The organism is Streptomyces sp. DvalAA-43 (assembly GCF_900091725.1).
In the GTDB taxonomy this organism is placed as follows: domain Bacteria; phylum Actinomycetota; class Actinomycetes; order Streptomycetales; family Streptomycetaceae; genus Streptomyces; species Streptomyces pulveraceus.
In genome coordinates this window covers 168729-266092 of record NZ_FMBW01000064.1, presented here as the reverse complement: position 1 = coordinate 266092, position 97364 = coordinate 168729, and the positions used below count along the sequence as shown (strand labels likewise).

Below are 97364 nucleotides of genomic sequence, written 5' to 3'. Positions count from 1 at the left end.
AACCTCGTCAACGGCGTCTCCCGGCTGGCGGAGGTCGTCCAGGTCGCGCCCGGCTCACGGATGCTCTGCGCCACCTCGATCAACTTCGACGTCTCCGTCTTCGAGGTGTTCAGCGCGCTGACCGTCGGCGCGAGCGTCGACGTGGTGGAGGACGTACTGGAACTGGCCAAGCGCGACGGCTGGACCGGTGGCTCGCTCCAGGCCGTGCCCTCGGTGTTCGCCGAGATCCTCGACCAGGTGACCGGTCGGATGAGCGTGGACACCGTCGTCCTCGGCGGTGACGCACTGCCCGCAGCGCTGCTGGAGAAGGTCCGCGCCGCCATCCCTGACGTGCGCCTCATGCAGGCCTACGGCCAGACGGAGGACTTCTACGCCACGACATACCACGTCCCGGACGACTGGAACGGCACCGGCAACGTCCCGATCGGCCGGCCGTTGGGCAATATGCGGACCTATGTGCTGGGTCCTGGTTTGGCTCCGGTTCCGGTGGGTGTGGTGGGTGAGTTGTACGTGGCGGGCGCGGTGGGCCGTGGGTATCACGGCCGTCCGGGGCTGACGGCCGAGCGGTTCGTGGCGGATCCGTTCGGGCCCGCGGGTGAGCGCATGTACCGCACCGGCGACCTGGTCCGATGGACAGCCGACGGCCAGCTCGAATACCTCGGCCGCGGCGACTCGCAGATGAAGATCCGCGGATTCCGCGTCGAGCCCGCTGAGATCGAGGCGGCGCTCCTCGCTCACCCGGGCGTCGACCAGGCCGTGATCGTGGTCCGCGACGGCCGGGGTGTGGGCAGCAAGCAGCTCGTGGGTTACGTCGTGCCGACGTACGGCGTCGATTCCGGTGATCCGGATTTGCGTGCGGGTGTGGACGTGGCCGAGGTGCGGAGGTTCGTGGGCGCGCGGCTGCCCGAGTACATGGTGCCGTCGGCGTTGGTCGTGCTGGACCGGATGCCGCTGGATCTGAACGGCAAGGTGGACCGTTCGGCGTTGCCTGCTCCGGAGTTCTCCGCGGGGGAGTACCGGGCGCCGCGTAAGCCGGAGGAGGAGATCCTCGCCTCGGTGTTCGCGGAGGTGCTGGGCCTGGACCGGGTGGGCGTCGACGACGACTTCTTCGCGGTCGGCGGCGACAGCATCCGTTCGATCCAGGTCGTCGCGCGGGCCCGGGCACGCGGCGTCGAGATCAGCCCCCGGCAGGTCTTCGAGTCCCGCACCGTGGCCGAACTCGCCGTCAAGGCCCGGCTGGACACGGCCGCCGTACTGGAGGAGCTGGCGGGCGGCGGCGTCGGTCGGCTGCCGCTGCCTCCGGCCGCCGCCTACCTCCTGGAGGCGGGCGGTGACATCGACAGGTTCTCGATGTCGACGCTGCTCGACCTGCCGGAGGGGATCGACGCGAACGGGTTGGCCGCGACCCTGCGCACAGTGCTGGACCGGCATGACGTGCTGCGCTCGCGCCTGGTCACTGAGGACGGTGTGTGTGGCCTCCGGGTGGGTCCGTCGGGTGTGGTGCCGGTCGACGGGCTGATACGCAGGGTTGCTTGTGACGGTCGTTGGGATGCGTCGGGGTGGCGTGAGTCGGCCGCCGTCGAACTGAACGCGGCGATGGGAAGGTTGGACCCGGTCGCCGGTGTGATGGCGCAGTTCGTCTGGTTCGACGCAGGTCCCTCGGTGCCCGGGCGGCTGTTGTTGGTTCTGCATCATCTCGTGGTCGACGGGGTTTCCTGGCGGATCCTGCTGCCGGATCTGGCGGCGGCATGGGCGCAGGTGCGTGAGGGTGAGGTCGTGGAGCTGCCGCGGGTGGCGACCTCGGTCCGCCGCTGGACCCACGCCTTGGTGGAGGAGGCCGCGACGGACCGCCGAGCTGCCGAACTGTCACTGTGGCAAAGGGTGCTGGAAGGCCCGGACCCGGAGATCGGCAGTCGGCGGCCGGACCCGGCGGTGGACACGATGTCGACTGTCGACACGGTGCGCGTCGAGCTTCCCGCCGAGGTGACGGAAGGGCTGTTGACCCGGATTCCGGCGGTCTTCCGGGGCGGGGTAAACGACGGCCTGCTCGCCGCGCTCGTGCTCGCCGTGGCGAAGTGGCGTTCGAGCGAGGAGAGTTCGCTGCTGGTGCGGCTGGAAGGGCACGGTCGTGAGGAGGCGGTGGTGCCGGGCGCGGATCTGTCGCGCACGGTGGGCTGGTTCACCAGTATGTTCCCGGTCCGGCTCGACGTCGCCGGGTTCGACCTGGACGACGCCTTCGCGGGTGGCGACGCGGCGGGCGGGCTGGTCAAGGCCGTCAAGGAGCAGCTCCTGGCGATCCCCGACAAGGGCCTGGGATTCGGGCTGCTGCGGTACCTCAACGACCGCACGGCCCCCGTGCTCGCCGCGTATCCCGAGCCGCAGATCGGTTTCAACTACCTGGGCCGCTTCTCCGCCACGGACATGCCGGACGAGCTGCGCGGCCTGGGCTGGACGCAGGCGCTGGAGTCCGTCGACGCGGACGCCGTGCTCGACGCGGACATGCCCGTCCTGTCGGCGCTGGAGGTGAACTCCTACGTCACCGACACCGCGCGCGGCCCCCGCCTGGACGCCACGTTCGCCTTCCCGACCGGGATCCTTGCCAAGGACGACGTAAAGGAGTTGGCGGAGCTGTGGCGGGCCGCGCTCACCGCGCTGGCCGACCACGCGGCCAAGCCCGACGCGGGCGGCCTCACCCCGTCCGACCTTCCGCTGGTCTCCGCCGACCAGGGACAGATCCAGGAATGGGAGCGGGTCTATCCCGGTCTGACCGGGGCCTGGCCTCTGACGCCGCTCCAGTCCGGTCTGCTCTTCCACAGTAAGTTCACCGACGCGCCGGTCGACGCCTACCAGGTGCAGTTGGTGTTCCACCTCTCCGGGCAGGTCGACCCGGAACGGATGCGTACCGCCGGCCAGGCACTGCTGGACCGTCACACCAACCTGCGCTCCGCGTTCCTCCCCGACGCGGGCGGATGGGTCCAGCTGGTGCTGGACGGGGTCGAGCTGCCGTGGCGCGACATGGACCTGCGCACGCTGCCCGAGGGCGAACGCGCCGAAGCCCTCGAACGGCTGCTGGCCGACGACCATCACGCGCGCTTCGACCCGGCGTCCCCGCCGCTGCTGCGCCTCGCGCTCGTCCACCTCGACGACGACACGTCGGAGCTGGTCCTCACCGCTCACCACGTGCTGTTCGACGGCTGGTCCATTCCGCTGCTGCTCCAGGACCTGCTGCGGCTGTACGGCTCCGGTGGCGACCCCGCGGCGCTGCCTACGGTCCGCGGCTACCAGGACTTCCTGGCGTGGCTGGCCGAGCAGGACCAGGACGCCGCCGCCCGCGCCTGGGCCGAAGAACTCGACGGCGTCGACGAACCCACCCTGCTCGCCCCCGGCGCGGCCGAATGGGACGGCGCGGGCGCCGAGCGCGTCGAGGTCGAGCTGAGCGTGGACGAGACCCGCGAACTGAACCGTCGGGCAGCTGAGTTGGGTGTGACGCTCAACACGGTGGTCCAGGGTGCATGGTCGCTCCTGCTCGGTCAGGTGACGGGACGTCAGGACGTGGTGTTCGGTGCGACGGTCTCCGGCCGCCCCGCCGCTCTGCGTGGAGTGGACGCCATGGTCGGCATGTTCATCAACACCCTGCCCGTCCGGGCACGAATCGCCCCCGCCGACACCCTGGCCGACCTGCTGACGAACCTTCAGGGCCACCAGGCGGCGCTGCTGGACCACCACCACTACGGGCTGGCCGAGATCCAGCACTCCACCGGGCTCCAGAGGCTCTTCGACACCCTCGTCGTCTACGAGTCCTATCCAATGGACCAGTCCGGGCTGACGGAGGCGAATGCCTGGGCCGGGATCACCTGCACCGGCATCCGGCCGTACGCGGGCAGCACGCACTATCCGCTGGCCGTGATCGCCGTGGCCACCGCGCGGCTCCAGCTGTCCCTCGAATACCGGCAGGACCTGTTCACGCACGACGCAATGGAAGGCCTGGGCGCCCGGCTGCTGAGGATCCTGCGGGAGCTCTTGGCCGACCCCGGCCGCAGGATCGCGGCGATCGACACACTGGAGCCGGACGACCGTGCGCGGCTGGAGGCGTTCAACGACACCGTGGCCGAGATCCCCGACAAGACGGTCCACCGGCTCGTCGAGCGGCAGGCTGCCGCGACTCCCGAGGCCGTCGCCGTGCGGTGCGGCGAAGTCGCGCTGACATACCGTGAGTTGGGTGAGAGGGCCGATCGGCTGGCGGTCGAGCTGAGGCGCCACGGAGCCGGACCCGAGACCCTCGTCGGGCTCGCGCTGCCACGCTCGGCCGACCTGGTGGTGGCGATGCTCGGCATCCTCAAGGCCGGTGCGGCTTATCTGCCGATCGACCCCAAGTACTCCAGCGACCGGCTGGTGTTCATGCTGGAGGATGCCCGCCCCGTCCTCCTGCTCACCGACCGGGCAACCGGCCCCGTGTTGCCCGCCACCGATGTGCCCCGGCTCCACCTGGAGGACGTCGACCTGGGCACGCAGGCGGACCGCGGCGTGCTGCCGACGGATCTGCGGCCGGACAACCTGGCGTACGTGATGTACACCTCGGGCTCCACCGGCACCCCGAAGGGCGCGGCGCTCACGCACGCCAACATCGTCAACCCTGTGACCCGGTTGGCCGAGATCCTCGGTTCGGGGCCCGCCTCACGGATGCTGGGGGCGGCGTCCATCAACTTCGACATCTCGGTGTTCGAGTACTTCCTCACCCTGATCACCGGCGGCTGTGTCGAGGTGGTCCGCGACGTCCTCGTCCTCGGCGAGGGGGGCGACTGGGAGGGGCGCGTGGTGCACACGGTCCCCTCGGCGCTGGGTGAGGTCCTCGGCCGGTGCACCGGCGAACTGCGTCTCGACACCGTGGTGCTGGCCGGAGAGGCGTTCCCGCCCGAGCTGTTGCACAAGATCCGCACCGTGATGCCCGGCACCCGCGTCATCAACGGCTACGGGCAGACCGAGGACTTCTACGCCATGACATTCGCCGTCCCCGACGACTGGGACGGCGAGGGCGGCATGCCCATCGGGGCGCCGCTGAGCAACATGCGGGTGTACGTCCTGGACGGGGCGCTGAACCCGGTGCCGCCGGGCGCGGTCGGCGAACTGTACGTCGCCGGCCGGGTGGGCCGGGGCTACTACGGGCGGCCCGGCCTGACCGCCGAGCGGTTCGTGGCCGACCCGTTCGGTCCTGCGGGCGAGCGGATGTACCGCACCGGCGACCTCGCCCGGCGCACCGCGGAAGGCCACCTCGAGTTCGCCGGGCGCAACGACTCCCAGGTCAAGGTGCGGGGCTTCCGCGTCGAACCGCACGAGATCGAGGCCGCGATCGCGGCGTATCCGGAGGTGGAGCGGGCGGTGGTCATCGCCCGGGATGGCAGGGGCTCCAGCAAGCAGCTCATCGCGTACGCGGTCCGGGCCGAGGGTGCCGAAGGGCCGGACGTACGGGAAGTGCGCGAGTTCCTGGCGGAGCGGCTGCCGGACTACATGGTCCCGGCCGCGATCGTGGCCATGGACCGGCTGCCGCTGACGCCCAACGGCAAGCTCGACCGGGCCGCGCTGCCCGAACCCGAGTTCATCGGCGAGGCGTACCGGGCCCCGCGCACCGCGCACGAGGCGCGCCTGGCAGAGATCTTCGCCGACGTGCTCGGTCTGGACCGGGTGGGCGTCGACGACAGCTTCTTCGCGCTCGGCGGGCACTCGCTGCTGGCGACGCAGCTGATCGGCCGCATCGAGGCGGCCTTCGGCGTGGGCTTCCCGATCCGGTTGGTGTTCGAGCACCCCACGGTCGCCGCGCTGGCCGACCAGCTGCGCACCGGCGCGGGATCACGCGTCGAGGACCCGTTCGCGCCGCTGCTGACGATCCGTTCCGGGGGCGAGGGGGAGCCGCTCTGGTTCGTTCAGCCCGGGTTCGGACTCGGCTGGTCGTACCTCAACTTCGCCCCGCACGTGAGGGACCGGCCGGTGTACGCCTTCCAGGCGCCGGCCTTCAGCGGGGCTCCGTCGCCCCGGTCCGTGGAGGAGTTCGTGCACGACTGCGTGCGGCGCATCCAGGAGGTCCAGCCCGAAGGCCCGTACCATCTCTTCGGCTGGTCGTTCGGCGGGACCGCCGCGCACGCGATGGCCGCTGAACTGGAGCGGCGCGGTCACGACGTAGGGCTGCTGGGGCTGCTGGACTGCGCGCCGAGCACTTATTTCCACGAGGCCGAGGTGCCCCCGCCGCACGACGTCGAGAGCGTCCTGGGCGAGTACGTCGGCAGTATGGTCGCCCCGGACGACGTTCGTGACGTCGTGCGCAAGGCCGCGGTCGCGTGGATCAACCACATGGAGATTCTCCAGGGCTTCACCTCGCCCGTCTACTCGGGGGACGCCCTGTTCTTCAAGGCGACGCGTAGCCAGGACGGCCGGTACGCAGGGGACGACGGGAACTGGAAGCAGCACGTCACCGGGACCGTCGAGGCGTACGATATCGAGGCCGACCACGAGGGTATGTGCGACGCGGCACCGGCCGCCGAGATCAGCAGGATCATCAACCGGAAGCTCGGCGTCGCATGACGAACGCGCTGCCGGAGGGGAATCCCCTCCGGCAGCGCGTTCGCGTCCGGCCGCCGGCTACCAGGTGACGGGAAGCTCGACGAGGCCGAAGACGCCCTCGTCGTCACTCTTGTACTTCAGTTCGCCGAACGGCACGGCCAGTTCCATGCCGGGGAGGCGGGCACACAGCGAGTCGAAGATCACCTGGAACTCCAGCCTCGCGAGGCTCTGCCCCAGGCACTGGTGCGCACCGAAGCCGAAGGCCAGATGGCTGCGGGCCGGGCGGTCGATGTCGAACACGTCCGGGTCCGGGAACGCCGCCGGATCGTGGTCGGCCGCGTTGGTCAGCGCCACCAGGCCCTCGCCCGCGTGGATCACCTTCCCACCGACCTCGACGTCCTCGGTCGCGACCCGGGTCATCGTCAGCTCGGCGATGGTGAAGCAGCGCAGCATCTCCTCCACCGCCTGCGGGGTCAGCGAGGGTTCGGCGGCGATCCGCGCGCGCTGCTCAGGATGGCGCAGCAGTGCCATCGTGCCGAGCGAGATCATGCCGGTCATGTTCTCCGACCCGCCGATGAACAGCAGCAGTGCCAGTCCCGTCAGCCAGGTGCGGTCGTAGGTGCCGCTCTCCTTGTTCTTGGCGATCTGCCTGCTGAGCAGGTCGTCGCCTGGCTCGGCCTCCTTCTTCTCGATCAGGTCCATCAGGTACCCGCTGAGCGCCCCGAACGCCTCGTCCCGGTCGGACTCCGAGGTGAGACCGCTGATCAGTAGGGAGTTGGTGGACAGGAACCACGCGTGGTCCGCGCGGGGAATACCGAGCTGCTCGAACATGACCAGCGCGGGCACCGGCACGGCGAACTCCGCCACCAGGTCGACGGGGCGCGGACCCCTGAGGATCGCGTCCAGCCGCTCGTCGACGATGCGCTGGATCCGGGGCCGTAGGTCCCGGGTCCGTTTCGCGGTGTACTCGCTGATCACCTTGCGGCGGGCCTCGCCGTGCGTCGGCGGATCCATGTGGATCAGCAGTTGGATGGGCTGCTCGTTGGGCCTCTCGGGGGTGAAGAACGGGTATCCCGGGAGCCGGACGTCCGAGCTGAACCGGGGGTCGGTGAGCACGGCGCGGACGTCCTCGTAGCGGGTGAGGACCCACGCCTCGTCCTTGTTCGGCAGGTGGAGCTTGGAGACCGGCTCCTTCTCCCGCAACTCGGCGTACTCGGGGGGTGGGGAGAAGGGACAGACACGGGGGATGGGCAGCGTCCTGTCGGCCGGTGCAGCCCGGTCGGGCGCGGATTGTTCGGTCACGGTTGGGTGCTCCATTCGTCGGACGTGCGCGGGCGACGCGGCCAGGTTGCCGCGCCGCCCGTGACTCGCCGTGCGTCATCGCGTTCCGTCGTTGTCCGCGACGAGGGTGATGGCGCCCATTGGGCACAGGCCGGCCGCCCGCCGGGTCGCCGCCGTGGCGGCGACCCGGCGGGCGGCGCGGGATCGAGCTGCGTCACCTTTCCGTCGTCGTCCTGGTCGAACACCTCGGGAGAGGTCAGCGCGCACACTCCGGTGCCCATGCAGCGCTCCCGTTCCACCCGCAGCTCCATCGGGTCAGGCCCGGTCCCACGTCACCGGAAGGCGGTCGACGCCGAAGACGTCGGAGTTGAACCGCAGCGGGATGTCGTCGGGGTCGATGTCCAGGCGCAGTGTCGGGAACCGTGCGAACAGCGAGGGCAGCGTGACGCGCATCTCGACGCGCGCCAGGTCCTTGCCCATGCACAGGTGGACGCCGTGGCCGAAGGCGACGTGCCCCTCGGCCTGCCGGTGCAGGTCGAAGGCGTCGGGGTCGGGGAACTTCTTCGGGTCGCGGTTGGCCGCCTGGTTCGACAGGGCGATGCTGTCACCGGCCTTGATCAGCTGTCCGCCGAGTTCGACGTCCTGCAGGGCCGCCCGCGCCCCGGTGTGGGTGATGGTCAGATAGCGCAGCAGTTCCTCGACGGTCCGGTCGGTGAGGGCCGGATCGGAGCGGAAGGCGGCGAGCTGCTCAGGGTTGCGCAGCAGCACCCACGTGCCCAGCGCGATCATGTTGGCGGTGGTCTCGAAGCCCGCGCCCAGCATGAGGGCCGCGATGTTGGCGATCTCCTCGTCCGTCAGGTCGGTCTCGGTGAGCTCGCTCATCAGGTCGTTGCCGGGATTGGTGCGTTTGGCCACGACCAGTCCGGTCAGGTACTCCTGGATGGCAACGAGGCAGGCCCACTGTTCCTCGGTGGGCAGGTCGTTGTCGTTCACGCCGATCGCGTTGCTCTGGAACGCCTCGCGGTCCGAATAGGGAACGCCCAGCAGTTCGCAGATCACCAGTGCCGGGATGGGCAGGGCGTACGCCTCCACCAGGTCGACCGACGGGCCGTGCTCCTCCATGGCGTCCAGGTATCCGTCGGTGATCTCCTGGATGCGGCCCTGCAGTTTGTCCATCTGGCGGCTGCTGAACCGGGGCTTGAGCAGGGTGCGGTAGCGGCCGGACTCCGGCAGGTCCATCCCGCCGAACATCCCCGGAGGGGCGGGCGGCAGCATCCCCTTGGTGCCCGCCCCGTGCAGCGGGGAGTGGATGAGTTCGAACCGCGCGCTGAAGCGGTTGTCCCCCAGCACCGCGCGGACCAGCTCGTGACTGGTCACCAGCCAGCCCCTGTGCCCGTCGGGGAAGACCATCGGGACCACGGGCTGCTCCTCGCGCAGCTGCGCCAGCTCCTCGGGCGGATCGAAGGGGCAGCCCGAGGGACGCTTGACCGGCAATTCCGGCAGTTCAGTGGCAGGGCGGGACATGAGCTTCCTTTCCTCGGATGATCGCGGGGAGACCGGGCGTCCCCGCCGCCGTGGGCCGCTCCACCCGGCCTGCTCCCGGTCGCCGCGGGCCGGGTCGCGATGGAGGCATCCCGCGCCACGCCGACCCTGCGCTTCGGCCAGCCCGCCCCGGGCGCTGCGGGAGTCGTTCGGAGACCGCCGTCGGCGGCGGCCGACGGGTTCTGGTCCGCGAACGTCCGGATCGGCGAAAAACGCGTGCTTACCGCCGAACGCTACAACGCGGTCTGGTGAATTGCTATCGTCTTCCCGGCGCCTCGGTCCTATAGGAAGGTCTGCTGTCCCGTCGACAGGACGAGCGCGGCGCGCGCTGATTTCCACCGTCCAGCCACAAACTGGAGCGCAAAGGAGTCAAGCAATTGCAAGGAAGCACTGAGCGACGCCCGACTCACCCCAGGACGGCGTCGCGGCGGCGTTACCTGATGTGTCGTCCCACGTATTTCGACGTCACTTATTCGATCAACGTGTGGATGGATCCGTCCCGGCCCACCTCGGCGCAGACCGCCCAGGAGCAGTGGAAGCGGCTGCATGACACGTTCAGCACCCTCGGCCACGACGTAGAGCTGATCGAACCGGTGCCGGGCCTGCCCGACATGGTCTTCTCCGCGAACGGCGCCATGGTCGTGGACGGCAGCGTGCTCGTCGCGCGGTTCCGCAACCGGCAGCGGGCCGACGAGGCGGAGGTCTACCTCGACTGGTTCCGTGCCGCGGGCTGGTCCCAGGTGCGGCAGGCCGAGTACATCAACGAGGGGGAGGGTGATTTCCTCTTCACCGGTACGGAAATCCTGGCCGGCAGTGGATTTCGGAGCGACCAGCGGGCACACCACGAAGTGCGTGATTTCTTCGACCGCCCCGTTATGTCCCTCACGCTTATCGACCCGCGATTCTACCATCTCGACACGGCGCTCTCCGTGCTCGGCCACGGTGAAATCATGTACTACCCCGATGCTTTTTCGGAGGAGAGCAGGTCTGTTCTTTCCGAGCGATTCCCAGACGCCATTCTGGCCGACGAGGCGGACGCCCTCGTCTTCGGTCTGAACGCGGTGTCGGACGGAAAGAACGTGATTCTCCCGCGGCGGGCCACCGGGCTCGCCGACCAGTTGCGCGACCGCGGCTACACGCCGGTCGGCGCCGACCTCACGGAGCTCCTCAAGGCCGGTGGCAGCGTCAAGTGCTGCACCCTCGAACTGCGGGAGTGATCAAGCCCCGCACGGACCGGGGGCGGGCCGGAGGCGGGTACGCGCTTTGGCGTCCCGTCGCCGGGACAACCGGTGCGGCCCGGCTCCGCGCGGTTCCGGCAAGGCCGTCGACGCAAGACGCGAGAAGGAGTAGCCACGCATGATCCCGCTGCCGACCGTGCACTCCCGCAGCACCGCGGCGGGTTTCACCCTGGACCCCGGACTGGTGGGCGCGGTGCGGGCACTGGCCGAGGAACGGGACGTGACGGTGGCCACGGTGCTGGGTTCGGCCCTGGAGGTGCTCCGGCTCCACCTGGGCGGTGACGCCCGGGCGGAGCTGCGGGCCACCCCGACCTTCGGGGAACTCCTCGCGGCGGTACGGGACCGGGGCCCCGAAGCTGGAGGCCTGATCGGGCCAGGAGCGGCAGCCCGGGGCGGTCTGTCGCTCACCGTTGCCCCGGACGCGCCCGGCCTGGAACTGGCCGGCGAGATCGCGTGCGCCGCGGGCCTGTTCGCACCGACGGCGGAGGAGGGGCTGGCGGACCGGTTCGTGCGGGTGCTGCGGCAACTGGTGGCGGACCCCGTCCTGCCGGTGGCCGCGGTCGACGTGCTGCATCCGGCCGAGCGCTACCGGTTGCTGGAGGAACTGGTGGGTACCGTGGTGGAGTTGCCCCCGCTGACGCTTCCTGACCTGGTGTGGCGCCAGGTACGCGCGACCCCGGACGCGGTGGCCGTCCTGGACGCGCTCCATAATCTGACGTACCGTCAACTTCATCGCGAGTCCGACCGGTTGGCTGCCCGTCTGAAGGGGTACGGCCTCGGACCCGAGTCGCTCGTGGGGCTGGCGCTGCCGCGCTCGGCGGACCTGGTGGTGGCCCTGCTGGGTATCCTGAAGTCCGGCGCCGGATACCTGCCGATCGATCCCCGTTACCCCAGCTGTCGGCTGGAGTTCCTGCTCTCCGACGCCGCCCCCGACCTGCTGCTCACCGACACCGGGACGGCGAGGAGGCTGCCCGACCACGGAATCCCCTGCCACTACGTGGACGCGTCCGGCCCCGACGGTGGCGATCCGGATCGGGAGCCGGATCGCGAACGGGTGCGGTCGCCGCTGCTCCCCGACCACCTGGCGTATCTGATGTACACCTCGGGCTCGACGGGTACCCCGAAAGGCGTGGCGATCACCCACGCCAACGTGGTCAACGGCGTCTCCCGGCTGGCCGCCGCCGTCGGCCTGGGCCCCGGGGCGCGCGTCCTGGCGGGCACGTCCGTCAACTTCGACGTGTCGGTCTTCGAGGTGTTCGCCGCACTGAGCACCGGCGCCGTGGTCGACGTCGTGCGCGATGTCCTGGCGCTCGGCGAACTGGGCGGCTGGACCGGCAGCGTCGTGCACACCGTGCCCTCGGTGTTCGCCGAGATGCTCGACCGGCTCGCGGGCCGCGTCGACGTGAACGTACTGATGTTCGCGGGCGAGGCGCTGACCGGTGCGCTGGTGCGCCAGGTCCACCGGGCGCTGCCCGGCACGTCGGTGGTCAACGCCTACGGGCAGACGGAGAGCTTCTACGCCACCGCCTACACCGTTCCCCGCGACGACGCGGGCCCAGGGGCCGTCCCGATCGGCCGCCCCCTGGGCAACATGCGCGCCTACGTGCTCGGCCCCGGACTCGCGCCCGTACTGCCTGGCGTGGCCGGGGAGTTGTACGTCGGCGGGGCGATCGGCCGCGGCTACCACGCCCGGCCGGGGCTGACCGCCGAACGGTTCGTCGCCGACCCGTTCGATCTGCCAGGGCGGCGCATGTACCGCACGGGTGACCTGGCCCGCTGGAACGCCGAAGGGCAGCTGGAGCACCTGGGGCGCGCGGACACCCAGATGAAGGTGCGCGGGATCCGCATCGAGCCCGCCGAGATCGAAGCGGTCCTGGTCGGCCACCCGGGCATCGCCCACGCCGCGATAGCCGTGCACCCCGGGCCGGGCTCCGGCGGCGGCCGCATCGTCGCCTACGTCGTTCCGGCCGCAGCGGGCGCCACCGGGGGAGCCCCCTACTCGGCGGCCACATCCCAGCTGGTCTCCGGTGATCCGGACTCCGCCCTCGCACCGAGGAAACTGCGGCGGTTCGTCGCCGACCGGCTCCCTGACTTCATGATTCCCTCCACGTTCGTCGTTCTGGACAGACTTCCGCTGGGGCCCAACGGGAAGCTGGACCGGCGGCAACTGCCCGAGCCCCGGCGCGGCGGTTGAGCACGGCCGCGCGTCGTCGGTGGCCCGGGTACGGACGCGCCCCGGTATCCGGGGCAGTGCCCTCATCAGGCGATCTTCGGTGCGACTCTCATGCCGAAGTACACATAGGGCGTACGGTCGGGAAGCGTCCCGAACACCAGCGGCAGCCAGGGCGCGCTCACCGGGCCGATCCCCGGCATGGCGAGCACCGCGTCGTCCACCGCCACCAGGTCGGACTCGATCGGCGGCGAGTACTGGGCCACCCCGCCGGTCAGTTCGAGACGCACCCGTGGCACCCCGTCGCGCTCGCCGACCGTGATGCGTACGCCCTCACGCTCGTACGTGCCCGTGAGCGCGCCCAGGTCGATCGTCGGCGACTGTGCCGGAGGCGCGAACACGTCCGGCAGGCGCACTTCGGCCAGCTCGCCCAGCAACTCCTGGAACAAGTCGACAAAGAAGCTGGTGGCGCTGCCACCGTTGGTCAGCAGCGCGGCGACGACACCGCTCCCGGGCACGACCCGCAGGTACGAGAACTGCCCGACCACCGCGCCGTCGTGGCCGTATCCGGCGACACCGTCCCAGTCGTACAGCGCCCATCCGTGGCCCCAGCCGTCCGCCATGAACGACCACGGATCCCGGCAGTCCGTCACGCGCCGACGCATCGTCGCCGCTGACCGTTCCGACAGCACCCGCGTACCGTCCGCGGCCAGGCCGCCGTCGAGGTGCATCCGCGCGAAGCGCACCACATCGGCGGCGGTCACCAGGACCCGACCGTACGGTCCTGCCGACCGAGGCAGTATGTCCCACATGGGTGCGGGCTCAGGCTCGTCCTCCAGCTCGCCGACGTGGCTCATCGCCACCCGGAACCGCAGCGCCTCCTCGGGCAGCGTCATCGAGTGCTCCAGGCCCAGCGGTGTCAGCAGCCGGTCGCGCAGCGCGTCGTCCCAGGTCTGACCGGTCACCACCTCCACGATCCGGCCCAGAATCGCGTACCCGGTGCTGCAGTAGGACACGATGGTCCCCGGCGGGCAGTCCTGGCCCACGCCGGAACACGCCTCCACATACAGGGCCAGGCAGTCGTCACCGCGACCGGTGTCGTGGGTGAACTCCCCGCCGATCCCGCTGGTGTGGCTCAGCAGCTGCCCGACCGTCACCGTCCTGGTGACCTCGTCGTCGGCGACCGAGAAGTCCGGCAGCACGTCCACGACCCGGGTGTCGAGTCGCAGTTGTCCGGAGTCGACGAGCTGCATCACCAGCGTCGCCGTATACACCTTGGCGATCGAGCCGGACTGGAACACCGAGTCCGTGGTCACCTGCACCCCGGTGTTCCGGTGCAGTACCCCGCTCACCAACTCGTGGATCTCCCCGTCCACCAGCACCGCCAGCGCCGCGCCCGGCACGTGGTACTGGTCGCGCAGCCGGTCGAGGCGGCGCTGCCAGCGGGCACGGTCGAAGGCACGGCGCACTCCCTCTTCAGTATTGATCTTCGCGGTGGACACGGCGTAGGTCTCCCTTCGTGGACGGAACTCTGGACTCCCGATGGAACGCGAGCCGTGCGAGGCGGCCGGAGACGCCGGCGGGACGGAGGGCGGTGCGCGACCGCGGGGCGCCCCGGGGCGGAGCTCTCCGCCCCGGGGCGGTCCGGGCTGCGGGGGATTCAGCCCGGGCTCGGGTTACCGCGTCTCGCGGTTGAACAGCGACTTCGACCAGTAGTAGCCGAGTACGGCCAGGCCCACGCACCAGACCACGGTGAGCCACCCGTTGTGGCCGATCTCGCTGCCCAGCAGCAGGCCGCGCAGGGTCTCGATGGCGGGCGTGAACGGCTGGTACTCGGCGACCGGCTGGAACCAGCCCGGCATCGCGTCGACCGGTACGAAGGCGCTGGAGATGAAGGGCAGGATGACCAGCGGCACCGCATTGTTCCCGGCAGCCTCACCGTTGGGGCTGGCCATGCCGACGGCGATCGCCATCCAGGTGAACGCCAGCGCGACCAGCGCGAGCAGCAGGAACGCCGCCAGCCACTCCAGGACCGTCGCGTCCACCGAGCGGAAGCCGATGGCCACCGCGACGGCGCCGACCAGGGTCACGCTGATGACCGATCGCAGCACGCTGCCCGCGACGTGCCCGATCAGCACCGAACCACGGTGGATCGCCATCGTGCGGAAGCGGGCCATGATGCCCTCGGTCATGTCGTCGGCCACGGACACCGAGGTCCCGACGAGGGTGGTGCCGATGGTCATCATCAAGATGCCGGGGGCGATGTAGGCGATGTACTCGGAGCGGTCCGCGCCGCCGCCGCCGATGCCCGCGCTCATCACGTCGCCGAAGACGTAGACGAACAGCAGCAGCATGATGAGCGGTGTCAGCACCACGTTCAGGGTCAGCGCCGGATAGCGCCGCGCGTGCAGCAGGTTGCGGCGCACCATCGTGGTCGAGTCGCGCATGGCGAGGGACAGGGAGCTCATCGGACAGCCTCCTTCTTGGGCTGGTTGAGACCACCGGTCAGCGCGAAGAACACATCGTCGAGATCCGGGGTGTGCACGGTCAGCTCGTCCGCCTCGATGCTCGCGGCGTCCAGCCAGTCGAGGATCGAGCGCAGCTCCCGCTGACCGCCGTTGCTGGGGATCCTCAACGTGAGCGCCTCGTCGTCCCTGCTGACCTCGCGCAGCGCGAAGCCGGAGGAGTCCAGCCAGTCGAGGATCGAGCGCAGCTCGCGCCGGGTGCCGTCGCTGGAGGCCTGGCGCGCCAGCGCCTCGTCGTCGGTGGTGGCTTCGTTGAGGGCGGAGACCGCTGACCGGTAGGCGACGGGATCGGCGAACCGCAGCCGCACATGACCGCCTGGAATGAGCCGCTTCAGCTCCTCGGCGGTTCCTTCGGCGGCGATCTTGCCGTCGCTCAGCACGGCGATGCGGTCGGCCAGTTGGTCGGCCTCCTCCAGGTACTGGGTGGTGAGGAACACAGTGACACCGCCGGAGACCAACTCGCGGATGATCTGCCATGTGTTGTGGCGGCTGCGCGGGTCGAGGCCGGTCGTCGGCTCGTCGAGGAAGATGATGCGAGGGCTGCCGACGAGTGTCATCGCGATGTCCAGGCGGCGCTTCATGCCGCCGGAGTAGGTGGAGGCGGGCTTCTTCGCCGCGTCCGTCAGATGAAACTGCTCCAGCAACTCCGCCACGGTGCGCCGTCCCTCGCTGCGTGGGAGGTGGTGCAGGTCCGCCATGAGGAGCATGTTCTCCTCGCCGGTGATCAGGCCGTCGACGGCGGAGAACTGCCCGGTGACGCCGATCGAGGCGCGTACGCCCTGCGGGTCGGTTGCCAGGTCGTGCCCACCGACGTACAACTCGTCGGCCTGGCACGTGATGAGCGTCGAGAGGATCTTGACTATGGTGGTCTTGCCCGCACCGTTCGGCCCGAGCAGCGAGAAGATGGTGCCGGACGGCACCATCAGGTCGATGCCGTCGAGGACCGCCTTCTCCCCGTAGGACTTTCGCAGCCCCTTGGCCGCGATGGCGAGTGATTGCGATGCCGTGGTCGTCATGGAGCAGAGGTTGCGGCACGCCGCACTCAGCGGGGTTTCACAGTGGCTTCAGCGCCTTGAAACCCTCGCTGAAACGGTCACCGAAGCTCCTTTGAGCAGGCTTCCCGCCCCTGCGGGACGTTTCCGCCCCGCTGCCTCAGCCGCTTCCCGAAACCAGTGCGCGCGCGGCCTCGCGCAGTTCGTCGCGCCCCAGCGCGGCGTACTGGGACACCGCGTCCGCGTAGGCCGCCGCGTCCGCGGCCTCGGCCGCCCGCCGCGCCCGTGCCGCCGACATCGTCGGCTGGAACTCGCGCAGCACCCGCAGCCGCTCGGCCAGCGCGACCAGCCGTACCGCCGACGCGTCCCCGGATGCGAGCCCCGCCATCCCCAGCGCGTGTAGTACCGTTCCGAACAACGGCAGCTCCCTGGGCGTGCGCGGCGGCCCGGACAGCAGCGTCAGCAGCCGCTGGTGCAGCCGGTCGACTGCCTCCGCCACCAGGTCGAGCCGGTCGGCGTGCGCGTGCGCCGTCACCGCCGCTGACTGGATCTCCAACGCCCAGGGGTCCAGCCACGGATCGCCGCTGTGCGCCGAGTCCGCGTCGGGCATCCGCTCCACGGCGCTGCGCCACAGGTCGAGCCCCGTCTCCGTGCGTCCTCGGGCGAGCGCGATCTCGGCGCGCCCGCCCAGGTCGGAAATGTGGGAGGCGTCACCGGGTCGCGTGCTGTCGCCCTTCGCCTGCCGCAGCCAGTACTCCGCCTCGTCCGGGTCACCCCGCTGCAGGCAGGCCAGCACCAGGCCCCGGCGGATGCCGATCGAGTCGTGCTCGTCGTCGAGCCGCGGCAACGCCTCGAGCGCTGCCTTCAGATGCCCGTACGCGGCGTCGCCCTGCTCCGTCTGCAAGCACATGTCGCTCACCCGGGCGTGCACCATGACCTGAATCGACGGGTTGGTGACCGTCGCCAGCGCGGCGATCATCCGACGGGCCGACGCGAGCGCGCGGTCGATGTCGTGCTCGTATTCCCAGACGTAGGTGGCGACGCACTCGGCGATCCCGGCGACCAGCGGAAGCCGGCTTTCGCACAACCGCTGGAGCACCTCGTATCCGGGCGGAACCATCTCGGGGATCGCGCTCAGCACGAGCGCGGTGGCCCGCAGCAGTGTGTCGGGCGGCGCGGGCGGCAGCCGCCGCAGCGTCACCAGCTGCCGCACCACGGTCACGTGCGGTCGGTAGCCCATGAACAGGCTCGCCGTGCACAACACGGCGGCGACGCGGGTGACTTCGACGTAACTGGGCTCGGGGTTGTAGTGCGAGAGCGGCGGCCCGGTGTCGGCGGCGAGCACGGCCAGCCTCGGGTAGTTGGAGTCGGTCGACCACAGCGCGGCGAGCACCGCGGTCAGCGCGGCGGTGGAAGGACCGTCCCCGCGGGCCAGCGCGTGCCGCAGCGCCAGGACGAGGTTGTCCTGCTCGGCGCGGATCAACTCCCAGGCCGCCAGAAGGTCCGACCCGAACAGCACGTCGTGGTACGCGACCCCGAAGCCCCGTGCCCAGTCCAGGAACCGGTCGACGGCCGGCTCCTCCTCGCCCGCCTCCGCACGCCGGGCGGCGCTGAACTCCCGTACGGTCTCCAGCATGCGGCACCGGACGCCCACCGGTGCGTCCACCACCGTGACCAGCGACTGGCCGGCCAGTTGCTCCAGCATGAACAGGGCGTCCTCGCCCAGCACATGCTCCGCCGCCTCCCCGGAGAAGCCGCCGGGGAACACCGACAGCGTGCGCAACGCCGCCCGGGCGTCCTCGGTGAGCAGGTTCCAGCTCCACTCCACGACCGCGTGCAGCGTGCGATGGCGCTCCGGCACGTCCCGCGCACCGCCGCGCAGCAGCGCGAACCGGTCGCCGATGCGCCGGGCGATCTCCGGCACCGACATCACCCGCACCCGTGCCGCGGCCAGCTCCACGGCCAGCGGCAGCCCGTCCAGGTGTCCGCACAGCTCCGCCACTGCGTCCGGCGGCAGCTTCACCCCGGGCCGGGCGGCCCGCGCCCGCTGCGTGAACAGCTCGACGGATGTCGCCAGGCCCAGCTCCGGCAGCGCGTACACAGCCTCCGACGTCAGGCCCAGCGGTGCCCGGCTGGTGGCCAGCACCCGCAGGTCCTTCGATGACGACACCAGGGCCTGTACGAGGTTGGCGGAGCCGCGGATGACGTGCTCGCAATTGTCCAGAACCAGCAGCGCCGGTCCCGAGCCCAGCACTCCCAGGATCCCGGACACCGGGTCGGCCGAGACGTGGCTGCTCACCCCGGTGTGCCTGTTCTCGCCCGCCCCGAGCGCGGACGCCACCTCCGCGGCCACGTCCCCGTCGGCAGTGACGCCGACGAGTGGCACGAAGTGCACGACGCGCTGCTCGGTGCGGCGGCTGACGGCGTACGCGAGCCGGGTCTTGCCGAGCCCTCCCGGGCCGACGACGGTCACCGCCCGCGACGCACGCAACAGCCCTTCGACCGCGGCGATGTCCTCGTCGCGCCCGAGCAGCGGGTTCGGTTCGTGCGGCACCCCGTGCCTGACCACGGGCGCCCCGCCGTGCAGCAGCTCCTGCTGTACGGCCCTGAGCGCGGAGCCGGGGTCCGTACCGAGCTCCTCGCGCAGCTCGCGCCGGTAGGCCTCGTACCGTGTCAGTGCGGCGGACGGGCCCGACCCGGCCGCCTCGCCGCGCAGCAGTTCGGCGAGGACCTCCTCGTCACGGGGGTGCTGCGAAGCGGCCACGGCCAGCGGCCCGGCCGCTTCTGCGTGGCGGCCCAGGCGCGCGAGCGCGAGGCCCTGCGCCCGGACGAGTGCGCCGCGCACGGGGGCCCGTTCGGCGCGCAACGCGGCGAGGGGGCCGTCCCCCACATCGGGGGAGCCGTCCCACAGGGCGAGCCCGGCCTCGGCGGAGGCCAGTGACCCCGCGTGGTCCCCGACCCTGGCTCGCTCGGCGCCGGCGGCGGCGTGCAGCAGGAGCGCGGAGGTGTCGACCTGTTTCTCGTCGAGGGCGAGCCGGTAGCCGCTCGGGATGCTGGCCACGACGTCGGCGCCGAGCTGCGTGCGGGCCCGGGACACCAGGACCTGAACCGCCTTGCCGGGCCGCTCGGGAAGTTCGTCGGGCCACAGCCCGGCCACGAGCCGGTCGGTGCTGCACCCCCTGCGCAGGTCCTCGGCGAGCAGAGCGAGGAGGTCGCGGATCCGCGGGGCCGTGACTTCCTGCCCGCGGTAGGCGACACGCGACAGCAAGGTCAGATCGGTGCTCACCTGAGCAGATTATCTAAGAGTTCAACCGCGCCCGCACGCGTGCAATTGATCCAGCCACTCGGCCCACAACCCGCACTGATGGGGCCCCGGAAGGCCTTGAGCGACATCACCCGATGGCTCCTGGGCCTCACCCGCCCGGCCCCAGAGCAACTGTTTCCAGCGGGTTTGCCCCTTGCCGGTGGGGTCGAGGGACATGATCGCCATGTAGACGCATTTCAGGGCGGCCTGCTCGTCGGGGAAGTGGCCGCGGGCCTTGACCGCCCGCCGGATCCGGGCATTCACCGATTCGATCGCGTTGGTCGTGCAGACGATGCGGCGGATCTCGGTGTCGAATCGGAGGAACGGGGTGAACTCCTCCCAGGCGTTCTCCCAGAGTCTGGCGATCGCCGGATACTTCCCGCCCCACGTGTTGGCGTCGGCCACCTGCACCGGCGCTGGAACGAAGGCATCCGAAACGCCGCCCAGCTCTGCCGGGAGATCCAAGAACTCGGCTATCCGGGCGGCGAGTTGGCCGTCCAGTGCCACCTGCGGCGCTACCGGGCCGGGCTCGGACACGCACCCGACCCGGGATCCAAGCCTCCGTCGGTCCGCGAGGTCACCTCCTGGATCATGACCCACCCCGAGCACCTACGGGACGATGAAGCCGGCAAGCTGCACCGGCTGCGTGAGCGCGATCCCGAACTCGACCGGCTCACACTCCACGTCAGGAAGTTCGCCGTGATGACGACCGGCCGCCACGGTGACCGCCTCGAAGGCTGGATCACCGACGTCGAACGGGACAGCCTGGCTCCGCTTGCGGGCTTCGCCCGCAACCTCCGCCGTGACTTCGACGCCGTCCGCAACGGACTGTCCCTGTCCCACAGCTCCGGTGCCGTCGAGGGCAACATCAACCGACTGAGAATGCTGAAACGCCAGATGTTCGGCCGCGCCGGCCTCGATCTCCTTCGCAAACGCGTCCTGCTCACACGATGAGCCCCAACCCACCGGATCACAAGATCGTCGACAGAACCGGATCTTCACGTGGACGGCGTCGATGAACACGACCGGACAGACCGGGTCGAGCGGGCGGTTCTGCCATTCGGCCATGGCCTAGAGGACCTTGCCGGTGATCGTGGAGATCGTCTGGCGGGAGACGTCGGCGCCATGGACCTCCGCGAGGTGGGCCTGGACCTCGCCCGTGGTCAGGCCCTTCGCCGACAGGGAGATGACCATCTCGTCCACCCCGGACAGGCGCTTCTGCCGTTTCTTGACGATCTTCGGCTCGAACGCCCCGTCCCGGTCGCGAGGGACGGATATCTCCACCGGACCGACATCCGTCAGCACGGGCACGGTCTTCGTCCGGGTGCCGTTGCGGGAGTTCCCGCCGTTCTTCCCGGCCGGATCGTGCTTGTCATAGCCGAGATGGTCGGTGATCTCGCCCTCCAGGGCGGACTCCGGCAGCCGCTTCGTCAGCTGCGGGAGCAGTCCGCCCTCGCCGGCTGCGGCTCTACCGCCTCGCTCATCTGGGCCTCGGCCACGTTCTCACTGGTCATCGATGCATCCTCCATGATCGGGAGTTACACCGAACGATTTACAGTCCCGGAGCACTCTCCGGTTGTTCGATCAAGCATCGGACAATCCACCTCGTGAAAGCCCGAGGCTAGGTTGCCGCGCCGTATCGAGCTCCCGTGCGCTCGCAACGCCCTTCCAGGGGGCGGGGAGGCACACAACCGCTGTCGGCTCGTCGGGGTGATGGTGATCACTGATACCCACAGGCGAGAGCTGCGTAGGCTTGCGGAGTCGTCCCGGTGGAGTTCGGGAGGGTGAGTGGGCCCTCCCAATGTCACCTGACGAAGCATCAGGGAAGTCGGCAAGCGGTCAGCATGAGTCCTGAAAAACTTGGGGAACGCTGCCCGAGCATGCGACTCGTTGTAGGGTGACGAAACAGCACTTGACCTGCGAAAACGCAGGCAGGGAGCCTACGTCCGGGAGTACCTCGATGATACGTACGATGTTCAAGTCCAAGATCCACCGCGCCACCGTGACCCAGGCCGACCTGCACTATGTCGGTTCCGTCACCATCGACGCCGCGTTGATGGAGGCGGCGGATCTGCTGCCCGGCGAGCTGGTGCACATCGTCGACATCGACAACGGCGCCCGTCTGGAGACGTACGTCATCGAGGGCGTACGCGGCTCCGGTGTCATCGGCATCAACGGCGCCGCCGCCCACCTGGTCCACCCCGGTGACCTGGTCATCCTCATCAGCTACGCCCAGGTCGAGGACGCCGGGGCCCGCGCTCTGATCCCGCGCATCGTGCACGTCGACGCCGACAACCGTATCGTCGGGCTCGGCGCCGATGCCTCCGAGCCCGCCCCCGGCACCGCCACCGAGCGGAGCCCGTACGCCGTGCCCGCACCGCGCTGACCGGGTCCCGACCACCGAGGGAGCACCCGTCATGGCAGAACGGACCGAGCGGATCGCACCCGACATCCGCGACGACCGCGCGAACGGCAATCTGCTCGCGTACGAGAACGGCCAGGCCGTCGGAGTCATCGCGTACTTCGTGAGGGACGGCGACCCCGCCGCGCTCGTCGCCGTGCACACCGTCGTGGAACCCGGCCACGAGGGCAAGGGCATCGCCGGTGCCCTCGTCCAGGAGTTCTACGCCATGGCGGGACGCGCGGGCGTGCCGGTCGTCCCGCTCTGCCCGTTCGCCGCGCAGTGGGCGGCGCGTCATCCCGACCGTGCGCCCGAGGCCCCGGCCGCACTGGTGGAACGGGCGAGGACGCAGCTGAAGTCGCACCCCGAGCTGTACTGACCCGCGTCGGCCGGGGGCTGTACCGTTCGGCCGATGACACTCGCCCTGCTGCACACCTCCCCGGTCCACGTACCGGTCTTCGACGCGCTCCGGGACGCCGACCACCCCGGGCTCGCCCTGCGCCACCTCGTGCGCGAGGACCTGCTTTCCCGGGCCGGGGAATCGGGCCCCGAAGCGGTGACGTGCGACATCCGGGACCTGCTCGCGGGCGCCGTCGCGGACGGTGCCCGCGCCGTGCTCTGCACCTGTTCGACGATCGGCGCCGTCGCCGAGTCGCAGTCGGCGGCGCTCGGCGTCCCGGTGCTGCGCGTCGACCGGCCGATGGCGGCCGCCGCCGTGGCACAGGACCGCGTGGTCGTGCTAGCGGCGATCACCAGCACGCTGGCGCCGACCCTCGCACTCCTCGCCGAAGAAGCCGGGGACCGCTCCGTGGACGTGCGTACCGTCGTCGTGGACGGTGCGTGGGCGCGCTTCGAGGCCGGTGACCGCGACGGCTTTCTGGACCTCGTCGCAGCCGCGGCCGACGCGGTGACGGACTGCGATGTGATCGTGCTGGCGCAGGCGTCCATGGCCGGAGCGGTCACCCGGACGGCCACCCGTATTCCGGTGCTCTCCAGCCCCCGGCCGGGTCTCGCCGCCGCGGCCGCCGCCACACGCTGACCTTCGCACGGCTCCCGGCCCCGGTGTCTCACCCGCAATCCGTACGCAGGGCCTCACCAGGCGCGGGCAGCCGCTCCGGGAGACGGTGGAAGGAGACCCCCGCCCCCTTCGGAGGCCCCCGATGACGAACCCGTACCCCGACCCGGTGCCCCCGGCGCCCACCCCCGGGCCGCTGCCCGGCCCGCCGCCCCCGCTGCCGGAGCCGCCACCCCCACCACCCGGCCCCGTCCCGCCCGGCCCGTCCCCGGACCCGATCCCCCAGCCGCCGCCCGAGCCCGCACCTGAACCGCAGCCGTCACCCCAGCAGGCCCGATGACCACGGAGGCCCGGGTGACCTGATCCGGGCCTCCGCCGGGAAGGGCGTCGCCGGCTGACGGTCCTGGCCCGCGTCCGAAGCGGGGCAATCCCGACGAGCCGTTGAGCTCTCCACCCGGCCGGGGTCAGGCCGTGGGTGGGCGGGCCGGGGACGGGCCCAGGGTGGTGGTGCCGGGGGAGGCGCGGTGGCCGAGGCCGGTGCGGTATGCGTCCATGGCGGCCTCGGTCCGGCCCGTGCGGCGCAGCAGGTCGCCCAGGAGCCGGCAGATGTCCGCGAGGTCGCCGGCGGCACCCGCCCGTTCCAGCAGGGCCAGCGCGGTGACGTAGTGCTCCTCGGCGGATTCCGGCTCGCCCTGTTCCTCGTGGATCAGGCCGAGCAGCCGATGGGCGCCGCCCGCGTGGACCGAGCCCCGGTCCGGGTGCAGTTCGCCGAGGAGTCTGTGCAGCAGCTCCTTGGCCTGGGAGGCCTTGCCGCGGCGGCGCAGTACATCGGCCAGCTCCACCTCGACCTGCGCCGTGTAGAGGGAGGCCCGCTTCGACGCCAGCATGTCGCGGGCGGCACGCAGTTCGGTCTCGGCGCCGGACAGATCGCCGTCCTGCGCGTGCACATAGCCGCGCATCCAGCGGCAGTGCGCGAGCTCCGTGCGGATCTGGAGCTGCTGGTAGATCTCGGCCGCCCGGGAGAGCGAGGCGTCCGCCTCCGCGGTGCGGCCCGCCGCCAGGAGCGTCCGGGCGACGCTGCGGTGCAGTCCGGCGACCAGCTCCGGATCGGAGACCTGCGGCGCGAGGGCCAGCGCCAGCTCGGCCGCCTGGGCGGCGCGGGCGTGGGCGCCCATGTCCATGTACGGGGCGATCGCGGCCGTGTACAGCAGCAGGAGCGCGCCGGGTTCCTGGAGGCCGGAGGTGTTCAGCGCGTCGATGGCGCTCTCCAGCAGGTAGCACGCGTACCGGAGTTCGCCGGCCAGCAGATGGGCGACCGCCCTGCCCCGGACGGCCGGGGCGCGCCGGGGGAGCGGGGCTTCGGCGAGCAGCCGCTCCGCGGCCTCGAAGTGCTCGCGGGCCGACGGTAGATCGCCCGTCTCCAGGGCGCAGTGGCCGAGGCCGAGCACGGCCGAGGCGCGTTCGTCGTCGAGCCCGTGCCGGCCGGCCTCGTCGAGCAGCCGGGCGTAGGCGGCGGCGGCGTCCTCGGCGGCTCCGGTGGCGAGTGTCCGCTGGGCCTCGACCAGCCCCAGCCGCAGAGCGGTCGCCAGATGGGCGGGGCGGCCGGTCGCCAGTTCCTCGTACGTGACGCCGAGCCGGTCCGCCAGGTGGCGTACGGCCGCCTCCGATGGGCGTACCCGGCCGGCCTCCAGGGTGGAGACATAGGCCGGGGTGTAGGCGGGCTCCGCCAGCTGTCGCTGCGTCAGACCACGTTCGGTGCGCAGCTGCTGGACGCGGCGGCCGACGGCTCCGGGGTCCTCGTCCGGCCCCGCCTCCCGTCCCGCCGTGCGTCTCGCGTTCATCGCGCCGCCCTTCCGCCTCGCACCGCCTCGAAATGCGGTCCCTGCATCGTAAATGCCCGGATACGGGCGTCGGCCACCCGGTGTCCGGGCCTTGTTCGACGGTCCGCACACCTCTAGGTTAAGCATCGCATTAAGTCGAGTTAACTCATGGGTTACGCGCTGGTCGTGCCCTGGAAGTCCCCCCGGACCCGAAGGAGTTGTCCATGCGCATACGCCCGCGCACGCGCCGAACGGCAGGAGTCACGGCGGGGCTCGCCCTCGCCGGTCTCCTGGCGGCGACCGCCACCACCGCACCGGCGTCGGCCGCCCCCGCGGGAACCGATCCGGGCCATCGTGTCGCGGCCGAGTACTTCCCCGATCCGGGCGGCTCGGGCCGGACCGTCGAGGTCCCGGCCGCCGCCCCCGCCCGGAAGGGCGCGGCCGCCGCACTGAGCGCGGCCGAGGCCGCCGTCGACGGCACGGTGGGCGAACAGGCGGTGACCGGCCCGTCCGACGACCGCCTTGACGTCGTGATCATCGGCGACGGCTACACGGCGGACCAGCAGGACGACTTCCACGCGGACGCCACCGCCAAATGGGCCGACATCACCGCTCTGGAGCCCTACAAGAGCTACCAGGGCCTGTTCAACGTGTGGACCGTCGACGCGGTCTCCCACGACTCCGGCATCAGCGGCGACCCCGGTCCGGACACCGTCAAGGACACCGCGCTCGGCAGCTACTTCTGGTGCTCCGACATCGAGCGGCTGATCTGCGCCGACATCGACAAGGTGGCCGCGTACGCCGCCGAGGCACCCGCCGCCGACCTCGTGGTCGTCATCGCCAACTCCACCAAGTACGGCGGCGCGGGCTACTCCGGACTCCAGGCCGAGGGCCACCCCTTCAACGGCGTCTCCACCCTCTCCTCCGACCACCCCTCGTCCAGCCTGATAGCCGCCCACGAGATAGGGCATTCGGTGGGCCTGCTGGACGACGAGTACACCTACGACGAGTACGGGACCTGGACCGGCGGCGAACCGGGCGGGATCAACTCCACCACCTACACGCCAGCGCAGCTCACCGAGAAGCGCGCCAAGTGGTACCGCTGGCTCGGGCAGACCGACCCGGCGGGCGGCTCGGTCGGTGCGTACGAGGGCAGCGCCTACTACCCGCTCGGGCTCTACCGCCCCACCGACTCGTCGATCATGCGGGAGCTGAGCAACACCGAGTTCAACCTGCCGGGCCGGGAGGCGATGATCGCCGGGTTCTACCGCGCGGGCAACGCACTGAGCAGCGCCGTCGACACCGGCACCGCCGTCGGACCGGGCCGGCGCATCGCCGTGAAGCCCGCGGACCTGGGGACCGCCGGGCACCGCCCCCACCGGCCCGGCGCCGCCACCGGTCTCGCCAGGATCGATCTGCGCTGGTACGTGGACGGAGTGGAGAAGGTCTTCGCCCGGGGACGCACCTCCGTCACCCCCGCATCGCTGGGCGTACGCCCGGACGGCCGCGGCCACAAGGTGACCGCCGAGGCCGTGGACCGTACGGACGCCATCCACGACCCCGCCGTGCGCGCCCTGGCCACCGACAGCCTGACCTGGAGCGTCAGGGCGACCGGGCACCGGAGGTAGCGCCTCGGAGCCTGTCGGGTGACCTCGGACCGGATGACGGACGCGGTCACCCGACAGGCTCTCAGGCGATGATCGGGACCACGGCCTCGGGCGTCAGCATCCGGAAGGTGAAGGCCTGATGGAAGTAGAGCCGGATGCCGGTCGCGTCATGGTCCTGGTAGCCGATGGAGAGGTCCTGGCCGAGGCACAGCTCGAAGTCGCCGCCACGGGTGGACAGCAGCACACCGCCCGTGACGGCGGGCGCCCACAGGATCTGGTCGTCGAGCAGCCGGGCCAGATGGGTGGCCACCGGGTACCCGTGGTCGGAGGTCTCGGTGGCCTCGGTGAAGGCGTCGGCGCCGAGGAGCAGCCGGTACGGGCCGTCGACTCCGGCCAGCCGTAGCTGGGTCAGTGCCTGGCTGACGGTGGTCGGGTAGTCGCGGGCATCCGCGGGCAGCGTCAGCGGCCTGTGCGAGGAGCCGTCCCGGAGCCCGGTGATCCCGGCCGAGGCGTACCCGTCGATGATCGCCATGTCCTCCGCGAACGCACAGGTGCGGGCCGCGTCCTTGACGGGCTGCCAGTCGCTGTCGTCCGAGCCGCGCTCGACGTCGTCCACGGCCGACCGGGTCACCGTGAACGGCACCCGCCACTCGATGACCGGCACCGAGGTGCGGGCGCGGGCGATGACGTCCGGAGCGGGCGGGTCGATGTCGCGCAGATGGCCGTCGCCGATGGCCGCCAGCCCGGGGCCGGACGGGTCGGTCACATCGACGACCCGGCGGCCCGCCACATGGCGGCTGAAGGTGCGCCGGGCCTCTTCTTCGATCTGGTTCCAGGCGGCTTCGGTGACTGGGGCGAGTTCGCGGTGGAGGTTGTTCATCACTGGGCGCTTTCTTGCAGGCTGCCGATGTGCAGCGAACCCTCGGCCGGGCGGGCCGGGTCCGGGGCCTTCGCCGTCACCGGCGCGGACGCGGGCTCCGGCAGGGCCTCGGCCCCGGCCGACGAGGGCGAGGGCGGCGGGGCGTCGAGGAAGTCGGCGCTGGGGGCGTAGAAGAGCGTGCCGGTGACCGCGGTCGAGAAGTCGAGAATGCGGTCGTGCGTGGCGGGCGGACTGCCGAGGAACATATTGCGGAGCATCTGCTCGGTCACCTCGGGATCGGCGGCGTAACCGATGAAGTACGTGCCGAACTCGCCCTGCCCGAAGCTGCCGAACGGCATGTTGGCGCGCAGGATGTCGCGCTCCGTGCCGTCCGGGTCGGTGATCGTGTTGAGGGCGATGTGGGAGTCGGCGGGCTTGACGTCGTCGGCGAACTCGATGTCGTCGAGCTTGGTGCGGCCGATGACCCGCTCCTGCTCCTCCGTGCTCAGCGCGTTCCAGGCGGCGAGGTCGTGGAGATACTTCTGCACGACGACGTAACTGCCGCCCGCGAACGCGGGATCCTCGGCGCCGACCAGGGCCGCCGACTCCGCGTCCGCCCCCACCGGGTTCTCCGTGCCGTCGACGAAGCCGAGCAGATCCCGGTGGTCGAAGTAACGGAATCCCTGCGTCTCGTCGACGACCGTCACCGCTCCGCCGAGCCGGTCGAGCAGGCGGCCGGCCCAGGCGAAACAGACGTCCATCCGTTCGGCCCGGATGTGGAACAGCAGATCACCCGGGGTGGCGGGGGCGTGGTGCCGGGCGCCGTGCAACTCCTGGAACGGGTGGAGCCGGTCCGGCCTCGGGCCGGCGAACAGCCGGTCCCAGGCTCCGGATCCGAAGCCGGTCACACAGACCAGGCCTGCCTCGGGGTACCGGAAGCCGATGGAGCGGGCGAACGCCGCGAGATCCGGCAGCACCTCGCGCACGGCGGACTCGCCGCCGGGCTCGATCGTGGCGACCAGGATCAGCGCGGCGCTGGTCAGCGGCGCGACGACGGGCTGGGGCGCGGCCGGCTCCGGGGTGGTGTCCGGGGTGGCGTCGGGCATGCGTGGGCTCCCTGGTACGGCAAGGGCGGGCAAGGGCGACAGGTTCGCGACGGGGGCGACGACAAGGGGCCTGCTGCTACTAACGCACAGGCAGGACTCCGCCGCACCCCGGGTCGCCCGGCCGGGCGACCACGACGACGGTACCTCGCCCCGCCTGCCGAGGACGGGGAGCGCACCGCCCTGCCCGGATCGGCCACGGTGCCCCTCCGGCGTCAGCCCGCCGCGACTTCCGACCGGTCACCGCCCCAGAGCGTGTGGAAGGAGCCCTCGCGGTCCGTACGGCGATAGGTGTGGGCGCCGAAGAAGTCGCGCTGCCCCTGGGTGAGCGCCGCGGGCAGCCGGTCGGCGCGCAGGCCGTCGTAGTACGCCAGCGCGGCGGCGAACCCCGGCGTCGGCACGCCCTGCCGCACCGCTTCGGCGACCACCGCGCGCCAGTCGTCCTGGGCCGCGCCGATCTCCTCGGCGAACTGCCGGTCCGAGAGCAGGCTCAGCAGGTCGGGACGGGCGTCGTAGGCCGCCCGGATCCGGTCCAGGAACGCGGCCCGGATGATGCAGCCGGCCCGCCAGATCGCCGCCACCGCGCCGAGATCGATGTCCCAGTCGTACGCCGCGCTGCCCGCCCGGATCTGGTGGAACCCCTGCGTGTACGAGACGATCTTGGACGCGTACAGCGCCTGCTCCACCCGGTCGGCGAAGGCCGCGGCCGCCTCCTCGCCGAGCGGGGTGGTCGACGGACCCGGCAGGTCCCGCGCGGCCTCGCGCAGATCGGCGTGCCCGGACAGCGAACGGGCGAAGACGGCTTCGGCGATGCCCGAGACCGGCACCCCCAGATCCAGGGCGATCTGCACCGTCCAGCGGCCCGTGCCCTTCTGCTCAGCCCGGTCCTGCACGATGTCGACGAAGGGCTTCCCGGTGGCCGCGTCGGTGTGGGCGAGGACCTCCGCCGTGATCTCGATCAGATACGAGTCGAGACGGCCGGTGTTCCAGCTGCGGAAGGTCTCGGCGATCTTCGCGGGGGAGTAGCCCGCCACGGCGCGCAGCAGGTCGTACGCCTCCGCGATCAGCTGCATGTCCGCGTACTCGATGCCGTTGTGGACCATCTTCACGAAGTGCCCGGCCCCGTCGGGGCCGATGTGCGTGGTGCACGGGGTGCCGTCCTTCGCCTTCGCGGCGATCCGCTCCAGCAGGGGCCCCAGCGACACATAGGACTCGGCCGAACCGCCCGGCATGATGCTCGGCCCGTTCAGCGCGCCCTCCTCGCCGCCCGAGATGCCGACACCGACGAAGTGGATCCCGCGCTCGCGCAGGTCCTTCTCCCGTCTGCGGGTGTCCTCGAAGTGCGCGTTGCCGCCGTCGATGATGACATCGCCCTCTTCGAGGAGCGGGGCGAACTCATGGATCACGGCATCGGTGGGATCGCCCGCCTTCACCATGATGACGAGCCTGCGCGGACGTTCCAGTGCCGCGACGAACTCCTCCGGCGTGCGCGCGGGCACGAAGGAGCCCTCGTCGCCGAACTCCCTCACCAGGGAATCGGTCCTGGCGACGGTCCGGTTGTGCACCGCGACCGTGAATCCGTGCCGGGCGAAGTTGCGCGCGAGGTTGCGGCCCATGACCGCGAGCCCCGTGACGCCGATCTGCGCGGTGCCGCTCATGTGTGTGCTCTGCAATCTGTCTCGGGGATGCCTGGACCTTCAGCAATGCCGGAATCTTCAGTATGGATACGGGGCACGGGAACGGCCTGTTCGGTATCGTCCGGATGGACGTGCCTGTGTATATTAGGGAAAAACCTAGATATCCTAGGTGTATTCCGGTGGAGGTGGCGGATGGCGCGCGCGGGGCTCACGACCGAACGCGTGGTGGGGGCGGCAGCCGATCTGGCCGATTCCATCGGCTTCGACAAGGTCACGATCTCCGCGCTGGCCCGCGGCTTCGGGGTCAAGGACGCCAGCCTCTATTCGCACGTCAGAAATCTGCAGGACCTGCGGACCCGGGTCGCGCTGCTGGCCGCGGGGGAGTTCATCGACCGGATCGGTGTCGCCGTGGCGGGCCGGGCCGGGAAGGACGCCCTGGTCGCGTTCGCCGACGCCTACCGGACCTTCGCGCTGGAGCGGCCCGGACGGTACGAGGCGACGCAGATGCGGGTCGCTCCCGAGATCGTCGCCCGGTCGTCCGCGTACCACCGCACCATCGAGACCACGGGTGCGATGCTGCGCGCCTACGGCCTGGCCGAGCCCGATCTCACGGACGCGGTACGGCTGTTGCGCAGCACCTTCCACGGCTACTGCGCCCTGGAGGCGAGCGGCGGGTTCGGTGCGCCCCGCGATGTGCGGACGTCCTGGGAGCGGTCCGTGGAGGCCCTGCACTTCCTGCTGGAGCACTGGCCGTCCGCGCGGGGAGAAGGGGAGAGGGCCGTGGCTGACCGCACGGTGCCGGAGCGCAGCTGACATCCGAAGGTGCCCGGGGTGACGCCGCACCGCGAGGTGCACGGCCCGCCCTGTCATGCAGCTCGCAAACATATGCATTTGCACCTTTGGATCAGCGCATATCATGGGCAGATCGGAAATTTCTCAGGCGATCCCCTGTCAAAGGTCTGGTGCCAGACCATGCGGCGCGCCACGCTGGCTTCGAGGTCACGTCCACGCATTCGAACCCGGCGAAGGCAGGCAGATGACACCGATCACCCGAAGGGGTTTTGTGGCGCTCGGCGCGGGCGTGGCGGCGGGTGCCGCCCTGCCCGCGGAGCCCGCTGGCGCGGCGGTCCGGACGAGGACGGCGACCGCGACGGCGGCGACCGGCACCGTCAAGGACGTACGGCACGTGGTGGTGCTGATGCAGGAGAACCGCGGCTTCGACCACTACTTCGGCAGACTCAAGGGCGTACGCGGCTTCTCGGACCGGTCCGGGATCACCCTCGCCGGTGGCCGTACCGTCTTCGACCAGCCCAACGGCACGGGACGGCAGCACCCATGGAAGCTCAGCGCCACACCGGCGGCGGGCGGCGCCGACCCCGAGACGCTCGCCCAGTGCAGCGGCGACCTGCCGCACAGCTGGACGTCGCAGCACTCGGCCTGGAACCAGGGCCGGATGGACAACTGGGTGGCGGGCGTGGGGAATGTCCGCACACTCGGCTATCTCGACCGCTCCGACATCCCCTTCCACTACGCGCTCGCCGACAACTACACGGTGTGCGACGCCTACTTCAGCTCGGCGCTCAGCGCGACCGGACCGAACCGCACCTTCCTGTGGAGCGGCAAGGTGGACGCGTCCAGCAAGGACGGCGGTGACGAGTCCGGGCTCACCTGGGAGGCGTACGCCGAGGCGCTCCAACGGGCCGGTGTGTCGTGGCGCGTCTACCAGAACGCCGAGGACAACTACGGCGACAACGGCCTGGCCTATTTCAGGAAGTTCGAGGACGCCCCGGCCGGTGACCCCCTGCACGACCTCGGGATGGCGTCGGTGAAGAAGGTGAGCGGCTCCACCCCCGATGACATCGCCGCGGCCATCAGGGCGGACGTGGTGGCGGGGACCCTGCCGCAGGTGTCCTGGGTCGTCGCCAGTCAGGCGTTCTGCGAGCACCCCTACGCCCCGCCCGGCGACGGGGCGCACTTCGTCGATCTGGTGTACCGGGCGCTCGCCGCCGACCAGGACGTCTTCGACTCCACGGTGCTCTTCCTCAACTACGACGAGAACGACGGCTACTTCGACCATGTGCCGCCGCCCGCGCCGCCCGCCGGAACCGAGGGCGAATTCCTCGGCGGTGTGCCCATCGGCCTCGGCTTCCGGGTTCCGATGATCGTCATGTCGCCCTGGACGCGCGGGGGCTGGGTCTCCTCCGAAGTCTTCGACCACACCTCCGTACTGCGCTTCCTGGAGACCTGGACCGCGGCCATCGGGAAGCCGGCAGTCTGCCCCCACATCAGCGCCTGGCGGCGCAAGGTCAGCGGCGACCTCACGGGCGTCTTCGACTTCGCCCACCCGGTGAACGGCGTGCCGTCCGGCCTGCCGGCCACCTCGGTGATCGGGCTGAGCACCTGCGGCCCCCTGCCCAACCCCGTCCCGCAGGACAACGCACTGCCCGCGCAGGAGCCCGGCACCCGGCCCGCCCGTGCGCTGCCGTACCAGCCCGGCGGCGATGTGGACCGGCTGGAGTTCGGTGCCGCGGGAGCGGTCAAGATCTGGCTGACCATGACCAACAAGGGCGCACCGGCGACCCGTGCCGCGCACTTCTCGGTGCACCCCAACGCCTACCGCGCGACGGTGCCGTGGCAGTACACCGTGGACGCGGGCGGCACCGCCACGGACTTCTTCAGCATTGGTACGGGCAACGGGGACGGCAAGTACGACCTCACCATGGCCGGACCCAACAGATTCCTGCGCAGGTTCACCGGCGACGCCAAGGCCGCGGGCAAGTCCTGCGAGGTCGCGGCCCGCTACGAGAACGCACCGGACACCGGCAGGCCCGCCCTCTGGTTCACCTTCACCAACACCTCGGCGAGCGCCGTCACGTTCACCGTGACCTCCGGTCAGTACCGAGGCGACGGACCCTGGAGGTACACCGTCGTAGCGGGCGGCAGCAAGCAGGACTACTTCAACGCGGTGACGCTGGCCAACGGCTGGTACGACTTCACGGTGACGGTCGGCGGCGACACCTCCTGGTCGCGGCGGTACACCGGGCACATCGAGACCGGCGGGGCAAGCGTCAGCGGCTGAGCGCACGGGCGCGGGTGCCGGGGCGGTCGGCCCCGGCACCCGCGCGCCCGGCGGGTCAGCCCGCGAAGACGGTGTCCCGCTGATCGGGGATCACACTGCCGTCACCACGGCGTACGGGCCGCGATGACCCGTCCGACGCGGTGTATGCGGCGGTGGCGCACGGATAGACGCCGTCCATCCGGCCCTTCGGACCGATGAACATGGGGTTGACCAGCCACTTGCCGTCCGCATCGTCGTAGGAACGGCACATCAGCTCGGCCTTGTTGCGGTTGAGGGCCAGTCGCAGTCCGGTCGCGTCCCGGAGCATCGAGACATCCGTGTCGGAGTCCCCGGCCGCGAACACCGGCCGCTTCGTAGGGGCCTGCACCCGGGAGGCGGCCGCGCCGCGCACACCGAAGATCTCCTTGTTGATCCAGCAGCGCTTGCCGTCGATGTAGGTGATCTGCGCGTCGTCCCCGGGGCGCTCGGTGCCGCAGGAGCCCAGGTGCGAGGTGTAGCGGCCCCGCTCGGTGGTGGAGCGGATGCCGATCACGTTTCCGGGCGCCACGTCGACACCCCTGGCCCAGACGTCCACCACGGGCTGCGGCGACGCGGAGACGATCCACACGTCGAACCCGGCCCGGCGCAGTGTGCGGATCAGGTCGCGCTGCTGGTCGTAGTAGCGGACGTAGCCGGTGGCGTCCGTGGTGCCGCCGACCCGTTGGGTGGCGCCCACCGGGGCGGCCAGGTTCTCGGCGCGGGCCGCGGCGGCGAAGGCACGCACCTGCGCGGCCGTCCAGCCGTGGGTCAGCTGCGCCAGCCAGGCGTACGAGGGTTCCATCGTGCGCCGGTCGTAGCCGGCGAAGGCGTCCTGCCCCGAGGTGGTGGCGGCCTCGCTGTAGACCGAGAGGATCTCGTCGGCGCAGGCCGTGTCGGTCGCGGTCGGCAGGGTGCGGTCGGGGCCGGTGCCGTCCGGGCAGGCGGCGCGCAGCGAGCGGGCCGCCGCGTCGGTGAGGTAGCGGCTGGTGGTGCGCCAGTCGCCGTGCTCGGGCTGCCGGATCCGGGAGTTGCGCAGCAGCCAGAACATGGTGGCGTCACCGACGTCGTTCTTGATGACGGTGTTGTCCCAGTCGAAGACGGCCACCGGCGCGCCCCGGCCGTCGCGGTGGTGCGGTGCGCAGTTCCCGTACCGGTCGATGATCCGCTGGATCCGGGCCTGGTTGGCCCCGTACCAGCCGGTGGACACGGTCAGTCGCGGACAGGAGCGGCCGGGACCGGGGCGGTCGTGGGCCTGGGCGGGTGTGGTGACGGTGGCCAGTGCGGCGGCCAGCGCGAGCGCGGTGACGGCCCGCCGGGCGGACCGGGGTGCGGGACGGAGTACGGGCACGCCGAGATCACTCCTGGGGTGTGGGTGGTGGTCGCGGGCGGGGGACGGGGGACGGCAGGGCGTCCCCCGTCCCCCGCCCGCGTACGGCCTAGAGAGGGGTCACGTAGGCGCCGGTGAGGCCGCCGTCCACCAGGAAGTCGGTGGCGTTGACGAAGGAGGAGTCGTCGCTGGCCAGGAAGGCCACGGCGGCGGCCATCTCGGTGGGCTCGGCGAACCGGCCGACCGGGATGTGGACCAGCCTGCGCGCGGCCCGCTCCGGGTCCTTGGCGAACAGCTCCTGGAGCAGCGGGGTGTTGACCGGCCCTGGGCACAGCGCGTTGACCCGGATGCCCTCACGGGCGAACTGCACCCCCAGTTCGCGCGACATGGCCAGCACGCCGCCCTTGGAGGCGGTGTAGGAGATCTGCGAGGTGGCGGCGCCCATCCGGGCGACGAACGAGGCCGTGTTGATGATGGAGCCCTTGCCCTGGCGGCGCATGTACGGGATGGCGGCCTTGCAGCACAGATAGACGGAGGTGAGATTGACCTCCTGCACCCGGCGCCAGGCGTCGAGCCCGGTCTCCAGGATGGAGTCGTCCTCGGGCGGCGAGATCCCCGCGTTGTTGAAGGCGATGTCGACCGAGCCGTAGGTGTCGAACGCGGCCTTGAACAACGCCTCCACCTGCTCGGCGTCGGTGACGTCGGTCCGTACGAAGAGGCCGTCGACCTCCTCGGCGGCGGCCTTGCCGCTCGCCTCGTCGACATCGGCGCAGACCACGTGCGCGCCCTCGGCGGCCAGACGCCGGACGGTGGCGAGGCCGATGCCGCTTCCGGCTCCGGTGACTACGGCGGTGCGGCCGACCAGGCGGCGGCAGACAGCGGTGGTGTCGGTCATGGTGCTCAGGCCTCCGTGCTGATGAAGACGTTCTTGGTTTCGGTGAACGCGGTGAGTGCGTCGGGACCGAGCTCACGGCCCAGTCCGGACTGTTGGTAGCCGCCGAAGGGGGTGGCGTAGCGGACGCTGGAGTGCGAGTTGACCGAGAGGTTTCCGGCCCGCAGGCCCTGGCCGACCCGCAGGGCGCGGCCCACGTCACGCGTCCAGATCGATCCGGCCAGCCCGTACTCCGTCGCGTTGGCCAGCCGTACGGCGTCCGCCTCGTCGTCGAAGGGCAGTACCACGGCGACCGGGCCGAAGACCTCGTCGACGGCCACCGGGGCCTCGGGCGACACCCCGGCGAGGACGGTCGGCGGGTACCAGAACCCCGGCCCGTCGGGCGCCGAACCGAGGATCGTGCGTACGCCGTCCGGCAGGCCGCCCTCGCCGAGGCCGTCCACGAAGCCCCGTACCCGGTCCCGCTGGACGGCCGAGATCAGCGGGCCCATCCCGGTCTTCTCGTCCGACGGGTCGCCGACCACCACGGCGGCGACGGCCGGCGCCAGCAGTTCGAGGAAGCGGTCGTGGACCGGGCGCTCGACCAGGATGCGGGTCCGGGCGCAGCAGTCCTGGCCGGCGTTGTCCAGGAAGGACATCGGGGCGGCGGCTGCCGCGGCCTCCAGGTCGGCGTCGGCGAAGACCACGTTCGGGCTCTTGCCGCCGAGTTCCAGGGTGAGGCGTTTCACGCGTGCGGCGCAGCGCGTCATGATGTGCTTGCCGGTCCTGGTGGACCCGGTGAAGACGATCTTGGCCACACCGGGATGGTCCACCAGGGCGCCGCCCGCCACCGGCCCCTCGCCCGGCAGCACCTGGAACAGCCCGCCGGGCAGTCCGGCCTCCAGGGCCAGTTCCGCCAGGCGCAGCGCGGTCAGCGGTGTGGTCTCGGCGGGCTTGAGCAGAACCGCGTTGCCTGCGGCGAGCGCCGGGGCCGCGCCCCAGGCGGCGATCGGCATCGGGAAGTTCCAGGGGGCGATCACACCGACGACGCCGAGGGGTTCCAGGATCGTGAAGTCGATGCCACCGGCGACCGGGATCTGCCGGCCCAGCAGGCGTTCGACGCCGCCCGCGCAGTAGTCGAGGAGGTCGCGCACATTGCCCGCCTCCCAGCGGGCGTTGCCGATGGTGTGACCGGCCTCGCGGACCTCCAGCAGGGCCAGTTCCTCGATGTGCTCGTCGACGACGGCGGCGAACCGGCGGAGCAGCCGGGCGCGGTCGGCCGGGGCCGCGGCGGCCCAGGCGCGCTGGGCGACGGTGGCGCGGGCGACGGCCGCGTCGACATCGGCGGCGGTGGCGGCCGGGATGGTGGCGATGACCTCGGCGGTGGCCGGGTTCAGGACGTCCAGGCTGTGCGGTGCGGGCTGTTGGGACACGTACGGGCCTCGATCGGGAGTGGGGGACGGGAGAGAGATCACAGGCGCTCGAAGGAGCGGCGCAGCTCCCAGTCGGTCACGGCGGCGTCGTAGGCGGCGAGTTCGACACGCGCCATGTTCAGATAGTGCGCGACGACCTCCTCGCCGAACGCCTCCTTGGCGATGGGGCTGGCCTCCCACAGGTCGGCGGCCTCGCGCAGGGTGGTCGGCACCTGCTCGTACTCGGCGGTGTAGGCGTTGCCCGTGCAGACCTCCGGCAGCGTCAGCTCGTGCTCCACGCCGTACAGTCCCGCGGCGACCAGCCCGGCGGTGGCGAGGTACGGGTTGACGTCGCCGCCGGGCAGCCGGTTCTCGAAGCGCCGGGAGCGGCCGTGGCCGACCACGCGCAGCGAGCAGGTGCGGTTGTCGTGCCCCCAGGCGACGGCGGTCGGCGCGAAGGAGCCGGGCTGGAACCGCTTGTAGGAGTTGATGTTCGGCGCGTACAGCAGGGAGAAGTCGCGCAGGGCGGCGAGCTGTCCGGCGAGGAAGTGCCGCATCAGCTCCGACATGCCGTCCGGGCCGTCGCCCGCCATCGCGTTCTCACCGTTGCCGTCGGTCAGCGAGAGGTGGATGTGACAGGAGTTGCCCTCGCGCTCGTCGTACTTGGCCATGAAGGTGAGCGAGACGCCCTCCTGCGCGGCGATCTCCTTGGCGCCCGTCTTGTAGATCGCGTGCTGGTCGCAGGTGACCAGCGCCTCGTCGTAGCGGAAGACGATCTCGTGCTGGCCGAGATTGCACTCGCCCTTGGCGGACTCCACGGTCAGCCCGGCCGCCTGCATCTCGTTGCGGACGCGGCGCAGCAGCGGTTCCACGCGGCCGGTGCCGAGGATGGAGTAGTCGATGTTGTACTGATTGGCCGGGGTCAGCCCGCGGTAGCCGCTGTCCCAGGCCTGTTCGTAGCTGTCCTTGAAGACGATGAACTCCAGCTCCGTGCCCACCTGGGCCCGGTAGCCGAGACCGGCCAGCCGGTCCAGCTGGTGGCGCAGGACCTGGCGCGGTGCGGCGGCGACCGGGCTGCCGTCGTTCCAGGCGAGGTCCGCGACGAGCAGCGCGGTGCCCTCGTGCCAGGGCAGCAGGCGCAGGGTGGCGACGTCCGGGAGCATGGCGAAGTCGCCGTACCCCCGCTCCCAGGAGGACATCGCGTAGCCGTCGACGGTGTTCATCTCGGTGTCCACGGCCAGCAGGTAGTTGCAGCCCTCGGTGCCGTGCTCCAGAACCTCGTCGAGGAAGAACCCGGCGGCGAACCGCTTTCCCTGGAGGCGGCCCTGCATATCGGGAAAGGCCAGGACGACGGTGTCGATGGACCCGCTCGCGACGAGTGAGCGCAGCTCCTCGACGGCGAGCGGGGGTGTGCGGTCTGCCACGGGATTCCTCCTTGGGTGCACCGAGGTTCATAAGGTATGACAGCCGACCATTGCTTGGGAAGAGGGCCCGGCCGTGATGGTCCGCCGACTCGGGGGAGGCGCCCGGCGCACCCGTCACCGGCATGGCGCACATCCGTAACCGCTGTTTAACGCGCGCCTCTTGTGTTTCCCCCTGGCGTTCCATAAAGGTGTGCCGGTGAACCTTTGATAAGGCCCTCACCGCCTCCCCCGCCTCGACGCAGCGCCGTCGACACACATCTGGAGCGCCCCATGGCCCAGGGAACCGACACCCCCACCAGCCCACCCGGCGACAAGGCCGGCGCGGGGTCCGGCACGGACGCGTATCTGCACCGCCGCACCCTGCGCCGGGGCAGCGCCGGCTGGCTCCTGCTGACCGGGCTCGGCGTCGCCTATGTCGTGTCCGGCGACTACTCCGGCTGGAACATCGGCCTGTCCAAGGGCGGTTTCGGTGGACTCGCCGCGGCCACCGCGCTGATGGGCCTGATGTACGCCTGCCTGGTCTTCTCGCTGGCGGAACTCTCCGCCATCCTGCCCACCGCCGGCGGCGGCTACGGCTTCGCGCGCCGCGCCCTGGGCACCTGGGGCGGCTTCCTGACCGGCACGGCCATCCTCATCGAGTACATCCTCGCCCCCGCCGCCATCTCGCTCTTCATCGGTGACTACGTCGAATCGCTCGGCCTGTTCGGCCTCGCCTCCGGCTGGCCCGTCTACCTCGCCTGCTTCGCGGTCTTCATCGGCATCCACCTCTGGGGCGTCGGTGAGGCACTGCGGTTCAGCCTGATCGTGACCGCCGTCGCGGTGGTCGCCCTGCTGGTCTTCGCCGTCGGCGCGTTCACCGACTTCGACCCGGACCGTCTCAACGACATCCCGGTGGACACCGGCGCACTCGGCTCCTCGTCCTGGCTGCCCTTCGGACTCCTCGGCATCTGGGCCGCCTTCCCCTTCGGCATGTGGTTCTTCCTGGGCGTCGAAGGCGTGCCGCTCGCCGCCGAGGAGGCCAAGGACCCGGTCAGGTCGATGCCCAGGGCGCTGGCCATCTCGCTGACCGTGCTGGTGGGACTGGCGGTCCTCACCTTCCTCTCCGCCACCGGCGCCCAGGGCGCCAGGGCCATCCAGGAAGCGGGCAACCCCCTGGTGGTCGCGCTGGAGGGCGACGTTGGTCCCACCGGCCTGAGCCGCTTCGTCAACTACGCGGGCCTGGCGGGCCTGGTGGCCTCGTTCTTCTCGCTGATCTTCGCCGGGTCCCGCCAGCTGTTCGCACTCTCCCGAGCCGGCTATCTGCCGCGCTTCCTCTCGCTGACCAACCGCCGCAAGTCCCCCTATCTCGGCCTGCTGATTCCCGGCGCGATCGGCTTCACACTGGCCGCCTGGATCGGCAACGGCGGCCGGATGCTGAACGTCGCCGTCTTCGGCGCCACCATCAGCTACGCCCTGATGGCGCTCTCCCACATCGTGCTGCGCCGCCGCGAACCGGGGCTCGAACGGCCCTACCGCACACCAGGCGGCGCGCTCACCTCGTCCGTGGCCCTCGTCCTGGCATGCTCGGCACTGGTGGCGACCTTCCTGGTGGACCGGGACGCGGCGTTCATCGCGCTCGGCGTGTACGTGGTGGCACTGGCCTACTTCGCCCTCTACAGCCGTCACCGCCTCGTCGCGGGCGCCCCGGAGGAGGAGTTCGCCGCCCTGGCGGCGGCCGAGGCCGAACTGTCCCGGGACCGAACCCAGACGTGACCTGGGGGAGTTGTCCGTACACCGGCCCCCGCCGTGCCCGTGCGCGGCAGGGCGCGCACCACGACCGAGCAGTGAACGAACCGGAGGAGGGGCTCCATGGCCCGGCCCGTCATCGGCATCAGCACCTATCAGGAACCGGCCCGCTGGGGCGTGTGGGAGATGCCCGCCGCCCTGCTGCCCGCCTCCTACCCGCGCCTGGTACGGGCGGCCGGCGGCCTGGCGGTGATGCTGCCGCCCGACGACACCGCCGACGCGGCCCGGGAGGCGGTGGCGGCACTGGACGGCGTGGTGATCGCGGGCGGCGCCGACGTCGAACCGGCCCGCTACGGCGAGTCGCCCGATCCCCGCACCGGCCCGCCCGCCCGCGCGCGCGACGCGTGGGAACTCGCGCTGATCGAGGCGGCGATCGACCTGCGCGTCCCGCTCCTGGGCATCTGCCGGGGCATGCAACTGCTCAATGTCGCTCTCGGTGGCACCCTGCACCAGCACCTGGACGGGCACACCGGAGGCACCGGGGTCTTCGGCGAGCACACCGTCACCCCCGTCCCGGGCACGGTCTACGCGGCGGCCGTCGCGGAGCCGACCGTGGTACCCACCTACCACCACCAGGCCGTGGACCGTCTGGGATCCGGCCTCACGGCGAGCGCCCACGCGCCCGACGGCACCGTGGAGGCGGTGGAACTCGCCGGCCACGACGGCCTGGTGCTCGGGGTCCAGTGGCACCCCGAGATGGGCGAGGACGTCCGGGTCATGGCCGCTCTCGTGGAGGCGGCGGCCCGGCACCGCTCCGCCGAGGGCGCGCCCGTGTCGTGACCGCCGTACGCGAGCGCGGTGGGGCGGTGGGGCCGGATGTGCCCGGCCGAGTGGTGGGGCTGCTGGGCCGGACGTGCCCGGCGGCCCGTCGCTCTCTTGTCATCGGCCTTTGCCTGCACATAAGTTGGGCGCTTGCGACGTGTCCTACTGCCAGTGGGGGAGCCAAGTCATGGCCGCGAACGGACGGCACCGCAGATATCAGCCCAGCCGGATCAACCGTGCCTCGCTCACGGTCACCGCAGGCGGTGCGGGCCTCGCGCTCCCGCTCATCGCGGCGGCCTCGGCGGGTGCCGCGTCGGCGGACGTCTGGGAGAAGGTCGCCGCCTGCGAGTCCACCGGCAACTGGCACATCAACAACGGCAACGGCTACTTCGGCGGCCTGCAGTTCACCCGGTCGACCTGGGCCGCCTACGGAGGCACGCTCTACGCCCCGCGCGCCGATCTGGCCACCAAGGACCAGCAGATCGCCATCGCCGAGAAGGTGCTCGACGCACAGGGACCGGGCGCCTGGCCGGGCTGCTCGACAAAGGCGGGGCTGGCCCGCGGCGGGCAGAGCGCCGACATCAGCCCGCAGTCGCAGCGGACCGGTCAGGTGCGGACCCCGGGCAAGTCCGCTTCCGGCACGACCGCTCCGGAGAAGACCGCTTCCGGCACGTCCGCCTCGGGGAAGTCCGCTACCGGGAAGCCGACGACGAAGCGGACCACCGCCCCCGCCACGCCGACCACCGTGCCCGGCAAGCGCGAGTCGTACACCGTGGCGCGCGGCGACTCGCTCTCCGCGATCGCGGCGAGCGAGCGCCTCCGGGGCGGTTGGGAGCACCTCTACGCGCAGAACCGCGAGGTCGTCGGGGACGACCCCGACCTCATCCTTCCCGGGCAGCGCCTGAGCCTGGACACGGCCCGGTCGGGCACGTCCGCGCAGGCGAAGCCGAAGGCCGGGCCGAAGCCCCGGAAGGCCGCCGTACCGGAGCAGCGACCGGCCGCCGCACAGCACCAGGAGGCGAAACCGCAGCACGACACCGCGAAGCAGAAGGCCAAGCCGAAGCCGCATCCGAAGAAGACCGAGAGCCACCGGCCGAAGGAGCACACGGAGCAGCGCGCCGGTCTCGTCGCCCCCGTGGCGGCCGGTATCGGCACCTCGTACCGCCAGGCCGGCTCCTGGGCCAGCGGCTACCACACCGGGGTCGACTTCCCCGTCCCGACCGGCACATCGATCAGGGCGGTGGCCTCCGGCACGGTGGTCTCGGCGGGCTGGGGCGGGGCGTACGGCTACCAGGTCGTCATCCGGCACGGCGACGGCAAGTACAGCCAGTACGCGCACCTGTCCGCGCTGCACGTGCGTGAGGGCCGGCACGTCTCGGCCGGCCAGCGGATCGCCCGCTCCGGCTCCACCGGGAACGTCACGGGCCCGCATCTGCACTTCGAGATCCGCACCGGCCCCGGCTACGGGTCGGACATCGACCCGTTGGCCTACCTCAGAGCGGGCGGCGTCAGCGTCTGAACGCCCCCCGGGGGCCCGTCCGCGTCCTCGGAAGCGGCAGGCCCCGCGGCCGGGCGGCCCCGCCGCTCCGCGGAGTCGTACGACGACGGCCCCGGCCCGAACGCCACCCGGCCCAGATGGTCCAGCGGCATCCGCACGGGCAGTGCACGCGCCGTGGCGGACGCCTCCGGGACCGGGTCCGCCACCGGCTCCGCAAACACCTCGGCACCGGCCCCGGCGTCCTCGCCCGGAGCCTTTGTCCCGACCGCCGGAGCCTCCTCCGCGGCCGCCCCGACCGCCGGGGCGGCCGGGAGTGCGGTGCCCGCCGCCCGCGCGGCGCGCTGCTCCGCGCCCAGCCGCTCCGACGTGAGCAGGATCAGGCCGCCCGCGGCGACCACGGCGCAGGCCGACGCGAGCACGGTCCCGGCCGTGCCGTGCCGGAACTGCTCCCCGAACATCGTGATGCCGACGATCGCGGCTATCACCGGGTTCACCACGGTCACCGTCGCCAGCGGCGCCGTCAGCCCGGCACCCCGGTACGCGGCCTGGGAGAGCAGCAGCCCGGCGGCCGCGAAACCGGCGATGGCCAGCAGCGCCGGGAGCTGCGCCGTCACCGCGCCGGAGGCCCACCCCACCGCCACCGTCTTCACGAACACCGAGGCGATGCCGAACGCGATGCCCGCCGCCCCGGCCAGGACCACGCTCCGTACCACCGGCCGCCGCACGCCCGTGGAGACCAGGGCGAGCAGCGCGATCGCACCGAGCGTCACCCCGGCGACCATCAGCTGATCCGAGCCGTTCAGGGAGTGCGACTCGGCGTTCCCCGTGAGCGCCAGCAGCCCCGCCAGACCGACGGTCGCCATGATCGCGCCCCGCCAGGCGGTGGCCCCGGCCCGGCGGCGCACGAAGAGCGCCGCCATCGGCAGGGCGAAGACGATGGTCAGCGCGCCGAGCGGCTGGACGAGACTGAGCGGGCCGTAGGCCAACGCCACCACATGGAGCACCGCGCCCCCGCCGTTCAGCGCCACGGCCGCCCACCAGACGCGGTTGCGCAGCGGTGCGAGCGAGCTGCCGTCGCCGGTGGTCGCCACGCGCTCCTGGACGATCGCCCCGGCCGCGTACGCGACCGCGGAGACCAGTGACAGCAGCACGGAAAGCGCAAGGGAACTCATGTACACCACGATGTCCCTTCGACGCGGCCGCGTCGTCGTCCTTGAGACGGCGATCGGGCGTACTGCTTTGGTAGTACGGCCGTAGTCCCAGTGTCCTCCTACGGTGGGTAGTCCTCCCTCCGGAGGACGCGGGGTCCCTCGCCGCGCGGGGTTACGGTGAACGACGGACGGGGCGCGCCGGGGCGTTCCCGCAGCCGGGTCCGGCGGCCGGAACGCCGGGAAGGAGCACATGCGATGGACGGGTCCGCGGCGGCCTCGGTGGGCGGATTCTTCGCGCTGCGGACCACCGCGCCGCCCGACGGCGCACACCGTCCGCTGGCCCGGCTGTACACGGGGGAGTCGGCTCCGCTCACGGCCCGCATCGACACGGTCGCCGCCCGGCTGGGCACCTCCGAGCGCAGAGTGGCCGCCTCCGTCGCACACCTGGGGCTGGCCTCCCGGCTCTGGTCGGTGGCGCTCGGCCCGGCGGCCCTGACCGGACACTTCCCCGCGCTCCCGCCCGGCGCCCTTTACTGGGACCCGGGGCAGCCGGCCCCCGACGATCTATGGCTGGACGGGGTCGAGTCGCTGCCCGGCACCGCCTGCCGGATCCGGGAGGCCGTCCAGTACGGCCACCTGGTGCCCCTTGCCGAGGCGATCCACCGGGACGGCCCCCTGTCCGACCGGCTGCTGTGGGGCAACGCCGGTTCCGCGCTGGCCGGAGCCCTGCGCCGGCTCGTCGCCTGGGCGCGTACCCACCGCCGCCCCGACGTGGCCGCGCGGGCCCGCGCACTGGCGGCCGAACTCTTCGACCACCCGGACCTGCGGAACACCGGCGCCCCGCACGACGCGGCGTTCCGCCGCCGCAGCTGCTGTCTGTACTACCGCACACCGGGCGGCGGCCTGTGCGGCGACTGCGTCTTCGAGAGCGCCTGACCCGGCACCGCCCCGCCGGACGGAAGCCGCGCTTCCCTCTCGATTTGTCATGTACCTGGACAGCGGCTCGGATGTCGTGCTGTCATGCCAACTGCCGTTCCTTCCAACGTTGTACATCCTGTTGCAACGAGCCGCCACCCTTCCTCAGCTAGGAGGATCCGTGCGCATCAGAAAGAACCTGGTACTGCTTCTCGCCGCAGTTCTCGGCGCCGCCGGTCCGGCCGCCGTGCCCACCGCGTCGGCCGCCCCCGACCCCGCCGGCTCCGTCGAGGTGCACGGCCTGAAGGGCGAGTACTACACCCAGTCCGCCCCCGGCGCCTTCGACTTCGGGCAGCTCAGGGCGACCGGATTCGATCCGGACATCGACTTCCCGACGCTGGAGCCCCGGCTGGCCTCGGCCACCGGACAGAGCGACGACGTCAGCATCCGGTGGACCGGAAAGATCGTGCCGGAGAAGACCGGCGCCCATCTCTTCTCGATGATCGGGGACAACGGCTTCCGGCTCTGGATCGACGGGAAGCCGGTCGTCGACCACTGGGTCGACGACTGGGAGAAGGAACAGACCTCGCAGCCGGTCGAGTTGACCGCGGGGGAGGCGTACGACCTCAAGGTGGAGTTCTTCGAGCACGAGGGAGGCTCCAACCTCCACCTGAAGTGGACCGAACCGGGCGGCACCAAGGTCCCCGTCCCGCAGTCCGCCTTCCGGCTGCCCGACGGCTTCGTGTACGACGGGGCCATCGCCGCCACCGTGCTCGCCGACGGCCGCACCCTCAAGCTGGACTTCGCGCAGAAGCTCGGGAAGCCGCCGGCCGGGCTGGCCGACCACCTCGACGCCGTGATCGGCGGGGCCGAGTGGCCGCTCGGGGCGGTCGAGGCCGACCCGCAGGACGCGCAGAGCCTGACCGTCGCGCTCAAGGAGCCGGTCGTCGGCAACAAGGCCGGCAACGCCACCGGCCTGGCCGACGTCCGCTACGACGGCGAGGGTGCGCTGGCCGGTGAGGACGGCAAGCAGGTCGGCGCCTTCTGGGCCGGCGGGTCGAACCACTCCACGCACGAACTCACCACGGAGTGGGCCGACGAAGTGGGGCCGGACAACGCCCTCCCCGAGTACCCCCGCCCCCAGCTCACCCGCGACAACTGGCAGAACCTCAACGGTTCCTGGGAGTTCGCCGCGGCCAAGGCGGGGGAGCGGCCCCCGGTGGGCAGGAGGCTCGGCGAGAAGATCCTCGTCCCCTACCCGGTCGAGTCCCAGCTCTCCGGGATCGAACGGCATGAGGACCGCATGTGGTACCGCCGGACCTTCACCGTCCCGAAGAACTGGAAGGTCGGCTCCGGCAAGCGCCTCCAGCTCAACTTCGGGGCCGTCGACTGGCAGTGCGAGGTGTACGTCAACGGCCACGAGGTCGCCGAACACAAGGGCGGGTACGACAAGTTCAGCGCCGACATCACCGACGCGCTGAAGCCCGGCCGTACCCAGGAGCTCATCGTCGGCGTCCACGACCCGACCGACGCCGCGAACGGCGAGAACCCGCCGATGGGCAAGCAGCGCCTCGACCCGAGCGGCATCTGGTACACCCCCTCGTCCGGCATCTGGCAGACGGTGTGGATGGAGCCGGTCGCCGCCGACCACGCCGACTCGCTGAAGATCACCCCCGACGTCAGGGAAGAGAAGGTGGCCGTCGAGGTGCGCGGGGTACGGGACGGGGTGCCCGTCACGGCGACCGCGTACGACGGGAGACGCAGGGTCGCGACCGTCGGCGGACGCACCGGTGCCGCACTGGACCTGCCCGTGCCGGACCCGCATCTGTGGTCCGCCGGTGATCCGCATCTCTACCGGCTGGAGGTCCGCGTCGGCTCGGACCGGGTCGGCAGCTACTTCGGGATGCGGTCGATCGCCGTCGAGAAGGTGAACGGCACCCCGCGCACCGTCCTCAACGGCGAGCCGGTCTTCCTGATGGCCACCCTCGACCAGGGATTCTGGCCCGACGGACTGCACACCGCGCCCACCGACGAGGCCCTCGCGTACGACCTGAGGATGCACAAGGCGATGGGGTTCAACTCCGTCCGCAAACACATCAAGGTCGAGCCCGACCGCTGGTTCTACTGGGCGGACAGGCTCGGCCTGCTGGTCTGGCAGGACATGCCCGCGATGAACACCGTCGACCCGTCCGCCGCCGCCCGCGCCGAGTACGAGCGCGAGATGAAGGAGATGATCGACGAACACTCCAGCCACCCGTCCGTCGTCATGTGGGTCACCTTCAACGAGGGCTGGGGCCAGTACGACCAGGCCCGCATCGCCGACCAGGCCAAGTCCTGGGACCCGACCCGGCTGGTGAACAACATGAGCGGGCTCAACTGCTGCGGCGCGGTGGACGGCGGCAACGGCGACATCGCCGACGCGCACGGCTACCCGAGCCCCGCGCTGCCGGGGCCCGACGGACGGCGCGCCCTGGTCAGCGGCGAGTACGGGGGGCTCGGTCTGGCCGTACCCGGGCACGCCTGGGCCGTACAGCAGTCGTACATCGCGGTCGACCCGGCCACCTACACCGACGACTACCTGGCCAGGCTCGCCGAGGTGCGCAAGCTCGCCTGCCAGGGAAGCAACGGCGCCGTCTACACCCAGATCTCGGACGTCGAGGGAGAGTTGAACGGGCTCCTGACCTACGACCGCCGGATCGTGAAGCCCGACGTCGGACGGATCCGGGCGGCGCAGGACGCACTCGTCCGCGATGCGTCGAAACCGGTCGTGGCCGGGTGCCCCGCCGCCTGACCCGCAACGGTCCCGCGGTCCGTCCCGTCCACCGGGGGCGGGCCGCGGCGCCCGGTCGGCACCCTTGACGCACCTCGCCGGGGAACCAAGAATGAGCGCGCTCTGACAACGTTGTCCAAGGAGGAGTACCCCATGCACCGGACCCCATGGCCACGACTCCGCGGTCCCGCGGCCGCGCTCGCCGCCGTCGCGCTCCTCGGCGGTTTTCTCACCACCGGGGCCACCGCCCAGGCCGCGCCCCGCGCAGATGAACAACTGACCGACCTGGTCAACCCGTTCATCGGCACCCAGAACGAGGGCAACACCTACCCCGGCGCCTCCGTGCCGTTCGGCATGGTGCAGTTCTCCCCGGACACCGGCCACAACACCGGCTACGACTACGGCGAGAACCACATCCGCGGCTTCTCCACCGTCCATCTCTCCGGCGTCGGCTGCGGTCTCGGCGGCGATCTGCCGGTCCTGCCCACCACCGGGGACATCGCGGAGACCGACTACGCCCGGTACGCGGCGGAGTTCAGCCACGACGACGAGCAGGCCACCCCCGGCTACTACCGGGTCGGGCTGAAGACCGGGATCGGCGCCGAACTCACCGCGAGCAGCCGCACCGGTGTGCAGCGCTACACCTTCCCCGCCACCGACAAGGCCAACGTCCTGCTCAACGCGGGCCAGTCGCTGCACCGGACACTCGCCTCCGAGGTCGAGATCCTCGACAACCGGACGGTACGGACCGCGATCACGGGCAGCGGCTTCTGCCAGGACACCAAGCCGTACACGCTCTACACGGTCACCCGCTTCGACCGGCCGTTCACCACCTCCGGTACCTGGAACGGCGGCACCGTCACCGAAGGCTCCAGGAAGTCCTCGGCCGCCGGGGACCGCAACGGCGCCTGGCTGCGCTTCGACACCACGAAGGACCGCACCGTCGAGGCCACCACCGCCCTGAGCTACGTCGACGCCGAGGGCGCCGCGCGCAACCTCCGCGCCGAGGGCGGCCGCGGCTTCGACCGGGTCCGGCACGCCGCTCGGCAGGCCTGGGAGAAGCGGCTCGAAGGCGTGCGGGCGCAGGGCGGCGGTGACCAGCTCCGCCGCACCTTCTACTCCTCCCTCTACCGTTCCTTCCTCGCCCCCAACATCGGCAGCGACGTCGACGGCCGCTACACCGGCTGGGACCAGCGGATCCACCGCGCCGTCGGGGCCGACGGGGCGTTCACCTACTACCAGAACTGGTCGCTCTGGGACACCTACCGCACCCAGGCCCAGCTGCTCTCCCTGCTCGCCCCGCGCGAGTCCCGGGACATGGCGCTCTCGGTCCTGCGGATCGACGCCGAGAGCGGCTGGCTCCCCAAATGGGGCTACGGCACGGTCGAGACGAACATCATGACCGGCGACCCGGTCACCCCCTTCCTCACCAACGCCTACCAGCAGGGACTGCTGAAGGGGCACGAGGAGGAGGCGTACCGCGCCCTGAAGAAGAACGCCGACGGAGTGCCACCCGCCGACTCCGCCCCCGTGGGCCGCGAGGCCAACGTCCAGTACCTCAAGGACGGGTTCGCCCCGTACATCAAGGACCGCCCGCACACCAAGCCCGGCGACTCGGACTACGACCACGGCGCCTCCGCCACCCTGGAGTACGCGCTGTCCGACGCGATGCTCGGCGAGATGGCCCGCGACCTCGGCCACGCCGCCGACGCGAAGCGGTACGCGGAACGCTCCCGGAACTACCGGAAGATCTTCGACCCCTCGACCGGCTTCTTCCGCGCCCGCGACACCGCCGGTGCCTTCACCGGGCCCGCCGACCCGGCCGAGAGCGAGGGATTCCACGAGGGCACGTCCTGGCAGTACCAGTGGCTCGTCCCGCAGGACCTGCCCGGCATGGTCGCGCTGATCGGCGGGAAGGCCGCAGCCAACCAACGGCTCGACTCCTTCTTCGCCTATGACGAGCTGCTCGCCGACCCCGCGAAGACCGCCCGTGAGGTCTGGGTCAACGGCCCGTACGCGTACTACAACGCCGACAAGTACAACCCGCAGAACGAGCCCGACCTGATCGCCCCGTACACCTATCTCTCCACCGGCCGGCCGTGGCAGACCACCGATGTGGTGCACGCGGCCCTGACCCTGTTCACCGACGCCCCGACCGGCATGACCGGCAACGACGACCTCGGCACCATGTCCGCGTGGATGGTGCTCTCCGCCATCGGTGTCTTCCCGGTCCAGCCGGGCACCGACACCTGGGGGCTGTCCACGCCCGCCTTCGAGCGCGTCGACATCAGGCTCGACCGCCGCTACTACCCGCGCGGATCGTTCACGGTCAGCGCACCCGGCACCTCGGCCACCGACCGCTACATCCAGTCGGCCCGGCTCGACGGTACGGCGCGCTCGCGCACCTATCTGACCACCGACGACATCCGCTCGGCCCGCTCGCTCTCCTTCACGGTGGGCAGCCGTCCCTCGGACTGGGGCACCTCCGACGCGGACGCGCCGCCCGCACTGGGCTGAGCGTGGTCGTGGGGCGGGCGGCGTCCCGCCCGCCCCACAGCTCAGCTGCTCAGTTCGAACTCGGCCCGGATGCGCTTGCCCACCGGCACGCGCTCGGCGGTCAGCCGGTCGCACAGTGCCACCACGATCTCCATGCCGTGGCCGCCGGGGCGCGTCGGGTCGGGGGAGTAGAACAGCGGCAGAGCGGTGCTGGAGTCGTACACCGTGACGCTGACGCGCTCCGCGGTGCCCTCCAGCTCCAGCAGATACGGGCCCTGGCTGTAGCGGTCGGCGTTGGTGACCAGCTCGCTCACCGCCAGCAGCAGGTCGCTGCGGGTGTGCTCACCGAAGACCGCGAGCCATTCGGCGGCCAGCCGGACCAGGAAGCGGTCGGCCAGCGCCCGTGCCTGCGCGATGCAGCCGGGCTCGCCGTCGAACACCTCGGCGCTGTGCAGAACCTCCGTGGACCGGTCCGGGCAGGGTCGGTCGGCCGGTCGCGAGGTGACCTGTTCGTTCATGTGCTCCAGCCAGGGGTGACGCAGGGGTGTTCGGTGACAGCTTCTCGGTGTCCGCCTACCCGCGGCGAACGGTCCCACTCCGGGCAGAACCCGGTAGATCTCAACCATGGCAGGACCGCCCCGCCGCGGTCTCCACAACGGGCGGTTCCGCCCCGGCGTGCGCCGGGGCGTCGGGGGCGACCGGCAGCGTGAAACGGATGCGGGTGCCTTCGGAGGGCTCCTCGTCCAGCCAGATCCGGCCTCCGTGGAACTCCACGATCTTCCTGCACAGGGCCAGGCCGATGCCCGTTCCCTCGTAGGCGTCCCTGCCGTGCAGCCGCTGGAAGATGACGAACACCTTCTGCGCGGACTCGGGCGCGATGCCGATGCCGTTGTCCGCCACCAGGAAGTGCCAGTCCTCGCCCTCCCGCACACAGCCGACGGTGATCCGGCACGGCACGTCCGGCCGGCGGAACTTCACCGCGTTGCCGATCAGGTTCTGCCAGACCATGGAGAGCGCCGTGGCGTCCCCGGTCACCTCGGGCAACGGCCCCTCCCGTACGACCACGGCCCCGGACTCCTCGACGACCAGCGCCAGATCGGCCAGCGCCCGGTCGAGGGTCCGGTCGAGGCCGACCGGCTTCCACTTGTCGTGCACCCGGCCCACACGGGAGAAGGTGAGCAGATCGTCGATCAGCACCTGCATCCGGGTCGCGCCGTCCACCGCGTAGTCGATGTACTGCCGGGCCCGGTCGTCGAGCGAGGCCGCGGCCCGCTTCTCCAGGAGCCGGCAGAACGAGGCCACCTTGCGCAGCGGCTCCTGCAGATCGTGCGAGGCGACATAGGCGAACTGCTCCAGCTCCGCGTTGGACCGGCGCAGCTCCTGGGCCTGTTCCGCCAGCAGCTTCTCGCGCTCCTGGGAAGCGGCGAGCTCCCCGACGATACGGCGCCGCATGTCCTCGACGGCCGCCGCCACCGCGCGCACGTCCGAGGGGCCACCGACCTCGATCCGGTTGCGGAACGCCCCCGAACGGACCGTGTCGGAGGCGGCGGTCAGCCTGTTCAGCGGCCGCCCCACCATCCGGTGCAGCAGGAGGCCCAGCGAGACCACGGCCAGCAGGAAACCCACGACCAGCGCGATGAACACCTGGTCCCGGGTGGTGCGGGCGGTGCCCAGATCGGCGCGGGCCCGGTCGCGCGCCACGTCGAGGTGGGCCTGCTGGGCCGTGTACAGCCGCCGCAGCGTGTCGAATTCGTCCTTGCTCCGCCGGATCGGGGACGAGGACTCGGACGCCGGACCGTCCCGGCGGACCTCGGCGATCAGCGGCTCGGCGTGCCGGCCGCGCCACTCCCGCGCGGCCTCGGCGATCCGGTCGAGATCGTCGGCGAAGGGCTGCTCGTCCCCGACGAGCGCCCGCATCCGGGCCAGCCGGTGGCGCTCGTCCCGCATCCCCTGTTCGTAGGGGCGCAGGAAGGTCGTGTCACCGGTGAGCGCGAAACCGCGGACCCCGGTCTCCTGGTCCAGCAGGGCGTTCTGCAACTGGAAGGACGACGAGCGGGCGGGCTGGATGCGGTCCACCAGCTCGGTGGTGCGGTCGGACATCCGGGACAGCACCAGGCCGCCGGCGACCGATCCGGCGCAGACGACCAGCACGAAGACGGCGAGGATCAGATGGACCCAGTGCTGGACCGACAGACGCGAGGCCGGGCGGCGCCGGGCCTCCGGCGCCGCGTCACGCGTGCTCATCGCGCGCCGCTCCGACCCCAGCCCAGGTGGAGCACGGCCACGTCGTCCGCGAGACCGCCGTACGGGGACGCAGCCCCCGCGGCCTCGTCGACCAGGGCGTCGACGAACTCGCGGGCCGCCAGCGCCCCGTGCCCACGGGCCAGGGCGAGCAGGCCCTCCTCGCCCAGCCGGGTACCCGGGCCCGAGCGCCCTTCGAAGAGGCCGTCCGTGAACAGCACGATCCGGCCGTCCCCGGGGAGGGCCAGCTCCGAGGCGCTCCACCGCTCCGTCCCCGTCCCCGGCACCAGACCCAGCGCCATCCCGGGCTCGGGCTCCTCCCAGCTCACCCGGGCACCGCCGCGCATCAGCAGACCGGGGTGCCCGGCCCGCACCACCCGCACCCGGCGCCGGTCCGGGGCGAAGGCCAGCGTGGTGACGGTGGCGAAGACATGCGGGTCGGACCGCTCGGCGACCAGGATCTCCTCCAGCAGCCGGACCTGTTCGAGCTGGCCGGTCGCGCACAGCACCGCCGTACGCCACGCCACCCGCAGACAGACCCCGAGCGCGGCCTCCGCCGCCCCGTGCCCCGACACATCGCCGATCACCGCGTGCACCGTGCCGTCGGCCGTCTGCACCACGTCGTAGAAGTCCCCGCTGAGCAGGGCGTGTGCCCGGCCCGGTTCGTACCGCGCCACCGCCTCGAAGGAGTCGTCGAGCAGCAGGGGCACGGGCAGCAGACCGCGTTCGAGGCGGGCGTTCTCCTGGGCCATCAGACGATTGGCGCGCAGCGCCGCCGCCGCCCGCTCGACCTGCTTGCGCTGGAGGGCGTACCGGACCGAGCGGCCCAGCGCCTCCGGATCGAGCCGTCCCTTGACGAGGTAGTCCTGGGCACCGGTCGCCACGGCCGACAGGCCCGTATCGGCCTCGGCCCGGCCGGTCAGCACCACGATCGCCGCGTCCGGTGCCGACTCGACGATCTGGGTGACGGCGTCGAGACCGAACACATCGGGCAGATGCAGATCGAGCAGTACGCAGCACGGCGTCCGGCTTCCGGCCAGGAACCGGCGTGCCTCCGTCAGGGTCTTGCACCAGGTCAGCGCGGAGTCCAGTTCACTGTCCGCGAGCATCTCCTCGACCAGGAGCGCGTCCCCGGCGTCGTCCTCGACCAGCAGGATCACGGCGTCGACGTCCCACACCGAACCCTGACCCGCCGGGGGAGCGCCCTGCTGCACGGGGACGACCGGTCCCGCCGGAGAGCCGCCCGCGGGGAGTCCGGCCACTCTGCACCCCCCTTGTCGTACGCACGGCACGGCCCGTCCCCGGCCGTATGGCAGCGAAGCATATGTGACCGCCCCGTGAAGGAGCCTCCGGGGCACAGGCGGCGGTGACCCGCCCAGGTCACCCGCCCGGGGACCGCGCCGGAGGGCCGTGATGTCACGCGAACGGAGCAGTATCCGGTGCATGGCAGACTTGATCGGGGCGTTCGGCCCGGCAGGAACAGGCACGGCGGTCGGCGCCACGCGAGACGGATGACAGAGGAACGGCAATGACGGTGACAGAGGACAGCCCGGAGCTCGCTCCCGGTACTGAGGAGTTCGGTCCCGGTATCGACCCGGAGCGGCTGGCCGTCTGCCTGAGCGTGCTCGACGAACTCGACACCATCGAGGTCGACCACCCCGACGCCGTCACCGTGCGCCGCGCCACGGCCGGGATCTACCGCACCGTGAAGCAGCGCCGCCGCCAGGAGCGCCGCGCGGCCAAGACCGCGCACGACAAGGCGGTCACCGAAGCCACCGCGACCGGCTCGGCCGACCGGATCGACGACGAGACCCAGGGCGTCCTGCCGTCGTCGTCCGCCCAGGCCGAGATCGCGGGCGTGCTCCAGCGGCCCCGCTCCTGCTACATCTGCAAGGCCAGGTACGTGGAGGTGGACGCCTTCTACCACCAGCTCTGCCAGCCGTGCGCGGCGGAGAACCGCTCGCGCCGCGACGCGCGCACCGACCTCACCGGCCGTCGCGCGCTGCTGACCGGTGGCCGGGCGAAGATCGGCATGTACATCGCGCTGCGGCTGCTGCGCGACGGAGCCCACACCACCATCACCACCCGCTTCCCCAACGACGCGATCCGCCGCTTCAAGGCGATGCCGGACAGCGACGAGTGGATCCACCGGCTGAAGATCGTCGGCATCGACCTGCGCGACCCCGCCCAGGTCGTCGCCCTCGCCGACTCGGTCGCGGCCGAGGGTCCGCTGGACATCCTGATCAACAACGCGGCGCAGACGGTGCGCCGCTCCCCGAACGCGTACAGCGAACTGGTCAACGCCGAGTCCGCGCCGCTCCCGGCGGGCGAGCTGCCCGCCGCCGAGGTCATCGGCACCTTCGGCAGCGGCACCGTCGACCGGGTCGCGGCCCTGCCGGCCGCCCGCAAGGAGGGTCTGAGCGCACAGGACGTCACCGATCTCGCCCTGGTCACCGGCTCAGCCTCGCTGGAGCGGATCGCCGCCGGAACGGCGATCGACGCGGGCGGACTGGTGCCCGACCTGCACGACACCAACAGCTGGATCCAGACGGTCGAGGAGGTCGAGCCGATCGAGCTGCTGGAGGTCCAGCTCTGCAACTCCACCGCCCCGTTCATCCTGATCAGCCGACTCCGTCCGGCCATGGCGGCGACGGCCGCCAAGCGGGCGTACGTGGTGAACGTCTCCGCGATGGAGGGCGTGTTCAGCCGCGGCTACAAGGGCGCGGGCCACCCGCACACGAACATGGCCAAGGCCGCCCTGAACATGCTCACCCGCACCAGCGCCCAGGAGATGTTCGAGAAGGACGGCATCCTGATGACCGCCGTCGACACCGGCTGGATCACCGACGAGCGCCCGCACCCCGACAAGATCCGGCTCGCCGAGGAGGGTTTCCACGCCCCGCTCGACCTGGTCGACGGCGCCGCCCGCGTCTACGACCCGATCGTGCGCGGCGAGGACGGCGAGGACCTGTACGGCTGCTTCCTCAAGGACTACGCGCCGGCCAATTGGTAGTCGTCCGGGCGATGCGCCGGGCATGAGCCGCCGGGGACCCGGCCGGGAGTCGCTCCCGGCCGGGTCCTTTCCATATCCGGTGGCTGAAAGTGACCTAGAGCACACATTCCATCGAGCGCGGAAGCGCTCATTTGGTTACTCTGATGTGAACGGACGTCATCGAGGAGTCCACAAACCTTCCTCGACCGTCCCGGGACAGACTTGTCAACCAAGTCGTCGTCCCGCCAACGTACCCGGCGCCACCGCGACCGAACTGTTCTTGCCCCTGCCCCATGCGGGTGGTCGATCCCGGCAATGAGGCCGGTGCATCGGCGACGCCCGGGGCTACGCGACACAAAGGAGTGCGCGGTGACGACACCGGAACTGACAACGAAGCACGAGAAGCGGCCGGCCGATCGGTACGGAGAGCGGGCCCGCAGGCCCGAGAAGCTCCGGAACATCGAGGTCTGGGCCAGGTCCGCACCGATCAGGCTGGCCGGCTACGAGGACGACCTCGCCGAGCCGCACATCCTGCCCGGCATCGACTGACTCCGTCTCACACCCTGGCACCGGAACCCCCGAGCTCCGGCCCGCATCGTGCGGGCCGGAGCTCGCCGGGTCCGGGCGCCCGCCGTTCACAGGGCCGCACGCGCCACGGCCGCCCCCGCGAACGACAGCCCGACGCCCGCACCGACGGTGAGCGCCAGATACCCGGCCGCCAGCGCCACCCGCCGGGCCGACGTGAAGGTCAGCAGCTCGTACGAGAACGTCGACCAGGTCGACAGGGCGCCGCAGAAGCCGACGGCGAGCAGCAGCTGGAGCCGGTTCCCCAACTCCCCGTCGGTCACCGCCTCGGCTAAGAAACCGAGAAGCAGCGCCGCCCCCGCGTTGGCCGCGAAGGTGCCCCACGGAAAAGCGGTGTGGAGACGGAATTTGGCGTCCACACCCAGCAGATAACGCACCGGAGCGCCCACCAGCCCGCCCGCGGCCACCAGCAGCCAGTCGGTCATCGGGCACCGTCCTGGAGCGCGTAGCCACGTCCGAGGACCGCGTGCGCGCTGAACGCGCCCGCCGTCACGGCCGCCAGGGCCGCCACGATCGTCAGCAGCAGACAGCCGACCGCGTAGCCGGGGCGGCCCTCCCCGAAGAGCTGCCGCACATTGTCGGTGTAGTGGGAGAACGTGGTGAACCCGCCGAGCAGGCCGGTGCCCAGCAGCGGACTGATCAGCCGGGGCGCGCCGGGGAAGCGCCGCTTCAGGGTGACCATCAGGACACCCATGAGGAAGCAGCCCACGGTGTTGATCAGCAGAACCGTCCACGGGAACGCCGCGGCGCCGGTCGGCCAGAGCCGCTCGGCGCCGTAACGGGCCACGGCTCCCGCGGCACCGCCGATCGCGACGGCCGCCACGACGGCCGGCTGCGCCCCGGGATGGTGATCGGGGTGGGTCTGATGGTGCAGCCGCATCCTTGGGGACATCCGGCGAACCTAACGAGCGGATCCGGACACCGGGGCGCAGCACGCGGAACGGCCCTCTTCCGGACTCGAACGGAGCAGTGGAACGCCCCACGGCGAGAAGAGACGTCCGGCATATGCGTGGATGGCGATGAGCCATTCCGCGCCCTGCGGGCTCCCTGACCGGAGCAGACCTTCTCCACCGAGCCGTTGGAGCTCCCCCGTGCCCTTCGCCGAGCCGGCTGCCGTCCGGAAACTCGAAAGCCGGCAACCGACCGCCTTCCTCCTGGCCGCCGTGCGTGGAGTCGGGCAGGTGGATCTCCAGCCGGGCATCTGGACGGGTGCGTTCATCCTCGCCGGGTTGTGGGCGGCGGGCTGGCAGATCGGCCTCTTCGCCACCCTGGGCACCGCCGTCTCGACTCTGACCGCCTACGCGCTCGGCATCGACAGGTCCGGCATCGCCCTCGGCCTCCACGGCTACTCCGGCTGTCTCACCGGCATCGCGCTGGTCACCTCGCTGGGACACCACCTCGCGACCTATGCGCTCGCGGTCATCGGTTCGATCCTGTGCACCGTGCTGACCATGACGCTGACGGCCTTGCTCAAGCCGTACGGACTGACCGCGCTCACCGCGCCGTTCTGCCTGGTCTCCGGGGTCATGGTGCTCGGTGCGCCGTCCTTCGGACGGATCTGGCACGGCGCGCCGAAGCCTGTGTCCAGCACCACCAGCGGGGACACCGCGATCTCGTGGGACGCCCTGTGGCACGCCTTCTTCACCAACGTCTCGCAGGTCTTCCTGGTCGACGCGTGGTACGTCGGGCTCATCATGCTCGTCGGCCTGGCCTGCGCCGGAGTGCGCGTGGTGCTGTACGCGGCGGCCGGCAGTGTCGTCGGGATCGTCGCCGCCTGGGCGCTCGGCGCCCCCACCTCGCTGATCGCCGACGGGATCTACGGATACAACGCGGTGCTCGTCGCCATCGCCATCGGCGCGGTCTTCCTCACCCCCACGGTCTGGAACGGGGCGTACGCGCTCTTCGGCGCCGCCGCCTCCACCGGCCTGACCGCCTCGCTGACCTCGTTCTTCAAACCGTTCGGCGGCCACACCTTCACCTGGCCGTTCATCCTCGTGACCTGGGCGCTCATGGCAGCCGTCCCGCTGCTGCCCCGCTTCCGCAGGAGCGGCTGACCGCCCGGCCCGTACGCACCCCGCCCCGCATCCAGAGGAAGGTACTGACGATGAACCTCGCACCTCGCGAGATCGACAAACTGCTGGTGTACGTCGTGGCCGACCTGGCCCGCAAGCGCCAGGGCCGTGGCCTCAAGCTCAACTACAGCGAGTCCGTGGCGCTGATCAGCGAGGCGATCCTGGAAGCCGCGCGCGACGGCAGGAGCGTCGCCGACTGCATGGAGCTCGGCCGTCATGTCCTCGGCGAGGACGACACCATGCCGGGCGTACGGGAGATGCTCGGGCTCCTCCAGATCGAGGCGTCCTTCGTGGACGGCACCAAACTGGTGTCCTGCCACGACCCCATCGGCGGCTGAACCGGTGTCCGACCACTGCCGGGTGATCGCCGTGTGCGGCCACGAGGCCGTGTTCGGCGAGGCGTTGCGCGGCCGGGTGGGCCCCGAGGTGACCGTCGTGCCCGACGGACGCGAACTGTTCCGGACCGTCGCAGGGCTGAGCCGCCGGGGCGAGGAGAGCTGCGTCGTCCCGATGACGCTCGGCCGCGACCCGGAACTCGTCGCGGACACCGCCCGTACACTGCGCGCGCTGCCCGCCGCCGATCGCGCCCGGACCGTGCTGGCCGAGCCGTTCGGCACCTCCGGGCATCTGACCGCCTGGCTGCGCGCGGCGGCGGGCCGGGCCCCGGACACCGCCGCACTGCTGGTCACCGCCCCGGCCGGCGACCCGTTCGAGGACGCCGAGCTGTACCGGGTCGCGAGCCTCGTCCGCCGCTACGGCGGCCACGACCTGGTCGAGGTCGCGTTCACCGGGGGAGACCCCGATCCCGCGGAGGGGGTCCGGCGGTGCCGGCTGCTCGGCGCGCGGCACGTGGTGCTGCTCCCGGCGGCGTTCGCGGAGCCGCAGGCGCCCGACGTACCCGGCATCCGGGTCGAGAGCGCCGGTCCGCTGATCGTCCCCGCGGCGCTGGCCCGGGTACTCGCCGAGCGGGTGGCCGACGCCCGGCGGCACCGGAGCGAGCGCGGTGACGACGGGATCGCGGCCGGGCTGACCGCCGCCGAGAACCACGGCCACTCCCACACCCACCCACCGGGCGAGGGCCACGGCCACGGTCACGGACATCTGCACACGCATCGGCACCCGCATGTCCATGGTGCGGGCCAAGTCATCAGGAGCACCGCATGACGTTCCGTCAGAAATACATCTACGGCAAGGAACCGGTCGAGATCAACGCCGGTCGCCGCACGGTGAAGCTGACCGTGCGCAACACCGGAGACCGTGCGGTCCAGGTCGGTTCGCACTACCACTTCTTCGAGGTCAACTCGGCACTGTCGTTCGACCGTAGGAAGGCGCTCGGCATGCATCTCAACATCCCCGCGGGCACTTCCGTCCGCATCGAGCCCGGCGGCACACGCGACGTGGAGCTGTGCGCCTACGCCGGAACCGGCCGCCTCGTCGGCTTCAGCGGGCTGCTCAACGGCAGCCTCGCCTCGCACCCGGTCAAGGTCGAGGCCGTCCGCAAGGCCATCGAGCTGGGCTTCCAGGACACGGAGGACGGCGACGGCGGCGGCTCCGGAGCCGCGCGCGAACGCACCGGGACCGGCAAGAGCGCCAAGGGTTCGAAGGACTCCAAGGCTTCCAGGGTCTCCAAGGAAAAGAAGAAGGGTTCGCGCTGATGCCCATCCTGCCGCGCAAGCAGTACACCGACATGTTCGGACCGACGGTCGGCGACCGCTTCCACCTCGCCGACACCAACCTCGTCGTCGAGGTCGAGAAGGACTTCAGCGAGGGCCAGTACGGGGACGAGGTCCTCTACGGAGGCGGCAAGACCATGCGTGACGGCATGGCCTCCGATCCACAGTGCACCAGTGCCCAGGGCGCCCTCGACACCGTCATCACCAACGTCGTGGTCATCGACGCCATGGTCGGCGTCGTCAAGTGCGACATCGGCATCAAGGACGGCCTCATCGCAGGCATCGGCAAGTCGGGGAACCCGCAGACCCAGAACAACGTGCACCCGAATCTGGTCATCGGCCCCGGTACCGAGGCCATCGCCGGTGAACACCTCATCGCCACCGCGGGCGCCATCGACTCCCATGTCCACCTGATCGCGCCACAACAGGCCGAGCAGGCGCTCACCAACGGCATCACCACCCTCATCGGCGGTGGCACCGGCCCGTCCGACGGCACGAACGGCACCACCTGCACGCCCGGTCCGTACAACATCGCCCGGTTCCTCCAGGCGGCCGAGACCTTCCCCGTCAACCTCGGCATCATGGGCAAGGGCAACGGCAGCCTCCCGGAGGCGCTCGACGAGCAGATCGAGGCCGGGGCCTGTGCGCTGAAGGTCCACGAGGACTGGGGCGCCACCCCCGCCGTGATCGACAACTCGCTGAAGGTCGCGGACCGGTACGACGTCCAGGTGGCCATCCACACCGACAGCCTCAACGAGAGCGGCTTCTTCGAGGACACCCGCTCCGCGTTCGACGGCCGCACCATCCACACCTTCCACAGCGAGGGCGCGGGCGGCGGCCACGCCCCGGACATCCTCCGGGTGGCCGGCGAGCCGAACGTCCTGCCGTCCTCCACCAACCCGACGCTGCCGTACACCAAGAACTCGGTGGACGAACTGCTCGACATGGTCATGGTCTGCCACCACCTCAGCCACGACATTCCCGAGGACGTCTCCTTCGCCGACAGCCGCGTGCGCGCCGAGACGATCGCCGCCGAGTCGGTCCTGCACGACCTCGGTGTGATCAGCATGGTCTCCTCCGACTCGCAGGCCATGGGCCGGGTCGGCGAGTCCGTCACCCGGGCCTTCCAGATCGCCCACCACTGCAAGGACAAGCTGGGCACGATGGAGGGTGACTCCGCCCGCAACGACAACCAGCGGGTGCTGCGCTACCTCGCGAAGGTCACCATCAACCCGGCCATCGCCACCGGCATCTCCGACCACATCGGCTCGATCGAGAAGGGCAAGCTCGCCGACATCGTGCTCTGGCCCATCCACTCCTTCGGGGCCAAGCCGAAGATGGTGATCAAGGGCGGCATCATCTCCTGGGCGCAGATGGGCGACCCCAACGCCTCGTTGCCGACCCCGCAGCCGGTGATCTACCGCCCGATGTTCGGGCAGTACGGCAAGGCCCTGCAGGCGACGCATGTCACCTTCATGTCCCAGGCCGGAATCGCCGCCGGGGTCCCGGCCGAACTGGGCCTGGAGCGCAAGGTGCTGCCGGTCAGCCGCACCCGGACCATCGGCAAGCACAACATGGTCCGCAACAGCGAGCTCCCGGAGATCAAGGTCGACCCGGAGACGTTCAAGGTCACCCTCAACGGCAAGGTCGCCACCATCGACCCGGCCGAGGAACTGCCCCTCAACCACCTGTTCTTCCTGGTCTAGGCCGATGTACCGCGACGAGAGCGACATCCTCGGCGACCCCGCCCCGGAGTCGGCACGGACCGACGCCGGGGCACCGGCACCCGAGCCCGCGCTCGGTGCGCTGCTGGTCGGCCTCCAGCTGACCGACTCGGCGTTCCCGAGCGGCTTCTACACGCTGTCGCACAGCCTGGAGGGGTACGCCCAGGCCGGGGCGGTCGACCGGGAGAGCCTCCCGCTGCTGCTGGAGGATCTGCTGCTGCACGGCGTCGGCCCGGCCGACGCCACCGCACTCGCGCTCGCCCACCGGGCGACCCGGGCGGGCGATCCGGCGGCCGTCGTCCGCATCGACGAGCACCTGTTCGCCACCAAGCTGGGCCGCGAGATGCGCCAGGCCGCCACCCGGACCGGCCGGCAGCTCCTCGACCTCGCCGCCGAGGTCTTCGACCGCCCGGAGATCGCCGCACATTTCGACCGGGTCGTACACCGCGAGACCCCCGGCACCCAGGCGGTGGCCGCGGGCGTCATCCACGCGGCGACCGGCGTCCCGGTGCGCCAGGCGGTCGCCTCGGACCTCTTCGCGTTCAGCGCGAGCTTCGCGGGCGCCGCCCTGCGGCTGCGGCTCACCGACCACCGCGGGGCACAGACCCTGCTGCGGGGCGCCGCACCCGTCATCGAGGCGGCCACCGAGGCGGCGCTGCGGCGCGAACTCGCAGACGTCGGCGCCACCGTCTTCGCCTCGGACATCATGTCGGGCCGTCATGAACGCGCCGAGGCACGGCTGTTCGCCAGCTGACGACCCACCCCCCAACGAGCCAGGGAGCATCATGGACGACAACGTACTGCGGGTCGGCATCGGCGGACCGGTCGGCTCCGGCAAGACCGCGCTGATCGAGGCGCTGGTGCCGGTACTGATCGAGCGCGGCCACCGCCCCTCCGTCATCACCAACGACATCTACACGCAGGAGGACGCCCAGCACATCCGCCGCACCCTCGCCGGAGTCCTCGAACCGGAGCGCGTGGTCGGCGTCGAGACCGGGGCCTGCCCGCACACCGCCGTGCGCGACGACCCCACCATGAATCTGGCGGCCGGTGCCGAGATGCTGGATCGATTCCCCGACACCGACACGCTGCTCTACGAGTCCGGCGGCGACAACCTCACCCTCACCTTCAGCCCGGCCCTGGTCGACCTCTTCATCTTCGTGCTGGACACCGCCGAGGGCGAGAAGATGCCCCGCAAGCGCGGTCCTGGAATCACCGATTCCGATCTGCTCGTCATCAACAAGATCGACATCGCCCAGTACGTGCGCACCGACATCGGCGTCATGGAGTCCGACGCCCACCGGGTCCGTGAGAACCGCCCGGTCGTCCTCACCGACTGTCTCACCGGCATCGGTGTCGAGGACGTCATGGACTTCCTCGAATCGCGTCGCAAGGCGCTGATCTGACATGCGCCCCACGCCGACCGCGCACCCCGGCTCGTCGCCGCCCCGGCCGGACCGGCTCGCCCCCGACTACTACACCGCGGTCCGCGTCCCCCCGGCGGTGGCGGCCCTGGCGTCCGTGCCCGACACGCTCGGGCCGGGCTCCCCGGCCAAGGTGGGCATCATCGATCTGGCCTTCGCCGTACGGGACGGGCGCACCGAACTCGTGGAGCGCTACCAGAAGACCCCGCTCCAGATCATGCGGCCGCTGTGGATCGACCCCGCGATGCCCGGCATGAGTTACGTCTATCTGATGGCGACCGGCGGCGGTATCGCCCAGGCCGACCGCTACCGGATGGACTTCCGCTGCGGGCCCGGCACCGAAGTGCACCTGACCACCCAGGCGGCCACCAAGGTCTTCCGCATGGAGCACGACTACGCGAGCCAGCGCGTGCACCTCACGGTGGAGGAGGGCGCCTATGCCGAGTACCTGCCGGACCCGCTGATCCCGTTCAGGGACGCACGCTTCTACCAGCGCACCGAGGTCACGGTCGCCCCCGGCGCCACCGCGGTCGTCGGCGACACCCTGACCGCCGGGCGGCTGGCCCGCGGCGAGCGCCACGCCTACCGGGTCCTCGCCACCGATCTGTACATCGCCCGGCCCGACGGCACCCTCCTCGCCATCGACACCCTGCGCCTGACGCCGGGCGCGGAGACCGGCGGCGTCCTCGGCCCCGGTGTGTTCGCCGGGCACGACCATGTCGCGTCGCTCTTCGTCGTCACCGACCGCGCCCCGGCCGCCGAGCTCGCCGACACCCTCCACACCGCGCTGGCCGGGCTCGGCGTCCTGTACGGAGTCAGCGTGCTGCCCCGCGACTGCGGCGCCTGGGTGCGGCTCCTGGACGACAGCCCCGTCAGGGTCGCCGCCGCGCACACCGCCGCCTGGGACGCCGTACGCAGGCTGCTCACCGGCCACCCGGCCCCCGATCCGCGCAAGCCGTAACCCGTCGCCGACCAGCCCAAGTGCCCCTGCCGCCCCTCCCACGACGAGGTACCCGCCGATGAACACCGCTCCCGCGCCGATGCCACCCGCGTACGACTCCGGTGACACCGCCTGGCTGCTCGCCTCCACCGCCATGGTGCTGCTGATGACGCCGGGACTGGCGTTCTTCTACGGCGGCATGGTGCGCACCCAGCACATCCTGATGATGATCAAGATGAGCTTCGCCGCGCTCGCCTTCGGCACGCTCGTCTGGTGGGTGATCGGCTACTCGCTGGCCTTCGGGCCGGACGTCGGCGGCGCCGGACTCATCGGCAACCTCGACCACGTGTTCATGCACGACATCGGGCTGACCACCCTCACCGGCCACATCCCCACCTATGTCTACAGCACGTTCCAGATGGGCTTCGCGATCATCACGGTCGCGCTGATCAGCGGCTCGATCGCCGACCGCGCCACGATGAAGGGCTGGCTCGTCTTCGTCGTCCTGTGGCTGCTCATCGTCTACGTCCCCCTCGCGCACTGGGTGTTCGACCAGGACGGCTGGATCGTCAAGCACCTCGGCGCGCTGGACTTCGCCGGCGGCCTGCCGGTGGAGCTCAACTCCGGGGTCGCCGGGCTCGCCGTCGCCCTGGTGCTGCGGGCACCGCGCGACTTCGCCCGCCGCGAGGAGCGGCCCAACAACGTGCCGCTCGTGGTGATCGGTGTCGGGCTGCTCTGGTTCGGCTGGTTCGGCTTCAACTCCGGTTCGGCGCTCAGCGACCAGGGCACCGCGAGCGCGGCGTTCATCAACACCCAGCTCGGCGCCGCGGGCGCCATGGTCACCTGGCCGCTGGTCGAGAAGTGGCGGACCGGCACGGTCACCACCATGGGCGTCGTCTCCTCCGCCGTCGCGGGCATGGTCGCCATCACCCCCGCCTGCGGCGAGGTCGACACGCTGGGCGCCGTCATCACAGGCCTCGTCGTCGGGGCGGTCTGTGCCTTCGCCATCACCCTCAAGTACCGCTTCGGTGTGGACGACACGCTCGATGTGGTGGGCGTGCACGGCGTCGGCGGTCTGGTCGGCCTGATCATGGTCGGCCTGTTCGCCACCGCACGGATCAGCGGCAAGAAGGGGCTCTTCCACGGGGGCGGCTGGGGGCTGCTGGGCAAGCAGCTCGTCGCCATCGTCTGCGTGATGGCCTTCTCCTTCATCCTCACCTGGATCATCGCGAAGGCGGTCGATCTGGCCGTCGGCTTCCGTGCGAAGGACGAGTACGAGAGCGTTCCCGGTACGGAGCGGGAGCGCGCCTACGACTTCCAGACCGCCGAGCGCCTCGGCGCCCTGGTCTCCGGAAAGGCCGTGACCAGCGACGACGAACTCGTACGGCAGATCACCAGGCTGCTGCGGGCCCGGGAGGAGTCCAAATGACGGGCCCTGCCGGGGCCGGGCGCCGAGGGCCGGTTCCGCACACGGATTCCGTCAGTCATCGGATGAGTGCGGGGCAGTTGTTTCGTTCTGTCTGGAAGATTGCATTGACAGGTTCGCGTCGTGCTCCAATCATCGGATGTCATGACCGAACTTCCCAGGCGCCATGTACTCGGAATGACGGCAGGGGCGGCAGTCGGCGCCGCCCTGCTCACCCCCGCCACCGCCGATGCGGCCCCGCACCCCCCGGCCGCCCCGCGCACCGGAGCCGGTACCGGGAACGGCGGATGGGGTACCGTTCCCGCCGCCGTCCCCGTGCCCCTCGACCAGTGGTTCGACAACGACGGCATCGACACCGCCGAGGCCCGCGGCGGCGACTTCGACGGCTCCGGCTACACCTTCCCGGGCGAGGAACTCCCTGCGGGGGAACGGGAGATCGGCGGCACCGCCTTCCTCTTCCCCGGCTCCGGGGCAGGCGCCAAGAACAACGTCGTCGCCCTCGGCCAGCGCATCGACCTGCCGCCCGGCCGCTATCTCTCCGCGCTCTTCCTCGCCTCGTGCAGCTACGGCGCCGCGTCCGGCAGGGCCACGGTCCACTACGCCGACGGCACCACGACGACCCCGCTGCTCGGCGGGCCCGACTGGTACGGCGGCAGCGGCACCCTCACCGCCGCCTACCGCTACACCGCCGACGGCGCCGAGGACCCGCACCAGGTGTCCATCGCCGTCAGTGAGATCGCGCTCGACCCGGCGCGGGAGGCCGTCGCGCTCACCCTGCCCACCACCCAGCCCGCCGAGGCGAACAAGTCCTCCCTGCACATCTTCGCCCTCTCGCTCCAACCGGCCGCCCAGGGCAGGGCGTTGGCGCTGCGCGACGCCCACTCCACCACCTCGTTGCTGGACTCCGGCGCCCAGAGCGTCGAGGCCACCGTCGTCAACGCGGGCACGGTCGGCATCCTCGCCGCCGACGGCCTCACCCTCTCCGTAAACGTACCGGGAGCCCGGACCGTCGTACCCGCCCGTGTCAGCCGCCTCGCCCCTGGAGAGCAGGCCCGCGTCCGGATCGGTATCCGCAGCAGACCCGGCACCCCGCCCGGCACCGCCCAGGACGGCGACGTTGTCGCCCGCGGCCGGGGAGCGCGGGCGGCCACGGTCCGGCGCTCGCTCACCCTCGGCGTTCCCGACTACGCGCCGACGGACGCCTCGCTCTCCACCCACCAGGCGCCGTACTGGTTCCAGCAGGCGAAGTTCGGGATCTTCATCCACTGGGGCGTCTACTCGGTCCCGGCCTGGGCGCCGGTCGGCACGCAGTACGCGGAGTGGTACTGGAACCAGATGCAGGACCCCAACAACCCCACCTACGCCCATCACCGCGACACCTACGGCGAGTCCTTCGCCTATGACGACTTCATCCCGCGGTTCCGCGCCGAGCGCTTCGACCCGCGTTCCTGGGTGGAGCTGTTCCGGGACGCCGGCGCCCAGTACCACGTGCTCACCTCCAAGCACCACGAGGGCTTCGCGCTCTGGGACACCAAGCTCTCGGACCGCAACGCGGTGAAGATGGGCCCCCGCCGCGACCTGGTCAAGGAGCTCTTCGACGCCTCGCGCCGCTACACCCCCGAACTCCACCCCGGGCTGTACTTCTCCATGCCCGAATGGTTCAACCCCGACCACCCGTGGATGGGCCACGCCCCGCGCAACCCGTACACCCTGGAGCCGGTCCCGTACACCGGGCACACGGCGGGCAAGGACTACGTCACCGAGTTCCAGGGCCCGCAGATGCTGGAGCTGGTCCACGGGTACGACCCCGAGATCCTCTGGTGCGACATCGGCGGCGACAACGACAGCCACCGGGTGCTGGCCGAGTTCTTCAACCACGCGAAGAACCGGGCCCGTCCGATCGAGGTCACCGTCAACAACCGCTCCGGGATCGGGCCGTACGACTTCACCACGCCCGAGTACACGACGTACGACCAGATCGTCACCGCCAAGTGGGAGTCCAGCCGCGGCCTCGATCCGTTCAGCTACGGCTACAACGCCCAGACACCGGACGAGAAGTACATGACGGCCGAGGAGGTCGTGCACTCGCTCGTCGACATCGTCTCCAAGAACGGCAACTTCCTGCTGGACATCGGGCCCAGGGCCGACGGCACGATCCCCGACATCATGCAGCGCAGGCTGCGCGAGACGGGGGAGTGGCTGAAGACCAACGGGGAGGCGATCTACGACACCACGTACTGGTCACGGATGCCGCAGCTCGGCGAGGACCTGCGCTTCACCGTGCGGCCGAACCGGGCGTTCTACATCCACTCCCTGGCACGGCCGGGCGCGAGCCTCACCGTCGAGGCGCCGGTGCCGGTCCGCGGCGGTGACCGGATCACCCTGCTCGGTCACGACCGGCCGCTCAACTGGCGCGTCCGGGGCGACTCGCTGGTGATCGACGTGCCGGCGGCGGCCCGCAGGACCGGGAAGCACGCCTGGGTGTTCAAGATCGCCTGGTCGGGCTGAGCGGGGAAGGGCCGAGCGAGACGGGGCGCATGAAGTCCCGCACGTAGGTGCGGTGCCACCAGCGTCCGGTGGTCCGCAGTTCGCGCCAGGTGGTGTACCGGTAGCGGTACACCCCGGCGCGGACGTACGCGGGCGGGGCCTCGGGGAACGGGTTGTGACGCAGCAGCCGCAGGGTGTCCCGGTCGTTCTCCAGCAGCCGCTCCGCGAACGGGCCGAACCAGGGACGGGCGTACGCGGGGGACAGCGCCGCGAACCACATCAGCCAGTCCAGCCGCAGATGGTACGGGGCGAACTGGCGGGGCATCCGGCGCGGATCGCCCGGCTTGCCCCGGAAGCCGTACTCCCGCCACACGGTGCCGTCGTGGAGCACCCGCTCGTCCGTGCCCTCGACCACCACCTCCAGCCGGACCCGGCTGATGCTGCCGAACGCGCCATAGGTGTTGACCAGGTGCAGCGGGTCGAACGAGCGGTTCATCACCTGGCGCCGGGAGACCAGATTGAGCGCCGGGCGGTAGCTGAGGAACACGACCAGCGCGGTCACGGCGAGGACGACGATCTCGTACCAGAGCGGCGGCGCGGACTGGGCGGGCGGCGCGGTGAACAGGGACCAGTCGACCGCGGACAGGGCCAGGGTGATCGTCAGCCAGTTCAGCCAGGCGAAGTTCCCCGAGAAGACCAGCCACAGCTGGGTGAGGATCATCAGCCCGGCGGCCGCGCTCGCCACCGGCTGCGGTGTGAAGAGGAGCACCGGCACCAGGAGTTGGGTGACATGGTTGGCCGCCACCTCGGCCCGGTGGACAGGCCTGGGCAGCCGGTGGAAGAACCAGCTCAGCGGCCCCGGCATCGGCTGGGTCTCGTGGTGGAAGTACAGACACGTCAGCTTGCGCCAGCACTCGTCGCCGCGGATCTTGATCAGCCCGGCGCCGAACTCGACCCGGAACAGCACCCAGCGCAGCAGCCACAGCACCAGCACCGGCGGAGCCGTGTGCCCGTTGCCGAGGAAGACGGCGAGGAATCCGGTCTCCAGCAGCAGCGACTCCCAGCCGAAGCCGTACCAGGTCTGGCCGACCTGGACGATCGACAGATAGAGCGCCCAGGGCAGCGCCCAGAGCACCATCGCCGCCCAGAGCGGAAGGTACGAGTCCGCGCCTGCGAGCAGGGCGACGGCGATCGCGACGCCGGTCCAGGCGACGAAGGCGAAGAAGCGGTCGGAGTAGTGGAGCCGGAAGAGCCCGGGGCCGTCGCGCCAGTCCGTACGCCGCAGGAAGTCGGGTACGGGCAGCATGCCGCGTTCACCGATCAGCGCCCGGAACTGGAGCGCGGCGGTGAGAAAGGCGACCAGATAGACAGCGGCGAGAGCCCGCTGGAAGACCAGCCGGCTGAGCCAGTACCCGTCTGCGGTGAACCACTCCATCGCTTCCAGTATCGGCGATTCAGCCCCGTCCGCCGCGCTCCTCGTCCACGATGCGACGGAGCGTGCCGCCCAGCCGCCGGGCGTACAGCCGCTGGAGCACCGGTACGACGGGCCCGGCCAGCCGGGTGTACCAGGCGGCCGGGCGACTGAACGCCATGACGGTGAACCACACCGTCCCGTCGTCGGCCAGCTCCGCCACGAAGCACTCCTCGCCGCGTTCCGGGTGCCGGACCTCGGTCCCGTAGGCGAACCCGACGCGGTCCTGCTCGTACGCGGTCCAGACGACCTGGCAGGGCGCGGTGAACCGGATCGGGCCGATGCCCAGCGACACCCGGACGCGTACTCCGTCCCCGGCGCGGGGCGCCGAGGCGCGGACCCGGGCTCCGCTGGTGCGGTGCATGCGCCATTCGGTGATCGCCGCGCCCGCCGCTTCGAGGTCGGCCCGGCCGCGCCCGACCGGGGCCCGGTGGTGGAGGTGGTGGTACCCGGTGGGGAGCGGGCCGAGGCGGGTGGCGCCGACCTCGGAGTAGCTGAGGGAGCTCATGTGGTCCTGCTTTCTGCGGGGTCGGTGCGGTCGCGCAGCCGCTGCCAGGCGAGCACCGAGCAGAGCGCGAAGCCCAGCGCGTTGCCGAGTCCGTGGGTGGCGGCCATCCAGGCCAGAGTGGGATGCGGGAGTCCGGTGGCCTCGCCGAGTGCCCAGCTCAGGGCGAGCACCATGGTGACGGCGAGCACGATGGACGAGACGGCGAGCAGCGTCCGGGTGGTCCGGTCCCGCTGCCCGGTACGGACCGACCGCCAGGTGAGGACGGCGACGGTCCACATCCCCGCCGTCAGTACGGCCGCGCCGGCCAGTTCGGCCCAGTCCCCGATGAAGTAGCCGATCAGGACGAGCAGGGTGCCCAGCGGAACGCTCAGCGCGGCGAACCTTCCCGCGACGCTGTCGGCGACCCGGCAGACGAGCCCCGCGACCAGCGCGGCGGCGAATCCGGCGAAGTGGAAGTGCGGCACGGTCAGCGCGAGGATGCCGAGCCCGAAGCCGAAGAGCGTGTGCCCCGAGCGTTCGGCGACCAGCGCGAGGGCCGCGACCGAGGGGGTGACCAGGGCGGTGAGCAAGGCGATCTCGGCGGGTGCCGTGGACCTCGACGGACTCCTGCGGAGCAGCCGGTGCGGGGCGTGCAGGGCGAGGAGTGCGGTGCCGAGCGCGTAACAGACCGCGAGGGCGGTGGCGGCGGTGCCGCGCGGCAGCCACAGCGAGACGGCGCCGGGAACGGCGAAGAGCGGCCACAGTCGCCGGATCCGGTCCAGTTCGGCCGCACCGGTCAGCCGCAGTCCTGCGGGGACCACCACCAGCATGCCCAGCATCACGATTGAACTGACCAGTACGGACATCGCCGCCCCCCGACTTGAACGTGTTCAACTGTGCTCGGCGCCGACTCTACGAGCTTTCTTGAACGTGTTCAAGCGGGGGTGTGCGAGGGCGGGGAGGAGCTGTGCGTGCGAAGGGCGGGAGGGGAAGGCCCAGGCGCCGATGGCAGGATGCCCGGCATGGAGATCATCCCTGGACGCGGCGTCGCCCTCGCCATGATCGGCGACCACCGGACCCGGGTCGAGGAGCGCGTCGGCCGACCGGGCCTCGGCCCCGCCGCCGTCCGCCCTGCCGTGTACGACACCACACCGAAGCTCGTGATCACCTACGCACCCGACGACACCGTGGAACTCGTCGAGATCGGCTACAGCGGGCAGGGCGGCGAGGCCGAGGCGAGTTGCGACGGGGTCCAGCTGACCCACCGGCTGATCGACGATGTCGTCGCCGAACTGCACGCCAAGGGGTACACCAGCACGCCGTGCGACATCGGCTACGACTTCCACGCCGGGTTCTCCGTCTGGTCCATGCGCGTGCTGGAGGCGCGTGAGGTGGACCCGACGGCCGGGGAGGACGACCCGAGGTGTGTCGTCGAGGGCGTGTCCGTGGCACCGTACGGCTACTTCGGCGGCGAGTAGCGTACGGCGCCACGTCTCACAGAACTCCCCGGCGCCACTCGCGTACCAGCAGACAGCCGAGGTACACGCCTCCGATGGCCATCGTGTAGATGCCGACCGGCAGGTTGTCGAAGAGCGGCAGCTGCTGGGCGCAGAGATCCGCGAGCACCAGCAGCAGCGCGCCGGTCAGCGCCGACAGCGCCAGGTGCGGGCCGGGCACCCGGGTGATCCGCTTGGCGACCTGCGGGGACGTCAGCGCGATGAACGCGATGGGGCCGGCGACACTGACCGCCCCCGCCGAGAGCACGATCGCCAGCACCACGGCGGCCGTCTTGGTGCGGCGGGGCTGCGAGCCGAGCGCGGCCGCGATGTCGTCGCCCATCTCCCCGATGTCCAGCCGCCGCGAGAGGAGCACGGTGAGCGGGGCCACCACCAGCAGCACCAGCCAGATCGTGGTGGCGTCCTCCCACGACCGCGCCGACAGGCTGCCGTTGACGTAGGCGGTGAGCACGGCGGCCCGGTCCCGCTCCATGGCGTAGACGACGTACTGGGTGATCGCGGTGCCCATCGCGGCGATCCCGATGCCCGCGATGACCAGCCGGGCCGGGTTGCGGAACCCGGTGCCGGTCGACACATACACCAGCACCATGGCGAGGACGGCGCCGATCAGCGCGCCGAGCGCCACCGGCACGGTGTCCGGGAAGAGCAGCGCGGAGATCGCGGCGCCCGCCCCGGCCCCGGACGCCAGCCCGATCACATCGGGACTGCCGAGCGGATTGCGGGTGACGGACTGGAACAGCGCCCCGGAGAGTCCGAGCGCAGCACCGGTCCCCACGGCGACCACCAGACGCGGCCCGCGCAGCCGCTCGATGACGAACCCGTTCTTGCCCTCGGCCCCACCGGTCACCGCCCCGGCGAGCTCGGAGAGCGGAATGCCCAGCCGCCCGAGCGACAGCGTGGCGACGGCCCCCGCCAGCAGCAGTACGAACAGCACGAGCGCCGTCAGCACGGACACCCGCCGGACCGGCAGCGCGACGGACCGGCCGACCCTCAGGAACCCTCTCGGCGACGCGGTACGGATCGCGGTCTGGCGCGACGTCATGAGTTGCCCCTCATCCTGCGTACGGCGACGAGCAGTGCGGGCGCCCCGATGAACGCGGTCACGACACCGACCATCAGTTCCTGTGGGCGCATCACCACCCGCCCCACGACATCCGCGAGGAGCAGCAGCGCAGGGCCGACCAGCGCCGAGAAGAGGATCTGCATCCGGAAGTCGACCCCGACCAGTGCCCGCACCACATGCGGAACGGCCAGTCCGACGAAGGCGATCGGGCCGACCGCCGCCGTGGCCGCCGCGCTCAGCAGCGTGGCCGAGAGCAGTCCGCCCGCCCGCACCAGCGCCGGACGGGCCCCCAGCGACGCCGCGGTCGAGTCACCGAGGGCGAGCGTGTTGAGGCCGGGACCGAGCACCGCGGCGATCACCAGACCGGCCACGGCGAACGGAAGGACCGACCAGAAGACATCGAAGTCCCGCCCGCCGAGCGCGCCGACGACCCAGTACCGGTAGCTGTCGAACACCTTGGGGCGGCTCAGCGTCACCGCCTGGATGAACGCCATCAGCACGGCGGAGAGCACCGCACCGGCGAGCACCAGCCGCACCAGCCCGCTGCCCGAACCCGCCGAGCCGATCGCGTGGACGAGCAGACCGGCGATCAGGGCGCCGGGCAGCGCCCACCACATGGTCTCCGTGCTGCCCGTCGCCCCGAGGAACGCCGTCGCGGCGACGATGCTCGCCGAGGCGCCCGCGTTGATCCCGAGAAGGCCCGGATCGGCCAGCGGATTGCGGGTCACGCCCTGCATGAGCGTGCCCGCGACGGCCAGACAGAGACCGGCGAGCAGGCCGAGCGCGGTGCGCGGGTAGCGGCTCTCGACGATGGTGGTGACATTCGGGTCCGCGGTCCCGGACAGCGCGTGCAGCACATCGCCGAACGAGGTGGTCCGGCTGCCGAACACGATGCTCGCGAACACGGCGAGCACCAGGACGGCGACCGCGATGACGAGGGAGGACACCCGCCGAGCGGTGCCGGCCCGTGAGGTGCCGGCACCGCTCGGCGGTGCGTGTGTGGTGGTGGCCATGGGGGTGGTGGCCGGCCTCAGGCGTTGTCGGAGGCCTTGACGGCCTTGTCGATCAGCGGCAGGTAACGGTCGATCACCCACGGCACGGTGAGCGGGTTGATGATGGAGGAGGCCGTGACGAAGGAGTTGTCGTTGCTGTACACCATGGCGCCGCTCTTGACGGCGGGCATCGCCGCGTACAGCGGCTGGGCCTCGATCTCCTTGCGGGCCTTGTCATCCATGTAGAAGGTGAAGAGCAGATCGCTGTTCTTCAGCTTCTCGGCGTTCTCCAGGCCGATGAGCGCCGAGTCGGTGCCCTTGGTCTCCTTGAAGGAGTTCACCACCGGGTCGACGGTGAGACCGAGCGAGGTGAGCATCTTGACGCGCTGCTCCTCGGGCTTGAACACGCCGAGGGTGCCGGGACCGGTGTTGTAGATGTACGAGAACGTGTGCTTTTTGTACTCGGGCCGGGTCGCCGCCGCGTCGGACAGCTGCTTCTCGGTCTTCGAGACGAGGCCCTTCGCCTCGGCCGTCTGCCCCAGCGCCTTGCCGATGATGTCGATCTGCTGGTCCCAGTCCGTGCTCCACGCCAGATCGGGGTAGGCGACGGTGGGGGCGATGTCCTTGAGGATGTCGTAGTCCTTCTGCGTGATCCCGGACCACGGCGCGAGGATGACATCCGGCTCCAGCTCGGTGATGGCCTCGAAGTCGATGTCCTCACCGCCCGTGATCTGGGTGGGCAGCTTGTCGCCGGACTTCTTCACGGCCTCGTGGATCCACGGCAGATAGCCCGTCTTGTCGCTTCCCCACTCGTACTTCTCGATGCCCACCGGGGTGTGGCCGAGCGCGATGGCGGTCTCGGCCGAGCCCTGGCCGAGGGTGACGACCCGTTCGGGCTGCTTCTTGATCTCCGCGGTACCGAGCGCGCTCTTGATGGAGACGGGGAACGCTCCGCCGCTCTTCCCGGATGCACCGGAGATCTCCTTGCCGTCGTCGCTCGAAGAGCAGCCGCCGAGGGCGAGAACGAGGGCTGCGGCGGCGGCAGTTGCGGCGAGCGTCCGGCGACGTGCGCGGGTGAACCGGGACATGGGTGTTCCTCATGATGCTTGACGGATGGAGCGGGACCCCGCGACCGCGCGCGGGCACGCCGAAGGAACGGCCGTACGGAACACGACGGGCGGCCCGATGCGGATCGCAAGGAGTTAGGCAAGCCTAAGCTAAGCCTTTGCGTGGCGGTAATCGGCCCCTTGGTAAACGCTTTCGGTGCCTGGCCCGCTCCGCTTCGGTGGTGCCGTGGAGGCCGCGGTCCGGCGGCTGCTTTGGTCCAGACCTATTGACGGACGGTCCGGGCCTCCCTAGCGTGTGGCGAGCCGTGAAATGCGAGACCGCATTCCGTCTGAATTGTCAGGGGCATGCCATTCACGCGCCAACTCGCCCTGCGCCGGGCAGCCTCGGGCACCCGCACCGCCCCGGTGGCGCCCGGCCGCGACAGGAAGGGAAGTGACCATGTTCGGTCGGACAGCGCGCCTGCTGGGGGCAGGCCTCGCGGCGGCATGTGCCGTACAGATGCTGGTGGCGGCGACGCCCAGTGCCGCTCAGGACGAGACCTGTGCGGTCAAGTCGAAGCCCGCCGGGAAGGTGCTCCAGGGGTACTGGGAGAACTGGGACGGCGCGTCGAACGGTGTGCACCCGCCGCTGGGCTGGATCCCGGTCACCGACGGCCGTATCGCGCAGCACGGCTACAACGTGATCAACGCGGCCTTCCCGGTCATCCTCTCGGACGGCACCGTCCTGTGGGAGGACGGGATGGACTCGACCGTGAAGGTCCCGACCCCGGCCGAGATGTGCCAGGCGAAGGCGTCCGGGCTCACCACCCTGATGTCCATCGGGGGAGCGGCCGCCGGTATCGACCTCAGCTCCAGCGCGGTCGCCGACCGGTTCGTCGAGACGGTGGTGCCGATTCTCAAGAAGTACAACTTCGACGGCATCGACATCGACATCGAGACCGGCCTCACCGGCAGCGGAAACATCAACCAGCTGTCGGCCTCGCAGTCCAACCTCATCCGCATCATCGACGGCGTACTCGCGCGGATGCCGTCCAACTTCGGACTGACGATGGCGCCGGAGACGGCCTATGTCACCGGCGGGAGCATCACCTACGGCTCGATCTGGGGCGCGTACCTGCCCATCGTGAAGAAGTACGCGGACAACGGGCGCCTGTGGTGGCTGAACATGCAGTACTACAACGGCAGCATGTACGGCTGCGCCGGGGACTCGTACTCCGCGGGCACGGTCGAGGGGTTCACCGCCCAGACGGACTGTCTGAACAAGGGGCTCGTCGTCCAGGGCACCACGATCAAGGTCCCGTACGACAAGCAGGTTCCGGGACTGCCGGCCCAGCCGGGCGCGGGTGGCGGATACCTGCCGACGGGTCAGGTGGCGCAGGCCTGGAACCACTACGGCAACGGGCTCAAGGGCCTGATGACCTGGTCGCTCAACTGGGACGGCTCGAAGGGCTGGACCTTCGGGGACAACGTCAAGGCGCTGCAGGGCCGCTGAGACGCCGGCGGACCGAGGGCCGGGCAGCTCCGCCGAGGTGGACGGAGCTGCCCTTCCGGCCGGCCATGGCGGCCGGCCGGTCGGTACGCCGTACGTTCAGGAACGGGGCTCGGAGGCGTCCAGCATGGCCTCGCGCTCCACGACCTTGATCCGCTCACGGTCCTGCTCCGCGCCCAGGGCGCGCTCGTGCGCGTCCAGGCGGTACCAGCCCTCGCGGGTGGTGTAGCGGACGCCGCGCTCCTCCAGGAAGGCGGTGACGGCCTCCGGCTCGGGCCGGACCGGGGCGGGCAGCCGTCCCTCGGCCCGGTCCTCCAGCAGGCAGGCCACGGTCTCGTTGGCATCGCCCTTGGTGTGGCCGATCAGGCCGACCGGGCCGCGCTTGATCCAGCCCGTGACGTACACCGAGGGCATGTGCTCCCCGCCGTCGACGACGCGTCCCGCGGCGTGCGGGACCGTGCCGGAGACCACGTCGAACGGGAGCTTCGGGAGCTCCCGCGAGTAGTAGCCGACCGCGCGGTAGACGCTCTGCACATCCCAGTCGGTGAAGTTCCCGGTGCCCTTGACGTTTCCGGTGCCGTCCAGCTCGGTGCGCTCGGTGCGCAGGCCGACGACCCGGCCGTCCTCGCCGAGGATCTCCACCGGGGACTCGAAGAAGTGCAGGAACAGCTTGTGCGGCCGGTCGCCGGCGTCGCGGATCGCCCAGTTCTCCAGCGTGGAGGCGACCATGTTGGCCTGCTTGTTGCCGCGCCGGGTCTCGATCGAACCCGCGTCGTACTCGATGTCCTCGGGGTTGACGATGACCTCGATGTTCGGCGAGTGGTCCAGCTCCCGCAGCTCCATCGGGCTGAACTTGGCCTGCGCGGGGCCGCGGCGCCCGAAGACGTGCACCTCCAGGGCCTTGTTGGCCTTGAGGCCCTCGTAGACGTTGGCGGGGATCTCGGTCGGCAGCAGCTCGTCCGCCGTCTTGGCGAGGACGCGGGCCACGTCCAGGGCCACATTGCCCACGCCGAGCACGGCCACCTTCTCGGCCTCCAGGGGCCAGGTGCGGGCCACATCCGGGTGGCCGTCGTACCAGGAGACGAAGTCGGCGGCGCCGTGGGAGCCGTCCAGCTCGCTGCCGGGGATGTCGAGCGCGCGGTCCGCGTCGGCGCCGGTGGAGAAGATCACGGCGTCGTAGAAGGACCGCAGATCGTCCAGGCCGATGTCGTCGGGGTAGTCGACGTTGCCGAACAGCCGCAGCTGCGGCTTGTCGAGAACCTGGTGGAGTGCCTGGACGATGCCCTTGATCCGGGGGTGGTCCGGGGCCACTCCGTAACGGATCAGGCCGAAGGGGGCGGGCATCCGCTCGAACAGGTCGATCGAAACCCCAGGGTCCTGGGCGGCGTCGGATTTCAGCAGCGCGTCCGCCGCGTAGATGCCGGCGGGGCCGGCTCCGACTATGGCGACGCGGACGGGGCGGGTCATCAGGTACTGGTCCTTAGAACGGGCTGATGCGGTCAGTGCAGCTCAGGGTAAAGGTAAGGCTGGGCTTACCGTGCCCCACGGGACACCGTAACCGTTGCCCGTCCGCGACCTCGGGGCGGTTCGCCCTGCGAGACATCCGGTCCGGAGCCCGGAACGGGTGTCCGTGTCACTCGGGTGACATGGACACGATTCGCCCGACCGTGCGGGGTTCGCTCGAAGAATCGGACAAATGATGGCAGAGTGACACGCATGGATGATCGGGTAGCGGGTGCCCTGTCACTCCCGGACGACTGGCCCGCCCACCCGGATCTCAGCCTCGCCCTGAACCGTATGGGCAGCTTCGACTGGGATCTCGACAGCGGCCTCATGCACATGGACCGGCCCGCGCTCGACGTGTTCGACCTGCGGGCGGAGGAGTACGACGACCGGCCGGAGTCGCTCGGGCACCGGGTGCCGACGGACGAGGGCGTACGGCTCGACGCCATGGTCGCGCAGGCGCTCAAGAGCGGCCGGAGCAACTACGGGGCGTACTTCAGGATCAAGCGGCGCGACGGCACCCTCCGCTGGACCCACACCCAGGGCTTCATCCGACGGGACGGCACCGGCCGCCCGCACCGCATCATCGGCATCGTCCGCGACGCCACCCAGGAACTGGCCGACTCCACCGCCCGCCACGAGCTGGACCAGCAGCGGCGCCGGCGCACCAGCCTGGTGGACGTCACCACGGCCGCCCTGGCCCACGCCCGCACCGTCGGGGACGTCATCGAGGTGCTGAAGAACTCCCAGGGGCTGGCACATCTCGGGGCGACCAGCCTGGTCATGGGGCTGATGGAGGCCGGGCGCATCCATCTGGTGGCCGACGGCCCGGAGGACTCGTTCGTGCCCGGCACCCGGTACACCCGGACGGACGAGCAGTACCCGATGAGTGAGGTCGTCCGCACGCTCGCGCCCCGCTTCATCGAGTCCGCCACCGACTTCGCCACCTCGTACCCGATCCTGTGGCCACACATCAGCCACCTAGGCATCACCTCGGCCGCCTATCTGCCGCTGATCGCCCAGGCCCGGCCCATCGGCGCCCTCGGCCTGCTCTACAGCGACAAGGACGGTTTCAGCGGCGACGAACGCAATCTGCTGGTCGCGCTCGGCAGCTCCATCGCGCAGAGCCTGCAACGGGCCATGCTGTACGAGCAGGAGCACGATCTCGCCGAGGGACTCCAGCAGGCCATGCTGCCGCGCAGGATCCCGGACGTGCCGGGGGCGCAGATCGCCGTCAAGTACCGCTCGGCCCGGCTGGGCAGGGACATCGGGGGCGACTGGTACGACGTCATCCCGCTTCCCGGCGGCCGGGTCGGCGCCGTCATCGGCGACGTCCAGGGCCACGACACCCACGCGGCGGCCGTGATGGGGCAGCTGCGCATCGTGCTGCGGGCCTACGCGGCCGAGGGGCACAGCCCCGCCACGGTGATGGCGCGGGCCTCCGTCTTCCTGCACGAACTGGACACGGACCGCTTCGCGACCTGCACCTACGCCGAGGTCGACCTGACGACCGGGGTGGTGCAGCTGGTCCGGGCCGGCCATGTCGACCCACTGGTGCGCGAGAGCGACGGCAACTGCCGCAGGCTGCCCGCCGAGGGCGGGCTGCCGCTGGGGCTCTCGGCCGAGTTCGGGCGGCTGGAGTACCCGGTCAGCACCGTCGAGCTGGACCCCGGCCAGACCCTGGTGCTCTTCACCGACGGCCTCGTGGAGCTGCCGGGCGCCGATCTCGACGAGGGCATACAGCTGCTGACGTCCATGGTGCGCAACGGGCCGCAGGACCTCCAGCGACTGGCCGACCGGCTCTGCGAGGAGGTCGACGAGCGCGGCGGCGAGGACGACGTCGCGGTGCTGCTGCTGCGCCGCAAGGCCGCCCACGCGCCCCAGCCGGGCGGCCGGCTCCAGCAGCACGTCGCCCAGAGCGATCCGGAGGCGCTCAGCTCCGCCCGCCACATGATCCGGGCGGCGGTCCGGGCCTGGGGCGCCAAGACACGGGCCGACGAGGTCGAGCTGGCCGCCGACGAGCTGATCACCAACGCGCTGATGCACACCGACGGCGGGGCCATCGTGACGATCCGGGTGCTCACCGGCCCCGAGCGGCGGCTACGGGTCGATGTCGAGGACCGCTCCAGCGCGCTGCCCAGGCGCCGGGACGCGGGGGAGGCCGGGGTGTCCGGGCGGGGGCTGATGCTGGTGGACCGGCTGGCCGATCTGTGGGGCGTGGAGTCCCGGGGCAGCGGCAAATGCGTGTGGTGCGAATTCGTCATCCCGGCACACGAGTGACGGAAGCACGCTTTCCTGTCCGGGCACGCTTTTCTACCCGACGGTAACAGAACGTAACATGTCTGTACTTGACCGTAACCGATCGCGAGGGATTGACTGCGACTGCATCGGTCCGGTGCGACTCCGTCAGTCTTTGTCTTCGATGACATGAGGACCCGTTGGGAACTGAGCTGCTGGCACCCCTCGATCTCGCCTTCTGGCACCTCGAATCCGATGCCCACCCGATGCACCTCGGCGCGCTCGCCGTCTTCTCCCCGACCCCCGGCCCGGTGCCCGGCGCCGACGCGGAGACCGTTCTCGACCTGCTCGGCACCCGGGCCGCCGCCATTCCCCGGCTGCGGATGCGGGTCAGGGACGTACTGCTGCCCGTCGGCGGGGCCGCCTGGTTCGTGGACAAGGACTTCGACGTCCACCGGCACATCCGGCGGGTGCGGCTGAGCGGGGCGGAGTCGCGGGACGGGGACGGCGGATTCATGGCGGGCGCCACCCGGCTCGCCGGCGAACTGATGGAGCGGCCCCTCGAACGGGGGCTGCCGCCCTGGCAGATGTACGTCATCGGCGGAGCCGACGGCGGTCCCTTCGCGGTGCTCGTCAAGCTCCACCACGCGCTGGCCGACGGGATGCGCGCGGTCGCCATCGGCGCCGGGATCTTCGACGAGATCGCCGCCGCCGGCCGGGCCCGCGGCGGTGTCGCCGCCCGCCGCGCGCGTACCGTCCCGCCCCGCTCGTGGATGCCGGGCCCGCGTCAGGTGGCGGGTCTCGCGCTCGGTCGGATCGAGGATCTCGGGCGGGCGTTCGGCGTCGGCGCCTCCATGGTGCGGGCCAGCCGTCTCGACCCGCGCGGCGTGCCCGCGCTCACCGCGAGCTCCAGCGGCACCCGGCGTCTCGCCACCGCGGACCTGGACCTCGACGCCGTCCAGCGGATCCGCCGGGCCGCGGGCGGCACGACCAACGACGTCCTGCTCGCGGTCGTCGCCGGGGCGCTGCGCCGCTGGATGCACGAGCGCGGCGAACCGCTGCCCGGGGAGGACCCGCGCGCCCTGGTCCCGGTCTCCCGCCGCAGGCCGGGCCAGACCGCGGCGACCGGGAACAAGCTCTCCGCCTATCTGCTCGGGCTCCCGGTCGGCGAACCCGATCCGTGGAAGCGGCTCGGCGCCGTCCGCGCCGCCATGGACCGCAACAAGGCCGCGGGCCCTTTCCGGGGCGCCGGGGCGGTCGCCGTGCTCGCCGATCAGCTGCCGTCGCTGGCCCACCGGTTCGGCGCGCCGCTCGCCGGGAACGCGGCCAGGATGCTCTTCGACGTCCTGGTCACCAGCGTCCCCCTGCCGCGCTCGGCGCTCTCCCTCGGCGGCTGCCCGCTGCGGGCCGTCTATCCGATGGCGCCGCTGGCCCGCGGCCAGGCCCTCGCCGTCGCGCTCTCCACGTACGGCGGCCGGGTGCGGGTCGGGCTGGTGGCCGACGGCAAGGCGGTGCCCGACCTGGAGCGGCTGGCGCGCTGCGCCGACGAGGAGGTGGCGGAGCTGCTCGCACTGCTGCCGGCTCCTTGAGCAGCCGGCCACCTGATCAGCATCCCGATCGGTCATAGATCGGACAGATTTCCTGGGAAGTGCCACGGTCGGTGGTGCCTGAGGTGTTGACGCACCCAAGTGATCCGATGAATATTCGCTGTGTGCAGAAAGAGATCATCGGGGAGGGCGGCGGAAGCATGCGGCGCAACAGGCTGGGAAGCAGCGCGGTCGAGGTCACCGAGCTGTCCTTCGGGGCGGCCGCCATCGGCAACCTCTTCACCGCCGTCGAACCGGAGCAGGCGGCCTCCGCGGTCGCCGCCGCCTGGGACGAGGGCGTCCGCTACTTCGACACCGCGCCGCACTACGGACTCGGCCTCTCCGAACGGCGGCTCGGCGAGGCCCTGCGCGACCGGCCCCGCGACGCGTACGTGCTCTCCACCAAGGTGGGCCGGGTGCTCGACCCGCTGCCCGCCGACGCCACCGGGCGCGGCGGTGACGGGCTCTCCGAGGGCTTCGCCGTCCCCGCCACCCTCCGCCGACGCTGGGACTTCAGCGCCGACGGCGTACGCCGCAGCATCGAGGACAGCCTGGAACGGCTCGGCCTGGACCGCATCGACATCGCCTATCTGCACGATCCGGACGACCATGCGGAGACCGCCTTCCGCGAGGCCTACCCGGAGCTGGAGAAGCTGCGCGCCCAAGGTGTCGTCGGAGCCATCGGCGCCGGGATGAACCAGACCGCGATGCTCACCCGGTTCCTGCGCGACACCGATGTCGACGTGGTGCTCTGCGCCGGGCGCTACACCCTCCTCGACCAGTCCGCACTGAACGGTCTGCTGCCCGAGGCCGCCGCCCGAGGCCGCAGCGTGGTCGTCGGAGGGGTCTTCAACTCCGGGCTGCTCGCCGACCCGCGCCCCGGCGCCACCTACGACTACACGGCCGCACCCCTCTCCCTCCTGGACCGGGCCCTGCGCATCAAGGCCGTCACCGAGGGCCACGGCGTCCCGCTGCGGGCCGCCGCCCTCCACTACCCGCTCGCCCACCCCGCCGTCGCCGGAGTGCTGGTGGGCACCCGCTCCCCGGACGAGGTGCGCGACGCCGCCGCCCTGCTCCGCCGCGAGATCCCGGACGAGCTCTGGGGCGAGCTGCGCGCCGAGGGCCTGCTGACCGAGAACGGACACTGACATGAGAATCGCCCTGCACACCAAGGTCCGCGCCGACCGGATCGAGGAGTACGAGGCCGCGCACCGCGAGGTCCCGGCGGAGCTCACCGCCGCGATCCGCGCGGCGGGCGCCACCTCCTGGACGATCTGGCGCAGCGGCACCGACCTCTTCCACGTCATCGACTGCGAGGACTACGCCGCACTCCTCGCCGAACTGGAACAGCTCCCCGTCAATGTGGCCTGGCAGGCCAGGATGGACGAACTGCTCGACGTGGCGCACGACTACTCGGCCGACGGTGCCGAAGCCGGGCTCCCGGTCGCCTGGGAGCTGTGACATGACCGGGCAGGAACGGATCGTCGACGCCCACCACCATGTGTGGGACCTCTCCGTGCGCGACCAGGACTGGATCACCGGCGACGAACTCGCCCCGCTCCGGCGCGACTTCACCCTGGCCGACCTGGAACCGGAGGCGCGCGCCGCCGGGGTGCGGGCCACCGTCCTCGTCCAGACCGTCACCGTCGCGGAGGAGACCCCCGAGTTCCTGGCCCTCGCCCGGGACAGCGGCCTCGTCGCGGGCGTCGTCGGCTGGTGCGACCTCACGGCGCCGGACATCGCCGACACGCTGGCCGCGCTGCGCGAACTCCCCGGCGGCGACCGGCTCGTCGGCATCCGCCACCAGGTCCAGGGCGAACCCGACCCCGCCTGGCTGCTGCGCCCCGACGTCCGGCGCGGACTGCGCGCCGTCGCCGACGCCGGGCTCGTCTACGACCTCGTCGTCCAGGCCCGCCAGCTGCCCGCCACCGTCCAGGCCGCGGCACTGCTGCCCGAGCTGACCTTCGTCCTCGACCACGCGGGCAAGCCAGCCGTCGCCGCCGGTGAACTGCACCCCTGGGCCGACGACGTCAGGGCGCTGGCCGCCCGCCCCAACACTGTCTGCAAGCTCTCCGGCCTGGTCACCGAGGCCGATCCGCGCTCCTGGACCGTGAGCGACCTGCGCCCGTACGCCGACACCGTCCTCGACGCCTTCGGCCCCGACCGGATGATGTTCGGCTCGGACTGGCCGGTGTGCCGGCTCGCGGCGACGTACGCGGAGGTCGTCGACGCCGCACGCGGCCTCACCGACACCCTCACCGAGGACGAGCGGGCCCGTGTCCTCGCCACCACGGCCGAGCGGGTCTACGGCCTCTGACAGGCGCCCCGCCGGGGCTTTTGGCAGTCTGGAACCATGCCCGAACTGCCGGAAGTCGAAGCCCTGCGGGTCTTCCTCGACGACCACCTGGTCGGCAAGGAGATCGACCGTGTCCTGCCGCTCAACGTCAGCGTCCTCAAGACGTACGACCCGCCGCCGGCCGCCCTGCACGGCGCCACGGTCACCGGCATCGCCCGGCACGGCAAGTTCCTGGACATCGGGGCCGGGCCGCTGCACCTGATCACCCATCTCGCGCGGGCCGGCTGGGTGCGCTGGAAGGACGAGTTCCCCGCCGCGCCGCCGCGCCCCGGCAAGGGACCCCTGGCGCTGCGCACCGTGCTCACCGGCGGCGACGGCTTCGACCTCACGGAGGCGGGCACCACCAAACGCCTCGCCGTGTACCTGGTGCACGAACCGGCCGAGGTGCCGGGCATCGCCCGGCTGGGCCCCGACCCCCTCGACGACTCCTTCGACCGCGACGCCTTCGCCGCGCTGCTCGCCGGGGAGCGCCGCCGGATCAAGGGCGCCCTGCGCGACCAGTCGCTGATCGCGGGCATCGGCAACGCCTACAGCGACGAGATCCTGCACGTCGCGAAGATGTCGCCGTACCTGCTCACCGCGAACCTCACCGACGACCAGATCACCCGGCTCCACACGGCGCTGCGCACCACCCTGCACGACGCGGTCGCACGCTCCAGCGGCCTCGCGGCCGGAAGGCTCAAGGCCGAGAAGAAGAGCGGGATGCGGGTCCACGGACGCACCGGCCAGGCATGCCCGGTCTGCGGGGACACCATCCGCGAGGTGTCGTTCAGCGACTCGTCGCTCCAGTACTGCCCGACCTGCCAGACCGGCGGCAAACCGCTCGCCGACCGCCGCCTCTCCCGGCTGCTCAAATGACCCACCGGGGCGCGCCGTACGGCCGGTGGGCGAAGAAGCCGTGCATCACCCGGCCCGCACCCCCGTGCGCGCTCTACACTCCGGCCCATGCTGCGCGTACTCGCCGTCGACGACGAAGAACCCGCCCTGGAGGAACTCCTCTACCTCCTGCGCGCCGATCCCCGGATCCGCAGCGCCGAAGGGGCCACCGGCGCCACCGAGGCGCTGCGGCGCATCGGCGCCGCCGTCGACGCGGGCCCGGACGACCCGGCCGCCATCGACGTCGTGTTCCTGGACATCCACATGGCGGGCCTCACCGGTCTCGACGTCGCCCAGCTGCTGGCCGGTTTCGCCGCGCCGCCGCTCATCGTCTTCGTCACCGCGCACGAGGGCTTCGCCGTCCAGGCCTTCGACCTGAAGGCCGTCGACTACGTGCTCAAACCCGTACGCCGCGAGCGCCTGGCCGAAGCGGTGCGCCGCGTCGCCGAACAGGTCGGCGACCGCTCCGCACCCGTGGTCGACACCGCGGGCGACCAGATCCCGGTCGAGCTCGGCGGTGTCATCCGGTTCGTCCCGATCGACGACATCGCCTACGCCGAGGCCCAGGGCGACTACGCCCGGCTGCACACCGCCACGGGCAGCCACCTCGTCCGCGTCCCCCTCACCACCCTGGAGGAGCGCTGGCGCACCCGCGGCTTCGTGCGCATCCACCGGCGCCACCTCGTCGCCCTGGGCCGGATCGACGAACTCCGCCTCGACGCGGGCAGTATGAGCGTCCGCATCGGCACCGCGGAGCTCGCGGTGAGCCGCCGCCACACCCGGGCACTGCGCGATCTGCTGATGCGTCAGACCGGCCGCTGACCAGCGCCTACCGGGCTCCGGCCTTCCCACGGCGGTCCGGTGCCGCATACACTCCGGGCCCATGTCCGCAGAGCCAACACCCCGCCGCGAAGTGGTGACGGGGGAGCCCCGGCGGGTGCGCCCGCTGCCGCGCTACCGCACCCAGTCGGAGATCGACGAACAGACCGCCCTCGGCGGCGCGTACGTCCGTTCGCTGATGCGCAGCCAACTGCGGGCCGGACTCACCGCGTTCGCGGTCCTCGCGGTGGTCGTCGGAACACTGCCACTGGTCTTCGAGGCCCTGCACAGCGCCGCGCTCGTCTGGGCGGTCCTCGGATTCGCCGCCTACCCGCCGCTCACCCTGACCGCCTGGTGGTACGTGCGCCGGGCCGAGCGCAACGAACGCGACTTCGCCCGGCTCGTGGAAGGCCGCCCCGGACCGTGAGCCGTACGTACGCGGTGGCGGCGGTCGCCGTCGTCTTCCTCGCCACCGTCCTCGTCGGCGGTTTCGGGCTGCGCATCTCCCGCACCACCTCCGACTTCTACGTCGCCTCGCGCACCGTGCGGCCCCGGCTCAACGCCGCGGCCATCAGCGGCGAATACCTCTCCGCCGCCTCCTTCCTCGGCATCGCGGGCCTGGTCCTGGTGCACGGCCCCGACATGCTCTGGTATCCGGTCGGCTACACCGCGGGCTATCTGGTGCTGCTGGTCTTCGTGGCCGCACCGCTGCGCCGCTCGGGGGCGTACACGCTGCCCGACTTCGCCGAGGGACGGCTGGAATCACGGCAGGTGCGCAGACTGGTCAGCGTCTTCGTCGTCGCGGCGGGCTGGCTCTATCTCGTACCCCAGCTCCAGGGCGCGGGCCTCACCCTCAAGATCCTCACCGGGGCGCCCGGCTGGCTCGGCGACGTGCTCGTGGCGTCCGTCGTCGTCATCGCCGTCGCCGCGGGCGGCATGCGGTCCATCACCTTCGTCCAGGTCTTCCAGTACTGGCTGAAACTGACCGCGCTCCTGGTCCCCGCGATCTTCCTGGTGCTCGCCTGGCGTGGCGACGGGCGGCCCCGCGTCACCTTCGACGAGCAGCTCTCCGTCTTCCGCGCCGACCATCCGCTCTACGCCACCTACGGGCTGATCGTCGCCACCTTCCTCGGCACCATGGGCCTGCCGCATGTCGTCGTCCGCTTCTACACCAGCCCCAACGGACGCGACGCCCGCCGCACGACGGTCGCCGTCCTCGCCCTCATCGGCGTGTTCTACCTGCTGCCCCCGGTCTACGGCGCACTGGGCAGGCTGTACGCCCCCGAGCTGATCCACGGCGGGGACGCGGACGCCGCCGTGCTGCTGCTGCCCGGCCGGGTCATCGGCGGACTCGGCGGGGACCTGCTCGGCGCGCTCATCGCGGGAGGTGCGTTCGCCGCGTTCCTGTCGACCGCCTCCGGGCTCACCATGGCCGTCGCCGGAGTCATCACCCAGGACGTGCTCCCCTCGCGCGGCGTACGCCACTTCCGGCTGGCCACCGTCCTCGCCATGTGCGTACCGCTGGCCGGTTCGCTGATGGTCAGCCGGGTGCCGGTGGCCGACTCCGTGGGCATGGCGTTCGCCGTCTCCGCGTCCTCCTTCTGCCCGCTGCTGGTCCTCGGCATCTGGTGGCGGCGGCTCACCCCGCCCGGTGCCGTCGCGGGCCTGCTGCTCGGCGGCGGTTCCGCGTTCCTGTCCGTCGCCATCACCGTCAGCGGCGCGGTGCGCCCGCCGGGCTGGCCGCACGCCCTGCTCGCCTGGCCCGCCGTCTGGTCGGTGCCGGTCGGCTTCCTCGCGATGGTCCTGGTCTCCCTCGCCACGCCCGGCCGCATACCCTCCGGCACCAATGCCGCCATGACCCGCTTCCATCTGCCGGAGACACTGACAGCGGGGAGGCACCGATGACCGGAGCCGGATACGCCGCATTGGTCCTGCTCGCCCTCCTGCTGCTCGGCGCGGGGTTCCTGCTCGGCCGCCGCACCGCCCGCCCCGTCCGCACCAGCGACGTCGGGACACCCGTCGAGCACGCCACCTTCGAGACCCTGCACACCGCCTCGCTCGCCGCGCCCCCGCTGCGCGCCGGGCTCACCGAGGAGAGCGCCCGCAGATCCGCCCGGAGGCTGCGCTCCCTGCTCGGCACCGACGCGCTCTGCCTCACCGACCGCGACCGGGTGCTCGTCTGGGACGGCGAGGGCGAACACCACGGCCGCCAGGTCATGGACCAGGTGCGCGACCTCCTCGCCAGCGGCCGGGACACCGCCTTCCGCAGCGACTGCGACGACCTTGACTGCCCGCTGCGCTGGGCCGTCGCCGTTCCGCTCACCGTCGACAACCGGGTGCTGGGCACCCTGATCGCCTACGCGCCGCGCGAGTCCGCGGTGCTGGCGAGAGCCGCCGGGGAGGTGGCCCGCTGGGTCTGCGTACAGCTGGAACTGGCCGAACTCGACCGCTCCCGCACCCAGCTCATCGAGGCCGAGATCAGGGCGCTGCGGGCCCAGATCTCCCCGCACTTCATCTTCAACTCACTGGCCGCCATCGCCTCGTTCGTCCGCACCGACCCGGAACGGGCCCGCGAACTCCTGCTGGAATTCGCCGACTTCACCCGCTACTCGTTCCGCAGCCACGGCGACTTCACCACCCTCGCCGACGAGCTCCACTCCATCGACCAGTACCTGGCACTCGTACGGGCCCGCTTCGGCGAACGGCTCGCGGTCACCCTCCAGATCGCGCCCGAGGTCCTCCCCGTCGCCCTGCCGTTCCTCTGCCTCCAGCCACTGGTCGAGAACGCCGTCAAGCACGGACTCGAAGGAGCCGTGCCCCCGCCCCGGGACCCCGGCTCCGCCGCGGCACGGGAGACCCCGACCCGCATCACCATCAGCGCCTTCGACGCGGGCTCCGAGGCCGAGGTCGTCATCGAGGACGACGGCACCGGCATGGACCCGGAACGCCTGCGCCACATCCTGCGCGGGCAGGGCGGCCGCTCCACCGGGATCGGACTGCTCAACGTCGACGAACGGCTGCGCCAGGTCTACGGGGACGACTACGGACTGGTCATCGAGACGGGCATCGGCGCGGGGATGAAGATCACGGTGCGGCTGCCGAAGTACCGTGCCGGGGTGCACGGTTCCTGACCGGCCGCACTCAGTGGAGATGGATCGCCAGATGCCCGAGCGGCAGCCCCAGCTGCCAGGCCGGTGTCCAGACCTGGGCCGCCTCCTCCGCGTCCGGCCCTTCGTCCACCGCTTCCCAGGGCGGCGCACCGATCGCGTCGAGGTCGGCCGCGAGCAGCTCGGTCTCCTCCAGCCACCGCCAGGCCGCACGGGCCAGCGCCAGGTCGGGCTCCGCGCCGGCCGTCCCGGACGCCGGGTCGCCGAGCGCGTCGAGCCGTTCGCGGACCCAGCCGCACCACTGCGCCCCGTACGCCGTCAGCAGCCGCAGTTCGTCCAGCCGGGCCGCGGGCAGGGCGTCGGGCACCGCGCCACCGGAGAGGAAGACGGTGAGCGCGAGGGCGTCCCGTCCCGCTCGGTACTCCAGCGTGGACGGCTCCATCAGATCGCCGGTCCGCAGCATCCCATCGGCTATGTACTCCGCGTACATCCAGGCCATCGGGACCAGCAGCCCGCCCCCACCGGTTCCATCCTGACGCTCGGGGCGCATCCCGTCTCGCCTCTTTCTCTGTTCGGTACCGCGCTTCACGGAGCATTGAACCGGGGGAGCGCGCCCCGCGTGGCCAGAAGGACAGGATCCGTTCACGACACGAGGATGCGATGACCGCCGATCCCGGGGAGGGCCCGCACGTGCGGCATGCGCTCGGCGCCTACGTACTCGACGCGCTCACGACCGGCGAGACCCGTACGGTCTCCCGTCATCTGCAGTCCTGCGACCGCTGCGCCGCCGCCTACGTGGAGGTCGCGGAGGCCGTCTCGCTGCTCGCCCTGCTGCGCCCGGAGGACCTGCTGGAGTAGCCGGGCAGGTTGCGGGAGAGCTGCCGCAGCGCGTAGTAGGACCGGGACTTGACCGTGCCCGGCGGGATGCCGAGCACCCGGGCCGTCTCTTCCACGGTGAGCCCGCGGAAGTACATCTGGACGAGGACCGCGCGGTGTTCCGGGCCGAGGGTGCGCACCGCCTCGCGCACGTCGAGGGCCGAGACCGTGGCCTCGGCGGTGTCCTCCCCGGCCGCCGTCGTCGCCAGCACGGCGTCGCCGACCTCGGTCGGCCGGGCCTGCCTGGACCGGCGGGCATCGATCGCGAGCCGCCGCGCGACCGTGAAGAGCCAGGGCCGCATCGAGTCGTAGGGGGCGTCGAAGGCCTCCGGATGCTGCCAGGCCCGGACCAGCGTCTCCTGGAGCAGATCCTCGGCCCGCTGCCGGTCGCCGAAGGTCAGCCCGAGCAGGAAATGGAAGAGGGCGGGCCCGTGCTCCCGCTGGAGCTCCGCGAGGGCCCGCTCATCGGTCGTCGTGGTGGTCATCGAGAACGCCCTTTCCGCCGAAGTCCCGGCCGCTTCACTGCCGACTGGCGTATACGAACGCATCGGGGGCGCCGAGGAACAGGCGACGGGCGGCTCCGTGCGACGAGCGGTCGCACAGTGCGGCGAATGGTGCGGTGAACGGTCGGGCGGCGGTCGGCGCGGCGCGTACACGGGCGCCCGGCGCCCGCGGCACGGCCACCCGGCCGGGCCCGCCACCCGCTCAGCCCGTACCCGTACCCGTCCCCGTCTCTGTCCCCGGCGTCCTCGCCATCTCCGACTTCCGGTACGAGTAGCCGAAGTAGATGACCAGACCGACCAGGAACCACACCACGAACCGCACCCAGGTCTGCCACTGGAGGAAGGTGATCAGCCAGATCGAGAACACCACACCGAGGGCCGGGACGAACGGCATGCCGGGGGTGCGGAAGGTACGCGGCAGGTCCGGCTGCTTGTAACGCAGCACGATCACCGCGATGCACACCACGACGAACGCCAGCAGAATGCCGATGTTCGTCAGCTCGGCGGCCTCGCCGATCGGCAGGAACCCGGCGATCAGGGCCGAGGCCGCACCGACGATCCAGGTCACCCGGGTCGGCACGTGCCGGGTCGGATGGGTCTTGGCGAACCACTTCGGCAGCAGCCCGTCACGGCTCATCGAGAACCACACCCGGGTCACGCCGAGCATGAAGGTGAACATCACCGTGAGGATGCCGATGATCGCGCCCACCGCGATCACATCGGCGAGCCCGCTGAGGCCCACCGACTTGAAGGCCGTGGAGAAACCGGACTCCGGATCGATGTCCTTGTAGCTCTGCATCCCCGTCAGGACCAGGCACGCCGCCACGTAGAGGACCATGGAGATGGCGAGGGAGTACAGGATCGCCTTCGGCATGTGGCGCTGGGCGTCCTTGGACTCCTCGGCGGCCGTGGACATGGCGTCGTACCCGAACACCGCGAAGAACACCGTCGCCGCACCGGTGAAGGCCCCGCTCACCCCGAACGGGAAGAACGGGTGGTAGTTGCCGGTGTTGATGTGGAACACACCGACGCCGACGACCAGCAGGACGACCAGGACCTTCAGGACGACCACGACGGTCTCGAAACGGGCCGCGTTCTTGATGCCGAGGGTCAGCAGATACGCGACGAGCAGACAGAGCAGCGCGGCGAACAGGTCCACCTTGTGGCCGTCGCCGGTGCCGGGCGCGCCCAGCATCCACTTCGGCACGTCGAGCCCCATCTCGCCGAGCAGGAAGCTGAAGTAGCCGGAGATGCCGATCGCGACCACCGCCACGATCGCCGTGTACTCCAGCAGCAGGTCCCAGCCGATGAACCAGCCCACCAGCTCGCCGAGCACCGCGTAGCCGTAGGTGTAGGCGGAGCCGGCCTTCGGGATGAGGCCCGCGAACTCCGCGTAGCTGAACGCGGCCGCCGCGCTCGCCACGCCCGCGATCAGGAACGAGAGCAGGACCGCGGGGCCGGCGGTGCCGTTCGCCACGGTGCCGGCGAGGGTGAAGATGCCCGCGCCGATGATGCCGCCGACGCCGATGGCCGTGAGCTGCCACAGCCCGAGCGTTCTGGTGAGCTGGCTGACGGCTCCCCCCGCCGGGCCCTTCTCGTCGATCTGCTCGATCGGCTTGCGGCGCAGTACACCCTCGCCCACTCGGAGCCTTGCCATGAGTCACCTCTCCGCTGACGGCTGTCCCTGACGGGCGCTCATGATGGCCCAGGCGGAGCCGGTGCGGAAGACGGCGTGCCGTCCGGCGGAGCGGAGGATTCCGCTTCGCCTACGGGACCACCGTGACGGGCCAACGGCCCGCCTTCACCAGCCGGATCGCGACCGAGCCGATGAACCGGTGCCCGGCCGACTCCGACGCGCCGACGACCACGGCGTCCGCCTTCAGTTCGTCCGCCGCGGTCACGAGCCCGTTGTACGGGTCGCCCCGGAAGGTATGGAACTCCCAGCGCACATCCCATATGTCCTTCATCCGGCGGGTCGCCTCCCGGATCTCGCTCACCAGCCCCTCCGCGACCTCGCCGGTCGTATCGGCCACCGGTGCCCCGAGAGCGGCCCCCGCGGGCAGCACGGGCTGGACATAGACGAGGGCGAGCATGGCGCCCTGACGACGGGCCAGCCCCGCAGCGTAGGCCGCGGCTCGCATGGAGGAATCGGACCCATCAAGGCCTGCGACGATCACTTTCGGGCCGTCTGTGCCACGTTCGAACTTATGAGGCTGCGGTTCTGTCACGGCAGTGAGGCTATCCGCTGCCCGGCCCGACCCTGGAGCGGGCTGCGGTACGGCCCCGTCCGAAGCTGCCGGATGCCGCGCCGCAGGTCCCTCCATGGGGTGCAAAACCCTCCACCGCCGGTGTCGGTGACGGGGTGGCGGCCACCGTCGTGCGAGCAGTTGGCCATGAAGAACGATCAGAGGCCGCCGGGGCGCAGAACACTGCTGCGACTGGCCGCCGGACTCGGTGCGGCCGCCGCCGTGCGCATGATCGCCGCGGATCCGGCCGGAGAAGCGGTCCGGGCCACCGCCCCGCCCCCGGCCGGGGCGCCGGGCCTCAAGCCGGCCGTCCGGACGGAGCCGACCGCCCACCGGCTCCGGCCCATGACCGCGGGCGCCCCGCCCCGCTTCCGGCCGACGGCGCCACCGGTCCGCACGAGGCCCTTCGAGGAACTGCCCGAGATCGGGCACGCCATGGTGCTCACCTTCGACGACGGGCCCGACCCGCTCTACACCCCGCAGATCCTCGCGACCCTGCGCGCACACGATGTCCGCGCGATGTTCTTCCTCTGCGGCGAGATGGCCCACGACAACCAGGACCTGGTGCGGGCCATCGCCGACGACGGCCACACCATCGGGAACCACTCCTGGAACCATCCCCTGGTCACCAGGCTCTCCCGGGCCGGAGTCCGCGACGAGCTCGGCCCCACCAGCGAGGTCATCGAGCGGATCACCGGAGCGCCGCCGCGCTGGTACCGGGCACCGTACGGGGCGTGGAACCGCAACTCCTTCGAGATCGGTGCCGAGCTGGGGCTGGAACCGATGGCCTGGACGGTGGACAGCCTGGACTGGACCGAACCCGGTGTCGGCACGATCGTGCGCAGGATCAGGGAAGGGGCCGCACCCGGCGTCGTCGTGCTGTCGCACGACGCGGGCGGCGACCGTTCGCAGAGCGTGGCCGCGTTGCGCCGCTACCTGCCCGAGCTGCTCGACGACGGCTACCGGATCACGGTGCCGCGACGCCGTTGAGGGCCGGTACACGCGTCGCCCCGGGTCCCGCGACGGGACCCGGGGCGACTTCTCGTCCGGTCGGCACCGACCCTGCTCTCAGTGCGAACGGCTCTCCCCGTGACGTCGGTCCAGGTCGACCGTGGCCGCGACGGAGCCACCGCGGGGAAGGGTGACGGTGTCGAAGACGCCCGAGCCGGCGATTGCGGTGGTACGGCACCCCCGGGCGGCCAGGACGACCTGGCTGCCCGGCGTGATCACCGACGGAGTGGCGGTGAATCCGGTCGCGGAGGACGCGCCTCCTGACGTCACGGCGCACGCGGTTGCGGCCGGAGCGGTCAGTACGAGAGCGGCGGCGCCGAGCAGGGCGACGGGTGCGACACGTATCGCACGCATGGGTGAGCCTCCGGGTCCCCGAGGAGCACCTGCGGAACGAGTTTCCACAAAGCGTCAGAAATGCACCTCGACGCGCCACACGCTAGGAGCCGGGCATTTCGCTCGCTATCGGAGTGCGCCGCCCGGGGCACGGGCGTCCCCCGGGCGGCGCACTCCGACCGCTTTCTGACGGACCGCTATCCGCCCGCGGCGCGCGGGAAGAGATCGAGGAACGGCGCCGCGGTGGCCGAGATCCCCCGCCCGAAGGGGGAGTCGAAGTCCCAGATCAGGAAGAGCAGAAAGGCGATCAGGACGCTGAAGAGACCGGCCAGCAGCAGTTCGCGGAAGGTCCTGCGGATCTGCAGCGTGAACAGCAGTCCGACCGTCACCAGGGCTCCGATGATCAGGCCGAACCAGACCACGCCCGGCATGGTCGCACCGGCGCTCTGGCCCCGCGCGCTGCGCGCGTCGTCGACCGCGGCTACCTCGTCGACCAGTGGCTGATATGCCTGCCCTTCGTGGTCGTTCTTCGGCTGGTACTGGGTGACATCGGCACGCACCCGGCCCAGCAGACGCGCCCCCTCGTCGGTGAGGGTGCCGTGCTCGCTCATCGACCGCCATTCGTCGTGGACGACGTGGTGGACGTAGGCGTCGACATCGGCGCGGATGCGGGCGCGCACCTCGGCGGGGTAGACGGCCGAGCGGACCTGCACCTCGTGCAGGGCCTGGGCCTCCTGGCGCACGTACTCCTGGGCGGCGCCGCGGCCCTCCCAGACTCCCGCGATGGCGAGGCCCAGCACGATCGCGTAGACCACCCCGATCATCATCGTCATGTACTCGATGACGTCCGGGGTCTCCGACGGGTCGTCGTCCTCCGCGACCCGGCGGTTGGTGAGCACGGCGATGGTCAGGACGACGGCGCTGGCCGCGACCATGGCCAGGGTGAGAACAAGCCATTCCGACATGTGTTCCTCCGGGGGTCAGCGGGAGCGGGGACGCAGGACGGCGACCGCGAACACCGCGGGCGCCGTGATGAGCAGGGTGAGGGTGACCACGGAGGTGCCGTGCCGCACGACCTTGCGTGGCGGCTTGCGGTAGGCGGGCAGGGCCACGGGCCGGGGCGCGGGGGGCGAGGGGCGCACCGACGGCGTGGGGGGCGGCGAGGGCGTCGGCCTGGGCGCCGGCGTGGGAGGCGGCGGCGCGGGCTCCCGCTTCGCTCGCGACGGGCTGGGCGTCGGCGCGGGCGGGGGAGGGGGCGGCGGAGTGGGAGGCGGGACAGGCGGTGGGGTGGGGCGTGGAGTCGGCGAGCGAGTCGGCTCGGGCAGCGGGCTCGCCCGGCAGGACCCGTCGCCCGATATGGCGATCCAAGAACCGCCGCCGTTCTCACCGATGGAGGCGTAGGCGCAACTGTCCGCCACAGCGGGCGCCGGGGCGCTCAGCAGCCAGAGAAGGGCGACGGCTGCCGTGAGCCGTCCTATGAGTGATCCGTACACGACCGGGAGCATGGTCCGGCCGGTCGCGGGACACGCGGAGGGAGGGCCGGATTCGCCTGATGGTGGGGACCTGGGTTGGTGGGTGTTTGGCACCGGGGAACTTCATGAGGCCCAGGTGAACGGGGTGGGGACGCGGCTCGTGACCCGGGTCCGTGGGGTGGTGAGTGCGTTCGGCAACCGGACTGCGCCGTACGAGTGTTGACGCGGCCCCCTGGCCGAGGCCCTTGCCGGTGCCGTGGTGGTGACGGCGCGGCGTGACGGCCCATCGGTTCGAGAAGAACACCGCACAGCCGGTGAGGCGGGTTCGCAACGGCCTCCGCCCTTGATTCGGCTGGGCATTGCCTCATTGGTAAACAATGCTGCCAATGGTGTGACGGCCAAGGGATTTGTCACCGGGAATCGGTCCGGCGGACTCAAGTGGCAGGACATCGGCCGCCGTCCGGTCCAGACCTATGTATTCCGCGATGTGAAACCGGGCGTCTCACCGGATACATCAACGGGCAAGGGATGAGCGCCGCATGGGGTGTCCGGTGCCCCACCGAGCGTGTCCGATGTCGAATGTCACACCCAGCGACCGGCCGGTTGCACATGCCACTGGTGTGTGACCAATAACGGACGGCTAATTTCCGTTTCCGCTCGCTCTCTTGGCAGTCGATCAGTAGCCTCTGGTCAACACTGACCATGAACATGGCCGGATCGCCGTGGCGACTTGTTGGAGACATTGATGGAGCGTCCCGCCTGGGCACCGCGAGGCATAGACATTTCGGTGCCGAGTGTGTCCCGCATGTACGACTTCTATCTGGGCGGATCGCACAATTTCGAGGTGGACCGGGAAGCGGCTCGCAAGGCCATGGAGTTCATGCCGGGGCTCCCCAAGATCATGCAGGCGAATCGCGCCTTTATGCGCAGGGCCGTGCGTTACGCGGTGAGTGAGGGCATCACCCAGTTCCTGGACATCGGTTCCGGAATACCGACCTTCGGCAATGTTCACGAAGTCGCCCAGGCGGCCGACCCCGAGGCCCGGGTGGCGTACGTCGATCACGACCCGGTCGCCGTCGCGCACAGCCGGGCCGTACTGGACGGAAACGACCGTGCGGTGATCGCCGCCGCGGATCTGCGCCGCCCGCGGGAGATCGTGAAGAGTCCGGAGATCTCCGGACTGCTCGACCTCGGCCGCCCGGTGGCCCTGTTGCTCGTCGCGGTGCTCCACTTCATCGAGGAGTCCGACGACCCGCAGTCCGCGGTCGCCGAGCTGCGCGAGGCACTCGCCCCCGGCAGCCTCATCGTCCTCACCCACGCCTCGTACGAGGGGATCCCGCTCAGCCGGGAAGAGGCGGGCGGCACGGTCGAGGTCTACCAGAGCATCCGCAACCCGCTGGTCATGCGGTCCCGCGACGAGATCGCGGGCTTCTTCGAGGGGTACGAGATGGTCGAGCCCGGACTCGTGTCCATGCCGCACTGGCGCCCGGACGCCCCGGTGGTGGCGGAGCACGAGGACCCCTTCGCGTTCTCGGGCTTCGCGGGAGTGGGACGCAAGGCGTGAGCATTCCCGCCCAGTCGTCCGGTACACCGGACACGGAACCCGACGGTCCCGAGGGCCGGCTCCGAAGATTCGCCACGATCTGGAGCCGGGCCATCTTCCCCTCGACGGCCACCTCCTTGACGCGCACCGAGTTCGAACAGCATCTGCTGCCGCTGGCCCGCGGACTCAGCGACATCCTGCACGCCCGGCCCTTCGACGCGGCGCCCGCCGGCGAGGTGGGTGCCGCCCTCGTCGCCGCGCACTGCACCGACCCGGACGCGCTGAGCAGCACGCTCGGCGTCGTCGACTCGTATCTGGTGCTCTACTGCGGGAGCAACGGCGAGTCGGCGCTGTCGACCGAGGACAGCAGGGCCCGCTGCGCCCGGATGCAGCACGCCCTCGCGGGCGGCTTCACCCAGGCACTGCGCGAACGCACCCTCAGCGAGCAGGAGGCCATCGCGCGTTCGGCGCTCACCGCCCGCTCCGACGCGGAACGCGCACTGCACGCGACCGAGGCACGATTCCGCGCCGTCTTCAAGGACGCGGCCATCGGCATCGGCATCGCCGATCTGGACGGCAATGTGCTGGAGGTCAACGACACCCTCACCCGGATGTTCGGCGGACTCGACCACCATGTGCGCAGCCACAAGGTCAACGAGTGGGTCCATCCCGAGGATTCGCCGTACGTGTGGAAGTACTACGACGAGCTGGTGCGCGGCGAACGCGAGCACTACCGGGTCGAGAAGCCGTACTACCGCAACGACGGCACCGTGCTCTGGACCAATCTGACGGTGTCGCTGCTGCGCGACGCCGAGGGCGAGCCGCAGTATCAGCTGGCGCTGATGGAGGACACCACCGAACGCCGGCTGCTCAACCTGCGGCTGCGGTACGAGGCCACGCACGACGCGCTCACCGGCCTGCCCAACCGGACGCTGTTCTTCGAACGGCTGGAAAAGGCACTGACCGCCGCCGACGGCAGCCGCTTCGGCCTGTGCTACCTCGACCTGGACGGCTTCAAGGCGATCAACGACAGCCTCGGCCACGCGTCGGGGGACCGGCTGCTGGTCGAGGTGGCCGACCGGCTGCAGAGCTGTGCGACCGCGCGCGGCGAGATGGTCGCGCGGCTCGGGGGCGACGAGTTCGTGGCCCTGACCACCGGCCCCGACACCGAGACGGAGGTCGTCGAGCTGGCCTGCCGCATCCTCGGCGTGCTCACCACCCCGATCCGCCTGGACGGACGTGAGCTGACCGTACGCGGATCCATCGGGGTCGTCGAAGGGCCGGCCCGCGAACGCAACGCCGCCGAGGTGCTGCGCAGCGCCGACATCACCATGTACCGGGCCAAGTCGGCGGGCGGCAACCGGTTCGAGTTCGCCGACGACGAGGCGGACGCCCGTGCCATCACGCGCCACGGGCTGACCACCGCGCTGCCCGCCGCCCTGGAGCGCGGGGAGTTCTTCATCGAGTACCAGCCGCTCGTGCACCTCGACGACGGCACGGTGCACGGTGCGGAGGCTCTGGTGCGGTGGTGCCACCCGCAACACGGGGTGCTCGGGCCGGACCGGTTCATCCCGCTCGCCGAACACACCGGGCTGATCGTGCCGCTGGGCCGCTGGGTGCTGGAGGAGTCCGTACGGCAGGCCAACTTCTGGCAGAAGCGGCACACCGACGGCGGTCCGCTGCGGATCAAC

At 71.2% G+C, this 97364-nt stretch carries 79 protein-coding genes and 2 pseudogenes (1 of these 81 only partly in view); 44 read left to right on the top strand and 37 right to left on the bottom strand.

Annotated features, from left to right (window positions below; translation table 11 throughout):
- On the top strand, positions 1 to 6573 hold a 6573-nt coding region (locus GA0115234_RS27030; RefSeq protein ID WP_093546803.1), incomplete at its 5' end, for a non-ribosomal peptide synthetase.
- A 57-nt stretch (positions 6574 to 6630) separates the two neighbouring features.
- On the opposite strand, the gene GA0115234_RS27025 is transcribed toward GA0115234_RS27030, so the two are convergent.
- Genes GA0115234_RS27025 through GA0115234_RS27015 form a run of 3 tightly spaced genes read right to left on the bottom strand, consistent with a single transcriptional unit; the run spans position 6631 to position 9357 of the window.
- Positions 6631 to 7854, bottom strand: coding sequence for a cytochrome P450 (locus GA0115234_RS27025; protein WP_256088822.1), 1224 nt, complete (start codon positions 7852 to 7854; stop codon positions 6631 to 6633).
- Complete coding sequence (locus tag GA0115234_RS27020; RefSeq protein WP_343335958.1) at positions 7851 to 8114, bottom strand: ferredoxin; 264 nt, start codon at positions 8112 to 8114, stop codon at positions 7851 to 7853. The genes GA0115234_RS27025 and GA0115234_RS27020 overlap by 4 nt, the downstream gene beginning before the upstream one ends.
- Before the next feature lie 34 nt (positions 8115 to 8148).
- On the bottom strand, positions 8149 to 9357 hold the full coding sequence (locus GA0115234_RS27015; protein WP_093546797.1) for a cytochrome P450: 1209 nt from the start codon (positions 9355 to 9357) through the stop codon (positions 8149 to 8151).
- Between the two features lie 395 nt (positions 9358 to 9752).
- On the opposite strand from GA0115234_RS27015, the gene ddaH reads away from it, so the two are divergent.
- Together ddaH and GA0115234_RS27005 are read left to right on the top strand one after the other, a co-directional pair.
- Positions 9753 to 10592, top strand: coding sequence for a dimethylargininase (ddaH, locus tag GA0115234_RS27010; protein ID WP_343335957.1), 840 nt, complete (start codon positions 9753 to 9755; stop codon positions 10590 to 10592).
- Between the two features lie 139 nt (positions 10593 to 10731).
- On the top strand, positions 10732 to 12807 hold the full coding sequence (locus GA0115234_RS27005; protein WP_093546791.1) for a non-ribosomal peptide synthetase: 2076 nt from the start codon (positions 10732 to 10734) through the stop codon (positions 12805 to 12807).
- A gap of 65 nt (positions 12808 to 12872) precedes the next feature.
- Here the strand turns inward: GA0115234_RS27005 and GA0115234_RS27000 are convergent, their stop codons facing one another.
- The 5 genes and pseudogenes from GA0115234_RS27000 to GA0115234_RS26980 form a co-directional block, all read right to left on the bottom strand.
- Positions 12873 to 14285, bottom strand: coding sequence for a serine hydrolase domain-containing protein (locus GA0115234_RS27000; protein WP_218107197.1), 1413 nt, complete (start codon positions 14283 to 14285; stop codon positions 12873 to 12875).
- Between the two features lie 174 nt (positions 14286 to 14459).
- Positions 14460 to 15251, bottom strand: coding sequence for an ABC transporter permease (locus tag GA0115234_RS26995; RefSeq protein ID WP_093546785.1), 792 nt, complete (start codon positions 15249 to 15251; stop codon positions 14460 to 14462).
- A complete protein-coding gene (locus GA0115234_RS26990; RefSeq protein ID WP_093546781.1) occupies positions 15248 to 16324 on the bottom strand; it encodes an ATP-binding cassette domain-containing protein in 1077 nt (358 codons plus the stop codon). The genes GA0115234_RS26995 and GA0115234_RS26990 overlap by 4 nt, the downstream gene beginning before the upstream one ends.
- Before the next feature lie 136 nt (positions 16325 to 16460).
- On the bottom strand, positions 16461 to 19586 hold the full coding sequence (locus GA0115234_RS26985; protein ID WP_093546778.1) for an ATP-binding protein: 3126 nt from the start codon (positions 19584 to 19586) through the stop codon (positions 16461 to 16463).
- A 156-nt stretch (positions 19587 to 19742) separates the two neighbouring features.
- Positions 19743 to 20000: pseudogene (locus tag GA0115234_RS26980) on the bottom strand (transposase); the annotation flags it as partial.
- A gap of 195 nt (positions 20001 to 20195) precedes the next feature.
- Here GA0115234_RS26980 and GA0115234_RS44470 point away from each other — a divergent pair.
- Positions 20196 to 20558: a transposase gene (locus GA0115234_RS44470; protein ID WP_202554220.1), complete on the top strand. Its 363-nt coding sequence runs from the start codon at positions 20196 to 20198 to the stop codon at positions 20556 to 20558.
- A gap of 36 nt (positions 20559 to 20594) precedes the next feature.
- Here GA0115234_RS44470 and GA0115234_RS26970 read toward each other — a convergent pair.
- Positions 20595 to 21062, bottom strand: a pseudogene (locus tag GA0115234_RS26970) (transposase); the annotation flags it as partial.
- Positions 21063 to 21564: 502 nt separating this feature from the next.
- On the opposite strand from GA0115234_RS26970, the gene panD reads away from it, so the two are divergent.
- The 3 genes from panD to GA0115234_RS26955 are packed head-to-tail and all read left to right on the top strand — an operon-like array spanning position 21565 to position 23044.
- Positions 21565 to 21990 carry an aspartate 1-decarboxylase gene (gene panD, locus GA0115234_RS26965; RefSeq protein WP_093546775.1) on the top strand — a complete coding sequence of 142 codons (426 nt, stop codon included), beginning with the start codon at positions 21565 to 21567 and terminating at the stop codon, positions 21988 to 21990.
- Between the two features lie 31 nt (positions 21991 to 22021).
- Positions 22022 to 22384, top strand: a complete 363-nt coding sequence (locus GA0115234_RS26960; protein ID WP_093546771.1) for a GNAT family N-acetyltransferase — start codon at positions 22022 to 22024, stop codon at positions 22382 to 22384.
- A 33-nt stretch (positions 22385 to 22417) separates the two neighbouring features.
- Positions 22418 to 23044, top strand: coding sequence for an arylsulfatase (locus GA0115234_RS26955; protein ID WP_093546768.1), 627 nt, complete (start codon positions 22418 to 22420; stop codon positions 23042 to 23044).
- 440 nt (positions 23045 to 23484) lie between these two features.
- Here the strand turns inward: GA0115234_RS26955 and GA0115234_RS26945 are convergent, their stop codons facing one another.
- Complete coding sequence (locus GA0115234_RS26945) at positions 23485 to 24861, bottom strand: helix-turn-helix domain-containing protein (protein WP_093546762.1); 1377 nt, start codon at positions 24859 to 24861, stop codon at positions 23485 to 23487.
- A gap of 203 nt (positions 24862 to 25064) precedes the next feature.
- Here GA0115234_RS26945 and GA0115234_RS26940 point away from each other — a divergent pair, with 203 nt between their 5' ends.
- Positions 25065 to 26468 (top strand): M64 family metallopeptidase, encoded by a 1404-nt coding sequence (locus tag GA0115234_RS26940; protein WP_093546759.1) that lies wholly within the window; start codon positions 25065 to 25067, stop codon positions 26466 to 26468.
- Between the two features lie 61 nt (positions 26469 to 26529).
- Here GA0115234_RS26940 and GA0115234_RS26935 read toward each other — a convergent pair whose 3' ends face one another.
- The 3 genes from GA0115234_RS26935 to gndA all read right to left on the bottom strand — a co-directional run bounded on the left by GA0115234_RS26935 (position 26530) and on the right by gndA (position 30067).
- A complete protein-coding gene (locus tag GA0115234_RS26935) occupies positions 26530 to 27327 on the bottom strand; it encodes a family 1 encapsulin nanocompartment shell protein (RefSeq protein ID WP_093546756.1) in 798 nt (265 codons plus the stop codon).
- Positions 27327 to 28412, bottom strand: coding sequence for a Dyp-type peroxidase (locus GA0115234_RS26930; RefSeq protein WP_093546753.1), 1086 nt, complete (start codon positions 28410 to 28412; stop codon positions 27327 to 27329). The genes GA0115234_RS26935 and GA0115234_RS26930 overlap by 1 nt, the downstream gene beginning before the upstream one ends.
- 212 nt (positions 28413 to 28624) lie before the next feature.
- Positions 28625 to 30067: an NADP-dependent phosphogluconate dehydrogenase gene (gene gndA, locus GA0115234_RS26925; protein WP_093546750.1), complete on the bottom strand. Its 1443-nt coding sequence runs from the start codon at positions 30065 to 30067 to the stop codon at positions 28625 to 28627.
- Between the two features lie 171 nt (positions 30068 to 30238).
- Here gndA and GA0115234_RS26920 point away from each other — a divergent pair, with 171 nt between their 5' ends.
- Both GA0115234_RS26920 and GA0115234_RS26915 read left to right on the top strand, forming a co-directional pair.
- The gene (locus GA0115234_RS26920; RefSeq protein ID WP_093546747.1) at positions 30239 to 30859 is read left to right on the top strand and encodes a TetR/AcrR family transcriptional regulator; all 621 of its coding nucleotides are present in this window, start codon (positions 30239 to 30241) and stop codon (positions 30857 to 30859) included.
- 223 nt (positions 30860 to 31082) lie between these two features.
- Positions 31083 to 33125, top strand: a complete 2043-nt coding sequence (locus GA0115234_RS26915) for a phosphocholine-specific phospholipase C (protein WP_093546744.1) — start codon at positions 31083 to 31085, stop codon at positions 33123 to 33125.
- Between the two features lie 55 nt (positions 33126 to 33180).
- On the opposite strand, the gene GA0115234_RS26910 is transcribed toward GA0115234_RS26915, so the two are convergent.
- From GA0115234_RS26910 to GA0115234_RS26895, 4 genes are all read right to left on the bottom strand, one after another.
- Positions 33181 to 34491 carry a haloacid dehalogenase-like hydrolase gene (locus GA0115234_RS26910; RefSeq protein ID WP_093546741.1) on the bottom strand — a complete coding sequence of 437 codons (1311 nt, stop codon included), beginning with the start codon at positions 34489 to 34491 and terminating at the stop codon, positions 33181 to 33183.
- 88 nt (positions 34492 to 34579) lie between these two features.
- On the bottom strand, positions 34580 to 35365 hold the full coding sequence (locus GA0115234_RS26905; RefSeq protein ID WP_093546738.1) for a 3-oxoacyl-ACP reductase: 786 nt from the start codon (positions 35363 to 35365) through the stop codon (positions 34580 to 34582).
- A gap of 5 nt (positions 35366 to 35370) precedes the next feature.
- Positions 35371 to 36774 carry an aldehyde dehydrogenase family protein gene (locus GA0115234_RS26900; protein WP_093546735.1) on the bottom strand — a complete coding sequence of 468 codons (1404 nt, stop codon included), beginning with the start codon at positions 36772 to 36774 and terminating at the stop codon, positions 35371 to 35373.
- A gap of 38 nt (positions 36775 to 36812) precedes the next feature.
- Positions 36813 to 38177: a glutamine synthetase family protein gene (locus tag GA0115234_RS26895; protein WP_093546732.1), complete on the bottom strand. Its 1365-nt coding sequence runs from the start codon at positions 38175 to 38177 to the stop codon at positions 36813 to 36815.
- A 270-nt stretch (positions 38178 to 38447) separates the two neighbouring features.
- On the opposite strand from GA0115234_RS26895, the gene eat reads away from it, so the two are divergent.
- The 3 genes from eat (at position 38448) to GA0115234_RS26880 (ending at position 42243) form a co-directional block, all read left to right on the top strand.
- On the top strand, positions 38448 to 39929 hold the full coding sequence (eat, locus tag GA0115234_RS26890) for an ethanolamine permease (RefSeq protein ID WP_093546729.1): 1482 nt from the start codon (positions 38448 to 38450) through the stop codon (positions 39927 to 39929).
- Between the two features lie 96 nt (positions 39930 to 40025).
- Positions 40026 to 40742 (top strand): gamma-glutamyl-gamma-aminobutyrate hydrolase family protein, encoded by a 717-nt coding sequence (locus GA0115234_RS26885; RefSeq protein ID WP_093546726.1) that lies wholly within the window; start codon positions 40026 to 40028, stop codon positions 40740 to 40742.
- A gap of 169 nt (positions 40743 to 40911) precedes the next feature.
- A complete protein-coding gene (locus GA0115234_RS26880) occupies positions 40912 to 42243 on the top strand; it encodes a peptidoglycan DD-metalloendopeptidase family protein (protein ID WP_093546723.1) in 1332 nt (443 codons plus the stop codon).
- On the opposite strand, the gene GA0115234_RS26875 is transcribed toward GA0115234_RS26880, so the two are convergent.
- Positions 42213 to 43403, bottom strand: a complete 1191-nt coding sequence (locus tag GA0115234_RS26875) for a DMT family transporter (RefSeq protein WP_093546720.1) — start codon at positions 43401 to 43403, stop codon at positions 42213 to 42215. The genes GA0115234_RS26880 and GA0115234_RS26875 overlap by 31 nt on opposite strands.
- Before the next feature lie 225 nt (positions 43404 to 43628).
- Between GA0115234_RS26875 and GA0115234_RS26870 the strand changes: the two genes are divergently transcribed.
- The 3 genes from GA0115234_RS26870 to GA0115234_RS26860 all read left to right on the top strand — a co-directional run bounded on the left by GA0115234_RS26870 (position 43629) and on the right by GA0115234_RS26860 (position 49575).
- Positions 43629 to 44309, top strand: a complete 681-nt coding sequence (locus GA0115234_RS26870) for a (2Fe-2S)-binding protein (RefSeq protein ID WP_093546717.1) — start codon at positions 43629 to 43631, stop codon at positions 44307 to 44309.
- A 160-nt stretch (positions 44310 to 44469) separates the two neighbouring features.
- The gene (locus GA0115234_RS26865; RefSeq protein WP_161275668.1) at positions 44470 to 47079 is read left to right on the top strand and encodes a PA14 domain-containing protein; all 2610 of its coding nucleotides are present in this window, start codon (positions 44470 to 44472) and stop codon (positions 47077 to 47079) included.
- 132 nt (positions 47080 to 47211) lie between these two features.
- The gene (locus GA0115234_RS26860; protein ID WP_093546711.1) at positions 47212 to 49575 is read left to right on the top strand and encodes a GH92 family glycosyl hydrolase; all 2364 of its coding nucleotides are present in this window, start codon (positions 47212 to 47214) and stop codon (positions 49573 to 49575) included.
- Between the two features lie 41 nt (positions 49576 to 49616).
- Here GA0115234_RS26860 and GA0115234_RS26855 read toward each other — a convergent pair whose 3' ends face one another.
- From GA0115234_RS26855 to GA0115234_RS26845, 3 genes are all read right to left on the bottom strand, one after another.
- Positions 49617 to 50072, bottom strand: coding sequence for an ATP-binding protein (locus GA0115234_RS26855; RefSeq protein ID WP_093546708.1), 456 nt, complete (start codon positions 50070 to 50072; stop codon positions 49617 to 49619).
- Positions 50073 to 50172: 100 nt separating this feature from the next.
- Positions 50173 to 51798, bottom strand: a complete 1626-nt coding sequence (locus GA0115234_RS26850) for a sensor histidine kinase (RefSeq protein WP_093546704.1) — start codon at positions 51796 to 51798, stop codon at positions 50173 to 50175.
- The gene (locus tag GA0115234_RS26845; RefSeq protein ID WP_370804575.1) at positions 51795 to 53057 is read right to left on the bottom strand and encodes a fused response regulator/phosphatase; all 1263 of its coding nucleotides are present in this window, start codon (positions 53055 to 53057) and stop codon (positions 51795 to 51797) included. Before GA0115234_RS26845 ends, GA0115234_RS26850 begins: the two co-directional genes overlap by 4 nt.
- A 266-nt stretch (positions 53058 to 53323) precedes the next feature.
- On the opposite strand from GA0115234_RS26845, the gene GA0115234_RS26840 reads away from it, so the two are divergent.
- Together GA0115234_RS26840 and GA0115234_RS26835 are read left to right on the top strand one after the other, a co-directional pair.
- A complete protein-coding gene (locus GA0115234_RS26840; RefSeq protein ID WP_093546698.1) occupies positions 53324 to 54808 on the top strand; it encodes an SDR family NAD(P)-dependent oxidoreductase in 1485 nt (494 codons plus the stop codon).
- Positions 54809 to 55156: 348 nt separating this feature from the next.
- Entirely contained in the window at positions 55157 to 55336 is a 180-nt protein-coding gene (locus tag GA0115234_RS26835; protein WP_093546695.1) for a hypothetical protein, read from the top strand.
- A gap of 86 nt (positions 55337 to 55422) precedes the next feature.
- On the opposite strand, the gene GA0115234_RS26830 is transcribed toward GA0115234_RS26835, so the two are convergent.
- Both GA0115234_RS26830 and GA0115234_RS26825 read right to left on the bottom strand, forming a co-directional pair.
- Positions 55423 to 55797: a fluoride efflux transporter FluC gene (locus GA0115234_RS26830; protein ID WP_093546692.1), complete on the bottom strand. Its 375-nt coding sequence runs from the start codon at positions 55795 to 55797 to the stop codon at positions 55423 to 55425.
- On the bottom strand, positions 55794 to 56264 hold the full coding sequence (locus tag GA0115234_RS26825) for a CrcB family protein (RefSeq protein ID WP_093546689.1): 471 nt from the start codon (positions 56262 to 56264) through the stop codon (positions 55794 to 55796). Before GA0115234_RS26825 ends, GA0115234_RS26830 begins: the two co-directional genes overlap by 4 nt.
- A 199-nt stretch (positions 56265 to 56463) precedes the next feature.
- On the opposite strand from GA0115234_RS26825, the gene GA0115234_RS26820 reads away from it, so the two are divergent.
- From GA0115234_RS26820 to GA0115234_RS26775, 10 genes are all read left to right on the top strand, one after another.
- The gene (locus GA0115234_RS26820) at positions 56464 to 57426 is read left to right on the top strand and encodes an urea transporter (RefSeq protein WP_093546686.1); all 963 of its coding nucleotides are present in this window, start codon (positions 56464 to 56466) and stop codon (positions 57424 to 57426) included.
- 50 nt (positions 57427 to 57476) lie between these two features.
- A complete protein-coding gene (locus GA0115234_RS26815) occupies positions 57477 to 57782 on the top strand; it encodes an urease subunit gamma (protein ID WP_093546684.1) in 306 nt (101 codons plus the stop codon).
- Positions 57783 to 57786: 4 nt separating this feature from the next.
- Complete coding sequence (locus GA0115234_RS26810) at positions 57787 to 58608, top strand: cobalamin biosynthesis protein CbiX (RefSeq protein WP_093546681.1); 822 nt, start codon at positions 57787 to 57789, stop codon at positions 58606 to 58608.
- On the top strand, positions 58605 to 59099 hold the full coding sequence (locus tag GA0115234_RS26805) for an urease subunit beta (RefSeq protein ID WP_093546678.1): 495 nt from the start codon (positions 58605 to 58607) through the stop codon (positions 59097 to 59099). The genes GA0115234_RS26810 and GA0115234_RS26805 overlap by 4 nt, the downstream gene beginning before the upstream one ends.
- Positions 59099 to 60823: an urease subunit alpha gene (gene ureC / locus GA0115234_RS26800; RefSeq protein WP_093546675.1), complete on the top strand. Its 1725-nt coding sequence runs from the start codon at positions 59099 to 59101 to the stop codon at positions 60821 to 60823. The genes GA0115234_RS26805 and ureC overlap by 1 nt, the downstream gene beginning before the upstream one ends.
- A gap of 4 nt (positions 60824 to 60827) precedes the next feature.
- Positions 60828 to 61595 (top strand): urease accessory protein UreF, encoded by a 768-nt coding sequence (locus GA0115234_RS26795; protein ID WP_093546672.1) that lies wholly within the window; start codon positions 60828 to 60830, stop codon positions 61593 to 61595.
- A 31-nt stretch (positions 61596 to 61626) separates the two neighbouring features.
- Positions 61627 to 62247: an urease accessory protein UreG gene (gene ureG, locus GA0115234_RS26790; protein WP_093546669.1), complete on the top strand. Its 621-nt coding sequence runs from the start codon at positions 61627 to 61629 to the stop codon at positions 62245 to 62247.
- Between the two features lies 1 nt (position 62248).
- Positions 62249 to 63226, top strand: a complete 978-nt coding sequence (locus GA0115234_RS26785) for an urease accessory protein UreD (RefSeq protein WP_093546666.1) — start codon at positions 62249 to 62251, stop codon at positions 63224 to 63226.
- Positions 63227 to 63284: 58 nt separating this feature from the next.
- On the top strand, positions 63285 to 64634 hold the full coding sequence (locus tag GA0115234_RS26780; protein WP_093546663.1) for an ammonium transporter: 1350 nt from the start codon (positions 63285 to 63287) through the stop codon (positions 64632 to 64634).
- A gap of 141 nt (positions 64635 to 64775) precedes the next feature.
- Positions 64776 to 67139 carry an alpha-L-fucosidase gene (locus tag GA0115234_RS26775; RefSeq protein ID WP_093546660.1) on the top strand — a complete coding sequence of 788 codons (2364 nt, stop codon included), beginning with the start codon at positions 64776 to 64778 and terminating at the stop codon, positions 67137 to 67139.
- Here GA0115234_RS26775 and GA0115234_RS26770 read toward each other — a convergent pair.
- From GA0115234_RS26770 to GA0115234_RS26760, 3 genes are read right to left on the bottom strand one after another with little or no spacing between them, the layout of a single operon-like run.
- A complete protein-coding gene (locus tag GA0115234_RS26770) occupies positions 67117 to 68553 on the bottom strand; it encodes a lipase maturation factor family protein (protein WP_093546657.1) in 1437 nt (478 codons plus the stop codon). The genes GA0115234_RS26775 and GA0115234_RS26770 overlap by 23 nt on opposite strands.
- A gap of 19 nt (positions 68554 to 68572) precedes the next feature.
- Positions 68573 to 69097: a DUF1990 family protein gene (locus tag GA0115234_RS26765; RefSeq protein ID WP_093546654.1), complete on the bottom strand. Its 525-nt coding sequence runs from the start codon at positions 69095 to 69097 to the stop codon at positions 68573 to 68575.
- A complete protein-coding gene (locus tag GA0115234_RS26760; RefSeq protein WP_093546651.1) occupies positions 69094 to 69942 on the bottom strand; it encodes a YndJ family protein in 849 nt (282 codons plus the stop codon). The genes GA0115234_RS26765 and GA0115234_RS26760 overlap by 4 nt, the downstream gene beginning before the upstream one ends.
- A 156-nt stretch (positions 69943 to 70098) precedes the next feature.
- Between GA0115234_RS26760 and GA0115234_RS26755 the strand changes: the two genes are divergently transcribed.
- Entirely contained in the window at positions 70099 to 70554 is a 456-nt protein-coding gene (locus GA0115234_RS26755) for a hypothetical protein (RefSeq protein ID WP_176729282.1), read from the top strand.
- A gap of 16 nt (positions 70555 to 70570) precedes the next feature.
- On the opposite strand, the gene GA0115234_RS26750 is transcribed toward GA0115234_RS26755, so the two are convergent.
- From GA0115234_RS26750 to GA0115234_RS26740, 3 genes are read right to left on the bottom strand one after another with little or no spacing between them, the layout of a single operon-like run.
- Positions 70571 to 71635 (bottom strand): FecCD family ABC transporter permease, encoded by a 1065-nt coding sequence (locus GA0115234_RS26750; protein WP_093546645.1) that lies wholly within the window; start codon positions 71633 to 71635, stop codon positions 70571 to 70573.
- Positions 71632 to 72669 carry a FecCD family ABC transporter permease gene (locus GA0115234_RS26745; protein WP_093546642.1) on the bottom strand — a complete coding sequence of 346 codons (1038 nt, stop codon included), beginning with the start codon at positions 72667 to 72669 and terminating at the stop codon, positions 71632 to 71634. The genes GA0115234_RS26750 and GA0115234_RS26745 overlap by 4 nt, the downstream gene beginning before the upstream one ends.
- Before the next feature lie 17 nt (positions 72670 to 72686).
- On the bottom strand, positions 72687 to 73736 hold the full coding sequence (locus tag GA0115234_RS26740; RefSeq protein WP_093546639.1) for an iron-siderophore ABC transporter substrate-binding protein: 1050 nt from the start codon (positions 73734 to 73736) through the stop codon (positions 72687 to 72689).
- Positions 73737 to 74154: 418 nt separating this feature from the next.
- Between GA0115234_RS26740 and GA0115234_RS26735 the strand changes: the two genes are divergently transcribed.
- A complete protein-coding gene (locus GA0115234_RS26735; RefSeq protein ID WP_093546845.1) occupies positions 74155 to 75207 on the top strand; it encodes a chitinase in 1053 nt (350 codons plus the stop codon).
- Between the two features lie 96 nt (positions 75208 to 75303).
- On the opposite strand, the gene GA0115234_RS26730 is transcribed toward GA0115234_RS26735, so the two are convergent.
- Complete coding sequence (locus GA0115234_RS26730; RefSeq protein WP_093546636.1) at positions 75304 to 76671, bottom strand: FAD-dependent oxidoreductase; 1368 nt, start codon at positions 76669 to 76671, stop codon at positions 75304 to 75306.
- Positions 76672 to 76920: 249 nt separating this feature from the next.
- Between GA0115234_RS26730 and GA0115234_RS26725 the strand changes: the two genes are divergently transcribed.
- From GA0115234_RS26725 to GA0115234_RS26680, 10 genes are all read left to right on the top strand, one after another.
- Positions 76921 to 78987 (top strand): SpoIIE family protein phosphatase, encoded by a 2067-nt coding sequence (locus GA0115234_RS26725; protein WP_093546633.1) that lies wholly within the window; start codon positions 76921 to 76923, stop codon positions 78985 to 78987.
- Between the two features lie 158 nt (positions 78988 to 79145).
- Positions 79146 to 80534: a wax ester/triacylglycerol synthase family O-acyltransferase gene (locus GA0115234_RS26720; protein WP_093546630.1), complete on the top strand. Its 1389-nt coding sequence runs from the start codon at positions 79146 to 79148 to the stop codon at positions 80532 to 80534.
- A gap of 158 nt (positions 80535 to 80692) precedes the next feature.
- Positions 80693 to 81679 (top strand): aldo/keto reductase, encoded by a 987-nt coding sequence (locus tag GA0115234_RS26715; RefSeq protein WP_093546842.1) that lies wholly within the window; start codon positions 80693 to 80695, stop codon positions 81677 to 81679.
- Position 81680: 1 nt separating this feature from the next.
- A complete protein-coding gene (locus tag GA0115234_RS26710) occupies positions 81681 to 81992 on the top strand; it encodes an L-rhamnose mutarotase (protein ID WP_093546627.1) in 312 nt (103 codons plus the stop codon).
- Between the two features lies 1 nt (position 81993).
- Positions 81994 to 82848 (top strand): amidohydrolase family protein, encoded by an 855-nt coding sequence (locus tag GA0115234_RS26705; protein ID WP_093546624.1) that lies wholly within the window; start codon positions 81994 to 81996, stop codon positions 82846 to 82848.
- A 36-nt stretch (positions 82849 to 82884) separates the two neighbouring features.
- Positions 82885 to 83745, top strand: a complete 861-nt coding sequence (locus tag GA0115234_RS26700) for an Fpg/Nei family DNA glycosylase (RefSeq protein ID WP_093546621.1) — start codon at positions 82885 to 82887, stop codon at positions 83743 to 83745.
- Between the two features lie 87 nt (positions 83746 to 83832).
- Complete coding sequence (locus tag GA0115234_RS26695; RefSeq protein WP_093546618.1) at positions 83833 to 84585, top strand: LytR/AlgR family response regulator transcription factor; 753 nt, start codon at positions 83833 to 83835, stop codon at positions 84583 to 84585.
- A gap of 61 nt (positions 84586 to 84646) precedes the next feature.
- On the top strand, positions 84647 to 85009 hold the full coding sequence (locus GA0115234_RS26690; RefSeq protein ID WP_093546615.1) for a hypothetical protein: 363 nt from the start codon (positions 84647 to 84649) through the stop codon (positions 85007 to 85009).
- A complete protein-coding gene (locus GA0115234_RS26685; RefSeq protein ID WP_093546612.1) occupies positions 85006 to 86487 on the top strand; it encodes a sodium/solute symporter in 1482 nt (493 codons plus the stop codon). The genes GA0115234_RS26690 and GA0115234_RS26685 overlap by 4 nt, the downstream gene beginning before the upstream one ends.
- On the top strand, positions 86484 to 87713 hold the full coding sequence (locus GA0115234_RS26680; protein ID WP_093546609.1) for a sensor histidine kinase: 1230 nt from the start codon (positions 86484 to 86486) through the stop codon (positions 87711 to 87713). The genes GA0115234_RS26685 and GA0115234_RS26680 overlap by 4 nt, the downstream gene beginning before the upstream one ends.
- 10 nt (positions 87714 to 87723) lie before the next feature.
- Here the strand turns inward: GA0115234_RS26680 and GA0115234_RS26675 are convergent, their stop codons facing one another.
- The gene (locus GA0115234_RS26675; RefSeq protein WP_093546605.1) at positions 87724 to 88239 is read right to left on the bottom strand and encodes a hypothetical protein; all 516 of its coding nucleotides are present in this window, start codon (positions 88237 to 88239) and stop codon (positions 87724 to 87726) included.
- 110 nt (positions 88240 to 88349) lie between these two features.
- Here GA0115234_RS26675 and GA0115234_RS26670 point away from each other — a divergent pair, with 110 nt between their 5' ends.
- Positions 88350 to 88547, top strand: coding sequence for a zf-HC2 domain-containing protein (locus tag GA0115234_RS26670; RefSeq protein WP_093546602.1), 198 nt, complete (start codon positions 88350 to 88352; stop codon positions 88545 to 88547).
- On the opposite strand, the gene GA0115234_RS26665 is transcribed toward GA0115234_RS26670, so the two are convergent.
- The 3 genes from GA0115234_RS26665 to GA0115234_RS26655 form a co-directional block, all read right to left on the bottom strand.
- On the bottom strand, positions 88481 to 89050 hold the full coding sequence (locus GA0115234_RS26665) for a sigma-70 family RNA polymerase sigma factor (protein ID WP_093546599.1): 570 nt from the start codon (positions 89048 to 89050) through the stop codon (positions 88481 to 88483). The genes GA0115234_RS26670 and GA0115234_RS26665 overlap by 67 nt on opposite strands.
- A gap of 220 nt (positions 89051 to 89270) precedes the next feature.
- The gene (locus GA0115234_RS26660; protein WP_093546596.1) at positions 89271 to 90725 is read right to left on the bottom strand and encodes an amino acid permease; all 1455 of its coding nucleotides are present in this window, start codon (positions 90723 to 90725) and stop codon (positions 89271 to 89273) included.
- Positions 90726 to 90834: 109 nt separating this feature from the next.
- On the bottom strand, positions 90835 to 91296 hold the full coding sequence (locus GA0115234_RS26655; RefSeq protein ID WP_093546593.1) for a universal stress protein: 462 nt from the start codon (positions 91294 to 91296) through the stop codon (positions 90835 to 90837).
- A 165-nt stretch (positions 91297 to 91461) separates the two neighbouring features.
- Here GA0115234_RS26655 and GA0115234_RS26650 point away from each other — a divergent pair, with 165 nt between their 5' ends.
- Positions 91462 to 92304: a polysaccharide deacetylase family protein gene (locus tag GA0115234_RS26650; protein ID WP_093546590.1), complete on the top strand. Its 843-nt coding sequence runs from the start codon at positions 91462 to 91464 to the stop codon at positions 92302 to 92304.
- Positions 92305 to 92382: 78 nt separating this feature from the next.
- On the opposite strand, the gene GA0115234_RS26645 is transcribed toward GA0115234_RS26650, so the two are convergent.
- The 3 genes from GA0115234_RS26645 to GA0115234_RS42525 form a co-directional block, all read right to left on the bottom strand.
- The gene (locus tag GA0115234_RS26645) at positions 92383 to 92679 is read right to left on the bottom strand and encodes a hypothetical protein (protein WP_093546587.1); all 297 of its coding nucleotides are present in this window, start codon (positions 92677 to 92679) and stop codon (positions 92383 to 92385) included.
- A 176-nt stretch (positions 92680 to 92855) separates the two neighbouring features.
- Positions 92856 to 93623 (bottom strand): bestrophin-like domain, encoded by a 768-nt coding sequence (locus GA0115234_RS26640; protein WP_093546585.1) that lies wholly within the window; start codon positions 93621 to 93623, stop codon positions 92856 to 92858.
- Between the two features lie 15 nt (positions 93624 to 93638).
- Positions 93639 to 93800, bottom strand: coding sequence for a hypothetical protein (locus tag GA0115234_RS42525; protein WP_161275667.1), 162 nt, complete (start codon positions 93798 to 93800; stop codon positions 93639 to 93641).
- Between the two features lie 1075 nt (positions 93801 to 94875).
- Here GA0115234_RS42525 and GA0115234_RS26630 point away from each other — a divergent pair.
- Together GA0115234_RS26630 and GA0115234_RS26625 are read left to right on the top strand one after the other, a co-directional pair.
- Entirely contained in the window at positions 94876 to 95694 is an 819-nt protein-coding gene (locus GA0115234_RS26630) for an SAM-dependent methyltransferase (RefSeq protein ID WP_093546579.1), read from the top strand.
- Positions 95691 to 97364: the 5' portion of a putative bifunctional diguanylate cyclase/phosphodiesterase gene (locus GA0115234_RS26625; RefSeq protein ID WP_093546576.1), read on the top strand. The gene runs 501 nt beyond the window's last position; 1674 of the gene's 2175 nt are visible here — the first part of the coding sequence; the start codon lies at positions 95691 to 95693; its stop codon lies beyond the right edge, outside the window. The genes GA0115234_RS26630 and GA0115234_RS26625 overlap by 4 nt, the downstream gene beginning before the upstream one ends.

Excerpts from the sequence above, each read along its gene's own strand:
- GA0115234_RS26680 (WP_093546609.1), top strand. The coding sequence starts at position 86,484 with ATGACCGGAGCCGGATACGCCGCATTGGTCCTGCTCGCCCTCCTGCTG.
- GA0115234_RS26935 (WP_093546756.1), bottom strand. The coding sequence starts at position 27,327 with ATGAACAACCTCCACCGCGAACTCGCCCCAGTCACCGAAGCCGCCTGG.
- eat (WP_093546729.1), top strand. The coding sequence starts at position 38,448 with ATGGCCCAGGGAACCGACACCCCCACCAGCCCACCCGGCGACAAGGCC.
- GA0115234_RS26715 (WP_093546842.1), top strand. The coding sequence starts at position 80,693 with ATGCGGCGCAACAGGCTGGGAAGCAGCGCGGTCGAGGTCACCGAGCTG.
- GA0115234_RS26750 (WP_093546645.1), bottom strand. The coding sequence starts at position 71,635 with ATGACGTCGCGCCAGACCGCGATCCGTACCGCGTCGCCGAGAGGGTTC.
- GA0115234_RS26710 (WP_093546627.1), top strand. The coding sequence starts at position 81,681 with ATGAGAATCGCCCTGCACACCAAGGTCCGCGCCGACCGGATCGAGGAG.
- GA0115234_RS26850 (WP_093546704.1), bottom strand. The coding sequence starts at position 51,798 with ATGAGCACGCGTGACGCGGCGCCGGAGGCCCGGCGCCGCCCGGCCTCG.
- GA0115234_RS26705 (WP_093546624.1), top strand. The coding sequence starts at position 81,994 with ATGACCGGGCAGGAACGGATCGTCGACGCCCACCACCATGTGTGGGAC.
- GA0115234_RS27020 (WP_343335958.1), bottom strand. The coding sequence starts at position 8,114 with ATGGGCACCGGAGTGTGCGCGCTGACCTCTCCCGAGGTGTTCGACCAG.
- GA0115234_RS26830 (WP_093546692.1), bottom strand. The coding sequence starts at position 55,797 with ATGACCGACTGGCTGCTGGTGGCCGCGGGCGGGCTGGTGGGCGCTCCG.
- GA0115234_RS26775 (WP_093546660.1), top strand. The coding sequence starts at position 64,776 with ATGACCGAACTTCCCAGGCGCCATGTACTCGGAATGACGGCAGGGGCG.
- GA0115234_RS26645 (WP_093546587.1), bottom strand. The coding sequence starts at position 92,679 with ATGCGTGCGATACGTGTCGCACCCGTCGCCCTGCTCGGCGCCGCCGCT.
- GA0115234_RS26825 (WP_093546689.1), bottom strand. The coding sequence starts at position 56,264 with ATGTCCCCAAGGATGCGGCTGCACCATCAGACCCACCCCGATCACCAT.
- GA0115234_RS26930 (WP_093546753.1), bottom strand. The coding sequence starts at position 28,412 with ATGCCCGACGCCACCCCGGACACCACCCCGGAGCCGGCCGCGCCCCAG.
- GA0115234_RS27005 (WP_093546791.1), top strand. The coding sequence starts at position 10,732 with ATGATCCCGCTGCCGACCGTGCACTCCCGCAGCACCGCGGCGGGTTTC.
- GA0115234_RS26700 (WP_093546621.1), top strand. The coding sequence starts at position 82,885 with ATGCCCGAACTGCCGGAAGTCGAAGCCCTGCGGGTCTTCCTCGACGAC.
- GA0115234_RS27015 (WP_093546797.1), bottom strand. The coding sequence starts at position 9,357 with ATGTCCCGCCCTGCCACTGAACTGCCGGAATTGCCGGTCAAGCGTCCC.
- GA0115234_RS26990 (WP_093546781.1), bottom strand. The coding sequence starts at position 16,324 with ATGACGACCACGGCATCGCAATCACTCGCCATCGCGGCCAAGGGGCTG.
- GA0115234_RS26815 (WP_093546684.1), top strand. The coding sequence starts at position 57,477 with ATGAACCTCGCACCTCGCGAGATCGACAAACTGCTGGTGTACGTCGTG.
- gndA (WP_093546750.1), bottom strand. The coding sequence starts at position 30,067 with ATGAGCGGCACCGCGCAGATCGGCGTCACGGGGCTCGCGGTCATGGGC.
- GA0115234_RS26670 (WP_093546602.1), top strand. The coding sequence starts at position 88,350 with ATGACCGCCGATCCCGGGGAGGGCCCGCACGTGCGGCATGCGCTCGGC.
- GA0115234_RS26855 (WP_093546708.1), bottom strand. The coding sequence starts at position 50,072 with ATGAACGAACAGGTCACCTCGCGACCGGCCGACCGACCCTGCCCGGAC.
- GA0115234_RS26755 (WP_176729282.1), top strand. The coding sequence starts at position 70,099 with ATGGAGATCATCCCTGGACGCGGCGTCGCCCTCGCCATGATCGGCGAC.
- GA0115234_RS26630 (WP_093546579.1), top strand. The coding sequence starts at position 94,876 with ATGGAGCGTCCCGCCTGGGCACCGCGAGGCATAGACATTTCGGTGCCG.
- GA0115234_RS26880 (WP_093546723.1), top strand. The coding sequence starts at position 40,912 with ATGGCCGCGAACGGACGGCACCGCAGATATCAGCCCAGCCGGATCAAC.
- GA0115234_RS26730 (WP_093546636.1), bottom strand. The coding sequence starts at position 76,671 with ATGACCCGCCCCGTCCGCGTCGCCATAGTCGGAGCCGGCCCCGCCGGC.
- GA0115234_RS26640 (WP_093546585.1), bottom strand. The coding sequence starts at position 93,623 with ATGTCGGAATGGCTTGTTCTCACCCTGGCCATGGTCGCGGCCAGCGCC.
- GA0115234_RS26780 (WP_093546663.1), top strand. The coding sequence starts at position 63,285 with ATGAACACCGCTCCCGCGCCGATGCCACCCGCGTACGACTCCGGTGAC.
- GA0115234_RS26795 (WP_093546672.1), top strand. The coding sequence starts at position 60,828 with ATGTACCGCGACGAGAGCGACATCCTCGGCGACCCCGCCCCGGAGTCG.
- GA0115234_RS44470 (WP_202554220.1), top strand. The coding sequence starts at position 20,196 with ATGACCCACCCCGAGCACCTACGGGACGATGAAGCCGGCAAGCTGCAC.
- GA0115234_RS26690 (WP_093546615.1), top strand. The coding sequence starts at position 84,647 with ATGTCCGCAGAGCCAACACCCCGCCGCGAAGTGGTGACGGGGGAGCCC.
- GA0115234_RS26695 (WP_093546618.1), top strand. The coding sequence starts at position 83,833 with ATGCTGCGCGTACTCGCCGTCGACGACGAAGAACCCGCCCTGGAGGAA.
- panD (WP_093546775.1), top strand. The coding sequence starts at position 21,565 with ATGATACGTACGATGTTCAAGTCCAAGATCCACCGCGCCACCGTGACC.
- GA0115234_RS26760 (WP_093546651.1), bottom strand. The coding sequence starts at position 69,942 with ATGTCCGTACTGGTCAGTTCAATCGTGATGCTGGGCATGCTGGTGGTG.
- GA0115234_RS26660 (WP_093546596.1), bottom strand. The coding sequence starts at position 90,725 with ATGGCAAGGCTCCGAGTGGGCGAGGGTGTACTGCGCCGCAAGCCGATC.
- GA0115234_RS26840 (WP_093546698.1), top strand. The coding sequence starts at position 53,324 with ATGACGGTGACAGAGGACAGCCCGGAGCTCGCTCCCGGTACTGAGGAG.
- GA0115234_RS26915 (WP_093546744.1), top strand. The coding sequence starts at position 31,083 with ATGACACCGATCACCCGAAGGGGTTTTGTGGCGCTCGGCGCGGGCGTG.
- GA0115234_RS26805 (WP_093546678.1), top strand. The coding sequence starts at position 58,605 with ATGACGTTCCGTCAGAAATACATCTACGGCAAGGAACCGGTCGAGATC.
- GA0115234_RS26765 (WP_093546654.1), bottom strand. The coding sequence starts at position 69,097 with ATGAGCTCCCTCAGCTACTCCGAGGTCGGCGCCACCCGCCTCGGCCCG.
- GA0115234_RS26735 (WP_093546845.1), top strand. The coding sequence starts at position 74,155 with ATGTTCGGTCGGACAGCGCGCCTGCTGGGGGCAGGCCTCGCGGCGGCA.
- GA0115234_RS26675 (WP_093546605.1), bottom strand. The coding sequence starts at position 88,239 with ATGCGCCCCGAGCGTCAGGATGGAACCGGTGGGGGCGGGCTGCTGGTC.
- ureG (WP_093546669.1), top strand. The coding sequence starts at position 61,627 with ATGGACGACAACGTACTGCGGGTCGGCATCGGCGGACCGGTCGGCTCC.
- GA0115234_RS26785 (WP_093546666.1), top strand. The coding sequence starts at position 62,249 with ATGCGCCCCACGCCGACCGCGCACCCCGGCTCGTCGCCGCCCCGGCCG.
- GA0115234_RS26725 (WP_093546633.1), top strand. The coding sequence starts at position 76,921 with ATGGATGATCGGGTAGCGGGTGCCCTGTCACTCCCGGACGACTGGCCC.
- GA0115234_RS26955 (WP_093546768.1), top strand. The coding sequence starts at position 22,418 with ATGACACTCGCCCTGCTGCACACCTCCCCGGTCCACGTACCGGTCTTC.
- GA0115234_RS26740 (WP_093546639.1), bottom strand. The coding sequence starts at position 73,736 with ATGTCCCGGTTCACCCGCGCACGTCGCCGGACGCTCGCCGCAACTGCC.
- GA0115234_RS26860 (WP_093546711.1), top strand. The coding sequence starts at position 47,212 with ATGCACCGGACCCCATGGCCACGACTCCGCGGTCCCGCGGCCGCGCTC.
- GA0115234_RS26885 (WP_093546726.1), top strand. The coding sequence starts at position 40,026 with ATGGCCCGGCCCGTCATCGGCATCAGCACCTATCAGGAACCGGCCCGC.
- GA0115234_RS26650 (WP_093546590.1), top strand. The coding sequence starts at position 91,462 with ATGAAGAACGATCAGAGGCCGCCGGGGCGCAGAACACTGCTGCGACTG.
- GA0115234_RS26870 (WP_093546717.1), top strand. The coding sequence starts at position 43,629 with ATGGACGGGTCCGCGGCGGCCTCGGTGGGCGGATTCTTCGCGCTGCGG.
- GA0115234_RS26940 (WP_093546759.1), top strand. The coding sequence starts at position 25,065 with ATGCGCATACGCCCGCGCACGCGCCGAACGGCAGGAGTCACGGCGGGG.
- GA0115234_RS26945 (WP_093546762.1), bottom strand. The coding sequence starts at position 24,861 with ATGAACGCGAGACGCACGGCGGGACGGGAGGCGGGGCCGGACGAGGAC.
- ureC (WP_093546675.1), top strand. The coding sequence starts at position 59,099 with ATGCCCATCCTGCCGCGCAAGCAGTACACCGACATGTTCGGACCGACG.
- GA0115234_RS26920 (WP_093546747.1), top strand. The coding sequence starts at position 30,239 with ATGGCGCGCGCGGGGCTCACGACCGAACGCGTGGTGGGGGCGGCAGCC.
- GA0115234_RS26745 (WP_093546642.1), bottom strand. The coding sequence starts at position 72,669 with ATGGCCACCACCACACACGCACCGCCGAGCGGTGCCGGCACCTCACGG.
- GA0115234_RS26665 (WP_093546599.1), bottom strand. The coding sequence starts at position 89,050 with ATGACCACCACGACGACCGATGAGCGGGCCCTCGCGGAGCTCCAGCGG.
- GA0115234_RS26995 (WP_093546785.1), bottom strand. The coding sequence starts at position 15,251 with ATGAGCTCCCTGTCCCTCGCCATGCGCGACTCGACCACGATGGTGCGC.
- GA0115234_RS26905 (WP_093546738.1), bottom strand. The coding sequence starts at position 35,365 with ATGACCGACACCACCGCTGTCTGCCGCCGCCTGGTCGGCCGCACCGCC.
- GA0115234_RS26960 (WP_093546771.1), top strand. The coding sequence starts at position 22,022 with ATGGCAGAACGGACCGAGCGGATCGCACCCGACATCCGCGACGACCGC.
- GA0115234_RS26770 (WP_093546657.1), bottom strand. The coding sequence starts at position 68,553 with ATGGAGTGGTTCACCGCAGACGGGTACTGGCTCAGCCGGCTGGTCTTC.